We start from the raw sequence: 115,343 nt of genomic DNA, 5'->3' as shown, positions 1-115,343 counted from the left end.
AATATGCTGAAAATAACTCAAGTCGGTGTTGACGTTCAGGGCAAAACCGTGCATGGTTACCCAACGGCTCGCTTTTACACCCATTGCGCAAATCTTCCGTGGGCCTTTTTCGTCATCGAGCCACACACCCGTCAGGCCTTCGATCCGGCCGGCGTTGATACCGTATTCACCGATAGTCAGGATAATAGCCTCTTCCAGTAGCCGCATGTAGCGGTGAATGTCGGTAAAGAAATTATCCAGATCCAGAATGGGGTACCCCACCAGTTGGCCAGGACCGTGGTAGGTTATATCGCCGCCCCGATTGATGCGGTGATAGGTGGCTCCAATCTGTTTCAGAAACTCGTCGTTGGCCAGCAGGTGGCTTTCGTGTCCGCTTTTCCCGAGGGTATACACGTGTGGGTGTTCACAGAAAAGCAGGTAGTTAGGCGTTGGCAGCTGCTCGTCGGGCGAGAGCTGACGGTTCGCAATCTTGCTCGCAACGGTGTCGGCAAACAGCCGTTCCTGCTCGTCCCAGGCGGTTTGATAATCGATCAGGCCGAGGTCGCGGATAGTTACTGATTTGTTCTGAAGCGTAGTGATACTCATTACAACTAGAACACGCTGAGGCGGTAAGGGGTTCAGCGGCATGTCTGTTCAACGGCGTTACATCTTCTGCCAGAACGTGGCGGCTTCCATGAGCCAGGCAATGCCGATGTGGATGAACAGGCCACCCCAAATGCTCCGTGTCGATAAGGCCAGCACACCCAGAATATAGCCGCCAACTAACGACGAAACGGTTTCGCCCAGCGGCCGGCCGAAGTGGATCGTTGCGTACCAAACGATCATCGGCAATACAGGACCGGACCACGAGAGGCCGGACTGCAAAAGCCCGCTGGGTACGTTATGTTGCAGGATTCGGCTCATACCGATGACCAGGAAACCGCGAAAGAGCAATTCGGTCGGCACAAAATCCCAGCCGTAGGCCAGTTCATACCCCAGCGCTGTAACCCACTCGGGCACGTTCAGCGCCTCATGAGCGCTCGTATTTCGGTACGTTGGGTAAGCCTGAAGAAAATCGGGCTGAAACGAGGCGTAGAGGATAATCGGCACCATCAAGGCCAGCAGCGTAGCGTATACAAGTAACCCTTTACGCTTGGGCTGCATGCCGTAGAACCCATTACCCGGCTTGTCGACCAGTAGGTAGTAAAGCGCCAGCGGCAACACAATAGTGACGAGCGAATGGACATTGCTCAACACCTTATAAGTATAAACGTAGAGCCCGAAGTTGGTGATCTGCTTCGCCCAGTCAGCATGAGCGCTGAAACCAGCGTAATAGGAATAGGCCACTAGTGCCAGGAGTGTATGCCACCAGAACCAACGGTTTCGCCAGATGTCGCGGCGGTTATGAAACACACCCCAGAGCCAGAAAGCACCGTAGTAAGCCGTGGCGTACAGGCCCAAATACCAGACAGGCCGCCAGGCGCTATACGGTTGCCGGTCAATGAGGCCATTTTCGACGCTAAACGTGTAATTGACAGCGATTAACAGCCCGATCCACAAGGTCGTAGCCAGATATAGGCCGGGCTTAAAGTCGGCCCGCAGGTAGGTACGTATGTCCCGGAGGAGTTCGGTCATAACTAATTTCGTTTATCGTTTTCTGTGGTGCGCATCCACAGCCGCGCAACACAGAAAATGATAAACGAGCTCTATCAAACGCGAAACTCAACGGTTCCGGTCGCTTTTTGCAATAGCCCTTCGATATGCGCCCGGAATGTGGCCATTGCCTGTTCCTCCTGCTCAGGTGTCCAGCTACGTTCAACGGCTAGCAGACGAGCCGTAACGGGTAGTGCTTCCAGCGTCGCTTTCCAGTCGATGAGACCGAGTCGGATACGGCGCATCAGCACGTCGGACAGGGTTTGCGCCATTTCAGTACGGGCGGCATAAATTACTTCGGCTTGAATGAAGGGGTGATCGTTGGCCAGCCGGGTAACCCAGTCAGGTTCTTCGCGCAACAGACGCAGCACGTTCAGCGCATCGGTGCCGTAGGTATTGGCCAGGTGGTCGAGCACGTCGGTGGGGTATTCGGGATAGCTATCGCTCAGGTGCTTGCGGTAAGCCCGGTTATACCCCTCGGCTCCCTGCAACAGCAACGTCTCGGTTTGGCAGGCAGCCAACATACCCGGCGCAACCGAACCTTCAGCCGCCAATAACTGACAGCAGGCATCCACGGTCTCCTGCGCCATCAGCCGGTAGGTGGTCCATTTGCCACCCATAATACTAACCAGGCCCGAAACAGGGTCAATTTCTACTTCGTGGTCGCGCACCAGCGCCTGGCTCGACGCATTGGGGTCAGCCTGCAACAGCGGACGAAGCCCGGCAAAGCCACCTGTTAGGGCGTCGATAGGAATCGGGGCCTTTACGTACTGATTTACGTGGTCGAGCAGGTAAGTGGCTTCGTCAGGGAGCAACGCAGGTACGTCACCAGGATTGGCTTCAGTATCGGTTGTCCCAATGAGCCATTGCCCGCGCCACGGAATGGCAAAGAGCACGCGGCCGTCTTTCGTCTTCGGCACCAGTAGCGCAGCCGGTTCAGTTTGTCCGGAAGCCACGGGTAAGGCCGTACCCGCCAGCACTACGTGAGCGCCTTTGCTGGCCCGCATCCTGACGCCCTGTTTAGGGTTAGCTCCCTGCCGCATCGTGTCGGCCCGGGTACCTGTTGCATTGATAAATACCCTGGCTTGCACCGAAAACGAAGCCCCTGTCAGCTTATCAACGACCGAGACCGAGGTTATTTTCCCGGCGTTATCGGTGTTTAGTTTGTCAACCAGAATGTGGTTAGCTACCGCCGCGCCCTTCGCCGCCGCCGTTTGTACCATACTCAGGTTCAGCCGAATATCGTCAAACTGACCATCGTAGTACATCACTGCGCTGTGCAGCTTATCAGGGTCGAAAGCGGGGAAATGCCGGACTGCACTCGCCTTACCAAGCCAACGACTGGGTGCCATGCGGCGACTGCCCGCCAGCAGATCGTATATTTTCAGGCCAATGGCATAATAAGCGCCCTCAATCAGATTGTTTACGGGCGTCAGCAATGCCAACGGATGGCACAAATGCGGCGCAATGTGCAGCAACGTCCGACGTTCGTGCAACGCCTTTCGCACCAGCGACAGCTGTTTAGGGTCAAACGTCTTAACGGCCTGCTCCAGATACCGTACCCCGCCATGCACCAACTTGGTAGACGTACCTGACGTACCCGCGCCGAAATCGTCGGCTTCGAGCAGGGCTACGCGCAGCCCTCGGCTGGCAGCATCAACGGCACAACCTGCCCCCGATGCGCCCGCGCCAATGATGCATATGTCAAACGCTTCGGTTTGCAGCCGGGATAGGTTGGCAGAGCGGTTCATTTCTTATCGTATTTCCTGGGTGCATACAAGAACCCGAAAGCTTCAGCGCCTTCGCGGGTGTGTACCTTGTGGTGCACATAATGAGCCCGCATGATCCGAATCAGATACGGGTTTGTCGCTTTAAAACTAATTTTTATTCGGCGGTGCACAATGATGTCGTGGAACACAAAATAGCCGATTCCGTAAAGCGTAACGCCAATTCCGATGGGTGCCAGATACCATAACGAGGGTATCTCGAACCCGACAACAACCAGGCCAACAGCCACGCCGCTGAACAATACGCTAAAGAGGTCGTTCACCTCAAAGAAGCCCTTGTGTGCATTGTGATGGGAGTGGTGCCAGTTCCACATAATGCCGTGCATGATGTATTTGTGCGTGAACCAGGCCACCCCTTCCATGGTGATCAGGGTAGCTAAAGCGATGGCAACGTTTGTAAGCATTTTTGCGTTTATAAAGTAATCGCGGTTGAGTTTAGATAACGGCCGGCACGACCGAAAAGTTGGCAACTCGGCCAGCTGCTAAGTTAAGCATTCAGTAGGCCTCGGCGGTGTACCGCTTGCAAATCCGGGCGGCGGTTGTACATTTAGGTGTGATCGAAACGCATCATGGTGGACAGATCAAGTACAGACTATAAAATGCTCAAGGAACTGGTTCGCCGGGGCGAAGGGCATTCACTTGAGTTCAAACTCAAGACAAATCACCCCGAAAAAATTGTTCGGGAAATCGTAGCGTTCGCCAACACCGACGGCGGTACGCTCTTGATTGGTGTCGGCGATGATGGCACCATTCCGGGCCTCAAATACGCCGATGAAGACGAGTATCTGCTCGTCAGGGCCATTGAAAAATTCTGCTTTCCGGCAATCCATTATACCCTCGAACGCATTCCGCTCCACGATGAGCGTGAAGTGCTGTTATTCCGGATTCCGCGTAGCCAAAATCGTCCGCATTACGTCCTGCCCGACCCGGCTGACCCTGATAATAAGAAGGTGTACGTGCGGGTAGCTGACAAATCGGTACAGGCCAGTAAAGAGGTTCGGGAAATTATGAAAGGCGTGCGCGCCGACCGCAACGTGCGCTTCACGTACGGCGACAAAGAGCGCGTGTTGATGAATCACCTCGGCCAGAATACGTCAATTACGGTCGATGCATTTGCCATGCTGGCCAATATTCCCCGGAAAATCGCTTCCCGCACGCTGGTACTGCTCGTATTAGCCAACGTACTGGATATCCACCCCAGCGACGTCATGGATAAATACACGACGAAGCTCGTAGCGTAAAAAGGGACCTTTTTCGTACAGGCCGTTACATTCCATAGGCAAGCACTGCGTGGCCACCACGAAGTAGTACCGCCCACCCGGCGGAATGCCTGCCAGCATCCAGAAGTACGTTTCTTTACACGCCGGTTAGCTGACCTTAAACACCCAGGCGGGTTGATTAGCTAGTTGCTGACGCACCTTTTCGGGTACGTTCACCACAACCCCATTGCCCGATTTTTTCCAGTTGAGCGGCTGTTTACTACCCAGGATAAGCACCGTTTTGGTAGGCGTAACGGGCAACGTCAGGGTAGCTGGCAACTGTGACTCAGTCTCTTTAGGTAGGTACGACGCGTAGGTGGCTTGCCCGTTTTGGGTTAAAGCCCACTGCTCCTGCCGGTACGGGGCCAGCGGTTTGGTGCCATAAATTGATTCGCCATTGACCTGCATCCAGTTGCCAATCTGCGTCAGACGCTGATACGCTTCTTCATGCCATTCGCCATCTGGACCCGGCGCGATGTTCAGGAGCATATTGCCATTTTTAGCCACCACATCGACCAGAATCTGCACCAGTTTCCGAGTTGATTTGAAATTCTCTTTAGGAATGTACGACCAGCTATCGCCCATAGTCAGGCAGGTTTCCCAGGGAATGGGCATGTAGTGGTCGGGGATTTGCTGTTCGGGCGTCACGTAATTCTCGAATTCGCCCGAAACGGTGCGATCGACCACCAGCAGGCCGGGCTGTTTCTGGCGGGCCATTGCCGCAATCCGGGCCATGTCAATATCCTGGTCAAACGGGATAGTACGCTGCCAACTCACGGTTGAATCAATGCTGCTGAAAGGACGTACCCAGCCGCCGTCGAGCCACAGAATGTCGACCTTCCCATAGTCGGTCATCAGCTCCTGAATCTGGTTGAAGGTGAAGGTTTTGAACTTCGTCCACTCCTCGGGGTATTTCTTCGGGTCGTAGTTGACGTTACGATCCTTGGGTGGGAAATAGGGCTTCCAGTAGTGCTCGGTATGCCAGTCGGGCTTCGAGAAATACGTACCTACCATAAAGTCTTTAGCCCGGAACGACTGTAAAATCTCCTTCGTCACGTTGCTGCGGGGATTCGACGAGAATGGTGTTTTGGGGCTCGTGATCTTGTAGTCCGTCTGTTTGGTGTCGAACATGCAAAACCCGTCGTGGTGCTTGGTCGTAAAGATTACGTATTTCATACCCGCCTGTTGCGCTGCTGCCGCCCAACGGTCGGGGTTGAATTTTACCGGGTTAAACGTTGTCTGTAGGGCCTCGTACCCTTTTTTGTATTCATACCAGTTACCGGCGGTGGGGCCTTTGCGTTCGCACCAGCCTTCATCTTCGGGGCAGAGCGACCACGACTCTACGATGCCACGCTCACTATACGTGCCCCAGTGCATCAGCAGGCCGAATTTCACATCCTGCCACCTACCGAGCTTCTGTCGAACGGCTTCATCCTTAGGCCAGATGTAGTTGCTGTGGTTCTGTTCGGAATGCTGCTGGCCAAAACCGACTGTCGACAACAGCAGACTACTGCACAGTGCCAGGTACGTTAATTTCATAAATCGTTCACTTTTAGAATTTTACGACGTTTCATTTTAGAGCAAAAGTTCATCTCTACTTAGATCAGCAGGATAACCTTGTGCCTTTTGGGGCTTGCCCTACTGCTATTCCACCACCTCGGCGGCGCCCATAGCATCGAACAGGGTATGCCAGTAACGGGTAACGGTAGGGTTATTCTCCTTGGCCGATGCCGTAGCGGCGAAAGGTAGCACCAGCCGAATTGATGGCGATCCAATGACGTACTGAGCTGACAGCTGTTTAGCATCGGCCTTAGCCCATTCGTCGGCCTGTTCGTTACTGGCGGGGGGCGTTTTATGAAAATCGCGGCGGCCAGGCGTATTCATGCTCTCGACCATATCGCTCAAATAATAAGCACGTACCTGACGGCCCGACTCATCGGCCTTAGCCAGCACATCGAGGCTACCCCACAGGTCGGTGTGCTGATTAGACAAAGTAGTGTTGGCCTGGTCGAGTTTGGTCAACACCTGCCGCTGCATAGTAGCCTGTTCGCGGGTAAGTTGCAGTTCGTAATCGGTTTGGGCAGCTTCACGGTCGGTGGGGCTAGCTCCTTCCGCATCGGGCAACTGGGTACGGGCCGTTAGCGAGAGGGCGCGGGCTTTGGCGGTATTATCGTGCACGAAATACACCACCACCTTATCGCACTTCTGATGTACGTTCTCGGCAATGGCTTCGCGGATAACGCGCTCATACATAGCCCTTGCTTCAGACAGGCTATTGTTGCTCAGGCTTTTATCGATAAAAAACAGCGTATAACTCGGTTCATCAACCGCTGCCTGGGTACGCTCCTTTTTATCGGAACAAGCGGCGAGCAGGAGTAGCAAAAGGGGCAGGATAATAAAATGATTCATAGCGGGCAGTTCACGCAATAAGCGTTAAGAGATTGCTTATCGGACAAAGACTATTTTTAATTGATACAGCCAGGAATAAAGGCTGGCTATGTCCGTCATAGCGGCTTCGATTCCTGATTGTGTTTATCGATCAGTGAAGGAATAATCAAAAAGCTGATACCGCTTAAAACTACATTCATCCCGAAGCCAATAGCATGCATGAATGTGGCCATAACGGTGCTCTCTACAATAGAGAAACCATACAGTACCAGAGCACGACCTACTAAAAAATGATAGGTACCAATACCACCCTGCGTTGGTACTGCAAGACCACCCAGCGACGATACAGTCAACACCATGAGGGCAGACGTTAGTGGGACATCTTGCGTGTTGGGCAATGATCGTAACAGCCAGTAAGTCGTTATCCAATAGAGAAATTGGTTTATGAAAGCCAAGGCAACGAACAGAGGTGGGTTTGGCAGCGTTTTGATAGCCGAAAACCCATTCCATAAGCCGCTCATCACGGCGGTAAGCTTTAGGCCAATCGGGTGCGTTGCCCAACGATTTCGCAAACGGCCAAAGGTCAGTACGCCAATCAATACCACCCCAATGACCAGCCCAATAGCCAAGTAAGTCAACCAGCCTCTAGACAGAAAGGAGAACGACGTAAAGAACGAGGCAATTCTATCCAATTCGAGCAAAAACGTGAGACCAATTACGAGGAGCAGCATAAGCATATCCAGCACCCGTTCGCCTACGACTGCTCCCATAGCATGCGCTATCGAGATATTGTCGGTTCGTTTCAGCGTCAGGCAACGGGTTATCTCGCCTGTACCAGGAATGATCATGCTGGCGATATTTCCCGACATAAGTGCGATAGTGCACCTAAATGTTGTGGGGCTGTAACCTAAGGCCATTAGTGATTGCTGCGCGCGTTTCCCACGCACGAAATAAGTGCTTATCGTCCCCACCACCGCTAGGGTCACCCAGCCATAATTAGCTCGCCCGAACGCGTTTCCAATAGCTACCCAGGAGACGTCCCTCAAAGCGAAATAAAGAAGTAAAATGGCTGTGATAACCGCTAGAATACGCCTGACTGATGATTTTTTGTACAAGTTGCGATGTGGTCTGAATGATTGACCAAAGCTACTAACAATTTGTGGCATGAAATTTGGCACGGAGAAACCAGCGATCTAATTTTGATCATTGCAGTAGTCTAGTTTCACAGCCCATACATCATTGATGAGTACGTCGCCGCATATTCTGGTTGTTGTTCCTTGCTACAACGAGGAAGAAGCCATTGCCGGCGTTGTGGCCGATATCAATCAGGTACGTGATCGGTACGGCTTGAATCTCGATGTCCTGGCAGTCAATGATTGCTCAAAAGACAACACACTATCTGTCTTACAGCAGCTTAACTGCCTTCACCTCGACTTGCCGGTCAATCTGGGTATTGGCGGTGCTATGCAGGCTGGCTACCGGTATGCACACCGTAACGGCTACGACATTGCCATTCAGATAGATGGTGACGGACAACACCCGGCCGATGACCTTCCAAGCCTGATCAAACCTATTCTTGATGATAAAGCCGATGTAGTAATTGGCTCCCGGTTTCTAAAACGAGCTGGTTTTCAATCCTCGTTCATGCGCCGGTTCGGAATTAAGTATTTTAGGTGGCTCAACAGAGTGTTGATCGGATTAACCGTTCACGACAGCACATCGGGCTTCAGGGCGTTTAACAAACGCACCATCGCACTCGTTGACCGTTATTATCCCGATGAATATCCAGAACCTGAAGCAATTGTACAATTTGGCATGCGTAATCTGCGTATTCAGGAAGTACCAGTAACCATGCGGGAGCGGCAGGGCGGCATCTCGTCAATATCGGTCATTCAGTCTGTCTACTACATGGTTAAGGTTACCATGGGCATACTATTCATCTTTGTTCGATCACAGAAGCAATAGGCCATCATGGAATCCCTACCCGTAACGATCCAGTACCTTAGTCTCATTGGCGCATTAGCCTTCATGGGATTCATTGCCCGGCTTATCACCAAAGGCCGACTGCGGGAAGAGTATTCGTTTATCTGGATAGCCTGCACCGTTATACTGATCGTTTTTTCGATCTGGCGAAACGGGTTGACCGTTGTATCCCACCTGCTGGGAATCTATTACCCACCTTCGTTAATCTTCCTGGCGGCTACGTTCGCCATCATCATTTTCCTGGTCCACTTGTCGGTCGTGATTTCCAAACTCCAGCAATCCATAAAAGACCTGGCCCACGAGGTGGCTTTTCTAAAGAAAGAAGTAGCTGAGCGCTCTTCCAACGGCGAAAAAACACCATCCGCTGGTAGCAAATACCCGGCAGAGTCACCCGTTGACCTGCTGTAATACCCCAACCCAGACGTATCGCTTTACCTATTTATGTCCAAAAAGAAAAAGGGGCAACCTCTTCAACCCCCTGTCAGACCAGCAACGAGTTCGGTAGTTGAATCGGCTGCTACACGGCTAAAGCCTGCCGAATCCTCAACAAGCAAATCGCCGGTCATCCCTGTAGATGATGATTTATCGTTTACATTGATTCGCTTCGATAAGCGGGTGAAATGGTTTTGCGGTATCGTTGTTGGCTTGTTCATTCTACTTTCGTTAGCTAAAATCCATACCTCATCGATCCCCGTATGGAACCAGATTCTGCCCGACGGCTCTGATCTGAAGCGCGGTCTGGTATCAGGTACACCCCGGTCTATTCGGATGGACGAATGGTCGGCAATGGTTCCGTTTGTGATATCGCAGGCTAATAATGGGTACCCACAAGAAAACCCAGCCATCGGCGGTGGCAAACCAGGCCTTGTCGTCTATTTGCCAATCAAACATTTTATCATGGCCTTCCGGCCAAACTACTGGGGCTTCGGTTTTCTGGACCTCGACCGCGCCTTTGCTTGGAACAACCTCTTCTATCCGTTCTTTGGCTATTTATTTACGGTGCTGCTCATGCTGATTCTGACTAGAAATCAGTTCTGGTTGTCAGTTTTTGGTGGTTTATGGCTTGTCTTATCACCTGGCATTGCTTGGTGGTCTTTTTCGCCGCTTACCCATGTTTTTTCCGGCTCCATCATTCTTATTAGTTCACTTTACGCCTTTTATGCGCGAACGCTCAGAACCCTATTACTGGCGGGGGTAGTCTTTGCTTGGGCGGTTGTGACGTTTGCCCTGAACCTGTATCCGCCTTATCAGGTGCCCTATGGTTATCTGCTTATCTTCCTGCTGATCGGATTTATCTGGCGCAACTACCGGAAAGAGGCGCTGTTTGACCAGTTACTGACTAAAGTCATCACGTTTGGCCTGGCTGGTCTGGCTATTGCGGCAGTGGTCTACGCCTACTACACCGACGCTAAACCAACCATCGACGCCATTGCCAATACCGTTTACCCAGGCAAACGCAGCGAATCGGGCGGTACAGGTTTTGTAGCTAACTGGCTCTCTGAATATTACTCAGGGTGGCTACTGAACGACCAGAAGTTTCCGAGCACCTGGATGAACATCTGCGAATTGTCTCATTCTGTTACGTTCATGCCCGTAATTGCAGTCTCGATGGCCGTCTATGCCTACGTGACCAAAAAGTACGACCCGCTCGTGCTGATCATCCTGGCCTACTCCATTGTGCTACTAATTTGGATCGAAGTTGGTTTCCCTACGTTTCTGGCCAAAGCAACCCTGCTGGATGTTAGCCCTACCCGCCGCACACAGGTTCCGCTGGGCATAACTAACGTTATGCTTGCTGTATTGTATCTGGCCTACATCCGGGGTCGTCAGATTACCCTATCGGCTTCAGTAAAAACCGGCCTCATCGCTTTTGCCGTTGCCTTTATGGTCTATGCGGCCTGGCTCAACATCAACGATGCCGGTGGTCTGTATCAGGCCCATCAGTTGTTTTTCCTAACGCTCTTTTTCATTGGACTGCACTTGCTGCTGCTGCCTGTTACCAATTTTGGGCGGAAAGAAGTATGGATTGGCCTGGCTATGGCGCTATTCTCGCTACCCAGCCTGGGTATCAACCCCATTGCTAAAGGGTTATCACCTATAACAGAGCATGCCCTTTACCAAAAAGTACGCGAGATTCACTTGCAGGACCCCACCGCCCGCTGGACGGTTATGGGCGATGTGCAGAACAGGCCATATGTAACCTATATGGTCACGGCTACCGGTGTCAATCAGTTGAGTGGAATCAAGTTTATCCCTGATTTCAAGACCATGCGCACCCTTGACCCCACGGCAAAACGCGACTCAGCCTATAACCGCTACGCCCATACCGTTTACACATCATACATCAACGGTACCGATTCAACCATCATCGTGAATCAGTTCGAAGATGGCTATCTGGTGGCACTCGACCCCTGCTCGCCAAAGCTAAAGACGTTAAACGCGAAGTATTTTATCTTCGAAAAAACCCCGCAGCCAGTTGAAACGCGGTGTATGACGCAGGTGGCTACGCTCGGAAACCTGACCATTTATAAGCGTACTGATTTTTAACCTCGTTTCAGTAGTCTTTATGGTTTATTCTCCGCTAACGGGCAAGCCTGCCACATTGGTTGACCAGATTCCGATTCAGCTTGTCGTTGATGTCTATAAGAAGCTGGTCAACCTCGATGTAGCCCCTTATTTTAAGCAGGCGACCACTTTGTCTGTCTATCGATGTGACGAAACTGGCTACCGGTTTTATGAGCCGGCAGTCATGGGTGACAGCGATTTTTATAAACACATTGGTCATGCGCTGGGCGGCTATTACCCGGATTGGAAATGGGAAAACAATTTCGCCGCTCAATACGTCGGGCCGACTAGCTCGGTACTGGATATCGGTTGCGGCAACGGGGGGTTTCTCCAGACGCTTCAGCGGCGGTCGGGTTGCGCAGTCATGGGGCTGGAGTTCAGCGAAGAAGCTATTTCGGTCTGTCAGCAGAAAGGACTGGCCGTTTTTGATCAACCCATTGAGACATTCGCTCAGGAGAAGCCCGAGTGCTTCGACGTGGTATGCGCTTTCCAGGTAGTTGAGCATATTGCACAGCCCAAACTATTCATCGAAGCGGCGTTAAAAACCCTGAAGATTGGCGGCAAATTGGTCATTGGCGTACCGAATAATGACCCGTATTTGTTTGAACACGGCAAATACGAGCCACTTAATATGCCGCCCCACCACTGCGGCCTATGGAATGCCGACTCACTGCGTGAATTGACTCGTTTATTCGCTATGTCTGTCGTTGATATTCAGCAGGAAAAAGCGAAATCCACGCGCGATCTCTTGATATACCCCTACCTGCACACCAAACATCGAATTGAAAAATTAATACATGACGGCAATTCATCAGCTAGTCTCAGGCTGTTGGATAACAGACCTGCCAAACTCTTACTATCGCTGTTCAACTTTACAAAAAACCGGCATATGGGCCATACTGTAGTGGCTGTTTATGAAAAGCAGTGAACTGGGTACATGCCTATATATGCATCAGCGTAGTCCATCACGTAAGGCCTGCCAGGCGTAGCGTAACCGCACTCGTTTCTGGTTTTCGAACAAGCTTATTTTTACCACTTCAATCAGCACCGTTCTGAGCGCTTCAATCAGATAGGCAGGGTGCTGTTTCCTGTGTCGCAGCCCTACCAGTATGCTATTCCGAATCAGGTAGTAATTACGTACAGGTCTATGGGTTACGTAACGAAGCAAGCCACCCAGCACGGCCCGTTGCTGCCCCAGCCGGTGTACGAGTTGCAGGGTCGATAGTTCAATAACGGTATAACCATGCACGGCTAGTTTCAACGTGTAGTCGTGATCAACAACGTCAATAAACAGCTCGTCGTCAAAGCCACCCACTTGCTGATACACGGGTAAACTAATCAGATTACCCGACGTCATGGTGGTCAATACGGTTCTGGGTGCTGTTTCGGTGGGCTTGGCTGTGGAGGTAGCTGTAGTCAGTGCATGCTGTGGGCACACGATACCAATCGGGTCGTTGAGGTGCATATTCCAGAAGCGCGCCATCGTTTCTATCATATTCTCGGGCGCACGGCTATCGTCATCCATAGTAAGCAGGTACGTGTAGCCATCGGCGATCGCTTTGGTAGCCCCTGCGTTCAACGCGTGGGCAATGCCTTTGTTAGCGCCTAACCCGACATATACTACGTTGGATGTTCTGGCAGCAAACGCATCGGCCCAGCCAACGCCCTCCGGAGTATTATCAACAATGTACAGCTTGTCGATCTGAGGCAGGTACGTTTGGATGTGCTCAATACACGAGGGCGGGCTGTGGTATAAGACAACCACCCCAGCCACGGTAGCTTTGTCAACGCGCGCCTGACCGGGAATCATATAGGTCTATTGTTTACAGGACTCACCAACGACGTATACAGGCTTATATGCCCGTCGATCATAGCTTTGTTAGTGAAGGTTTTCGGCGGCAACATAGGTGCTTCGCCGCGAGCTGCACTGATGATACCCTGAGCCAGCGCCTGATGGCTGGCTGGCGCCACCTGAATCACCCGGTTATTCACGATCTCGGGTAATGACCCGGCGGTGGTTACTACAGTACAACTGGCCAGCAGACAGGCCTCGATGGCGGCATAGCCGAATCCTTCAGCCAGTGAGGGAATGACCACACAGTCGGCGGCCTGGATGTGAGCAAACAGGTCTGCACGCGTCTGTTTATCAAGCACTGCTACCGACTCGGGTACGTTGAATGAGGCCAGCCGGCTGGTCAATACATCACGCAGGGAAATGAAGTTGGGGGCTGAAGGCCAGATAAATTTAAATGTAACTGAGGGCAATGCCTCTAATACGGCAGGCACCGCCTCAACCAGGTTGTCGAAGCCTTTGGAAATGCCGGGGCGACCAAAGCTAAGCACCACATAGCTACCGGTAGCGTAGCCATTTCGTGCCTGAAACTGTTGCTTTTCCACCTCTGAGAGCCTGTATTTTTCAATCTCAGCATAATCAACGCCAGGATAGATCCGCACGGCCGCTGCCTTCGGAAAAAGCTGTTTGTAATCGCGCAGGGTACTGTCTGATATACAGATAGTGGCATCGAACCGGAAGAGCAGCAAAACACGCTCGAAGAGGCGAAGCAGATGCGCTTTCCAGCGTTTCTGCCCGCTTAGGCTGTACCATTTCTCGTTCCAGACCTCATAAACCGTAACCAGCGCCCGCTTCCCGGTGAGCAGACTGGCGAGCCAGGCGGGAAAGATGGCGTTGTAGGTTGCTGTATGAATAAGATCATGGCTACGAGCCAACCGAATGGCTTTGGCAATGGCCCAGAGCGTGAAAAAATAACGCTGCCCCACCATCGGCACGCGCTGACGGATGATCGTTACCTTGTTATGCTGCTCGGTATCTATATACTCCGGAAAATTTTTAGGCGTCAGTACGGTCGCTGAATGCCCCTGGGCTACTACCCCTTCGGCCAACTGCTGAAAGAGCAGTTCAGCCCCGCCTATGTGCGGATAATAGTTATCCAGTATATACAAAATTTTCATCCGAAATGATGCTACAGAGGCTTTTTAGTCAGTCGTTGTAAAGACAAAAGCAATCGAATGATGCCTTTCAGCGTAGGCCGGATAAGTAAGGTTTGTGGCTTGGTTAGCATCCAGGTGATGAGTCCGGTAAGAAATGGGTACCGATACACCTCCTCGTTGATCTTCCGCATGCCCCGCGTCGACTTTTCGACCGAGATATCACCCCGTACCGACCAGAACAACGCCACCATCAGCCATCGCCGCGCCTGAAAACGCCGCCATTCCTTAACGCCTTCGTCAGTAGGGCTAAGTATAGATAGCTGCTCAACCAGTTGACACAGTTTGCTCGTATCAGCCACAAACTCCAGAAAGCGGTCATCGCTTGTTTTACCGTCCATTGATGTCCAGTAGCGAACCTTTCCCAGCGTTTTGTTCAGATAGTATACATCCCCGAGTTGATGCAGAGAAAAGACGGTAGCAATGTCAAATGCAAAAATAATATCGCCTGCTAGAAGGTGCCGAATGGCCGTGTAGCCCTCGCGGCGCATCATCAGCGCCGGAAAGAAGCCTAGGACGGGCCGAACAGCCAATAGCTCCCGAATCGATTCCTCGGCCGATCGGGTGCCTGTAGCTTTATTGTGATAATTGAACCGAACAATCCCTAAGTCGTAATGCTCTACGCAGGCCAGTTCGGAATACCCAAAAGCCACCGCCGGATTCGCTTCCAGCGTCCCTACCATCAACTCAACGAAGTCTGGGCAGAGGTAATCATCAGAACAAAGGAAAGTCAGGTAATTACCCGTTGCCTGATCCGCACCAAACTGAAAATTCTGCACCATTGGCAGAAACTGATCAGGTTTTCTAACCTTCAGCCGCTCATCTGTTAAGCTGGCCAAGTATCCTATCAGTTCATTGGTGGAGTGATTGTCAGACACAACCACTTCTATATTCGTATAGGTCTGGCTAAGGGCGCTTTCAACGGCGTCTTTAAAATAGCTAAGCTTCTGATTGTAAACCGGAATGACAATGCTAACCAGCGGACTGCTGCTCATGAACTCTTCTTTTTAGTAAACACTGGCCTCTTTAGTCACCAGCCTGAGGCGAGTGTTATCGCCCCAGAACGCCATGGGTTCGTAATCGGGGTATGGGTAATGGCCTAATTTTAAGGTAATGCGGGCATTAAGCCGTTGGACATGCTCCTCAACCAGCCGTCGTACCGAAATGGGTTGACCGCTGCAACAGTTGATGACGCCCGTGACACGGTTCTGTTCCATGATCTGGGTCAGGTACGTTGCCACGGTCTCTACAGGCAGGTAATCGCGTAGCTGTTCGCCACCCGACATATTAAATTGGGTCTCACCTGCCGCCACGGCTCGCTCCAGCAGAGGCAGAATCGAGTGAGGGCTTTGGCCAGGACCGTACAGATAAAACAAGCGCGCCCATTTTAAATCAAACGCATGTTCGGTCTGCAACGTCTGCAAAAACCGACGGAGCGAGTCTTTGGCCAGCGCATACGGATTGGCTGGGTACGTTACCGACTCCTCTGACAAACAGCCGCTCTGCATACCATACTCAAAACATGTGCCAGTAACCGTCAAATTACGCAATCCGTTCGTAATCAGATTCTTGAGAAAAAGGTACTGCGGAAAGAGGTTTTGCTCGAGGTGGAACGACGACTTGTAATTGGGCAGCCCCTGCCAGGCAAGGTGCATTAGCGCGTCGGGATGGCCGAAGTAAGCATATAGGTCCTGTTCATCACCGGCGGGCGGTATCGAATAAGGCACAACCATTACCTGCCCGGCCCAGTCGAAATGGGCTAATTTGTCGGGTTGTGTCGACGAGACCGTTACACGGTGCCCACGCGCCAGCAATGCCCGCACTACGTGCTGCCCTACAAACCCCGATACGCCGGTGACGAGAATATGCATTGTTAACAGGTATTGCTGAAGCTCCAGCTTCAGCAGTTAGAATCGGATAATTACTACCGAAGCTGGAGCTTCAGCACTATCGGTTACAACACGTTCACTTCCGGAATGGGAACGACGAACTGGCCACCCCATTCTGAAATGTACGACAGTTGCTTCGTGATTTCGTCGCGGAGGTTCCAGGGCAGAATCAGCACAAAATCGGGCTTTCGGGCCTTCAAAGTTGCTTCATCGACAACCAGGATGTGGCTGGCGGGCGAAAACTTGTTCTGCTTAGCGGGGTTGGCATCCACCACAAAATCGATTAGGTCGCTCTTTACGCCGCAATAGTTCAGGAGCGTATTTCCTTTGGCTGCCGCACCATAAGCCGCTACCGATTTGCCCGCCCGCTTTTGCGTTGTCAGGAAATCGAGCAGATCGAGCTTCACATTCAGGGCGCGTTGCTGGAAGCCTTTGTAATACGCCATTGTGGTCAGGCCTGTGTCTGCTTCTTTCTGAATCATGGCCGCTACACTGGGCGAAATGGCCTTGCCCTGATCGGTTTCGTGTTTGGCATAGATTCGTAGCGAACCACCGTGGGTAGGCAATTCTTCGACATCGAACATAGTCAGGCCCTGCGCCGCAAAGATCTGGCTAACGGTGGTAAACGACAGGTACGAAAAATGCTCGTGGTATATGGTATCGAACTGGTTGTTTTCGACCAGTTGGAGCAAGTGCGGAAACTCCATCGTGACCACGCCTTCGGGGTTGAGCAGGATCTGCATGCCCTTCACAAAGTCAACAATATTGGGTACGTGAGCCAGCACGTTGTTGCCTAACAGCAGGTCGGCACCAGTACCCTGGCTTCTGAGCTCGGTAGCCAGTTCGGTACCAAAGAAGCGGGTAATGGTGGTCACGCCCTTGTCGATGGCGGCGGAGGCGGTATTGGCGGTTGGTTCAATACCCAGCACCGGAATCTGCTTTTCTACGAAGTATTGCAGCAGGTAGCCATCGTTCGAAGCCACTTCGACTACTAGCGACTGGCTATTCAGCCCAAACCGCTTGGTCATAGCCTCAACGTACCGCTTCGAGTGGGCCAGCCAACTGGTCGAAAAAGACGAAAAGTACACGTACTCACTATCGAAAATCGCGTCTGATTTCTTATACTCATCGACCTGCACCAGAAAGCAGGTTGGGCAGGTGAAGACCTTCAGTGGATAAAACGTTTCGGGCTCATTAAGCTGTTGGGCCGTCAGAAACGAGTTCGAAGCAGGCGAGTTAAACAGGTCGATAAAGACGTGTTCGAGGGGTGTATGGCAGAATCGACAGGTCATTTTTTAGAGGCTGTGGGGTAGGCGTTGATGGTACGCGGATTGTACGGAGTAAACCCGATTTGCACGGATTTTTGGATTAAAAGGGGGCTGGTCTGCTTCCATTTTGCACTTTGTTTCAATCCAAAAATCTGCGAAAATCCCTTTAATTTGTACAATTCTGCGTATCATCACTGCATACTATCGTCAAGCAAAGTGAACCCCATATCTCGGGCGGATATATCCGTGATAGGGAGGGGCCAGGTTATGTTTAGTTTCGGGTCATTATAGCGAACGCCTTCTTCGTGTTCGGGCGCGTAAGCAGCACTGTGACAATATACTAGTTCACAGTTGGGCTCGAGTGTCTGGAAACCGTGGGCGCAGCCTTCGGGAATATACAGCATCTGCTGATTTCCGGCCGATAGCTCAGTGCCAAACCATTGCCAGCGCGTGGGCGAGCCGGGCCGTAGATCGACCAGCACATCAAACACGCGACCGGCCACGCAGCGAACCAGCTTTACTTCAGCCGCAGGTACGTGCTGGAAATGCATGCCCCGGATGCTACCAGTTGTGGTGGTCATGGAGTGGTTCATCTGCACCCAGTCGGCACAAAGACCGTAGGTGAGAAATGCCGCCCGGTCGAAGGTCCGCATGAACCAACCCCGGTGGTCACCACGGGGGGTGGGCGTGATCAGATACGCCCCGGCAATGGGTGTTTCATCGAATGTCATACAGCCCAGGGTTGGTTAGTCGCTTCGGCCTGCGCAGTGTAGGCCCGCAGGTCGGCATCTGTATGCACGGCTCCATTCTGGTAATAATCGCGGTACCAGGCGATGGTACGCTGAATGGCTGTTTCGGTATTCCAGACGGGTGCCCATCCTAAGCGCTCATGAGCTTTAGTGCAATCCAGCGACAGCAGGTGCGCCTCGTGCGGATTTGCGGCCGACGGATGTTCGATAGACTGAATGGCCGACCATTCGGCGCGCGCATAGGCAATCACCTCGCGAACGGGCAGTACATCAGTGGCGGCCGGACCAAAATTCCAGCCCTCGGCACTGGGTACGTTACCTTCCATAAGTTGCTGCCCAACCAGCAGATAGCCCGACAGCGGTTCCAGCACATGTTGCCAGGGCCGCACCGCCAGCGGATTTCGAATCTCAACCGGTACGTGGCCCTGGGTACTCCGAATCAGGTCGGGAATCAGACGGTCAGCGGCCCAATCGCCGCCGCCAATGACATTGCCCGCCCGGACACTGGCTACCAGCACCTGATGCGACTGCCCATACTGCGCCGGGTTGAAAAACGAGTTTCGGTAGCTCGCCGTGACTAATTCAGCCGCGCCCTTCGACACGCTGTATGGGTCAAAACCACCCATTGGGTCGGTCTCGCGCAGTGGCTGGCCGTCTTCCGGATTGTCGTAGCATTTATCGCTGGTCACGATCACCACCGCCCGCACCGAAGGCGTATAGCGAACAGCTTCCAGCAACCGGGCTGTGCCCAGGATATTCGTTTCCAGCGTTTCCAGTGGTGTACGATACGATTCGCGCACCAGCGGTTGCGCAGCCATATGCATCACCATATCGGGCTGAGCGCTTTGCATGGCCTTTACCAGCACAGGTACGTTGTTCAGATCGGCCAGCGTCTCCGGCTGGTTAAGGTGCAGCAGGTCGTATTGACTGGGCGTAGTAGGCGCGGGCAGTGAGTAGCCCACTACCTGAGCGCCCAATTGGTGTAGCCAATACGCCAGCCACGACCCTTTAAAGCCCGTATGCCCCGTCAGAAAAACGGTCTTTCTTCGGTAGATATCGTTGAACATGAACATCTTGCCCTCAACTTACTGTCTTCTGTTGCGCTGCTAAGTCTGAATTACGTGCTTTAGCAGCGCACTAGAAGACAGTCAACTGAAGGCAGGGAATTGAGGATTCTATTTTACCAAACTTTCCATTCTGCCTGACCACTATTCCAGGCGTTTTCCAGTTCCGTTTTATCGCGCAGGGTGTCCATTGGTTTCCAGAAACCATCGTGCCGAAAGGCCATCATCTCGCCCTGTGCGGCCAGCATTTCCATGGGGTAACGCTCCCAGGTGGTATCATCGCCCTCGATCAGGTCAATGACAGAAGCATCACAAACGAAAAAGCCGCCGTTGATCCAGGCACCATCGCCTTTGGGTTTCTCAAGGAATGACCGGACGCCATCAGTGTCATTTACATCGAGCGCCCCAAACCGGGCCGAGGGCTGTACCGCCGTAAGGCTGCATTTTTTGCCATGTGCTTCATGAAAAGACACCAGTTTTGTGATATCTACGTCGCCCACGCCGTCACCGTATGTGAGCATAAACGGCTCGTTGCCAATATGATGACGTACCCGGCGAAGCCGCCCACCGGTCATGCTGGTTAGGCCAGTATCTACGAGGGTGACTTTCCAGGGCTCAGCCTGCGAGGTATGGACCGAAATTTCGTTGGTGCTCAGGTCGATCGTTACATCAGACTGGTGGAGGAAGTAATTCGCAAAAAACTCCTTGATAATATACCCCTTATACCCCAAGCAAACGATAAACTCGTTATAGCCGTGGGCAGAGTATATTTTCATGATATGCCAAAGAATAGGCATACCACCGATTTCGACCATCGGTTTGGGCTTCACGACCGTTTCCTCGCTTAAACGAGTACCAAGGCCGCCAGCTAGAATCACAACTTTCATGGATGCGTGGGCTACTACGCTATGGGTTAGCTTAGGCAAGTTAAGGCAACTCACCTAACGATAAATAGGCCCGCTCCAATTTTCGTGCCATTAATCTGGCTTCGTGCGCCCAGTGTCTATATGGGCGCACGTGCACTGAGCCCAGTCGTTAGCGCACGTAGACGTTCAAGTCCAGATACTTATTGCGAAATTTACCTCGAGGATCATACATGCGGGCCAGTTGCAGGAATTCGGGGAGCAGATCATATCGCTCTTTGATCACCTGCGGGTCTACTTTGAATAGCTTACCCCAGTGTGGGCGGGCATTGAATGGCGCGAGTTCAGCCTCGATCTGCGGTAAAATCTTCCGGACTTCCTCCCAGTTTTGTTTCCAGGTGAAGTGAAAGGCCACACAATCCTGATTGTAACAGGGACTCATCCAGAAACTATCTGCCGCGATGGTGCGAATCTCGGAGATCATCAGCTGGGGGTAAATGATGCTACCCATCTTTTCGAGCGCTAGAAACGCCTCAACGGCATGCATTTTCGGCACGAAATACTCCGACTGTAGCTCCTCACCGCTGCTGGGTGTGAAACCCATCTTGAAGTGAGGCAACCGCTCGTACCAAGGTCCCGGAACGCCCATCTGCTCGGTGCAGTTTTCGGCCGACATCTTGGTGATCGGATGCAGGTTTTTCGTCGCTGCTTTCGCTCCAAAGAAATCAACGCCTAATGCCTTTGTATCCGGTTCTACTTTCCGCTTTACCCAGACCTGACTGATCTTTTTGTTCTGCCAGTCGGTAAACAGGCTGACGCTATACCCACTCGCCAGCACCTCCTCGAAATGATCTACCAGCGACTGGAGAGGCAAATCCTGAAACAGATCCTGACGTACCTGATAGGTCTTCTGGACAGCCAATGTCATTTTGGTCACAATACCCAGAGCGCCTAACCCTACCACCGCTCCGTTGAACAGCGTTTCGTCTTTGTCGCGGCTCAGGTTAACAACTTCGCCATTGGCCGTAATCATTTCCAGCGCCGATACAGCCGTGGCCAGGTTACCATTTTTCACCCCTGAGCCGTGCGTGGCTGTGGCACAGGCACCGGCAACCGATATATGCGGCAACGACGCGAGGTTGTGCAAAGCATATCCCCGTTTGTCGAGTTCCGGCGCAAACTGACCATAGCGTGCCCCCGCCTCAACGGTAACGGTCATGGCCTGCTCGTCAATTGACAGTAACTTATTGAAGTGCTGCGTCGAAATCTGGCTGAGCGGGCTATCAGCAATGTCGTTGAAACAATGGCACGAACCGAGCGCTTTTTGTTGGCCCGCCCGCTTGATAATCGTTTGCAGCTCGTCTATCGTTTTAGGCTCGTAGTACTCTTTAGCCTGGTACTGATAATTACCCGCCCAGTTTTTACGAACGGCTTTTCCCTGCCCATCGCAGGCGATCAATGGCGACAGCACGGTGCCGGCCACCAGTGCAGATGACGTTTTCAAGAATTCGTTTCGTTTCATTGGTTAAAATTGAGAAGAGAGTTGCGGTGGGTACGTCCATACCTGAAGGTACGGTTATAAATGGTAAAGAGTTGGTTGAAGATAACCTAACTACGCACCCGTTCGGTAGGCCAGGACAAAAAAACGCCCTGACCGATTGGACAGGGCGTTTTTGTAAATTATAGTTGGATAAGTACGTAAAAGATGCCTTATCTACGCAAAAGCCACTGCTTTTGGATTTAGACAAACCCAAAAAGTATGACACGGCACGTTTTGACGTAACTTTGGGTTCCGAAATAAAGCCGTACGAGTCAACCACTTTATGAAAGTAACGCTTCAACAAACCGACCGTTTTGAAGACCGTCACAACGGTCAATTTGATCAGGATTTCAACCAGATGCTCGAAGCAGTGGGCGTCGATACGATCGACGAACTCATTGAACAGACCGTACCGGCCAACATCCGGCTCCCTCGTCCGCTTGATCTGCCCGCGCCCAAGGGCGAACACGAGTTTTTGAGTGACTTCAAAAAACTCGCCCAGCAGAACAAGATCTTCACGTCATACATTGGCCAAGGCTATTACGATACCCTGACGCCAAACGTGATTCTCCGTAATATTCTGGAAAATCCAGCCTGGTATACGGCCTATACGCCCTACCAGGCCGAAATTGCCCAAGGTCGCCTGGAAGCCCTGCTGAATTTTCAGACGGTAGTCTGTGACCTGACCGGCATGCCGATTGCCAACGCCTCGCTGCTCGATGAAGCTACTGCCGCTGCCGAAGCAATGACGATGCTCCACAGCCTGCGCCCGGCTGCCCGGAAGAAAGCCGAAACGTTTTTTGTGTCGGACCGTTGCCACCCGCAAACCATTGAGGTGGTACGTACCCGAGCTACGCCGCTGAATATCCGCGTGGTAGTAGGCGACCATCGGATGGCCGACCTGACGTCAGGCGCTATTTTCGCTATGCTCCTGCAATACCCCGCCACCGACGGTGAAGTATTCGACTATACAGACCTTATTTCTGCCGCTCATGAGCTTGGTATCAACGTAGCTGTTGCTGCCGATCTGATGGCCCTGACGATGCTGACACCTCCTGGCGAAATGGGGGCCGACGTAGTGGTTGGCTCTGCCCAGCGGTTTGGCGTGCCTATGGGCTTCGGTGGCCCACACGCAGCCTTCTTCGCGACTAAAGATGTGTATAAACGGCAGATTCCGGGTCGCATCATCGGTATGTCGGTCGATGCGCAGGGAAATCCAGCCCTTCGTATGGCACTACAAACCCGTGAGCAGCATATCCGTCGCGAGAAAGCAACGTCGAATATCTGCACCGCGCAGGTTTTGCTGGCCGTCATGGCGGGTAGCTACGCCGTTTACCACGGACCACAGCGTCTCCGCGAGATTGCCGAACGCACCCACGGCCTTACCCGGTTGTTTGCCAAAGCAGCACGCCGAGGTGGTTATGAAATCATTTCCGAGAACTACTTCGACACCGTTACTCTCCGCGTTGATGATATCGAATCGCTGAAGAAATCGGCCCGGGCGGCGCAAATCAACCTTCGTTACCACACCAACGATGAGTTGGTTAGCCTGTCATTCGACGAAGCCAAAACGATCAAGGATCTAAAAATCCTGCTCGATGTGTTCGGCATACAGGTATCAGCCGATGATCTGACCAGCATGATCGATAGCCTTGAGCTGACCTGGCCTGAGCGGCTGGTTCGGCAATCGGACTACCTGACGCACCCTGTTTTCAACACGCACCATACCGAACACGAGATGTTGCGTTACCTGAAATCACTCGAAGAAAAGGACCTTTCACTGGTTCACTCAATGATTTCACTGGGTAGCTGCACCATGAAACTCAATGCTACCGCCGAAATGATTCCGGTAACCTGGCCTGAGTTTGGTAAAATGCACCCCTTCGCCCCTAAGGAGCAGACAGTCGGCTACCAGCAGCTTTTTGTCGACCTGAACACCTGGCTGTGCGAAATCACCGGTTTTGCCGCTATGTCGCTACAACCCAACTCGGGTGCGCAGGGCGAATACGCAGGTTTGATGGTCATTCGGGCTTACCACGAAAGCCGGGGCGATGAGCACCGCAACGTGGCCCTGATTCCGCAATCGGCTCACGGTACCAACCCTGCCAGTGCCGTAATGGCCGGTATGAAGGTGGTGATCGTGAAATGCGACGAACGCGGCAACATCGACGTACCTGACCTGAAAGCGAAAGCCGAACAGTACGCCGCCGATCTTTCGTGCCTGATGGTAACGTACCCAAGTACCCACGGTGTGTTTGAAGAGAGTATCATCGATATCTGCGACACGATTCACAAATTCGGTGGTCAGGTGTACATGGATGGGGCCAACATGAACGCGCAGGTAGGCCTGACCTCACCCGCAACCATCGGTGCCGACGTGTGTCACTTGAATCTGCACAAAACCTTCTGCATTCCGCACGGCGGCGGTGGTCCCGGTATGGGTCCCATCGGCGTAGCTGAGCAACTGGTACCTTTCCTGCCTGGAAAAGGCTCGGGGCCCGTTTCAGCAGCGCCCTACGGATCGGCCAGTATCCTGACCATCTCGTACGCTTACATCGCCATGATGGGCGGCGAAGGACTGACCAACGCCACCAAGCGGGCCATCCTGAACGCCAATTACATTAAGTCGCGGCTCGACGGCCATTTCGAAACGCTGTACACAGCTGTGAGTGGCCGCGCGGCACACGAAATGATCATCGACTGCCGACCGCTGAAACAGTCGGTCGGCATTGAGGTAGAAGACATTGCCAAGCGCCTGATGGATTACGGTTTCCACGCGCCAACGGTATCGTTCCCGGTAGCGGGCACAATGATGATTGAGCCAACGGAATCAGAATCGAAAGCAGAGTTAGACCGGTTCTGCGACGCCATGATCGCCATCCGCAATGAGATTCGCGAGATCGAGAACGGCGAGGTTGACAAAGTGGAAAATGTACTGAAATACGCACCGCACACCGCCGTGGTAGCTCTGGCCGATGACTGGAATCGTCCGTATACCCGCGAGAAAGCCGTTTTCCCGTTGCCTTATGTTCGGGCCCGCAAGTTCTGGCCAAGCGTAAGCCGTATCGACTCGGCCTACGGTGATCGTAACCTGGTTTGTTCATGCGTGCCGACAGACGCCTACGCCGAAGTAACTGCCGAAGCAGGCATGGTTGCCACCGATATGGTTTCGCCCGCTTAAAACTAAGTTTGCTGTTTGTCGTTTGAGACGGTCCGCCGCCGCGGTTTGATATTGCTCCGCTACCCCAGGATTTGGGTAATTAGCAGTGTAACGTCAAACCGCGGCGGCGGACCGTCTCAACCTATTTTTTCCCAACGTTATGCAAGACATTGAGCCTTTCTATGGCTGGGAGAAGTATTACGCCGCCTCTGAAGATCCTCAGTCGCCTTTTCACGAGCGGACATACAATACAACCCAGTACGAGAACGACATTTACGGTTATTACATCCACCCGTTTTGGGACGAAATCGGTTCTGAGACGCTTTATTGCAAGATTCTTTACGCCAATTACGACAGGCAAGCTGTCGTGATCGAGTTGTTCGGTGAGTGGAACGACACGCTGCACAACGACATTATGCACTTAAAACGGCAGGTCATTGACCCGCTGGTTAAGGAGGGCATCAAATACTTTCTGCTGATTGGCGAAAACGTACTCAACTTTCATGGTTCCGACGATAGCTACTACGAGGAGTGGTTCGACGACGTAGAAGATGGCTGGATCACGGCCATTAACTTCCCCGAATTTGTGGAGCAGGAATGGAAACGGTTCCACCTCGATTATTACATCAATTTCGGGGGCACCTTACACATGGTCAACTGGCGCACATTGAAGCCCATGAACCTGATTGAAGCCGTAGGTACGTTGATTACCCGGCGGTTGGGGTGAAACAGTTTTCTGTCCTCAATGATCTATTGCTTCGCTCTTTTAAAACTCGTTAACTTGCAGCGTAACAAAGTACTGAGGACCGAAAACCGAGGACTTATAACCGTTAATTGAGCTAATGGAAAATAAAACCACCGCCACCGAACAGATTCAAGCAACAAAAGCCGCTGCAGCCGAAAAGTTAGACGCTTTTAAGACGGAAGCCGGTGAACACCTGAACGCTGCTGCAGCTCAACTCGACGAGTTGAAAGACCAGTTAGTTGCTAAAGCTCATGAATTGGGGCAACAAGTCGATATCGATGACCTCAAAGCGAAAGCGGCGGCACATATCGAAACGGTGAAGGCTACTACTGCCGAATCGCTGACGAACCTGCAGGCGCAGGCAGAAACAGCTTACACAACAGCCTCAGCTAAAGCAGATGAGCTGGCTGATATTGCCGAAGATAAATTCGATGAAGTTCGCGCAGAAGCGGCCGTTCAGTTGGAAGCCGCTCAGGTTAAGCTTGATGAGTTGAAAGCCGAAGCCGCCCATCAGGTTGAGGCCGCTAAGGAAAAAGCGAAGGCCGTTTGGAACCAGCTTTTCGGCGAGTAACAAGCCTATTACGTTGATAGTAAGTTAATAAACCCGGACGATCTTCAGTTAAGATTGCCCGGGTTCATTTGTTTAGAACCCTTCTGTATATTTCTCCGTACGTATGCCTTTAGTACAATTCAGTAGCTAGTGTTGCGGGGATTGTATTCGTTTTGTCCTAATCTTACCGTAGTTTTGTAGGCTCGCGTAACTTATTGTAAGTCAGGCGAGGGATCAGCAGAAACAATATCTTCTACTGATTTGTTTACAATCGACATTAACACTTCACGCAGTATATCATGCTGATTACCCCCGGCAACCTGTTAGCGACCGTTCGCACTCCCGAAGACCTGCGTAAACTTCCCAAGTCAAGCTTACCCCAACTCTGCGATGAACTGCGCCAATATATCATTGACGTAGTGTCTATCTATGGCGGCCACTTCGGGTCGAGCCTGGGCGTGGTTGAACTCACTACTGCCCTGCATTACGTGTTCAATACACCTGACGATCAATTGATTTGGGATGTGGGACACCAGGCATACGGGCACAAGATTCTGACTGGGCGTCGCGAAAATTTCCATACAAACCGGTTCTACGGCGGTCTGTCAGGCTTCCCGAAACGGAAAGAGAGTGAGTATGACGCCTTTGGCGTTGGCCATTCATCGACGTCTATTTCTGCCGCACTGGGTATGGCCGTTGCCTCACAACTACAGGGTAATCAGACCCGCAACCACATCGCCGTTATCGGTGATGGGTCAATGACAGCCGGTTTAGCCTTTGAAGGTATGAACCATGCTGGCGCTACCGATGCCAATCTGCTGATCGTGTTGAACGACAACTGCATGAGCATTGACCCTAACGTGGGTGCCCTGCGCGAATATCTCACCGACATTACTACCTCGCCCACATACAACAAGGTAAAAGACGATGTCTGGAACCTGCTCGGTAAATTTAGCACATTTGGCAAGTCGGCACAGGAGATCGTATCGAAGGTAGAGACAGCCATCAAATCGTCGGTGTTGTCGCAGAGCAATCTGTTCGAGTCGCTAAACCTGCGTTATTTCGGACCCATCGACGGCCACGACGTTGATCGCCTCGCTGATGTACTGGCTGATCTGAAGACCATCCCCGGCCCGAAAATCCTTCACGTGCTGACGGTAAAAGGCAAAGGCTACGGCCCCGCCGAGAAAGATCAGACCAAGTGGCACGCCCCCGGCCTATTCGACAAGCTGACAGGTGAGATTAAGAAAAAGACATTCACTACGCCACAAGCGCCGAAGTATCAGGATGTTTTTGGTAACACGCTGGTTGAACTGGCCGAGCAAAACCCACGCATTGTGGGGGTAACGCCCGCTATGCCCTCGGGGTCGTCGATGAATATCATGATGAAGGCCATGCCAACACGGGCATTCGACGTAGGCATTGCCGAGCAACATGCTGTAACCTTCTCAGCCGGTATGGCCACGCGGGGCGAAGTAGTGTTCTGTAATATCTACTCCACGTTCATGCAGCGGGCCTACGACCAGGTCATCCATGATGTGTGTATTCAGGAACTTCCGGTGATTTTCTGCCTCGACCGAGCAGGTTTTGCCGGTGCCGATGGGCCAACGCACCACGGTGCGTATGACATCGCGTTTATGCGCTGCATTCCCAACATGATCGTGGCTGCGCCCATGAACGAACAGGAACTGCGCAACATGATGTTTACGGCTGCGTCAGATACCGTTCAAAAGGGCAACCAGGCCTATACGATTCGTTACCCACGTGGTGAAGGGGTAATGCCTAACTGGAAAACACCGCTGGAAGAGTTGCCTATCGGGAAAGCCCGACTAGTCCAGGACGGCGACGATGTAGCCATTTTATCGCTGGGCCATATTGGTAATTATGCCGTAGCAGCTATGAAGCAACTGGCTAAAGAAGGCATTCGTCCGGCCCACGTAGACATGCGCTACGCCAAGCCACTGGACGAAGCGATGCTCCACCAAATTTTCCGCCGGTTCGATAAGGTTCTGACCATCGAAGATGGATGCTTGATGGGTGGCTTTGGCTCGGCTGTACTTGAGTTTATGGCCAATCATGGCTACATGGCCCGCGTAAAACGCCTCGGTATTCCCGACGCCATCGTTGAACATGGTGAGCAAATCGAGTTACACCGCGAATGTGGTTTCGACCCCGATGGCATCGCCGATGCGGTACGCGAGCTTCTGTATGCTACGGCTCAGGTACGTATCTAAGTAACCACTATTTAATTAGGTCCTGGTTGTCAGTCTGTTAAACGCTATCAATAAGATGGCATTTAACAGACTGACAACCAGGACCTTTTACTTTATAATAGCGCCTTAATTTAGGCTTGGGCAGTACATACTAACAGATGTACTTAATATATTTTACATAGATTTCAATCCAGAGTACCTATACTTCCCGTAAGCATAGAAGCTTCTGCAACAAGCAGAGACAGGAACTATTAACGCTTCGACACATATGCTTATCCAACACAATGAACAATCGGGAACTGATACGCAGCTATCGCCCAAGCATCCCTCGATGATCTTGGGGCGGCGGTTGTTTCTCCGCTATGCAGGCATCACAGCCGCTTCGGCGTCACTGCTGATTACTGCCTGTAGTAAGAACGAAATGGCTACTGGTCTGAGCCCGCAGTCTGTTGATCTGGGTACTGGTGATACCGGTATCCTGAACTACGCGTATGCACTCGAGCAACTGGAAGCTGCTTTCTATACACAAGTTATCGCTACGCCATACTCAGGCATGAGTGCCGATGAGATGAGCATCCTAACGGAGATTCGCGATCATGAAATCATTCACCGCGATTTCTTTAAGGCTGCCATCGGTAGTGCTGCTATTACCGGGCTAACCCCCAACTTCGGCGCTATCAATTTCAATGACCGGAACAGCGTACTAACCACCGCCCGTACATTTGAAGACCTCGGCGTATCGGCTTATAACGGCGCCGGTAAGCTGATAAAAGACGTAAACTACCTGCTGCTGGCCGGAAAGATTGTATCAGTAGAAGCACGCCACGCCGCTATTATTCGCGACCTGCTTAGCCCAAAAACAGCCTCGTTTGCCGGTGACGATGTTGTTACCGCTTCAAACGGATTAGATGGCGCCCTTCTACCCGCTGCCGTACTCGCCGCCGCTCAGCCTTTTGTCATGAATAAGATCACCGCCAACTTAGGTTAGGTCCGATTCGTCAACCAATTCAAACAAGAAAGCCATGAACTTATTCCAGATATTCTCTGACATTGAAAAAATCGACGGCGACGCGCCCGAGCGCCTAGCCTATTATAGCCGCCGCAACTGGCTGAAAATGAGCAAGCGTGTAACCGCCGCCGTGGCTGCCCCAACGGTGCTGGCAGCATCACTCAATGATGCCTATGCCCAAAGCTCGGCTGCTGTCGCCGCCCTGAACTTCGCCCTAACGCTCGAATACCTCGAAGATGAGTATTACCGCACCGCGATTGGCACGTCTGGTCTTATTCCGGCATCAGATCTGGCTATTATGGGTCAGATCAGCAAGCACGAGATCGCCCACGTTGCCCTCCTGAAAGGTGCCTTGGGCTCTGCCGCCGTGGCGAAGCCTACCTTTAAGTTTGGTACTGTGTTCAGCAGTTACCAAACTTTCCTGTCGGCTGCCCAAGCATTTGAAGATACGGGTGTACGGGCCTACAAAGGGCAGGCAGGGGCCCTATTGGGCACTGATCTTCTGACGGTCGCTCTACAGATTCACTCAGTAGAAGCCCGTCATGCTGCCGAGGTACGTCGGCTACGCGGCCTGCGCGGCTGGGTTACCGAAGGCGACACGGGTGCCGTGTATGCTGGTGAAGAGCTAACAACACAAGCGGGTGTTGATCTGATGTCATTGACCGGAAAGTCGTCGGCACGCGCTCGTGAGTCATTTGACGAACCACTGACAAGGGAGCAAGTTCTTGCCATCGTTACGCCTTATTTGGCTTAACCCGGCGCGAACCAAATGCAGAAAGGGTAGGCTCCGGCTTACCCTTTCTGCATTTGGTCCCTATTGATATGATTATAGTCTACTTGCTAAACAACAGTGGGTATAAAGCGGGTTATGACACACCACAGGCATAAGGAGTTAGCCGGAACTCAACATCGTATGAATTTCGTTGCATTTTTCCTCAACTAAGCCTGTATATTTGATTTCAAAACTAACGTTCAACTTGAAACGAAGCTCGCCTCTTTCTGACGAATCCGTCCTCGTCGAACAACTGCTCAAGCGCGATGATAAGGCGTTTCAGTGGTTGTACGAGCATTATTCAGCTGCGCTATACGGCGTGCTGCTGAAGATTGTTAGGGAAGAAGAACAGGCGCAGGATTTAATGCAGGACGTTTTTGTGAAGATCTGGAACAACCTAGGCAGCTACGATACCCAAAAGGGACGCCTCTTCACTTGGATGCTCAACATTGCCCGAAACACCGCTATCGACAGCATCCGATCGGGAAAAGCCATGAGTCGCCCAGCTTCGGCGCAAACTATATCAACCGACGACGAAGGCACCTACACCGTCGACCGGCAATATTCAGTAGCTCCTGATAACACGGATTTCATCGGCTTAAAGGAAGTAGTCGACAAGCTTCGGCCTGATCGAAAGCAACTTATTGATCTCGTTTATTTCAACGGCTACACGCACGAAGAAGCGGCTGAGGAGCTCTCACTGCCATTGGGCACGGTAAAAACCCGCATTCGATCCGCACTTCAGGAGTTGAAACAGCTATTTAACCGGTAGTACTGCTGATTTTTTTCTACACTCCCGTTTCAAACAGGCGACTTTTTACGCTCCATTTACTCACTTGCGGCTTCCAGCCGCTTTTGTGTTTTACGGCTGTGTGTCAACCGATTAAGTAAATGGCGGCGCGTTGCCTATAGTGTTCTGAACAAAGTGGGGCGTTTTTTGTCTAGTAAGTATAGATACATGGACAAAGCACATAAAACGTCATGTTAGAACGTCTGGAAGAAATTCGCGAAAATATATTTCGCTACATCGAAGCCCGTATTGAGCTGTTTACGCTCGAAACTCGGGGCAAGGTAGAGGAAGGGGCCGTTACGGCGGTTCATGGAGTGATTTTGGGCTTTCTGGCTACAATCACAACCATTTTCTTATTTAGTCTGCTGGCTGCCTGGCTCAACGAAGTAACTGATAGCCGGTATGTCGGCTTTCTAATCGTAGCCGCCTTTTTCCTAATCCTCACACTGATCTGGGCCGTCTCGAAGCCATCGATGACTAACATGATTCGTAGAATTGCCTATAAGGCAATGAAAGAGAGTCAGGACAAGAAAGCAACAGATAAATCACAGGCCGTTCAGGACCTGATGACTCAAACGACCAAGACGCTTAACGAAAGTGGCCAGTACTTACGGTAAGCCGTAGGGTGGCTATATGTCCCAACATCCAGTATACTCAACATTTTTAGCTTATTTTTATCCTGTTAAAACTCATGGAAGACCCTAAAGTACCTTTTGCTGACACCACCGCCCGCCGCGCCCAATTGATGGAGGCGACCGAACGATTCAAATCATCAATTCAAGATAGTGTAGACTCTCTTAAGACGGATGCATCTGAAGTTGGAAAAACAACGGCGTTGGTAGCAGGTGTAGCTTTCGGTGTATTTTTGCTGGCGAGCCTCATCCTGCCTAAGTCAGACGAATATCGGTACGCTGAAAAATACGGCGAGCCTGATGACCGCGACTACACAGACCACGAGGAGGAGGACGATGAAGATGATACGTATGTGCCCCGGCAACAGCACAAGGCAATTCGGCGCGAAGCGAAAGAAACGCAAAAGTCGGCTGCCGCCACTGGCTTGATCGGTGGTTTACTGACGTCGGTACTGACCAACATTGCTCGTGAGCAGATAAGCGGTTTACTGACTCGAATTCGGACAAATAATGCAATCAACCCCACAGCGCAAACCGCTGCTACCCAATACCACGAAACAGTCCCGAATCAGCCTGTCAGCTATACTGACCAGCTATAAAGAATCGGGTCGGAAATCGTTTGCCGTATTGCTCGACCCGGACAAGGTTGGGCAATACGATTTTACTGAAACTGTCAGCCGGGCCGTTGCGCATCAGGCTGACTTTTTTTTCGTTGGCGGTAGTCTCATTACCGACTATGTGCAGCGTGACATGATTGCCCAGATTCGGCAGCAAACTGACACTCCAATCATTATTTTCCCCGGCAATTCACTCCACATTGACCCCTCAGCCGATTCAATTCTTCTCCTGTCACTTATATCTGGGCGAAACCCCGATCTGCTCATCGGCCAGCACGTCATTGCGGCCCCGCTTCTGAAACGCAGTGGCCTCGACATTGTATCAACAGCCTATATGCTTGTCGATGGCGGCGCTCAGACTACCGTTTCATACATCAGTAACACCATGCCTCTTCCTCACGACAAGCCTGGTGTGGCGGCGTGCACGGCGATGGCCGGCGAGCTGCTTGGCATGAAGCTAACGTACCTGGACGCGGGTAGCGGTGCACGTCGTCCTGTTCCGGCCCCGCTTATCTCGGCTGTTCGGCAGGCGGTAGATACACCAATCGTAGTGGGGGGCGGTATCAACACAGGCGAGAAAGCGTACGATGCGCTCCAGGCTGGTGCCGATCTGATCGTGGTAGGCAATGGCATTGAGCAAAATCTGGATCTTCTACCGGAAATTGCCGGGGTGGTTTCGTCGTTCAATATCAAACCAATTCAGAACCTGCACGTCTGACCCTTTCTGCGTTCACTACGCCATTAGTAAGCTACCGTACATGACTTTCTCTTTATCGATGCCTTGTTTGTCCGGCTTCTACCGGATAGCCCTGCTGGTCTTACTGGCTGGGCCAATCAGTTACACAGCTTCGGCGCAAAAGGCACCGTCCCGAACGTACCCAGGTCGCTTTTACACATCGGTGGAGAAACTGGCTCAGTTTCCGGGCGGGCAAAAAGCGATGCTCCGTTTTCTGGCCCAAAACATCGAGTTTCCCACTTCACTCGATCGGATCAACTACAAGACCGGCCCCGTGAAAGTGCGCTTCATCATTGCACCGGACGGTAAAATTTATGACATCACTGTCGATTCACAGCCTGTGCTTGTTCCCGAAGCTGAAAAGGGAATGGACGAATATCGAATCAGTATTATCCGGGCTATTGAGAAAATGCCCCGCTGGACACCCGCTCAGATGGGTGGGATGCCCGTGGCAATGCTTTACACCATTCCGCTTAAGGTTGATAACTAATCAATAGCTGCTTAGCAAAGATCAACTGCCGCATCTGGCGATGGAAGAGCACTGTTAACAGGTTATTGTCGATTATTCATTGATACATGAAGGTTTATAAGTTTGGGGGTGCTTCCGTGCGCGATGCCGCCGGTATCCGAAATGTAGGTACGATTATTCAACGCGAAACGGGAAATGACTTGATCGTAGTGGTGTCGGCGATGGGGAAAACAACCAATGCGCTGGAAGACATCGTGGTTAGCTATATGGCTGGCCGTATCGATGAGGCGCAGTTACGCTGGCAGAACGTAGTGATCACCCACGAGTTAATTGTTGCTGAATTTGAACTGCCCGATACCCTGTTGGCCCCCGTTCGAGCTATTTTTTCGTCTATTGCCAGTAAGTTAGCCACTGCCCCCACCACGCTTACCAGCTACGATGCCGTGTATGATGAGATTGTGCCGATGGGTGAACTGATCTCAACGCATATACTGACCGCCTACCTGACGCATATCGGATTACCCGTTCGCTGGGCTGACGCTCGGCAACTCGTGCGCACCGACGACACGTTCCGTGAAGGTAAAGTAGACTGGGAAACCACCAAATCGCAGATTCAGGCATTTGTGGGTGATCGTATTGGCTTATTGGTCACACAGGGGTTCATTGGCGGAACGGCCAATGGCGAGACGACCACACTCGGACGCGAGGGGTCCGATTATTCGGCGGCCATTTTCGGGTATAGCCTCGGGGCCGAATCGATCACCATCTGGAAAGACGTACCCGGCGTGCTCAACGCCGATCCTCGCTATTTCGATGAAACGGTGTTGCTGCCCGAGTTAACTTACCAGGATGCGACCGAACTTGCTTATTATGGCGCCACGGTAATTCACCCAAAAACGATAAAGCCACTTCAGAACAAGGGCATTCCGCTCTACGTGAAATCGTTTTTAAAGCCTGACCAGCCAGGTACGTTGGTCGGCGCACCAACCGTTACCAAACCAACGCCGTCGTTCATCTTCAAAGTGAACCAGCTGTTGATTTCCCTGCACCCGACCGATTTCTCATTCATCGCTGAAGATAACCTGAGCCTGATTTTTGGTTTGTTTGCTACGGCGGGGGTTAAAATCAACCTGATGCAGAACACAGCCCTTAGCTTCTCTGTCGTCGTTGACAGTAAGCCCGATCGGATCCCCGATTTGCTGGAACAACTTCGCGGTCATTTCCGCGTCGCTTACAACGAAGCCCTGGAGCTAATCACCATCCGCCATTACGACCAAAGTACTATCGACCGTGTGTTAGTAGGCAAAAAACTTCTGCTTGAGCAGAAAAGCCGCAGTACAGTACAGTTGGTGGTTCGAGAAGAAGCTCAATGTACGGCTTGACCGCATCGGCAGACCGGTCAAACCATACATTAAAACTTAGGGCACGACAACATGCCTTTTTTGGGCTTGTAGCGCGACTTGTTACTTTCGGGACGCTCGAAAATGTAAGAAATAGATATTTCGTGCGAGCCACCGCTGGCAAAACCTAGCGTTGATATAGTAGCGTCGTAGCTGTAGCCAATCGAGAATTTATCGGCCCGGTAGCCAATCAAGCCTGCCACTGCGTCATGGTTGTTGATCCGCTGATCGTATTTTTTGAACGGGATACCCCGATAATAGGCACCAATCGTGATCGGTGAGTAGGTTAGGTATGCGCCCAGGTCGAGTTGATCGTATTTACCCTGGAATTTATAGTTGACCACCGGCGAAAAACTGATCTCCCGATCCATCTCATCGCCGTAGCCGGTAAAGCCCGTCAGCGGAATACGCAGGCCAGCCTGAAAGCTTCCTTTGATGGGCAGGCGGCTGCTATTGGGGGCGAAGAAGCTTTGGTCGGGTCGGCTGATGTGATGGGCCGAAGCACCGATCCAGAACCAGTCGGAGTAGAACAGGCCACCCGTCGAGAAGTCAGCGTAGCGGTTATTAGGGGCACTTTTCAGGGCGGCAATAAGCCCATCATTCGTAGTGTTGCTGATAAGCCCCTGCGACGAAAACTGGTCGCCAAACGTAAGACCGAAGTAGTTGACGTTCCGGTTCACGTAGCTCCCCTGCACCCCTAACCGAACAAACGCCGACTCGCTCACCTGGAACTGGTACGCATATTGCGCCGCTATCTCCGTTGACTGCACTGCGCCTTGCCCCTGGTTATCGCTCACGAGCATAAGCCCAAACCCGCTATTGAGTTTCGGTGCATAATAATCGAGGCCAACAACGGTAGTTACATAGTTTGTAATGGCGGGCCACTGGTTACGGTAGTTGATCGTAGCCCGGGGTGCCAGTGCCGACCCGGCAAAAGCCGGATTGAGGTATTGCGGAGCCGCATAAAACTGCGTAAACTGAGGATCCTGTGCGAAACAGGACGACGTCCACAGCAACGCCAGAAGGCAAAGGATCGTATATCGTATAACCATGCTGGATAAGCAACGCAAATTCATTGCCAAACGAGGTAAGGGATCAAATTTAGTCTAAGGTAATTGGCAACGGGCGAGTGGAACTCCATTTGCTGAGTGGCTACAAATATGGCCCCAGATCAGCGTTTTACAGGTAAAATTTTACGGGCCCGGATTCGTTTACTATAACGTAACGGGTCTGTTCTCTGTTATATGATGACCAGACTTTCGTTCTCTCTCAACAAATGGTATTCCAGGTAAGATACGGTCTTTATTCTGTCGCTTGGGCGATGGTCTGGCTATTGATGGGCATTGGCAACGGCTGGGCGCAAACGTCGCCCACATCGGCGTCGCTTATCCGGCAAACAGAGCAGGAAAACAAGATTAAAATTGTCGGTAGTCTCTGCGTTCCCCTATCGACGACCGGTAGTGGCGGCTGCGCCAACGATCCGGTTAACTTCTACGACGTTGACCCGGCCGCCGACAAAGCGAAAACGGTCTGGGTAATCGACGGCAACGCCCCGCAAACGGGCGTAGTAGCTAGTATGTCCTTTACTTCACCGGGGGTTAAAACGATCAGCATTACGCGGACCGTCAGCACAACGGCTACGTCTACATCGGTAGTTAGCTCAACAGTGTTGCCTGCTACCTCATTTACCGTAAATGTAGGTACGCCCCCGTCAGCTTTTCAGCAATGGCGCCCCGATACAACCATCTGTAAAGGTACCTCGATTACTATTGATCCTTATCCGGGTGGTGCGCCACAGGGTGTAACGTATTTGTGGTTTCCCAAGGGTGAAACTACACAGTCCATTAGTACTACGGCCTCTGGCTGTTATTCGGTTGAGGTGACCAACGCCGAAGGCTGCTCTACGCAGGATCGAATACGCGTCAGTCTGTGTCCGGAAGAAAGCGGCTCGCCGGGCTCTAAATGGTACTTCGGGACCAACGCAGGCCTCGACTTCGGCGGCGACAGCCCAAAGCCCCTCACCGATGGGAAACTCTCGACCATAGAAGGGTCAGCCTCGATTACTGATACGAAAGGAAATATTCTATTCTACAGCGACGGTATTACGGTGTACGACAAAGACGGGAAACCCATGCTGGTTTTTGACCCCATCAGCGGGTCGTTGACCAGCGGATCGGCGGTATTGGGCGGAAACCAACGATCGACCCAGTCGGCGATTATTGTACCGAAGCCCGTTTGCAGGGGCTGTGACTACCTCTATTATGTGTACACAACGGCAGAAATAAACGGTACGCGTCAAATCACCTACAGTGTGGTTGATATGCGCCGCAATGACGGAAATGGAGCTGTAGTGCAACAAAACCTACCCGTTGTGACCTCATCGACATCGGCAAGCAGCACCGAGCGATCGGCCGCCGTCCGAAATGACAAGGATACCACCTATTGGGTTATCACCCACGATTACGGCTCAGCCTGTTTCCGGGTCGATCACCTGACTACCGCGACGACCTCAACCCAGCAGCAATATTGCCTGGGTACGTCACACGACTCACCCGCCCGTGGTGAAGGACAGATCAAGATTGGCCCGGCCCCTACCCCACCCGTTACAGCTACAGGTACGTCGGGAACAGTCACGTCGGGGACCCTTGTGTCGGGAACAGCTACCCAGGGCAACAGTAATACGGCTGTCAGACCAGTGGCAGTAGTCATACCCGGCGACCCGGCCAGTTCTGACCCGGACCGACAGAAAAGCTATGTCGAGGTATTTTCCTTCAATACGGAAACCGGTGTATTGACCGGACCCAACAAGAAAATCGATCTTGGTCCGGCTCCCCCCACGGCCTACGGGGTAGAATTCTCACCCGACGGGTCAAAGGTCTACGTCACGTTAATAGGGTCCGTCTCCAGTGTCAGCGGCGTGTCGGCACAAACCGGCCCGTCGCGCATTATCCAGTACGATATCACCGTCGATGACCCGGTCAGCACCAGCGCACTGATTGAGGAAAGTACGACCCGACAATACGGTTCGCTTCAAATTGGTCCCGACGGCAAAATTTACGTGGCGGTGCAGAACCAGCCCTCGCTGGGCGTTATCGACAACCCGAATGGTGGTCTTGTGAGCGCAAACCCATTCGAGCGTCCCCCCGTATTCACCGTTTCCGGTCAGGATTTAGGCGGGAAGATCAGCCAATTAGGTTTACCTAACCAGGTCGTCAACTTCACCGAACCATCCAGCAGTGCCGGGATATCGGCCAGCAACGTCTGTGAAGGTGACCCGGTTACGTTCCAGATTACGCCCTATTGCCCTAAGCTGAAAGAGACGTATAACCTTACCGTGCGAAACAGCGCGGGAGCGATTGTCGCGCAGGCGTTATCATTCACGCAAACGTCACAGACCTTCCAGCTCAGCCAGCCAGACACCTACTCGGCCACACTCGATGTACGCGTGATTACGTCGACCGGGGCGACCTGTACCACTGCCACCGCCGAAACCTCACTGACGGTCATTGAGCAACCCAAGCCATTCAGCGTGGGGCCCGATATAAATGTATGTACGAATAAACCCGTTTCCCTGACCATCAGCGCCGAGGCAGAAGAATACGCCTGGGTATTCAGGGGCCGTGTCTACAGCCGATCCAGAGTGCTAGTGACCACAACGCCAGGTACGTATACGGCTTTCATTGGTAACGGCGGCGAATGTTTCGAGTCGGATGTAGTTGAAATTAATATACGAATACCGCCCAGGCTAAACCTGGGTCCTGACCAGACCTTGTGCGAAAACGGCACGCGTACTATTGAGGTACCAGCTGTGCAGGGCTTCGAGAGTTATTTGTGGAGCAACGGCGCCACTACTCGTGACGTGACGGTGTCGCAGCCAGGTACGTATTCGGTGACCGGTACCTTCACCACGCTGGACGGGGTAACCTGTGAGGCCTCGGACGATATCAGGCTGATTCCTGTGAAGAATCCCGTGCTGACTGCCGCCCTGACCAACCCGGCGGGTTGTACAACCATTGACGGGGCGATTCTGATCACGCCATCGCCAACGCTGGTAGTATCGGGTACCGCCTCGCCAACTAACTCGTTTACCTACTCGTGGACAACCGTTAGCGGCACGCCCATCTCAACTACCGGTAACTCGGCCTCGGCATTGACCGAAGGAACGTATACAGTGCGGGTCACCGACGAAAACACCTGCGTTACCGATGGCTCGTACGCCTTGCGCTCGAGGGCCACGCCATTGTTACTCACGGCTCAGCCCGGAGTGCAGCGATGCGACATACCCGGTAGCGGGTCGGCCACGCTGGGTGTCAGCGGCAGCACCACGCCCGTTGGGTACGTATGGCGAAACAGCAGCAGCGGTATTGTGAGTACCAGTCCGTCGCTGACGGGCGTAGCCGCTGGCGTTTACAGCGTGTCGGTGGTCGACAATCTGGGGTGCATCGCGTCACTCTCAACCGTAACCGTTGGGCTCGATACCCGTTCGTCGCTTAGCCTTGGCCCAGACCGCAGCAAATGTGTGGGCGATACGGTGGTTATCATCCCACGCGACGGTGGCGCAGTGGGCAGCGTAGCCTATCGATGGAGTAATGGTCAAACAACACGTACAATTTCTGTAAATACAGCAGGTACATATTCACTGACGACCACCAACGCCCTGAATGGTTGTATTGGCAACAGTAGCTTGCAAGTCCAATTCGTACAGAAGCCTAACGTTGCGGCAGGTACCAATTTGTCGCTGTGTCTGGGTGCACCCCAATCGCTTACTTCCCTGCAATTGACGGGTAATAGCCCCGGCGGAGGCACGTGGGCGGGTACGGGTGTTGATCCGGCCGGGCAGTTTACGCCGCCCGTATCGGCCATTGGGCAGGTGCTCACCCTTACCTACTCCGTTACGGTCAACGGTTGTGCTAACTCGGCTCCGCGACAGATTGCGCTGAAACAGACACCGCAAGTGAATGCCGGCCCCGACGCTGACTTCTGCGAAGGCACCGTGCAGGTCTTGCAGGCCATTGGTTCGCCGGGGTCGGTGTACCGCTGGAACGATGGCACACAAGGTTCGCAGTTACGCCCACAGCAAACGGGCCGCTATACCGTTACTGTTAACCTGGACGGTTGCGAACAGAGCGATGCCGTCGACGTTAATGTAAGGCCGTTGCCGCGTTTCTCGCTCACCCGCGAGGCAGCCATCTGCCTAGGTGATAACCAGCAAACGCAGCTCCGCGTGGTACCGGGCAGCGCCGACCAAATCGTAGCCTGGACAACCAGCAACACCAGCTCAACAACGCTACTTGTGAGCAGCGTGGGTACGTACTCAGTGACCGTGACGGGCAGCAACGGCTGTATCGCCCGCGACGCTGCCCGTGTGGTTGACCTGTGCGAGCCAAGGCTGTTTGCTCCCAACGCCTTTTCACCAAACGGCGATGGCGTCAATGATACCTTTGTGCCGCTCAACGCGTATACAACTGATCTGGAATTGCGAATCTACAACCGTTGGGGTGAAGTAATATTCGCCAGCACCCCCGAAAACCCCGCCTGGGACGGTACCTACCGGGGTGAGCCAGCCCAGACGATGGTGTACCCATATGTGATTAGTTACAAGAGCCAGTACTTCCCCGAACGTCCCCCCGCCGTCAAGCGCGGCTCGGTGCTCCTGCTTCGTTAGTTTCGCCTGCTTTAGCTGACGGCGTTAGCAGACGCTAAGAAATGCTTGCGTCGATTTCCGAAACTACTATCTTTGTTACTTCTCAAGCGGGAGTAGCTCAGTTGGTAGAGCGGCAGCTTCCCAAGCTGCAGGCCGTGGGTTCGAACCCCATTTCCCGCTCATAAGTAAAAAGCCAGTCAGGTACGTACCTGACTGGCTTTTTTGTGCCCGGTTGACAACATGGTTCGCACAAGCAGCCATTAAGTGGGTATGCAGCGTAGCCTATTTCTAGTACGTTGCTAGGTTAGTCAGTTGTAAATGTGACCACCTTACCGGCCGATAGCCGGACTTGGTTACGTTCAATTAAAGGTGTTAGTTGCTGGAAGGCATCGCGGCGGTTTTTCACGTCGGCTTCATCGAACCGGCGGTAGGTGTTCCAATCTACGTAGGCAGTATTGGTATTCGTATCCAGAAAACCGCCCGATACCAGTTTTTCATCGTCTAGCTCAGGTACGTAGATTACTGCCAGCGAAACAGAGACGCCGGGTTGCGGGTAAAAAGTCCAGGTTAATTTCATACACGTTTAGCGGCTATTAACCTCGCCTCAGGCTATTCATTGCCTCTTAGCTAGCCTTGTTGACTTATACAAGGTAGAGCAGCAAGGCCGATTACCCAACAGATTGCCGGACGCAAACAGTCATTCTCAACTCTACTGCAATCCGGGATACCCCCCACTGACGTATGTATATCCGTAGATAGGTGAACTTATTAACGTATTTCTTACGAGTAAGGTTGAGTAGAGCGCGAAAGCCCCGATTTTCTGAATCGGGGCTTTTTTATGGCCTATCGTGACGAATTTAACCGCCTTTGCCAAAGGGTGCTATAACAACGGCATCAAACTACTGATCCTATCGGAGAAGAATACAAATGTCTTTTAGACTACATATGATAAATGGTCCATTTTTTGACATGCATTACCTATAGGTTTGCCGCTTGTTTAGCTGGCCGAGCTAGCCAGTCAGGCTTGTGAAGCCCGCAATAGCCCGAGAGGTTCGTCTCGGAATTTCCAAACCTTGTCTTATTATATGGCTATGATTGGTCAACGCGTGCGAATAATCCTGCTGCTAACCGCAAGCATTCTGTGCTTTGCCATATACTGTAGCATGTGGATCGACTGGATTCACGGATTTACAGACGGCACTTTCGGCAATAATTACCTGGTAGCGCTGGGTAAAACAACTGCTCTGTCAATCTATACCGTGTTCGCCGTTCGCTTTGCTTATCAACGCATGAACACGCTGCTCTAACAGACGAAAGAGCAGCGTGTTGCGGCCTGATCAGATAGCGGCAAACTTATCAGCAATGGCTTGCCGCAGTTTGTCAACCTTAGAGGTCCAATCAATGCCAATCGCTGAATGGCCCGCCGCATCGGCGATGTCTTTTTGTTCCAATGCATATTTCAGCATTGCTTGCAGGTCGAGAAATGTCAGATTTGCTAGTGAGTCCATGATTCGTCGGTAGAAAATAGCGGTGCTCCATAGGAGAACCGATGCTGTGCACCACCGCAGAGAGACCGCGGCCGTTGTGCTTAACTATACCCTGAACAGCGCCTTTTGTTTGTATATATCGAGCCGCCGACACCAGCAGTTTCTGGCTCAGTACTCCTGGGCAGGCTGGTCAGGCAACTAGTTGACTTAGTACGGCTGAGCGTTATCTGACTCAACTCATATGCCTGCGCCTTAGAAACTCGTTTGTAGAGTCCGGCCCTAAAAAATAGTATGCTGCTTTTAAGTGAGCCAACTGCCCACAATGCCTGGGTACGTCATCCTAAGTAAGAATACCATCTCTTTCAATGGCTCATTCATCATTACCACGTTGAGTTATCTCTTAACGAGCAGGTTTACAGGTCATGGCCAGTCCTTGAATCACAAATCAGCAGATCTCGCTAGTTTAGCGACAGCACTTAGGTCTGTTGAAGCATCGGTGCGGCTGAAATCCTGCCTCTTTCTTGGGGTATTAAGTTGTCGGTCTTAAGTCAATCATACTTAACACCCTTCTTAATTCTCTCCCATGTGTTGGCCGCTGTGAGTAGTAGTCTGACCGAACGTTTGCCGACGCCACAACCAGCTTGGCAAAATCATTCAGACAGCCAATAGCGGGTAACCAGACGCTCAAAAAATCAGCAAAATCCTGATCTCTAGTTGTTCTCTTGGCGCTGAACCTGTATTTTGAGAGGTGTGAGGGAAAAGACAGCAGTAGATAAACAGCAAAGGCTAGCCTGGTTTTGCGGCGTACTCGTCGCTTGGCTGCTGCTGCTTGTGCCTATCTGGTCTGCTCAGGCACAGTCGGAAACGAAGCAGCAAGCCTGCGTTACGTGCGATTCGCCCGACCTCCCATCCAGCCAGTCCGACTTCGCTTCGATGGTGTACAGCCAGGGCTCTGTTGCCCGCGTAAACGCCCGGCCCGGCTTCCCATTTGGCGCGTCGCTCAGTTTACCACTTGGTTTTCTCGCTGGCTTTACCTGGCTACCCTACGCGCCATTCAGGGTACAGCGCCAGGGTTCTCCATACACTTTCCGCTTTCTGAAGCTCATCTTTGAGCACCAGATCGCTATCAACGCGCCCTGACGGGCAGCGCCGGCCCTTATCTGTTTAGTCTGCGTACGTATACCCCCGAACTACGGTCTGGGTACGTACCACTATTCTCATTCAGCACATGCTCGACATTGGCAAATCAGGACTTGATCTGTCAAGCTTGAGGCCTCATCAATCAGTGTGCTGCCGCCATTGTATGGCTACTGTATCCTCGGGAATATCCGTCGAAGATTTTCCCATTACTCTACTCAACATTATGGTCTCTCAACCAACGATACTACCCACATCGACCCAAACGCCCGGTAACCGGGTAAAAGACGGCGTTCTTCTGCTTGCTGGCGTGCTGTGCGCCGGTATGGGTCTGAAAGGATTTTTACTTCCCAACGACTTTATCGATGGCGGCGCAATGGGCATCTCGCTCCTGCTGGAAATCACTACCGGCGTTGAGCTAGCCCTACTGATTATTCTGGTTAACCTGCCATTCATCTGGCTGGGTTACCGACAGATTTCCAGAGGCTTTGCCTTTCGCACTACCATTGCCATCAGCCTGCTGGCCGTCTGCCTGGTGGTTGTCCCTTATCCACTGGTCACCACCGATAAGCTACTTATTTCGGTTTTCGGCGGCTTCTTCCTGGGGGCCGGCATCGGCCTGACCATCCGGGGGGGCGGCGTACTCGACGGTACCGAGGTGCTGGCCATCTGGGTAAGCCGCCGCTCGTCGCTGACCGTTGGCGACGTAATTATGGTGATCAACGTACTGGTATTTGGCGCTGCCGCCGCACTGCTAAACGTAGAAACGGCCCTCTATGCGATGTTAACGTACCTGGCCGCCTCAAAAACCGTCGATTTCCTGATTCACGGTATCGAAGAATACACCGCCGTCATTATTGTATCGGATAAACACGAGGCCATGCGCAGCATGATTACCGAAAAACTGGGTCGTGGCGTTACCGTGTTTAAAGGCGAAAAAGGCTATGGTAAACGGGGGTATAAGCAAAACGATACTAACATCCTTTATGCAGTGGTTACCCGTCTGGAGCTGACCCGCCTGAAAGACAGCATCAGTCAGGTCGACGAAGATGCCTTTGTGATCAACCATGGCATCGATGATGCAAAGGGCGGCATGATTAAAGGACGTCCGCTGCATTAGGACTATCCGGCGCTGTCCCTACCTGAGGGACCACTTCAACTTAAACCTGATCTATCTGGTTCAATAATAAGTACTTCCGCCCGGATTAGGTGTCGATGACCTTAATCCGGGTCTTTTAGTAAGCAACTCAACATTATGGATTCATCTGATTATAATTTATGGCTGGTCATTCTGGCGGTCTCTATTCTGGCCGTTGCCTGGCTTCCGTCACTACTCGAGAAATATCCGCTTTCGTACCCGATTCTGTTCGTAATCGGGGGATGGCTACTGTATCAGTTACCAATTTCGCTGCCAGCCCCCTCCCCGCTTACCCATCCCGAACTGACCACCCACCTGACGGAGCTCTGCGTAATTGTCGCCCTAACCGGAACGGGCCTCAAAATTGACCGAAAGTTCAGCTGGCGCGGCTGGCGCGTTCCCCTGCGCCTAATCTGGCTGACCATGATTGTGACTATTTCGGTCTTTGCCTTTACTGCCTGGAAATGGGCCGGCTGGCCCGTTGCTACGGCTATGCTGCTGGCTGCCAGTCTGGCTCCAACCGATCCGGTACTGGCGGGCGACGTGCAGGTAGGCGACCCTAACGAAGGCGGTGAAGACACGGTGCGCTTCGCCCTCACAGCCGAGGCAGGTCTGAACGACGGTATGGCTTTCCCGTTTGTGTTTCTGGCTATTGGGATAGCCAAAGCCACCACTACGGGTCCTGACCTGCTCGGCAACTGGCTGCTTCATGATCTACTGATCCGGGTTGGGGTAGGCGTACTGGTAGGCTGGCTATCGGGTCGTTTGCTGGCATACCTGATTTTTGGTCTTCCCAAGCGCATCAGCATTAAAACTACTGCCTACGGCTTTGTGGCACTAGCCGTGACGCTCATCAGCTACGGGGTTACCGAGTTGGTACACGGCTACGGCTTTTTGGCGGTATTTATTGCTGCCGTCACGATCCGGAACCACGAACGTACCCACGAATACCACACCTACATGCACGCGTTTTCTGACCAGATCGAACGGTTGCTCGTCGCCCTGCTGCTACTGCTGTTTGGCGGCACCCTGGCAACGGGATTGTTGCAGGCGCTCACGCTTCCAGATGCACTACTGGGCTTGTTTCTGGTGTTTATCATCCGCCCGTTAGTAGGCTGGCTTACCCTCTGGAAAACGAATACGCGTGGATTGAAGCGCTGGATTATCGCTGGCTTTGGTATTCGGGGCATCGGCTCCATGTTTTACATTGCCTTCGGCTTGCAAGAGGCTGCGTTCGCCGAACCAGAGCGAATTTGGGCCTTAACGGGCTGGGTAATACTGGTTTCGGTGTTCCTGCACGGTATACTGGCTACACCCGTCATGAAGCGGCTCGACCGTCACCTAGCCCCTGTTCAAGTGAGCCATACCTAGCTCGCCGGGGCCGGCTGGCCCGCTAGTCAGGAACTAACCCGGTCAGGAATTCTCTTTCATCGGTCAAAGGAAGTACCCTCTCCATTCTCTGGGCAGGTCTTATTTAGTCTGCCCACAACGCTATTATGGCTAAAGTGCTCATTCAGTTTGCCCATCCCATCCTGAGTAAGTCCAGGATCCACGCGCGCCTGCTCACCCATTGTTCGTCGCTGAAAGACGTGACCATCAACGATTTGTACGAGCAGTACCCCGATCTATACATCAACGTAGACCGGGAGCAACGCCTGCTGTTGAGTCATGATATAATCGTTTTGCAGCACCCGTTTTATTGGTATAGCAGCCCGGCTATCATCAAACAGTGGTTCGATCTGGTCCTGGAGCATAACTGGGCATATGGGTCTCGGGGGCAGGCACTGGCCGGTAAGAAAATGATGAACGCCATTTCGTGCGGTGGTAGCCAGCAGGCCTACAGTCCAACGGGCACGAATCGATTTACGATCAACCAATTTCTGGCCCCCTTCGATCAAACAGCGCACCTGTGTAAGATGACGTACCTGCCGCCCTTCGTCATTCACGCCACACACCGGCTTACCGATGAGCAACTCGATGTGTATGGCGATCAGTACTGTGCTGTGCTGTCGGCACTGGCCAACGACCAGTTCACTGCCGATGAACTATCCGGCACCCAGTATATCAATGAGTTAGTTGTTTCCTCGAACCACTAAGCAGTACCGCCATCTACTCAACTCACTACGCACATGCAGGAATCGTTTTTCTTTCAGGCAATGGTCTACCTGGCCGCCGCCGTCATTATGGTGCCTATTGCCAAAAAAGTAGGGCTGGGTTCAGTGTTGGGCTACTTACTGGCGGGCGTGTTGATCGGGCCCGCCGGCCTGGAATTCATCGGCCATGAAGGCACCGACATTATGCACTTTGCCGAATTTGGCGTGGTGATGATGCTCTTTGTGATCGGTCTGGAACTTGAACCGTCGCGGCTGTGGCGTTTGCGCAAGTCAATTCTGGGTATGGGTGGCTTTCAAATCGGCGTCACATCAGTGGTGGTAGCTGGTGGGGCTTTGCTGGTTGGCATTAGTTGGCAGCAGGCCCTGGTGCTGGGCATGATCATCGCCATGTCGTCGACGGCCATTGTCTTGCAATCGCTCAACGAGAAAGGCCTGATGCAGAGCGCCGCCGGGCAAGGGTCATTTGCCGTTTTGCTCTTTCAGGATATTGCGGTTATTCCGATGCTGGCGTTGTTTCCGCTGCTGGCTACCGCCCCGGCCGTAGCGCAGCAAACAGGCGGACACAGCACCGGTAGCCTGATCGATTCGTTGCCCACCTGGCTACAGCCGCTTGTATTGCTGGGTTCAGTTGCGCTCATCATCATTACCGGCCGTTACCTCACTCCCCCGCTGTTTCGTATCGTCGCCAAAACAGGTATGCGCGAGCTCTTTACCGCTACGGCCCTGCTACTGGTGGTGGGCATAGCCGTGCTGATGACAACGGTAGGGCTCAGCCCGGCGCTGGGTACGTTTCTGGCGGGCGTGGTGCTGGCCAACAGCGAATACCGCCATGAGCTGGAAAGCGACATAGACCCATTTAAGGGCTTATTACTGGGGCTATTTTTTATCGCGGTCGGCGCATCCATCGATTTCCAGCTGATTATGGCCAATCCGTTGCTCATCTTCGGGTTGGTTGTGGCCCTTATGCTGTGCAAACTAGTGGTGCTGCTCAGTTTGGGCCGGTGGTTCGGGCTGTCGACTGAGCAAAATCTCATTTTCAGTTTTGGTCTTTGCCAGGTAGGCGAGTTCGCATTTGTTCTATTCAGCTTTACGGCGCAGGAAGGTATTCTGCCGACAGCGATCACCGATATCATGACGGCGGTGGTAGCGATTACTATGGCTTTCACACCCCTGTTCATGTTGCTGAACGAAAAGCTGCTGCTATCGAAATTGGGCGTGAAAAAAGAAGACGAACGCGAAAGCGACGTGGCGGCCGAAGAAAACCCGGTGATCATTGCTGGTTATGGCCACTTTGGCAACACCATAGGGCGCTTTTTGCAAGCCAACAACGTAGGCACCACCGTACTCGACGTAGACAGCGACAACGTGACCTGGCTGCGGCGTATGGGCTTCAAAGTATACTATGGTGATGCCAGCCGCCACGACCTGCTCGATATTGCCGGAGCAGCCAAAGCCAAAATCATTGTCATCGCCATCAGCGACGCTGAAAAACGACTGGAACTGATCGAAACCGTGAAGAAGCACTTCCCAAACCTGCATATTCTGGTTCGCTCGACCAATCGATACGATGCCTATGATCTGATGAATGCCGGTATGCTGCACATTTACCGCGAAACGCTGGACACCAGCCTCCGTGTTGGGGTCGATGCGCTTACGCTGCTCGGGCATCGGTCGCATGAAGCAACACGGGCGGCCAAAACGTTCTTTGTTCACGATGAGCGAACGCTGAAACGCCTTTCGGCCATTCGGAACGAAGATGATTACGTAACGGCCGCCCGAGAAACGATGGACGAACTGGAACGGCTGATCCAGGCCGATCGGAATTCACCCAGCCTAACCATTGAGGAGGGCTGGGATGATACCAGTCTGGTACTTGAAGCAAAAGGGAAGGCCTGACAAGCTATTCGTCGTTTAATAATGTGGCTTCCAGCTTCTGCGCGGTCTCCCACGAAAAGGGGAACCAGCTTCCGGTAAGCGCATCGTAAACCTCGGTGGCCGCCTGGCAGGCAAATAACTTATAGTCGAACTTGGGGTAATGACCTATCAGATAGCCGGGATAATAATAGTCTTTCTGCTGTTGCTGGGCGTATTGCATCTTCAATAACATCAGGTACTTACCCAGGCTTTGCCGGTGGTAATCGGGATGGTAAAAATTCATGATTCCCGCAATAGTCCGGTCGCCATTGTCAAAAATACCGGCGGCGACTAGCCTATCCTGATCCCGCAGTTCAATCACGTACGTATCGAACGCCGTTTGGTGGCTACCGTCCATCAAGCAGGCCTCTACTGAGTAAGGGGCGTCGAAATCCAGACTATTCCAATATTCATCATAGAGCGATTCGAGTTCGTGCGTAATAACGAGGGGCTTTACGGTGCTGGTCAGGTGACTGTTGATCCGAAACAACCGGCTTTGCTTGGGGCCCAATGTCGCCATCGCCAGGTTGATTCGCAGCCAGTGTACCGGGTAACGTACCTCGTCGAAATGCACGTACCGACAGGTGAAGATCTGTTGCTGCATTCTGAAATACCCAAGGCCCAGGAACATGTCCAGCCTGCTTCCGTCAATCATGAACTACGTTGTCCTAGGTGGCACGAGGCCAGTTGGCTCAGTCAATTACTCGGTAATCAGGAAAAGAGCAGCCCCGTATGCGCCGTTCGCTCCTTTCGGCGGCAATATACCATCCCGAACGCAAGGCTTAAAAAGGACAAACAAAGTCCATAGACATAGGTTTTTAACGTATAAACAACAAACGATCATGAATAACCCTCAACAGCTTCGAAATGGGTGGATGCTAACCGCCCGGGGCGTTTTCTACATCCTCATGGGTGGTGCGCTCTTTCTGTTCGCCAATTCGTTCTCGCCTGCTTCCGGGCGGATCGTCGGTGTGCTGACACTACTGGCAGGCCTGGTTGGGTTTGGCTATGGTTTCACCAACCGTCAGGCCGATGCCAATAACATCTGGAGTCTGCTACACGGGCTCAACGACCTTGCTTTTGGACTCGTATTTATCTTTTCTGCCGCCAGTGGCCTCAAAAGCTTTGTCGATATGCTGGGGTTTTGGGCCATATTCTTTGCGTTTCTACAGTCGGTGCAGGCCATGTATGTAGCCCTGATGCAGGGAGGCTCATCGCTGGCCGCCAAGGTAATCCATTTTCTGATCGTGCTTACAACCGGCTATATGGCATTCGACATACTGCTTCGTCCTATTGGTTTGTTCGATTCACTGGGTATCACGGGCTTTTTCCCAATTGTGCTGGGCATTCTTATTATTGTGTTGCAACGCTTGTCGCAGCGGGCGAAAGAAGCGGGCTCGGTTGCCCGTTAGCTGGTTCGCTCCGTAGCTCCCCATGCTCAACCGCCTGCTTAATCTGCACACTGATGGGCGTATATTCCACTTCACAGGGATAACCGAAGAGGCAGTTCGCCTTGATCTGCTGCGCCACATTGGCCGGAACCATCAACTCCCAGCCGTCTTCACCCGCCTGGATCATTTCCAGCACGTGATCGGTTGAAATGTGCAGGTTCTGCTCGTTGTAATCAGTAATGTCTTCGATTTTATCGTTGCTCTTAAGGTACTGAAACAGCGGCTCCAGATGGGGCGGCAACTGAAACTGAGCGCAGGAATAAATCTGTCCATCCCGGAAGGTGGGGTACACAAACAGCTTCACCTTCCGGCTAAACAACGTAGCAAACGACTCCAGAATACCACCCGGCAGGAAGTTGTAGTGGTCTTCCTCGAAAATATATTCCAGATTCGGGATACCCATAATGAGCCCGATCTTCAACCGGGTCAGGCGCGAGAGATAGGCGACCAGGCGATAATACTCGTGGTAATTCGAGATCATCACGGTTTGCCCCAACCCGCATAGAATATCGACCCGATCCAGAAAATCCTTCTCATCGATTCCCTGTTCGTTGGCTTTTAGGTTATGCAGCGTCAGTTCGGAGATCATCATTACCCGGCTCTCGTCTACATCGGGCTCCTCCAGAAACTGCTTTAACCCGTTATCAATCATGTCGAGCTGCACATTGGTCACCGGCCGGAGCCGCCCGCGCATCACCACTACGTTCTTCTTATAAAGCGCCTCCTTCGGCTGTAGTACCTGCCCATCGGGGCCAAACAGTGCCGCATCGGTAAAACCGTTTTTCACCAGATACAAGCTCATCAGCCGGTTATCGACATGAGCAAAGTCCGGGCCGCCGCAGCGAATCGTATCAATCTGAATCCGCTCGGGCGACAGGTCGTCCATCAGGGACAATACCAGCGTTTCGGGCGATTTGGCGTAATAAAAACAGGCGTAAATCAGGTTCACCCCGATAATGCCCAGCGTTTGCTGCTGCAGTAAGTTCTCATTATCGAGCAGACGAACGTGGATGACAACATCGTTGGGCGGCGATAGCGGATCGCTTTGAAAACGGCAGCCCAGCCAGCCATGGCCTTCGTTGGTCTTCTGGTAATTGAGCGCCACAACGGTGTTGGCAAACGCAAAGAAGGTAGTGTCGGCACCGCGCTTTTCCGACAGGCGTTTTTCAAGTAGGCTATACTCCTTGTTGAGCATCTTCATCAGCCGCGACTCAACGACGTACCTGCCGCTTACTTCGGTACCGTAGATCGCGTCGCTGAAGGTCATATCATAGGCCGACATCGTTTTGGCTACTGTGCCCGACGCGCCACCCGCTTTAAAAAAGATCGCTGCCGTTTCCTGCCCCGCCCCGATTTCGGCAAATGAGCCGTAGATCCGTCGGTCGAGATTTATACGCAACGCTTTCTGTTTAGTGCCTATATTTTTTTCGTACATAGTGCTGATCGAAGTGGTACAACCAAAATTACACCATTTACCAGAACAACAATAAACGAGTACAATGGGTTGACAACGTCTTAAAAACGATTCAGCACCCGCTCAACGCCGGACACGTACCCGGAACCAAACAGATTGACATGTACCAGTAGCGGGTACAGATTATAAATGGGAATGCGTTCAGCGAAGCCTGGTTCAAGAGGAAACAGCTCGGCATAGGCCTCGTAAAAATGGGTATCGAACCCACCGAACAGGTATGTAAACGCTAACTCGGCCTCGCGAAGGCCATAATAGACCGCCGGGTCAACGAGTGCCGGTTGGCCTGTTTCGGTAATGAGCACATTGCCCGTCCAGAGATCACCGTGGAGTAACGCCGGCCGGTCGGCCGGGAGCAGGTTGGACAGTTGGTCACGGAGGCGAAAGAGGGCTTCATACTGTTTTTTCGCCAGCAGCCCATTATACAGCGCCTGCCCCGCCTGCGGTAGTAGCCGATGCTCAAAAAAGAAGTCACAACCGTTGGCCATCAAGGTGTTGCGCTGGGGCAACGTACCTATGAAATTATCATAACAAAGCCCGAACTGCGGTTGCGTGTGGGCATGTAGTTCCGCGAGTTGGTGACCCAGCTTAACCCAATAGGCCGTGGGCGCTCCCAGCAGCCCGGCAGTGCCCGACTCAATGTATTCCAGGATCAGGTAGGCCTGGTCGCCCTGCCGACCGTAGCCTACTTCAGTGGGTACCCGTATCGCGTTCACATCGCGCAGGAGCGACAGCCCTTTGGCTTCTACGGCAAACAGATCGTCACCATCGGGCATTGCCTCATTGATCCGCTGCCGCCCGATTCCGCTCAGGTTAGCCTGATTCCACTTCACGAAGAACGTACCCAGCGAGGTAAACACCCTCGCCGCCGTATTGATATCGCCACCATTTAAAAACTGTGTATCGAGCACTTCTACCGGCTCACCAAGATGCTGAAACAAGATTGTCTCAAAAAATTCAGCCTGCTCGTTACCCCAAAATTGCATGTTTTCTCCCGTACCGTTGTCACTACCTAACCTGGTAAGTAGTCCATCGGTTTATACCGGACGGTAACTTGTTGAGATGTCTGCAATGCCAAAGTGAGCGGCCTTTCCTGCTTCGGCACTCTACACAGTGCCAGGTCCGTTACAACCCGAAACCGATCCGCACGCCTGGGTACACTTGTTTGAAAAAGCCATTCATATAAATCTCTGGCTGAATCTTAAGAAATCCTTTCTGATAGATTGTACCACTCAACCGAATGGCATCCTTTGCGAATTGATTACCCGACCGGTATACTGGAATACCCGCATAAAAGCCCGCCAACACCCGACTAAAGTCGCCTTCCAAGTTATTGGCCTTGCTGTAATAAAACGTTAGGCCTATGTTCAGAAAATCAGTGCGGAACACAGCCGCCTGACCATCAGCAGGGTTTTGAAAAAAGAACGTAGACAGGTAATTCACGGAATACCCCACCGTGTGGTATCGGCTCGGGATAAACTCGGCACTGAAGCTAAGCGATGGAGCCAGTTGGTTGCGGATCAGCCCCACACCCAGACTGGGTTGTAAGCTAATAAACGGACCCCGGGCCAGTCCGGGATTGATAAACTGGTACTCGCGCTGGTTAGTTTGTACCAGATTGAAGGCCATTTTTGGGTTGGTAAGGTCATGGTTTTTGTAACTCTGCACATTATCAAGAGCCGTTTGCAGCCGGGCATTCACGCCCCCTTCAGCCAGCAGTTGAGTAATATCATCGATAGAATTGAGCAGTAAATACACCGCAAACTGGTGATATGGTGTTCGCTGGCCGGGGTTTTCCCACAGCACCCGCAAGGTGTCCTGACGAAGTTTAAGCAGCGCAGGTGGCTCGCCGACGCTAAACTGGAACGACGTAAAATTCGGGGACGTAGTTCGCTGGTCGATGACGCGGGCCGTAGCGCTAAGGCGGTAGGTAAAGCGCAGCCCCGACGTACCTACCACGGCGCTATCCCTGACCTGAGCGTAGTCGGTCACGAACAGCCGCAACACCGAGTCGATATTTTGACGGGCACGTACCTGCGCATAGCGGTTGAAGCCAATGAGTAGCGCAGCCTGTTTGCTCAGCCTCACTTCTATATGACTCGTTCCTTCGAAATTGCGGCGGTTTCCGGGCGTACTCAGATGCGCTCTAAGGGCATAGCTGGCGGCTCGCTCCTTCCGGTTAGGTGTATTGTCCGGAACCGTTAATTGAGTTTGCTGGGCCATAGCGGTACCAGACAGGCCTGTGAGCAACAACGCCATTTTGACTACACTATTCATGAAATGAGTTAGTTAAGGGGAATAATCAGACGGGTTTTTTCTTCTGTTGGCGCGATAGGCAACGGGGCCTCGCTCACTGGTGCGCTACCCAACCGAACAAAGCGGTCATTCCGTTCGAGTTTAGAACGGGTTTCGGCTTCGGCCCGGAGTTCATTCTGATGAACTATTGCAAAACGGCGTTTTGGGTACGTTGGCACGGTCTTCTGGGCTACTGCTGCCGGCGGTGCCTGAACCAGTGTTAGCTCAGTTGACAAGATTTCTGCAACGGGCAAGTCGGCAAATACAGTGGTCGTCGATAGTGTCAATTGATTGTCAGTTACATCTGTGGTATGAACGGACCTACCAATCGACTTTTGAGTCTTACTTCTTTGTTTTTCAGCAACTTGACTCCTATTATTCATTGAAAGTTCAACCACAGGTGCCTGTTTCGGCTGGGTACGCTTATGGAACTGAGTCAGGCCACTGCCAGCCATTTGCTTGTCTGCTTGTCGATTGCCCTGTGTTTCCTTCAGGCTTGGTGTTGAGCGTAGCAGCCAGCTCATGACTAGACCAATACCAGCCAGCGAAGCAGCAACCAACCAACTCTGCCGTATCGGGACACGCTGTGCTTGACCTGTTCGCTTTGGTGCCAATGCGACGGTCTCTGCTGCCAACTCAGGGCGTAGTTGCTCCCACAGCTTGCCCGCGTCGAACGTGCTGCCCGGTACAGGTACGTCGGGTGTGGTGTCAAGCGCCTGCCTGACGAGTTCGTCAAGATGTTTGCCTTGCTGTTCGTTCATAGCCGTGCGTAGTTAACCAGTGTTGTAGCAGTGCCCGCGCCTTGCTCAATTGCGATTTCGAGGTGTTTTCCGATATGTTGAGCTGCCCGGCAATTTCCCGATGCGTGTAGCCTTCAATAGCGTAGAGATTGAACACTGTTCGATAGCCCGGCGGCAGTTCCCGAATGAATTCATAAATCTGTTCAGCATCCAGCTCGCCATCAGGCAACTGGCCATCCGCTACAGGCTCTACCGTCAACTCATCCTTTTGAAAAAGTGGCAACGTTCGGTTCGATCGTAGGTGCAGTAGCGCTTCGTTGACCACAATCCGACGCATCCAGGCTTCAAAACCGTTATCGTCTCGGTAAACAAAGTCGGACAGACTACGGAAAATTTTCAGAAAGGCCGTCATCAGCACCTCTTCTGCATCCGGCTCGGCCCTAACGTACCGCAAACTCACCCGATGCAGGCGGTTTACGTATTGATCGTACAATCGCCGCTGAGCAAAGGCATTCCCGCGCTGGCATTGATCGATCAGTTGCTTGAGCATTTGCGTTATGATGGCTTCTGGTGATAGAAATACAGATTAATGGACAAGGGTTGCCTGACGCAAAAAAAAGACCTGCAAGTGTGTACTTGCAGGTCTTTTGAGAATGAGTCTTTGCGGTTTTCCCAACCCTTTTAGGTTTCAGAAATCTGTAAGGTTTATTACTCCACCGTTACTGACTTAGCCAGGTTGCGGGGTTGGTCTACGTTGCGGCCACGCATAACGGCAATGTCGTAGGCCAGCAGTTGCATCGGGATAACCGAGATCAATGGCATCAGAATATCGTGCACTTTCGGAATCTCGATCACGAAATCGACCATTGTGGGCAGGTGCGTATCTCCCTCTGTTGTCACGGCAATAACGCGGCCTTTGCGGGCTTTTACCTCCTGAATGTTCGACACTACTTTTTCGTACGAGCTGTCCTGTGTGGCAACGACCACCATCGGCATGTCTTCGTCGATGAGCGCAATCGGACCGTGCTTCATCTCGGCGGCAGGGTACCCTTCGGCGTGGATGTAGCTGATCTCCTTCAGTTTCAAGGCTCCTTCCAGCGCAACGGGGAAGTTTAATCCACGACCCAGGTAAATGAAGTTACGAGCATAGGTAAAGATGTAGGCAATCTCCTTGATCTTGGCGGCGCTTTGCAATACCCGCTCCACTTTGGCTGGCACAGCTTCCAGTTCGGCTAGTAATTGCCGGAACAACGTATCCGAAATGGTGCCTTTGCGCTTGGCGGCGGCCAGAGCCATCAACGTCAATACGGTAACCTGCGCGGTGAAGGCTTTCGTACTGGCTACCCCGATTTCAGGTCCTGCGTGGGTATATGCACCTGCATGGCTCGCCCGGGCAATGGATGAACCAACTACGTTGCAGACCCCAAAAATGGTAGCTCCTTTCGACTTGGCCAGTTCGATGGCTGCCAGTGTATCGGCTGTTTCGCCCGACTGTGAGATGGCAATGACAATATCCCCCTCCTTGATAATCGGGTTCCGGTACCGGAACTCCGACGCGTATTCGACCTCGACAGGGATGCGCGCCAGTTCTTCAAAAATGTATTCGGCCACCAGACCGGCATGCCACGATGTACCACAGCCCACAATGATAATCCGCTTCGATTTAGCCAGTTTGTCCAGGTAATCGCGGAGGCCACCAAGTTGTAGCGTTCCTTCAGCCGCGTTGACCCGACCACGCATTGAATCGGCAATGGAGCGCGGCTGTTCGAAGATTTCTTTCAGCATGAAATGCTCGAATCCGCCCTTTTCGATGGCTTCAAGCTCCATTTCGATCTTCTGCACGTAAGGCGTCGTCTTGGTATTATCGAGCGTAACGATATCCAGCTTGCCATCTTTTACCGTGGCAATCTCGTACTCGTTCAGGTAGATAACGTCTTTCGTGTATTCGATGATCGGCGAGGCATCTGAAGCGAAGAAGTACTCGCCGTCGCCAACGCCAATCACCAGCGGACTACCCTTCCGGGCTGCTACCAGTTGCGTTGGGTCAGCGGCGTTCATCACCACGATAGCGTACGCACCAACAACCTCCTGCAAGGCCGAGCGGATAGCGTCTTCCAACGTACCCCCGGCGTTCTCCCAAATATCTTCAATAAACTGCCCCAGCACCTCTGTATCCGTCTGGCTGGCAAACGTGTGTCCTTTCCGAACAAGGGTTTCCTTGATAGTCGCGTAGTTCTCGATTATCCCGTTGTGGATAATCGCAATCTTTTTGTGGAACGAGTAATGCGGGTGGGCATTTACGTCGTTTGGTTCGCCGTGGGTAGCCCAGCGGGTGTGCCCCATGCCGATGGTGGCATGCAGCGCTTTACCGTCCAGTTCCTGCTCCAGGGCCGACACTTTGCCTTTTTTCTTGTAGATCTTCAGCCCCTCACCGTTTAGCAGGGCTACACCCGCGCTATCGTAGCCCCGATATTCGAGCCGTTTGAGTCCTTTGATGACGAGAGGGCAGGCTTCCCGATGCCCCACATAGGCGACAATACCACACATAATAGTGAAGAGTTAACAGTAGTCAGTTATTAATTGGTGGGTGAATGTAAGGCCGAACGTACCTGACAAGTCGAAAGGTAACGATCGGCGCACTGCTTTTTATGGTAAGACTTACTATAAAGCTATAAAAAGCAATGAACCCCGCCAACTGCGGCGGGGTTCTGAAAGTTAGTTAGATTTTGTGTAAAACAGGATCAGCTTTACACTGGCCTTTCCGTCGAGCACCATTCGCCAGACCCGATCGCTGAGCACCGCCTGTGTTTGATCATTCAGCGCACCCGTTTGTTGATTCTGCACAAATAGCTCACGGTTACTGGGTGTGAGAAGGGCTAATCCATCGTTAGGACTTACGCCCGCTGCGACCGATTGTAAATAACCGGCTAGCTGGAACGTATAGCTATTGGTACGCAGGTCGCGAATTGCCACTTGTGAACCAGTAAAAGCGCTGGGCGTTCGGTTGAGCGGTCCAAAAGACTGCACCGTAAACAATAGTGAAGCCACGCCAGTGGTGGTAGCCGACCGGGTTAGCCGGTTCTGCGCATCTACCTCTGCCAGCGTCAGGTAAGGAGGCAATGGCCGTTTCGCGTCTTCAGGAGCTGTTGGCGTAATAACCATATCGGCTCGGTTAATAGCAACCCGACCCGTTTTCAGCAGATTCGTCAACGATGGGAACTGCAATTTCGTGGTTACGCCCGTGCCCGGCTGCACATAGGTACGTCCGGTTATGGTCGTGGCCTGGCTTTGGCCGGGGCGCAAACTCGCCAGCGGCGTTCCAGCCCGATTAGCCACTACCTGATTGAAGCGTTTGCCAACAAATGGCAGTGTATATGCCTGTGGGTACGACTCGCCCTGCACGTGAAAATAAGTAATGACAGACCCTTCCGATGGCGTTATACCAAGCACCGCCGCCTGTGGTGAACTGGTCGACGTGATGACAAAGTCACGGGCAATCTGTTTACGAAAAGCGACTGGATCGACTAGGATGCCGGACGTGTTGAAGAGCAGTGCGTTCGTATTTGCCAATGCTATTATTTCCCGGCCCAGGCTGTTATCGACCGTAATCGGGCTAAGATAGCCTACCGTGTCGGCAACAGATGGCCGGGGCTTCACGGTGCGCCGGGCAATGACCTGCGCAACCGCAGGGCCGGGGCTAGTAATATCGTAGTTAATCGACCGGAGGCTGTCGGTCAGGCGCGACAGGACAATCTCCTGAGATACGGTTGTGTCACCATACCAGATTCCGTTGAGCGGAAAACGCACTTTCGTTGAGTCAACGATGATGCGGCTGGCGGCGGTCACATTGGTCGTGCCCGAATCCCTTACGATTAGTCCCTGGGTAGGCCGCAACTGAATGTAGGCCTTCGTTTCTACCTGCCCAAAAATAGGATCGGTATACCGTCCTACCAGCGCTGTACTCTGGTCATTGCTTCGCACCGAATCCAGTTGAATGGTGGTGCGGGTAATGGTGAGCGTGTCGGTATACAGCACACCCACCGGTGTGGTGGGTGCAAGGCCAATTTCCTTGGGTTCTTCGCAGGCAATTGCCGTTAGCAATACAGCCGCTACGAAAGCCAGTCTAACTGGCCAGTTGTGTATAGATGTTGAAATAACGCTCGCTAACGTTTGTTTCCGCCTCGTCGAGGTCAAGTTTGTGTTCGGCAATTTCATTCAGAATAGTATTCAGACTATCGTGTTCGGTTTTACCAGCATTGACAACGGCGTCGGCGTAGGCACAACCGATTTTTATAAATCCGGTAAAATCGCCGGTTTCGAGGTGGCTGAGCATCGCGTCATCAATGTCCATCATTTTGGCTTTTTCAACCAAATCACTGGCATTGAAACGATGTTCGAACGAGTTATTGTACACCGTGAAGACCGACTTGGTGTCTTTAAACATTGGGTCGTTCTTATACGTTGTTTTCAGATACAGCGGAATCAGGGCCGTCATCCAGTCGTTGCAATGAACGATATCGGGCGACCAGCCTAGTTTTTTCACTGTTTCCAGAACGCCTTTGCAGAAGAAGATGGCTCGCTCGTCGTTATCGTCGTAGAACTTATCTTCCTTATCGTGGAAAACATACTTCCGGTGGAAATAGTCTTCGTTATCGATAAAGTACACCTGTAACTTGGCGGTAGGAATCGATGCAACTTTGATAATCAACGGCTTTTCTTCGTCGCCAACCGAGATGTTGATACCCGACAGCCGGACAACTTCATGAAGCCGATTTTTACGTTCGTTGATGAGCCCAAACCGAGGAACCAGGATCCGGATTTCCATGCCGCGTTCCTGCATATCCTGCGGTAACTTTCGCACGAAATCGGCCACGTCAGAGGTTTTGAGGAAGGGCGTAATTTCACTGGCTACGTACAAAATGCGAAGTTTGCTCATAAATGCAAGAGGGAATTATTTTGGACGGCTTCACCTTAAAAACCTGCAAAATTAAGCAAAAAAACCCCATATTTCAATACAATTTGCCGCAAAAAATTACAATTTCCGTCACCACCAACTTCTCGTTATTTACCCGTCTTCTATGCTTCATTTCCATACCGTTTACGACCTACAACAGTACCTTACTATCGTTCGCCAGCAGGAAAAAACCATTGGTTTTGTCCCCACCATGGGCGCCCTGCACAACGGCCATCTTAATCTTGTTGAACGGGCAAAATCGGAGTGTGACATCGTTGTTTGCAGCATCTTCGTCAATCCAACCCAGTTTAATAACCCGGCCGATCTGGCCCGTTACCCCCGCACACTGACAGAAGACTCAGCCCTGCTCGAAACGGTTGGAACAGACGTAATTTTTTCTCCTTCGATAGCAGAGATGTACCCCGAACCAGCCACCCTCAGGTTCGATTTCGGCGATTTGGAAACGGTAATGGAAGGCGCTTCACGGCCCGGCCACTTCAACGGTGTCGGGCTGGTCGTCAGCAAGTTGTTTCACATGGTGCAGCCCAACAAAGCCTATTTCGGTCAGAAAGACCTGCAGCAGGTTGCCGTTATTCGCCGACTGGTACGTGACCTGAATTTTCCGCTTGAACTGGTGCGCTGCGATACGGTTCGGGAGGCCGACGGCCTGGCTATGTCGTCGCGAAACAGGCTGTTATCGCCGGAAGAACGTACCCAGGCACCAATGCTATTCGACGCCTTGACGCTGGCGAAGAACCTATTACTAACCGGAAGTCGCCCTGACGAGTATACGCCCGATCAGGCACGGGCTGCCGTTCGTGACTACATCGCGCAACACCCAGCTTTCACGCTGGATTACATTGACGTGGTAAACGTCGACTCATTGCAGCCCGTTACTGAGTTACAGGCTCCCGGTCAAACGGCTATTTGCCTGGCGGCACAACTGGGTACTGTACGGCTGATCGACAACGTGGTATTTTAATCGAGACACTCGCGGCGGGTATCGATAATGGCCTGGATCTTCCATACGCCACTCATACGGACCAGCGTGAAAGCGTTGGCTCCGCAGTGGAGTCGCTTGTCTTTGAAGAAGAATTTATACGGAACAAAGGCTACTGCCAAGTCGCCATCAATATGAATCTGATACGGATCGATCACCTCGTTCAGATCGCCCGGCTTGGCCTTGCCAATCGATGCTGCAAACCCTTCGATTGGCTCATTCTTGACGCTCACCTGCCCATTTTTATTCACTACCGTTTGTAACGTAGCGGTAGGAGAGAAAGCATTTTTCACGGCAGCGGCATCTGCCTTTTTCATACCCTCAAACAGGTCATCAATAGCCTGCATGATGCCACTTTCGTCTTCGGGAGACGCTTCCATGGTTTGGGCAAAGCTGCCAAACGGAAGGAAGAGGAGAAGTAATAGGAGAAGTTTCATGGTTCGAGTTTCAGATGTCAAGTGGCCCTGCCTGGGCAACTGCCGTACTGATAGGCAAAGCTACTTGAAACCTGAAACTTGAAACCTGAAACTTACTAAATATACTGGTTGACAATCATTTCGTACAGCTCCTGCTTGCCGCTGACCTGCTTGGGTTCGCCGTTGGTCATGGCGTACTCGCGCAGGTCTTCGAGCGTCAGTTTACCGGCTTCAAAATCAGCACCGGCACCGCTGTCGAAGCTGGCATACCGCTCTGCGCGGAGCTGCTTGTATTTCGATTTACCCAGAATGGCCTCTGCTGCAATGGCAGCGCGGGCAAAGGCATCCATACCGCCAATGTGAGCGATGAAGATATCCTCCAGGTCGGTTGAGTTCCGGCGTGTTTTGGCGTCGAAGTTCACGCCGCCTGATTTCAAGCCACCCGCTTCCAGAATCACCAGCATAGCCTCGGTTAGTTCGTAAACATCAACCGGGAACTGGTCGGTATCCCAGCCGTTCTGGTAATCGCCGCGGTTAGCATCGATGCTGCCAAGCATATTGTTGTCGGCAGCTACCTGTAGCTCATGCGCAAACGTATGGCTAGCCAATGTGGCGTGGTTGGTTTCAATGTTCAGTTCAAAATCGTCCTGCAAGCCATAGCGGTTCAGGAAGCCGACAACCGTGGCAGCATCGAAATCATACTGGTGCTTGGTTGGCTCCATCGGCTTTGGCTCGATGTAGAACGACCCCGTGAAGCCCTGCTTGCGGGCATAGTCACGGCTCACTTGCAGGAAACGACCCAGGTGTTCCTGCTCGCGTTTCATGTTGGTGTTCAGCAGCGACATATAGCCTTCACGACCACCCCAGAAGGTATAGCCCCGTCCGCCCAGTTCGATGGTGGCGTCGATGGCATTTTTCACCTGCCAGGCACCGTGGGTCAGCACGTGGAAGTCAGGATTGGTGCTGGCACCGTTCATGTACCGCTCGTGAGAGAACAGGTTGGCCGTACCCCAGAGCAGTTTCACGCCGCTGGCTTCCTGTTTCTGTTTCAGGTAGTCAACAACCTTGCGGAAATTAGCTTCAAACTCATGGTTCGAATTACCCTCAGGCGATACATCGACATCATGGAAGCAATAATATTCCATGCCAATTTTGGTAATGAACTCAAAGGCAGCATCCGCTTTACTGAAGGCAGCACCCAGTGGATCATTGCCAGCGCTGGCATCCCAGGGAAAATGCTTCACACCTGGTCCGAAGGGATCAGCACCAGTGCCACAGAAGGTGTGCCAATAGGCTACTGCAAACCGAAACAGGTCTTTCATGGGCGTACCCAGAATGGTGCGGTTGGCGTCGTAGAATTTAAATGCCATCGGGTTGTCGGATTCCCGACCTTCGTAAGCGATGGGTGCTGACACAAACGGGAAATACGTTTTGTCGCCGAGTGTCAAATTGATGTTAGCCATAAGGGGATTGTACTAGGTTGACGTAATGCGCCTCTTCTTGAAACGCAGATTAGTATAAAATCTCTGTTTTATATCATTGCAACATGATGTACTATTCTGACCTATTTCGTGATAATTTCAAAGAAACCCGGCCACAATTCTACACATCTATTCAGCTATGCTTGCTAATGACCTCCTGACGCTTCGCCAACAGATTGAGCGATTCACGCCACTTAGTGATGATGAATGGCATATGCTTACGCCTCATGTACGGGTAGAAACCATACAGAAGCATCAGTTTTTTGCTGAAGCGGGCAAGCAGGCAAACGAAGTAGCGTTGGTACTTGAAGGTTCTTTCAGGCATTTTTATACTACTGATGGCGACGAGAAAACAACGTATTTTTACTTCGAAGGCCACTTTATCAGTGCTTACATGAGTTGTATCACCCAAACGCCATCCCGTCTCACCATTGAAGCACTCAGCCCGGCCCGGTACATTGTCTTTCCGTATACGATACTGTCTGCTCTTTTTGAGAAAAGCATCACCTGGCAGAAGTTTGGGCGGCTTATCGGCGAATACATTGCCCTCGGCCTTGAAGACAGAATGGTTGGCTTATTAACCCAAAGCCCGGAAGACAGGTATCTGGCGCTGTTGAAAAGCAGTAAGAAGAAGATACTGGACCGCATTCCGCAGCACTACGTCGCCAACTACCTTGGTATCACACCTGTTAGTCTCAGCCGCATCAGAAGCCGAATTATGCGCCGCGACGATGTATAACAGGCTGCTATGCCGTGATTAAGTCAATTATTCGCCGTATAATTTGTGGTAATTCGTAAATAGAAGTGCTAAGCGCCATGAGTTGAGCACTTTAGTTATATTGGTCAACCTTTTCCCAAACCGGATTCAGCAACATGATACACCGTTCCCTGCTACGCCTTAGTCTATTTGCCGCGCTGCTTACGACAGCCATTGCCTGTACCAAAACAACGCCGACAAACGACGCCGTTACCTACAACCAATCGCCGGAAACGGGGGTGCGTACGGGCGGTGTCCGGATGATTCCGGTGAAGACACCCTCAGGTACGTTCAACGTCTGGACAAAGCGTGTGGGCAACAATCCGCGTATCAAGGTGCTCTTGTTGCACGGCGGTCCCGGCGGTAACCATGTGCTGTTCGAATCGTTTGAGAGCTACTTCCCCGCCGAAGACATTGAATTCTATTACTACGATCAGCTTGGCTCGCTCAACAGCGCTCACCCTACCGACAGCACGCTCTGGACCGCACCGCGGTTTGTAGAGGAAGTGGAGCAGGTACGGCAGGCACTGGGGCTAAACAAAGATAATTTCTACCTGCTGGGCCATAGCTGGGGCGGCATTCTGGCAACAGAATATGCGCTGAAATACCAGCAGAACCTGAAAGGACTTATCATCAGCAACATGATGAGCAGTTGCCCCGACTATGGCAAGTATGCCGACGAAGTGTTGGGCAAACAAATGAACCCAAAGGTGTTGGCCGAGATTAAAGCCATTGAAGCCCGCAAAGACTTCGGAAATCCACGCTACATGGAACTGCTAATGCCTAATTTTTATGAGCAGCATGTTTGCCGGTTGAAACCGTGGCCCAACGCCTTCGACCGGGCGTTTCAGGCGTTGAACGGCACAGTTTACACGCTGATGCAGGGCCCATCTGAATTTGGCGTCTCCGGCCGACTCGCTAAGTGGGACCGCCGCGCCGATCTGAAAAACATCAACGTACCCACGCTTACTATCGGCGGTATGCATGACACTATGGACCCAAAACATATGGAATGGATGGCAACGCAACTCCCTAAGGGTACCAGCCTGATATGTCCCGACGGCAGCCACTGTAGCATGTGGGACGATCAGCCGCACTACTTTCCCGGCCTGATTAAGTTCATCAAAGCCGTAGATGCGGGCGAATCGAAAGTAGCGTTGTAACGGATGGAAACTGGCTGACGTGATGTCTCCCTCACATTAGCCAGTTTCCTTGGACATTATGGCTTCGTTCCGATCACCATGGCGCGGCCGGGTAGGGTTCGGTAGGTGATGACGCGGGGTTTGCGCAGACCGGCTTCACGTTGCCAGTCCTGAATTTCGGCAATGGAATAATTGCCAGCGGTGCTGGTGAGGCCGTAGAACAGATCGGTGGAACTGCCAACCAGTTCAGGCGCGGCGCCCGTTTCGGGGCGGATGAACTCATTAACAATGTAGATACCACCCGGCTTCAGCGCACGAGCCACGCGCTTGGCTACGTCGCGATTCTGGTCGGGGGTGAAATGGTGAGCCAGACTCGACATCAGGACAATGTCGTACTGTGCTTCGCCGAAATTGTCGGTTAGGGCATTGCCGGGCTGGTGCTTTACGCGGTCGCCCATGCCGAGGCGGGCCAGTAACGGGGCAGCCTGTTCAATGGCGGCAGGCAAATCAATAATCGTTGAGGAAAGGCCGGCATATCGCTTACAGAGTGCGACCGAATGCTGCCCATGCGACCCACCAATGTCGAGCATGCAGGCCGGCGCGCCGGCCTTAACGTCTTTGGGCACAGGGGTACGCTGACCAAACTCCTTGGCTTCGCTGCCCGAAGCAGCTACCATAGCCTGTTGGTAGTAGTTCCATTGCTGGGCGTCGAGGTGGTCGTGGTAGTGAATGCCTTCGCCCGTTTGCAGGTACGTACCCAGCTTATCGAGCCAGGGCCAGACCACCCGGTTGTTGAAGAGCAGCATCCCGTATACCGACTCAGGCTCATGCCTGAGCGTCCACTTACGGGCCATCTTCGTCAACGTAAACGATCCCGACAGGTAGGTGAAGTAACCCAGCGCCGTGAGCAGACCCATCAATTCGCCGGTCGCTTTAGGATTCAGCCCACACGCTACGGCGATATCGTCGGTGGTATCATTCCCATCGGCTACGGCATCGAAAACGCCCTTGTCTGCCGCTTCCAGTACCGCCTTGCTGATTACCGGCATGATCTGCGCATGCAGCAGCGGCACCGGTACCATATTGGCCCGTAAAGCAACCCATTCAAGTGGGTTATCGGCAGAGATTTTTAGTTGCATGAGGTTAGTCTATCGTTCGTCGTTCGGAGTTTGTAGTTGCTTCGCTTCATCACGGTGTGGTTCTATAGCAGTGCAACTACAAACTCTGAACAACAAACGACAAACCAATTACGCTTTCAGGCGGTCTTTCAGGTAGCTCAACGCGCGTTTGTAAGCGTCAGCAGAAGCAGTTTTGTCGAAAACAGGGTTGCTTGGGTTAGCAAAACCGTGGCCTGCTTCGTAGCGTACCACCTCAATTTTTTCGCCGGCCTTCTTCATGTTTTCTTCAAACGTGTTCACGACCTGCGGATTGATCGACTTGTCCTGGTTACCGAAGATACCCAACACGTCTGTGTTCAGCGTTTTCAGCTTCTCGACATCCTGCTCAGGGAAGCCATAATACATTACGCAGCCTTTAGCCTGCTTGCCTGCCAGCATGGCCGACTGCAAAGACAGACTACCGCCAAAACACCAGCCTACACTGGCAAATTCAGCTTTAGGACCAGCCATGGCAATGGCACCCTGCATGATGGCCGCCAGACGAGCCTTGTCGGCACCCTGCATCAGCTTACCCGCTTCGGCAGGTGCCGTAGCCACTTTACCGTCGTACATGTCAAGGGCGATTACGTTCACATTTTTCAGGTCATTGTAGAATGTCTCGGCCTGCATTTTGATGTTGTCGTTCAGCCCCCACCATTCCTGATACACCAGCAACCATTTGTTTGATGGCTTCTTCGACTTCAACATGAACCCACTAGCCGTTTTGCCATCAGGTGTAGAAAACGTGGTCATCTCACCAGCCTTCGACTCGTAATGAAATGGAATTGGGCTAGCGTGCAGCGCCTGGAAAGCAGGGTCACCGGCGAGTTGCTGCATACCTGCTACTCCGCAAAGTGGAATAGCCGGAGCCGTTTCTGGCTTGTTGTGCGTCGACCACAAGGTCAGGACAAATGAAACGAGAGAAATAAAGGAAAGCTTCATAGAAATTCAAATTATGTGTTGGTACATGTATTAAACGGATAAACACCGGTTGTGGTTTCTACCCTCAGGCTTGCTTCAGGGTAAAAATTGTAATCTCAGGTAAAATACCCACCCGGCCGGGATAACCGATATAGCCATAACCCCGGTTAACGTACAAAGTTTGCGGGTTTCCGGCGGTAGTATCTTCATGATACAACCCCGCCCACTGTCGGTAGAAATACTTGACAGGGCTCCATTTGTAATCACCAAATTCAACGCCGAATTGCGCCCCATGCGTATGCCCGCTAAAGGTCACATCGATGTCGGGATAATTGGGACGTACCTCGGCATCCCAATGAGTTGGGTCATGTGACAACAGCAGCTTGACGGGGTACTCTTCTGCGCCCTGATACGCTTTTGCCAGATTACCCGCTTTTAGGGCCGCCGGGCCAAACCCAAGGTTTTGTACACCAATAATGGCCAGCTTGTCGCCGCCCTGAGTCAGGATGCGGTTTTCGTCCATCAACGGATTCCAGCCCATTAGTTTGTGCGCCTTCACCACATCCAGCACGTTCTGGCGTTGCGCTTCGGCACTTGACCACTTCACATAAGCGCCGTAATCATGGTTGCCGAGCGTCGAGTAGACGCCAAGTGGCGCTTTTACTTTATTGAAAATATCAATGTACTCGTTCACTTCATCGGCACGGCTATTGACCAGATCACCGGTGAAGAAAACCAGATCTGGTTTTTCGTGGAGCAGCATATCCACGCCCCCTTTCACTGCCGTTTTGTTGAAGAAGCTACCCGAGTGAATATCCGACAGTTGGGCGATGGTCATGCCGTCGAAACTACGGGGCAGGTTTTTCAGTGGTAGCGTCACCCGGCGAATACGGTAGTCGTGAGCACCGGAGATGATGCCGTAGGAGAAGGCAACGAGCGGAATGGCACCAGCGGCCACAGCGGTTTTTACCAGAAAATCGTGGCGCGTAATGGTATTATCGACAGCGGTTAGCTCGGTTCCGGGTACGCTGTTGACTGGAGCAGGCGATTTACCGGCAATCGCCGACCAGATCCACTGGAAAAAGCGTATAATGTCGTCGATGAAGAGAAAAATGACCGTGATAAACTTCGAAAAGTAGGCGATGAACACGCCAATCGTCAGCATGGTACGGGTAACGCGGCCAATGGAGTCGGCCGGAATCAGTTGCAAAGCGATGTACGTACCCAGCGAGATAGCGGTGAATCCCCAGTATCCCCAAGCGACGGCCCGCTGAGTAGCCTCGGTAGAGTTTCGAGCAAGGAACCTAAACGCCTGATAGACATAGACATCGATCAGCAAAAAAATCGCAACCAGCAAAAAGCTTGACAAATTACGGAGCATAGAGAACATAGGTGATTAAGCGTCGCTGTTGGGCAGCAGACCTTTGCGATAAGGGCGTTAACAGCGCTTAGTCACTAACGTCTTTTGGGTCACGATGGTTACAATCGGAAAGCCGAGTTTTCGGGTGTGTTCAACGTTGGTTCATACTACTCCCGCTTTATCAGCACCCGAACCCGGCTAACCCGGCCTTTATCGTCGGCGCAGGACACGGTAAGCGTACCGGGCGTAGGGGTAAAAAAAAGCGTTTCCGTTGGTTTCGCGGCGCGGTACAGCTTGTCGTTCAGGTACCAGTATACGCGTTGCACATCATTCGCCGCCTGACAGGTTAGGGCCAAATCGGCCGGCTTTTTTGGATTGATAAAGTATTCACTGTGCTGGTTAAGACTCGTGATCAACGGAGCAACGCCAGTGCCAAACACCCGCTCGCAAGCCGGATTATGCGGCGGGATAGCCGCGTAGGGCCGATTACTGGCGGCGTACCACGCAATGACCTCCGGTGCCAGATTCGGATACAGCCGGGCAACGGGGCGCGACAGACTATCAGTACCCGTTGGGCGGCAATGGGCGCAATACGACAACGTACCCGTGGCGTTGGTCCAGACGGTTGTCTGATGCTGGCAGCGGCTGGCCCGCGACACCCCCATGATGTAATAATCCACCGCGCGGCCTTCGCAGGTACGTTCAGCTACGTCGCCGCTTTCGGGGCACACTTGCCGCGAATCCAGTTTCCCGCCAACCGGTGGCCTGAACCAGCCTGTGGGTGTGTTGTAATCGATGGCGTTGAACACCTGAAACAGTAATGGGGTGGCCGTATTGGCGCCGCTCAGATCGGGCACACCTACGCCCGAAAAATTGCCGACCCACACGCCTACCGTGTAATGTCGGTTGTAGCCAATGCTCCAGGCATCGCGCCGCCCGTATGACGTACCCGTTTTCCAGGCAATGCGCGGTAGTCGGTAGCTATTATCAAAATTATTGGGCAGGTCGGGCCGGGTGATTTGGGTCAGCGTGTTGTTGATGAGGAAAGCCGCTTCAGGGGAGAAGATGGCCGTTCGGCTCTGTAGAGACAGGTCCGCTGTAGTCCGGCGAACCGGCGCGGAAAGGTGTTGCGTCTCTACGCGGGCATCAGCAACAAACTTTGCCTCTCGAATCTGGCCACCGTTGGCGAAGGCTGTGTAGGCTTGCGTCAGTTCTGCCAGCGTAACACCACAGCCACCCAGAATCATGGATAGACCGAGGTCATCGGCTTGCTTCTGCACAGTTCGGAAACCAGCCTGACGCAACGTACCTACAAAGCTGGGGGTCGATACGTCGCGCAGGAGTTTGACGGCAGGGATGTTCAGCGAGTTGGCCAGCGCGAATTCGGCCGTAACGGGACCATTGAAATGCCGGTCATAGTTATCGGGTTCGTACCCTCCAAAATTCGTGGGCACATCGTTCAGCTTAGCTTTGGGCGTAATTAGGCCCCGATCGAAAGCCAATGCATACAACAGCGGTTTCAACGCGCTTCCCGGCGACCGTATCGCCTGCACACCGTCGACTTGCCCGCCATCGAAGGTATTGGCGAAATCGGCCGAGCCTATGTAGGCTTCAACCGCCCCAGTCTGGTTATTGATCACCAACACTGCCGCGTTGTGGATGCTCTGTGCCCGCACCCGGTCTACATACTGACGCACCAGCCGTTCGGTAGCAGCCTGAACACCGGGCTGTAGCGTGCTGACAATGATTGGGGCATCGGGCTGCTCCGTTTTGAGACGCAGACTTAGGTGTGGCGCCTGATTTGGTGCGGGTCGACGGTGGGCCTCAAGTGGTTCATTTAAGGCATCCTGCACCACTTTTTCATCAAACGTACCTGCCTGCGCAAACCGCCGAAGCCACGCATTTCGCGCCCGCACAATAGCGGTGTTCGTTTCACCCAGTCGCAAGCTCGATGGTCGGTTCGGAATAATGGCCAGCGTAGTAATTTCGGCCAGGCTGAGCAGTTGTGGTGGTTTGCCGAAGAAGATCAGCGACGCCGATTTAATCCCTTCTACGTTGCCGCCGTAGGGAATCAGATTCAGGTACAATTGTAGAATCTCGTCTTTGCTCAGGTGTGCCTCCAGCTGTACTGCCCGCACCACTTCGATCAGCTTGCTCAGGTACGTTCGCGGGCGCGGGTCAAGCAGCCGCACTACCTGCATGGTGATGGTCGACGCCCCGGAAGTTCGCCGGCCCGACACCAGATTTCGGCTTGCCGCGCGTACTATCGCTATGGGGTTCAGGCCGGGGTGCCAGTAAAACCAGCGGTCTTCTTTCCGGAGAATAACCTGTCGTAGCCGGGGCGTGATATCGTCGAGGGTGGCGTGCATCCGCCATTTATCATTCCGGTTCAGAAACGCGTAGAGCGTGGTACCATCGGCAGCAGTCACTACAGTCGAGTAGGCCACACACGTTTTGGGCGGAAAGAGGTGGTCCAGGATAAACAGCGAGAGCAACCCGGCCAGCACCAGTTTAGGCCAGCGATGCGTCCGAAAATAGGAGACAATCGTGTTCATTCGTTACGATAGGCTATAGGCACCCGTTAAAAACGAGCCGAGGCGCAAAACGCTGACCTACTAGCCACGACAATGTACGTAAAGGTGTTATTTTAGCCAATCATCTAATCAACTTACTTCGTGATCAATATTTTCCGCTCCCTCAGCCAGACAGCCCTGTTGCTGGGCTTGCTGTCAACGGCCGCCCTGGCTCAGCAACAATCCGGACCGGTACGCCGGAGCGGCGGGGCCGCTGCTGATAACCGCGCTTCCATTAAAGAGGCTGATTTGAAACGGGACCTTTATAAACTGGCTGACGATCATTTTCAGGGACGAGTAGCGGGTTCGCTGAATGAACTGAAAGCCTCGGCCTGGATTGCCGAACAGCTACGGGCCATGGGCCTCCAGCCCGCCGGCGACGACGGTACGTATTTCCAGTTTTTTCATATTCAACGTACCCGCGTGAGCGAAACCAGTCGCTTTGTGGTAGGTGGAAAGGCCTTGACGTACGGTCCTGACATAATTGCGCTAGCTCCGGCCATTGCCTCGGTAGATGCCCCGCTGGTGTATGTGGGCACAGGTACGCCCGAAGAAATGGCGAAGGTTGATATAAAAGGAAAGGCAGTCGCCATCCTTTTCTCGGGTACCCCGCCGGGCGACCTCAGCTTTCGTCGGTTTATGCAAACGACGATGAATCGCCGGGCAGCTGAATTTGCAAAAGCCGGTGCCGTAGCGACCTTATTTGTTTCCGACGGCCGGGCCGACGAGATCTACAACTGGTGGAGCAGTGCCATGGAAATGGGCCGGTACGATCTGCCGGGTGGCCCCAATACCCGCGTCTTCAGTCAGGCACCGCTCCTCTGGTTACCGGCTAGCAAACTGGAGATGATTAAGCAGCCGAACCAGCAGTTTACCAATGTCGTAAACGTAGAAAGCTTTAGCTACCCGTCGGTCAATATCGTAGCGAAACTACCGGGCACCGATCCTAAATTGAAAGAAGAACATGTACTCATCAGCACGCACCAGGACCACGACGGCATTCGACGGGCTGTAGCCGGCGACTCGATCTATAACGGCGCCGACGATAACGCCACGGGTTGTGCTGCAGCACTGGCTATTGGCCGGGCATTTACACAGAAACCCGGCAAGCGCTCGTTACTGATCGTTTTCCACGGGGCAGAAGAGCGCGGGTTGCTGGGTTCACGCTACTTTGTGGCTCATCCAACGGTCCCTAAATCGTCGATCGTAGCGGTGTTGAATGGCGAAATGATGGGCCGCAATGCGCCAGACAGTGCGGCCTTATTAGGTTCGCAGGTACCGCACCGCAACTCGACCGACCTGGTGAATCAGGCAATGGCGGCGAATCAGGCTACGGCGAAGTTTAAACTCGATACACTCTGGGATCGCGCCGACCACCCCGAAGGCTGGTATTTCCGGTCCGACCACCTGCCCTACGCCCGGGTCAATATTCCGGCTATCTGCTTCACAACGCTGCTCCACCCCGATTACCACACGCCCCGCGACGAGCCCGCCCGCATCGACTATGCGAAGCTAGCCAACATGACCCGCTGGATGTACCTCACGGCCTGGCAGGTGGCCAACGCGCCAACCCGCCCAGGGGTAGACCCTGGGTTCAAGCTGGAACGCTAGCTGATTGAAGGGCTCGTGGCTACGGGTCTATTCTCCATTCGTAGCCACGAGCCCTTTAAAACCGTGCAATCACCTTTGCCGACACCGTTTTGCCGATCGACAGCGATGACGTGGCCGCGGGCGACGGCGCATTACAGACGTTAACAGCCCGGTCGGTCTCGATAATCGAGAAATCGTCGAGAAGGCCGCCGGTACGGTCGCAGGCCTGAGCACGTACTCCTGCGCCGCCTTCGATCAGGTCGTCTTCCTGGATATCGGGGATCAGTTCCTGGAGGGCTTTGGTGAAGGCCGTTTTCGAGAATGAACGATACATCTCGCCAAGGCCCATTTGCCAGTATTTGGCAGCTACTTTCTGGAAACCCGGCCAGGCCAGCGTCTCCCAGAATTCCTTCAAATTCACGTCTGATTTCTTGTAGCCTTCGCGCTGGAACGCCAGTACCGCGTTGGGGCCCGCTTCTACACCGCCATGAATCATGCGGGTGAAGTGCACACCCAGGAACGGGAAGTTTGGGTCGGGAACGGGATAAATCAGGTTCTTGACCAGGTAATACTTTTCAGGTTTGATCTTGAAATACTCACCCCGGAACGGCACAATTTGCAAGCCAATCGGCTCACGCTGCGTTAATTGGGCGATCTTGTCAGAGTATAGACCAGCGCAGTTCACAACCAGCTTTGTTTCGTAGCGGTTCTTATTGGTCACCACCACGCTGAGTGACGTACCGGGCGTAAGCTGCTCTACACGCTCGCCAACGTGAATTTCGCCGCCCAACTCGCGGAATTTACGGGCATAGGCTTCGGTCACCTGCGTGTAGTCGATGATGCCCGTCTGCGGCACAAAGATACCTTCCACGCCTTTTACGTGTGGTTCAATCTCGCGCATCTCGCCCAACCCGATCCGCCGCAGGCCACCCAGGCCATTTTGCTGACCACGTTGAAACAAGGTGTTCAACTGGCTTACCTCTTCGGGCTTGGTAGCCACCACAATCTTGCCGCACAGATCGTAGGGAACGCCTTCCTGATCGCAGAATTCGAGCAGCATGCGGTAGCCTTCAATGCAATTGGTCGCTTTTAGGCTTCCTGGTTTGTAATACAGCCCCGAGTGAATCACCCCCGAATTGTGGCCGGTTTGGTGGGCCGCTACCTGATTTTCTTTTTCCAGCACTACGACCGACAACGCGGGTCGCTGCTGCTTGATTTGCAGCGCCGTTGCCAGCCCCACAATTCCTCCTCCTATTACAGTTACGTCAATCATAAAGTGTGGTTTGATGTATGACGTTTGAAGTTTGATGTTGCGCTGCGAATCAATCTCTTCGCTGATTCGCAGCGCAACATCAAACTTCAAACGTCATACATCAAACTCTATTTAGTAAAGCTAATCTTTCCCATCGATACACTCGGCACACCCTGCCGGTTGCCGAACGACGTACCTAAACCGGCTACACATTCGTTGGCCAACACGGCAAACAGTACGGCTTCTTTAGCGTCGCCGGCAATGCCCAGGTCGTCGGTTTTCGCAAAGGTACAACCAGGAAGCAACGCTTCTATCGCTTTGGTCAACACGGGGTTGTGAGCCCCGCCACCGCTCATATACACATGCATGGCTGTACGATCAGCGGCGGGTACGTTACCCAGCGCCTGCTGAATGGCCTGAGCAATGCTTTTAGCACTAAATTGGGTAAGTGTCGCCATCAGGTCTTCGGGACCAAGATCGGCGGTTTGGCTGCGTTGCCGGGTATCTCGAACGTAGTCGGAATTGAACACCTCTGGCCCGGTTGTCTTCGGAAAAGGCTGCACAAAAAACGGGTGATCAAGCAAGGCGCTAAGCAAAGCGTTATTTACCTGACCACTGGCGGCCAGCTGGCCGTTTTCATCATAGGGTTTACCGGTAAACTGGCGGGCGTAGGCGTCCAGGAGCGTATTGCCGGGGCCGGTGTCTGTGGTAAACACAACGCTGGCGTCGAGAGAGCCGGGCAGGTACGTGAAATTGGCAATGCCTCCCATGTTGAGGAGGATGCGGTTTTCTCCCGCCTGCGAGAACACGAAATAATCACCGTAAACAGCCAGCGGAGCGCCCTCGCCGCCATGGGCGATATGCCGCTGCCGGAAATCGCTGAGCGTGATAATCCCCGTTTCGACTGCAATATGATCGCCATCGCCGATCTGTAGCGTAGCATTCGGATAGCCGGGCCGCTGGTGCTGCTTCTGCGGGGCATGGTACACGGTCTGCCCATGACTGGCCACCAGATCAACGGAATCAGCAGGTACGTTCCAGACACGCAGGCAATCGGCTACCCATTGGCCGTGCCGACGCCCGATCTGTTCATTCAGTACCGTCAGGTGCTCAAAATCAACCTGCTTCTTCGCGAAGACAGCGCGGATACTGTCTTTAAACGCGTCGTCGTATGAAACAGTCGTGAAGTGCTCAATTATAACGCGCGTTTGCGGACCATCGCCAGTCACCCGGCAAAGGGCTACATCAAGGCCATCGAGCGACGTACCTGACATCAGGCCAATAATGCGGCGTTCGGGTTTCTGAGCAAGTTGGTAGAGGCGTTGCAGCTGCGGGTTCATGAAGTAAAGATAATCAGCCGTTTTGCTGCCAAACCAGTTTGATAGTATATGGATGATGGCACACGTACCAATTGCCCGCCTCATATCAACTGAAACAAACCTCAACGACATGAATACGCCCCAATCGACAGAGACATTACTTGACACAACCATTCAGGCACTGACAAACGGCGAACATGCCACCGACTCAGGCCAGGCATTGGTCGACGACTGGCTGAACGAATTAGCGCATTATGACGGCTTAGCTCCTATTCGCGAAGCGCTCAGCAGCCTTCAGAAAGCGCTTCTGAACCAGTCGGACCCCGTTCAGATTCGGGTGTTGCTTATGGAGTTGGCTGAATACACACAGGCTTTTGCCCAGCAGCCAACCACGCCGAACCCCGCTGCGTTGCAACAACTGGCCGACACCCTGCAACGGTTGCTGAACAGCAGCGAAGAGATTGGGCACTCCTAAATGGATAGGGCTGAGGCCATAAGCTCGTACCGTACTGTTTCTATAAACAATACAGATTTAGTCGAGTTTTATCCCAGTGTCTTCTCCATATCTGGAAGGCTAGTTTATTTACTCAACCTGTGCATTGAAAATGGCGACTAGGAAAGCCGACACACTGATTGCATCGACTATCGAGACCCTCGACAATGGCGTTGATAGTACAAAACCAAAAGACGGAGCGTCACTGATTGAGGCCTGGCTGGCGATTGTGCAAAAAGAAGAAGCGGCTGGTAGCATTACCAATGAGTTGCAGGAGCTGTATGAGCAATTGGGCGAGCAAGAGCCCGATAAAAAAAAGATTGCCCAACTGGTGAAGAAGCTTGGCGACGAGACCGCCAAAGCCGCTAGAAAGGCCAACGACGAGTTGCAGGTTTCGCTAAAAGACCTGGGCGAGTCGCTGAAAGACTTTGCTAAAGAGTTGAAATGAACCCCGTGAATGGTCGATGACAGTACGATAGAATCGCTTTGAGCGACCCTGTTCTGGAGCGACTGGCCACCATTACTTATCAGTAACCAAAACGACGACTTACAAAAGATGGCCCTTACATCACAAAACCCCGACACAACTGCGCTTATCGAGCAAACTATCAACGCGTTTGATAGCGGTATTCAGACCACAACGCCCACAAGCGGTTTGACTCTGATAGACCAATGGATCGATCTCCTTGATGAGAACGGCACCGACGAGACTGATGAAATAGCCGATGTACTGGAAGACCTGAAAGCCGAGCTTGATCAGAGTTCGCAGGATGGTAACTCACCCGAACCATCGGTGATTCAGGCATATCTCGAAGACCTGATCGATATCACGCAGAGTGTCATCGACTCGCCAGAAGCCAGTGCTCAGCAGACTGAGTTGCAACGGTTGGTTTCTACCCTTGAAAATCTTAATCAACAAATAGCTAAATAAAATCAGCTACAGTCAGCAAGCGTGCCAAGTCAAATATCCTAGCGGCTTTGCGAAAGCAAGCTTAACCAGCCCGTTTGATCAGACCTGGTGCTCCATCTGGCCGTAGCACACTCTCCTATTCCCATGGCAGAATCATCACAATTCGCAACGGCGCTCATTAATGAGACCGTAAACACCTTTAGTGGCGGAGCCGAGTCTGTATCGCCAACTGATGGCATTTCATTGATCGAAAACTGGATCAGTGCCCTTCACTCAGGCGACGAATCGACAAATCCGATTGCCCATACGCTCAGTGAGTTGCGCATGCAGTTACAGGACAACAACCCAAATGTGGGTCAGATTCAGACCATTCTGGATGATTTGACTGATCAAACTCGCCAGGCGGCCAAGTCGGTTGATGGTGGTGAGCAGATGTCACTCATTGAATTGTCGGATGCCCTGAAAGGCTTCAGCGAGCGGTTGGCAGGCAAACGGTCGGGCGACGGCAGAGCAGGTGCTACAGTGGCTCCCAGTGTTGGTGCGTCTTCAGCAAACGCCGATAGCGACCAGTACGGTGCCAGTGGCGCAGCGCAACAAGACAGCGGTTCCTACGGCTCAGGCTACGGCAAAAAATAGGCGTTTTCGCCGCTTTACCACCCTGTTGCTTAGTATTTCGCTATCATAACAAGGCTGTAGAGGCAAGTGCATTACCAAATAGTACCCTAAAATTAAAAACAGTAAACTACTTCCAACATAATGGCAAATCAACATTCACAATCGAGCGGTTCATCAGCTTCAACTTTGATCGACGCAACCATTGAAGCATTTGATCAGGGACAGGCGGCTTCACCGCAAGAGGGTCTTTCGTTAATTACAGACTGGTTTTCGTCGCTGAAAAGCGATCACGCTGCTAGCAAAATGATTCAGCCTCTTCAGGAACTTCAAACCGAACTGCAAAGTGGTTCGCCCAGCAACCAGAAGTTGCACGACCTGTTGCTGAATCTGGCCGATCAAACTGAAACCCTTGGCGAAACAGCCGCTGGTGATCTTCCCTCGCGGCTTGCTACGTTGAGCACGTCGCTCCGGAACTTCGCGGGACAACTGTCGACAACCGTATAAGCAGTTATAACCAATCGGGCCACAGGTACGCGTATCTGTGGCCCGATTTACGTTCACAAAGTCATGGATAACCACGAAGAAGCTACCGATCTGCTCGACACCACCATGGTGACGTTGACCACGGGGGTAAACGACCTGACGCCACAAAGCGGGAAAGGTGTTATCGACCAATGGATCAGCACATTGAGCGAGTCAGAAAATACAAAGGAAGTGGTCGATCTGCTTCAACATCTGAAAACACAGCTGGAAAGCGGAACACCCAACCCCGGCGAAATGCAACAGATTTTACTTGACCTGTCGAACTGCACGCACGAAATGGGCGTGAAAGTTGGGCCAGAAGGTGACATGGCCACCCGGCTCGAAGCGCTGGGCGCGGCGTTGCAAAACGTGGCCGGTCAGCTGGCGAACGCATAGAAAAGTGCGCTGCTACCTGACGTTTATTTTCCGATCAGTTCGTACACTTTCTCCAGATCGAGGTCTTTAGCCGACAGCACATCAGGGGCCGTGTAAACTACGGGAACGTCGGGTAACACGCCATGCCCCTGGTCGACGCCGGGAATAGCCAGCACGATCTTGTAAAGAGGCAGCCGCAGTTGCACACCCGTTTCGGGGAGCGTCATATACGGAGACGTGAAGGCATTACAGCCATATTCGCCGCCGCCCGTTTCACGACCAATTACCGTGACACGGGCGGCGGCGTTGTGTTTGGCCAGCGACGTAAAAATTGACGCAGCCGAAAACGTACCGCCATTTGTCAGCACGAACACCCGTCCGCGAAAGCCGTTTTTAGTCGTCGGCTTAATCAGCTTGGTAACGCCTGTTCGCCGAAAAGTGCCTTCGGGCGTTTTATGTGTAAAGAAATTACGGAGCCAGAAACGCCAGAATTTCCAGCCCAGATGCTGGTTAAACGACACTTGCCGGACGTTTGCGTCGACCTGCGTATAAGCCTGGAACGGTTCATCGACCAGGTAAGAAACCAATTTAGCTGATGTACCGGAGTTCCCACCCAGATTGCCCCGCACATCTATAATCAGATTCGTCACCGTTCTTCGGCGGGCTATTGCCTTGAAACTTTCCCGAAAAAACGCCCGCTGACCACTACCCGTAAACGAACCCACTTTCAGCAGAGCAACCGATGAGTCACGCTCCGAAAACGTCAGCGTCCGTGGTTCGTCCTGGCTTTGCTCAGGTTTACGCGGCTTGGGCTTACGCGGTTTAGAAGCCGGAATAACCCGTTTCTCAACCGAATCGGCTCCTGCCTTGAGAGCCCCCGGCCGAACCCGGAACGTTAACGTACGTACCTGACCGGTCGAATCACGAAGCATCAACTGTTGGGCGGTCGAGTCCATTCCAAAGGCCAGCGTGTAATACGATGTAAAAAGTCCCGTATTGAGTACGTACGGCTTAAATGTCTGGTTGTACCCGTCGGACGAGATGTATTGATAAAACCGGTTCAGCAACGTACCTGCGGGGTATCCATTGACCGCCAGAATCTCTGCCCCACGCCGAACCGTTGTATCAGTGCTCCGGTTTTCGCGCACATATAGCTTGTTATCCAGCACAAACACATCGACCGGGAAAGGCCGTAAAGGATGCTTTTTACGGTATTTCACGTACGCCTTGGAGCCATACAGATCCGTATGTCCGCAGCCAATCCGATCGATGGTCGGCTCAACGGCACGCCGGAATTGAAGCTCTGTCATTGGCTGCGTTAAGCGGGCTTCGGCCGCATCGAACCAGCGCGACACACTATCACGCGAGTGGTAGCGGTACAAACCGGGATGTGCCTCTTCCATCGCCCGGCGCATAAGCCGGAAGTCACTCCGCAACTGCTCTACTGAATACACCTTTGACAGTGGCGAGGGTAATAAAGGCGATGGTTGACCAGCTACCTGGCCCCAAATCACGAGAAGAAGACTAGTAGTAAGCCATAAACGGCTTCGCAACGGCGCAGATACAATCACAAATGAGTAGCTTGAACGGTTACCAAAGGTAGCATGAGTCACCGGTCAGTAGACGAACAAATCGGCTGAACGGGTCGTTGTCAATGCGAACTGTCAATTCAACACATTTTTCGCCAAACCGGTATCAGTTCGTCGACAAAACGTGTAGCTTAGATGGTTCATTCTGACTAGTTAATCGGCTTTCCCAATAAACGCAAACCGCACTGGCGGACCAGTCAAAAACGTATTATGGCACGACCAACCCCCGAACTGATCGACGCGCTTCGTCGTACAGCCCGTAAAGTAGCTGAGGGCGCCCCTTACCAATGGGGCCATATGGGTAGCTGCAATTGCGGCAACCTGGCTCAGGAGCTTACCCGTATGACCAAAGACCAGATTCACCAGTATGCTATGCAGCGTTACGGTGACTGGAACGAACAGGTTGCTGATTACTGCGATACCAGCCAGCTACCGTTCGACGTGATCATCAACCAAATGCTCCAGGCAGGTCTTACGCTCGAAGATCTAAAACACCTCGAAAAGCTGGACGATCGCGACGTGCTCCATCGCTTTCCGGTTGAACAGCGTTTTCTGAAGCACAATCGCCGCGACGACGTGGTAACGTACCTGAACGAGTGGGCTAACTTGCTCGAAGAACGCCTGCTGGCTAAAATCAAACTTCCCGCCGATCTGCTGGAAGTACGCGAGCTGGCTTTATAGCTGGTACGCGATTAAACGGATAAAGGGGATTTATACAGATTTGGGAGTTAGACGGAGCAAATCCGTTATAATCCCCAAATCTGTATAAATCCCCTTTATCCGTTTAATCGCGTATCACAACACTACTTCAACGTCGCAACGGCATCGCGAATACGGCCTACCGCTTCCACAAGGGCTTCGTCGGCAGCAGCGGTAGAAATACGAATGCAGTTGGGCGCACCGAAGCCAGAACCAGCCACTGTGGCTACATAGCACGTGTTTAGCAACCAGTTCGAGAAATCGTCGGAGTTATTGATCGCTGTCGTTCCGTCAGATTTGCCGTAATAGGCGCTTACATCGGGAAACGCGTAAAAAGCCCCCTCCGGCGTGTTGACTTTAAAGCCAGGGATGTCTTTCAGCAGGCCGACAACCAGGTCGCGGCGGCGGTGGTAGGCTTTCGCCATTTCGCGGCTTGCATCCAGCGATCCGTTCAGCGCGGCAACGGTTGCTTTCTGCGCAATCGAGTTAGTCCCCGACGTTACTTGTCCCTGAAGTTTCTCAACACCCTCGGCGATCCATTTGGCAGCACCGATATAGCCAATGCGCCACCCGGTCATGGCGTAGCCTTTGGCCACGCCGTTCACCGTGATCACCCGGTCAGCGATTTCGGGCACCGAGCCGATGCTGAAATGACCTTCTGGGGTAAAATTGATGTACTCATAGATTTCATCAGCCAGCACATATACATTATCGTGACGGGCTACTACCTCCGCGATGGCCCGTAGTTCAGCTTCCGAGTACACCGAGCCGGTTGGGTTGTTGGGCGAAGCGTACATAACCACCTTGGTACGGTCAGTAATAGCGGCTTCAAACTGCTCGGGAGTTACTTTGAAGTCGTTTTCAAACGATCCATCAAGTACAACTGACACGCCCTCGGCCAGTTTCACCATTTCAGAGTAGCTAACCCAGTATGGCGAGAAAATGATTACCTCGTCGCCGGGGTTCACCAGTACCTGCAATACGTTGGCCAGCGAATGCTTGGCTCCCGTTGATACCACTACGTTTTCGGGTTTCCAGGGCAGGTTATTATCCCGGTTGAACTTATCAGCAATAGCCTTACGCAGGTCAGGATAACCGGCTACAGGGCTGTACCCATGAAAACCGTCGTCAATCGCTTTTTTAGCAGCGTCGCAAATGTGGGCGGGTGTTTTAAAATCGGGTTCGCCAACGCTCAGGCTAATCACTTTATGGCCTTTTACAGCCAACTCACGCGCCATTTTGGTCATGGCCAGCGTCGACGATTCTTCAAGCGCATTAATTCGGTCGGCCAGCAAGCTGGCGGGACTTTCTACGGCACTAGCCATATTGATGTCTGTTTATTGAAAATTTGGCAACTGAACGGTCACAAAATTAGTGACTTCAACGCAGTTAAGCCGGGTTGTTAGGAGAATTTAATTACCTCATTCTCATCTGTGCAATTGGCAAGTAACATGTGGACGGGCAGTCCAAGTACAGGATGCACGAAATTTGGGGCTAACTCGGCCAGTGGCATCAGGGTAAAACGGCGTTCATGCAACAGCGGATGCGGTAGCGTCAGTGTAGGCGAGTTGAGAATCAGGGAATCGTAAAAAAGCAAATCGATGTCGATGAGCCGAACCCCCCATTTTTCGGCCCTTATCCGGCCGAGGCGCTGCTCAATAGCCTGAGTCCGTGTCAGTACATCAGCAGGCGTCAGGTATGTCTCTACCAGCAGCACCTGATTCAGGTACGTCGGCTGGTTGGTAACGCCCCAGGCTTCGGTCTCGTACAGGCTCGATGCCGAAACGATTGTCCCTACCTGCTCGCCAATGTACTGGCGGGCTTGGGCAAATGTTTGCTGTTTGTCGCCGAGGTTTGCCCCCAGCAGCAGGTAGACATGGGCGGTAGCACGTATGGTCGACACAGGTGGCAGACTAATGTTTAGGGTGCAGGCGAGATAGGCGTAGCCCGGCTCAATAACCCGGTTTTACGAAGGCCCACATACACGCCTACACTATTGGGCAGCAAACCGCCCGCATCTACGCCCAGTGAACTGCTCAATGTAGTTCCGCCAAAGGCTGCAATTGGGAAAGCTGCCGTCAGCAAGCCAGAAAATTGCGTAAGCCCATTCGCATAAGGAAGTGAGTACAGGCCAAAGTTCTGAGATAACGACAAACGGGTTGTCAGTTGAAGAGACCCGGAAACCAGCGCACTAGCCCCTACGTTGACGGCACTCACCCGGTTATTGACAATACCCGGCTGGCGTGGTAATGATGGACGAACCTCCCCCTGAGGCGTCAGGAAAGGCGTGCCGATCGTTCGGCCGAAGTAAGTCCATCCGTCGATGAACTGTCCTTGATTAAAGTAGTTGTCCTGGCCCCGCTGGTCTGGATCATCGATTACAAATTCCGCGCCGCCCTGACTCTTGGTATACAAATACTCGACGGTGATTTGTTGGAGGAAAAAAGGCTCACCAGCAGGACTACGCCGGTTCTTCAGACGAAGGCCATTCAACCCGTCGGCCAGGTTAGTGCCGTAAAACAGAGAGCCATCGTCATACAAAAACTGACGGTATGCGTATAGATTCCAGTTGCGCAGATTCACATCGGCCCCCAGATCAACAGAGCCCAGGTGATTACCGATTCGATTGTCTTCCAGCGATGTTACGTTTGGATCATTCCTGTCGCCCTGCCCCCGCAGGCCCAGTACAACAGCCGGATAATATTTTAATGCCGATGGTAATTTCCCATTTACAGCAATCAGATCGCTAAGTACGCCTGGCGGTGCCTGCCCCGCCCAGATCACTTCATGATTGAACCCGCCATATAGACGAAATGGCCAGGTTGGTTTTCCCAGGCGGCCATACAGGTATTTCTGATGTAAATAAGAGTGTTGCACAATGCGGCCGTTGTTCTCGAACCAGCCATGGGCATAAGCACCAAGAAACGAAACAACGCCTTTTGTAAACGGCACGGGAGTGTACTGATAAACACCCAGTTGAATCTTGGGGATCGGTAACGCATTACCCGACCAGGCATAAGCTCCCGACGTCAGTAGCGTATCAACCAGCCCGATAAGCTCGCGTTTTCGGCCAACGTACAGTTCAAAGGCGCCCAGACGGCCTTTGACGTGCGCTTCGGGAAGAATGAACTGAGTCGTGGCGCCAACATTTGCTACGGCATCGAGCGCGTACCCCCAATCGACCTTTGGCCGCCGACCAGTACTGTCGGCCCGACGATAGTCGGAACGAATACCGCCCTGCAATCGGACAACGGGTCCTTTCAGTGGAACAATCCCGTATTGATTGGCCCGTAGCCAGAACGGGGTCTGATCGGTTGAGAGCAGGGTGCCCGCCTCCAAATGATATTGACTTACCCGAGCTTCCTGCGCCACTACGTTACCCGAATGGAGGAAAAGAAGGCAGCCCCATAGAAGGGTCGAACAAACGGAGTAAAGAGACAGGCGAATTGGGCTAGGAAAAGCTGCTTGCATCAATCAAAGGTATTGTTTGTCTACAAAAACTAGTACCAGTTAAAAACAACTTACTGTCGGCTTAACGGTTTAAACAGCATAAGTGGTGAAAGTTAATTTTCATTCTAGTTAATGGGCCAAAACGCCTCCTTACGCTGTGTGCTCTGACAAAGCGCGGGGCCGGTTTCAGCCTAGCGAATCAACAGCAGGCAAGTCAATTCATTCGTTCTTACTTACAAAACAAATTATATGAAAACCAAAGCACTCGGTAACACGGGGCAACCAGTATCAGCAATTGGTCTGGGCTGCATGGGCATGACCGACTTTTACGGCCAGCGGAATGATGAAGAGTCCGTTGCGACTATTCACGCAGCGCTCGATGCAGGGCTGAATTTTCTGGATACCGCCGATATGTACGGCCCCTATACCAACGAAGAGTTGGTCGGCAACGCCATCCGCAGCCGTCGGAACGATGTTTTCCTGGCCACTAAATTCGGTATTGTACGTGACCCCAACGACCCCGCCAAACGAAGCATCAGCGGCACACCCGACTACGTACGTCAGGCGTGCGAAGGTAGTTTGAAACGCCTTGGTATTGATCATATCGACTTGTATTACCAACACCGGGTCGACCCAAATACACCTATCGAGGAAACAGTGGGAGCCATGAGCCGGCTGGTCGAAGAAGGCAAAGTTCGATTCCTGGGCCTATCAGAAGCTGGGGCAGCTACCATTCGACGGGCGAACGCAGTGCACCCTATCGCCGCCGTGCAGTCGGAGTACTCACTCTGGAGCCGCGATATTGAAGATGAAGTACTACCCGCCGTGCGCGAACTGGGCATTACACTGGTGGCCTACAGCCCTCTGGGGCGTGGCTTTCTAACTGGCCAGATCAAGAATTTCGACGACCTGGCAGCAGATGACTATCGACGTATTTCTCCCCGCTTTCAGGGAGAGAATTTTCAAAAAAACCTGGATGTTGTGCAGCAAATAGATGCTTTAGCTGCACGGAAAGGCGTAACCGCATCGCAGCTGGCCCTGGCCTGGATTCTGGCACAAGGTGACGAGTTTCTACCCATCGTTGGTACAAAACGCCGGACGTACCTGCAGGAAAACCTGGGTGCACTGAACATTTCGCTGACTGCCGATGATCTGGCTGCCATTGAGGCGATCTCTCCCAAAGGTGCCGCCTCGGGCGAACGCTATCCCGAAACCGGTATGAAGCTGGTAAACGCTTAAGTTAATCGTGAAGACGGTCTGTCGCTACGCTACCGGCACTGGTTGAGCGCAATGTCAGACCGTCTTAACAAGTAATCTTTACTACCTAAAAGCTAACCTGTCGGCGCTTGGGGGCAATGAGCCCATAGATGGCCAACAGAACAGCCACGACGGCTCCGGCTCCGGCAGCCAGCTGAACGGTTGGTGTGCCCGCCTGCTTAACAGCAATGGCCGCATACGCCCACGTGAACACTAAAATAAAGGCCGCACTCCGATACCGATTGTATAGTACAGCGCCTACCATCAGGCCCACTACCAGTACACCAACAGCCCAAACCGTTTCAGAAACACCCGACAGATCGAAACTGTGGGCACGGAACCAGAGCGTAATGTTCAGGATAGTCGCTACGGTAAGCCAGCCAAAATAGATAGAGAACGGCACACGAGCCAGCCAGGTCTCAGCCGCTTTTACCGGTCGCATCATTGCCATGTCCGTCCGTGGGTTGATACGCAACGCCTCCATAACCATAAACAGGCTGAGAAACATGATCAGGATAACAACCAGTGCTCCGCCGATCCATTCCTGATTAAAGATTGGACTCCAGACTGCATTGCCAAGTGCATTGATGATATACCAGGGACCGGCCGCCCGGAATCGGGGGTTATGGCGTTGGGTTGGCAACGCCTGATACACAGCGAAGCCCAGTAAACCCAGAAAAATAATTCCCCAGATCGAGAAGGCATATCCGGCAGGCGTTATCAACGTATCGTACTTGTTCGATACGTCTCCATTCGTTTGTGGACCAAACACACGGAGATTCGAGAGGCCATTCATCACAATCAACGTAACGGTAACCACCACTACAAGCACCTGACGTAAACGATCATTCATCATAAACCCTGTAGAATTAATTGGTGATACAACTGAAGCAGTTCCCCAAGTGTTCACAAAGTACGCACCTGGCGGTCAATAGGGCTCGTAGGTCAGTGGCAGTAACTCGGCCATTTTTTCCCAGCCCCAATAGCCTTCGAAAACAACACCCAACGGGTTATAAAAATTACCATTCCGCTCAATTGTTACCAGTGGCTCCAACATATGGATGATCGACGTTTGGGGGCCGGGCGCTCCGGGATTGCTGCTGAACGGATTTGAGTAGCGAACATACTCCGGCGCTTCTTTTTCGCCGGTGTAGGTCACCTGAATCAGGTTCTCAAAGGCAAGAGCAGTAGTTGAGTCGGTCGATGCATCGTCATTCAGGATAAACGTAGCTGGTAAAGCATCTTTGACCAGATAACGGGCCTGCTTCACGCGCCATTGCCCCCCCACTTTGGTTGAATCGATCCGTTCCACCATCCGGCGGATCTCGAACCCCTCCTCGGTCGTTTTCTTCGCATGAAGTGTGCGCATAAAGTGCATCGACGACCCCAAATACGCCGCTTTGCGAGCTTGCTCCCAACGCAGCGACTCGCGACGGTTGCGGGGCTTCATAAGTTCATAAACCGGATAGCCCAAGTATGATACCGACTTATGACCGTAGTCGAATAAGAACTGATCCAACACGTACCTGATCCGGTAGCCCAGGGCTTTGTTTTCGATCACCAGTGGTTCTCTGGCTCCACCGGTAAGCCGCAGGGTAGTGCGGTTATCATCGAACCAAAGTACATTCTGATTCACAATGCGGCATTCCTGCGCATTTTTACTCGTACCAATAAAGTTTTTGAGAAACACATCCAGTTGTTCCAGCCATTCGGGGTCACGGCTGGCCCGTACCTGTACCTCGGCCAGTTGGTTCGCCGACGGCATGATACGCACAAGCAATTGCGCGGGCTGGTTAGTATTCAGCGGCGATGCCAACGTCTCAAACCCTACGCTCGACACAACCAGATCGAACCGGCCAGCGGGCAGATTCGCCAGTACAAAATTTCCATTCTCATCAGCCGTGGTGCCCTTTGTCGTATTAGCCAGAAATACACTGCAAAAAGGCACTGGTTGCTCATCTACAGCATTGACCACTTTGCCACGCAATGTGAATTGAGCATGAACGGAAAGTGTGGTCAACAAAACGAGTAAAAAGGCTTTCATATCTCTGTAGACAGTGATTCGTAGGAATAGGACACAAAATTACACCTGTAACTATGTTTTTAGTTATCAATCAATAAAAAAAGGGGCTTATTGTCGTTGACGATAAGCCCCTTTTTTTATTGGTCAGCTAGGTAGGTTATAGCGCCAGCACTTTAAACTCAGTACGACGGTTACGCTGATGCTCTTCTTCGGTACGGGCGTTCTTAACAACTAACTGTGTTTCTCCATACCCCTTAGCCGTAATTCGTTCAGGTTCAATGCCTTTCGACACAATATAGTCCACTGCTGCTTTGGCCCGGTTCTGCGACAGTGTCATGTTATAGGCATCCGGTGAGCGGGCATCAGTATGGGAGCCGAGTTCAATTTTGATCGTCGGGTTATCTTTCAGAATCGTTACCAGCTTATCGAGCTCCTCGGCCGCATCAGGGCGAATATTGTACTTGTTGAGATCGTAGTAAATATTTTCCAGCGCGAAAGTCTTGTTCAGCTCAACCTTGTCCAGTAGTAGCGCTACATTGAAAGTAGTGTCCGTTTCAGGCTTGGTCAGAAACACCTCTGGAATACTGCGGCCTTGCATGGTAAACGGCTCGCGGCGGGTCAGGTACCCACGGCGCTCGGCAATGACGCTGTACGTCTTGCCTTCTACCACCGGAAACTTCCCGAACGTACCTGGCTGGCCGGTTGTAGCTTCTGCTACGGTAGCGTCATTGCTATCATCAACAATACGTACCCGTGCCGAATCAAGGGGAGCGTTGGGAGCCGCGTTGATTTTAACCGTTCCGGCCAGGAAGTAACGCACTACTTTTGGCGCACCCGGCTTAGGCGGGTTATTGCGGGCAATCGTCGTGGAATCACCGGGGTTGAGCACACTGCTTTCTACCAGATAAATATCGTCGTCGCCCTTACCACCGGGACGATTGCTGGCCATGTAGCCTTTGTTCGTTTCCGGATTAGGGAACGTCAGCCCAAAATCGTCGGCGGGCGAGTTGATGGGCTGCCCCATGTTCTCGACCCGAATAACGCCACCCGACCGCGTAGCCACAAATACATCGAGTTTGCCCAGGCCAGGATGTCCGTCCGACGAGAAGTACAGTTTACCATCGGCGGCTACAAACGGGAATAGCTCGTCGCCGGGGGTATTAATATCGCGGCCCATATTGACCGGCCGGCCAAACCGGCCGGATGCATCAACGGTAGCCCGGTAAAGGTCAATTCCTCCTACACTACCCGCCCGGTTCGACGCGAAATAGAGCGTCCGGCCATCGGCCGAAAAAGCGGGTGAACCATCCCAGGCCAGCGAATCGGAGATCGGCAGGCGGAAAGGTGTATTCCAGTTGCCAGCCTGGTCCTGCCGGCTCATGTACAGATCTACGTCGGCACCACCCTTACGTTTACCATTGTTACCACGTGCAAATACCATAGCCTTCCCATCTTTCGAGAACGTAGGCGTACCTTCATTTACGTCAGTCTGGAATATGTTACCGCTGAAGAGTTGAGGAGCCCCGCTCCCAGCACCAGTTTCGTCGGGAGTCTGGCCTACTTTCGCTTTGTAGAGGCCTGTCATGGCCAGGCCGTTATTTTTATAGATAACGTCTTTCCTTGACCCCGTAAAGACGAGTTCATCACCACGCAGTACAGGTGCATATTCGGTACCAGGTGAGTTCAGGGCGCTCAGATTCGTTACTTTGAAGTCGGTCTGTTTGGCTGTGATGGCACTGATAGCGCGGAGCGTTTCGATTTCGCGCTGCGCTTTGGCCAAACCAACCTTATTTTTAGGCCGGGCGTCGATGTATTGCTGCAATTGGGCTTGTGCCCCGGCATAATCACCACCTGCCTTCAAGGCGTAGGCGTAGTTAAGCCGCACATCGGCCAGATTTACGTCGGCAAACGCCGGTTTAGCGGCGGCATCGGGCGTGGTGACAGGCAACGTACCCCGGATGGCTTCGCCCAGACCAGCATCGAGCGCATTTTTGTAAAATGGCGTAGCCTGATCAATCCGGTTCGACAATCGGTACGATTCAGCCGTGTAATAGTTGAGCCGCGCCGCATCGACCTTCCCCGACGCTTTTGTAAACTGGCCCAGCGCCAGATTGTATTCACCGGCATCGAAATGGCGAACACCTTTTTTGTAGGCCTGCATGGCCGAATTACAGCTGCCCAGCCCAATGGCTACACTCAGTATCAGCAGCGGAACCCGCATATAGAATCTCATAAATCGAACGGAGCAAAACAGATTAACCCGCCCAAGATAATAACGTTTTGGCGGGCTCATTCGTCAATACCTTATTTAAACGAATTGATGCCTTTTTTATTAGCTAATGTTCATTTGAAATGGGCAACAAGCAGACCGTTCAACCAACTGACAGGTAGTGGCTATCCGGTCACTGACCGATGCATCTACCGTTACCTAATGCGACGGCATTTCGTTGCGCTTGCTGACCAAAACCTGTTTAGCTTCGTAAGCTGACTACCAAGGGTATGCGTTATCAAAAAATTAAACCGGCCCCTCACCTGACCCCGTTTGTCGAATGCTATTTCGTCTGGGAGAGCGATGATCGGTTGATAACGCCCCTCCTGATTGAGTCACCGCCCACCGGGTTCGCTTCGATGGTGTTCACTTATGGCGATCCGTACATCGTTCAGACCGACCGGTACATGAAAACAGCGCCTGTTGCATTCCTCACCGGGCAGGCCACCCGGCAGTATGCCCTTCAGGTAACGGGGCATCTAGGCATGGCAGGGATCGTGTTTCGGCCGGCGGGCATAAGCTCCCTGTTCGGCTGGCCCATGTACGAGGTAACAGATGAACGTATTCCCTTAACCGATGTGCTGGGAACCCCGGTGACCTTTCTGCACGAGCAACTGTGCCATAGCCAAACCGCCGAGTCACGGGCAAGCATACTCGAACAATTTGTGAACCACCAGTTCCTGAAGCGGGGTGACCGGTTCGACCGCACCGATTATGCCGCGAATTTGATCGTCGACACGTTTGGTACGCTCACGGTCAGTGAGTTAATGAACGATCTCTACGTTTGCAGGCGTCAGTTTGAGCGACAGTTTCTACATAAAGTAGGCATTAGTCCCAAATATTATGCCCGCATTCGGCGGATAGGGCATTTGTGCGCACAGCTGGCTTCGCAGCACTGGCAAGTGAACCATTGGCAGGATTTCATTTTCCGGGCGGGGTACTACGACCAGTCGCACTTCATTCGCGAGTTTAAGCAGGTCACGGGCAAACGGCCAACGCTATACCTTAAAGAGAACACCGAACTAAGCCAATATTTATAAGTCGACTGCGTTTGAATGTCGCATTTATACAATTACCGGCGAAGAGGCTCCTGTAGTTTTGGCTTGAGTTCAAACCACGCCACGAAACGGCTTCTCTTTTTATGGCTGATTAACCATACGCTGTTGGCCCAGACAACGCCAAAACTCTGGACCGAAGCAGATCAGCAGTACACGCTCGACAACCTGCAACGTACCCGCGACGCCCTGACCCGAGAAACATCAACCCTGACGCCGGCTCAATGGGCTTTCCGTGAGTCGCCCGACCGTTGGAGCATTGGCGAGGTAGTGGAACACCTGGCTTTATGGGAAATTATCTGGGCACGAGAAGTTGGCGAAGGCATTGGCAACAAACCCTTGCCTGACCTTAACCAAACGAGTCGTCCGGATAGCTTTTATCAGGAATGGATCATGGAGCCTGCTCCACACCAGGCCCCGGATTTCGCAAAACCCAGCGGATTTATCGAAGGCAAGAACAACCTGGCTTTTTTTCTGAGACTGCGTAACCAGACAATCGACTTTGTCTCGAAAACGACAGCCGACATGCGCGCCCATTTTGAACGGACCGCAACCCAATACCCCCGAAATATGCACCAGGTGTATATTTTCCAGTGGGGCCATGTAGACCGGCACCTTCGCCAGATTCGAGCAATCAAGCAACACATCAACTATCCACACGCTTCCCTTTCTTCCAAGTAAATGCACCACGCCCATGCAAACCATACAACACGAATCAGTTTTAGAGAGCGTCCGCAAAGGCGCATGCCTGGCTTTTTTCACCGCCTACGACGACCTAGATACTGCCCGAATGATTGGCTTGGCGGCACCCGACGCGACAGTACATTTTTTACCCTTGGGCGACGGTGGACTAGGTACGTTCTGGGAATTTGGTAAATCTGTTTGGGATTCACTTATCCGGAGCTTTCCCAACCTCAGCAACACCGTCGATAGCCTGATAGCCGAAGGCAATACCGTGATCGCCAACGTGACCATTAGTGGTACACAGGCCAGCGAGTTTCTGGGCATTCCCAGTAAAGGGTTTCGCTTTGACTCCGACCACGTATTTGTTTTCCGTTTCAACGATACCGACCAGATTCAGAGCCTGACCATCAACTGGGACGCGGCTAGTTTTGCCCGGCAATTGGGAGCGTAGGCCAATCCCACTATACCCGTATCGCTCCCTTTCAGAGCAGAATCGTCGGGGCAGGAAAACGTTGGTCAAAGGCCGTTTGAACAGCGGTTACACAGTAGGGCTAAATCATACTTACTTTGTAGTAAATTAGCTACTAAATAAGCCTTTAGCTTTACTGTTTGTACGTTCTTCAGCCATGAATAGCCCCGCACGTCTATTGCTTGTCGATGATCATCAACTGATTCTAGATAGTCTTCAATTACTGTTTAATTCCATTCCCGACGTTGAGGTAGTCGGCACGTCAAACGACAGTCGACAAGTGTCCGACCTACTCACCAAACTGGCGGTTGACCTTATCGTGTGCGATTTGCATATGCCCCATCTATCGGGTATTGATCTGACATTACAAATCAGGCAACATCATTGTCATGTGCGCGTGCTGTTAGTGACTATGGCCGATGATGCCGCCACCATACGCGAGGCGGTGCGGGTTGGCTGCGCCGGGTACGTTCTGAAACGGGCGGGGCGCAATGAACTCGAAAAAGCCATCACCCTCATCATGCGCGGACAGCGTTATTTCAGCCCCGAAATTATTGATCAGCTAACGCACTTGCAGGCAGATACAGACGTTGTGCATGCCCCACTTTCGATACTGACAGAGCGGGAAATAGATGTTTTGAGGCTAATTGCCAATGAACACCCTACCCATCAGATCGCCGAACGGCTGTTCATCAGCGTACCGACCGTAGAAACGCACCGCCGCCACCTGATGCGGAAACTAGGTGTGAAAAGCGTAGTGGGCATGGTCAAATTTGCGATGAAGCACGGACTGGTAGCCTGACTGGCACCCGAATCTGATGGTGCATACCGCCACCTGGCCCCCGTTCAGAAAACAACGTACCCGTGAGCGATGCCACTCGGTCGGCTATATTTTGTAAACCCCGTCCGCTTGCTGTCTGCGTAGCTCCCCCTTTCCCGTTGTCATGGACTGTCATCAACAACGTACCTGCCGTAAGTCGTAAATCAATTGTGGCTTCCGTGGCCTGCGCGTGTTTAATGACGTTGTTCAGTAATTCCAGACAGATACTATACAACTCGAACTCAGTCTGTTCATCCAAGGAAGAAAGCTGCTCTGCTCCGATAAGGGTGAAGCGAACAGCCGTGTTACGGTTCATCTTGTCTACCAATCGTTGTAGCGCAACCACTAGTCCCTGCTTAGCAAGTTCAGTGGGTAGCAGATTATGCGACAACAGGCGAACATCCCGGTAAGCCAGACTTACCTGCTCACGAATAGTAGCGTACACAGCCCGTTCGGCGGCGGTCATCTTCGATTTATCCGTCGCGTCGAGACTCCATTGCAGCGCAGCGAGGGTCGTACCCAGATTGTCGTGCAGATCGGCGGCCACACGCTGACGCTCAAGTGCTTGCCCCTGCAAATGCGCCACGCTAATGGCTCGGTTTTTCTGACGTAGCTGGCGGTTGTTGTAGGCGATAAGGCCCATCAGGAGGATCAGCATCAGCATACCGCCAACCAGCAACCGGGTCTGGCTTTGCTGGTTATCAATCGTTAGTCGGTCTACTTCGACCTGCTTCTGCTTCACATCGAATTTAAGCTGAAGCTCGGCCAGCTTCACATTCGACCGCTGTTGTAGCGTACTGTCTTCGAGCTGTTTAACAGTTTCAAGTTCGGCCAGCGCCAGGGCGGGCTTGTTCAGCTGCTTGTAGGCATCGAACAAAATACGGTGGGCCTGCAGGCGCTTCGTCGGCGACTGGAGCAGCCGGGCATAGTGCACTAATTGCTGTGCATCGGCTACCATCAGGGCATATTTTTTTTTGTAGCGATGCATATCCGCACTGAACCAATAATAAGCATAGTTTTCCCGCACATTTAGGGTAGGTAAAAATTGCTGACATTGCTCCCAAACAGGTTGGCGGCGGTTTTCGTCGTTGAGGTGGGTGTAGCAAACGGCATAGTGCAAACAGTTAAAAAAGGGCATTTTGACAGGTCCCTTTCGCTGACTTTCGTGCCACGACTCGTTCAGATAATACAAGGCCTCTGTGTAGTTCTGAAGTTGCATATAGGCTCGGCCAAGGCGAAAGGTCAATGCCGAATAAGACTGCCGATTAGGCGTTTTCAATGAGATAGCGACCCCTTCCTGCAAATAACGGATAACGGTACGGATGCCGGTGGTATCTGACCAGTCGCGATCAATGTCACTTGTGCTCATCTGCACGTAGGCCAGTAACATGATATGTACCTGACCTATTCGCTTCAGGCGGGGTATGGCCTCAAGGAAATACGCTTTGGCTTTGGTGCTGTTACCCAGCAATACTTCATAATGCCCTTTCCGATACAATAGCAAAGCCTCACCGTAGGGCCATTCATAGTGTGCGGAAATTGCTTCGTACCGACGCAAGGCCTCCAGCGCTTTTGTCGGTTGGCCACGCCCGATCCAGAATCGGGCGCAGCTATCAAGCAATACGGCTGTTGTGGTATCCCGATTTCGGCTGGCGGGTTGTAGCTCCAGTTTCTGTATGCGCCGGATGGTCGGGTTGATTAGAGAATCTGTTGGATGTGCCCAGCCACTTGTAGCCAGCAACAAGATGAATATCAGCGAAGAAAGCGGTCGCATAAGTTGATTGGTAGGAGGTGCAAGCTATCTGTTTTTGAAAAATCATGGTAAATCATGATGCAATCTCATGGTAAACCATGAGCCCTGAACCAATCGCAAACAGCCACTTTTGATCAGGTATGCGCCGCTGACTTTCCGCGCCTGCTCAACGTCGCTAATGGTTCTCTCCAGTCGCCAACGACAGGTCTTAACGCTGATCGCCACCGAGCTTACCACCGCCCAGATCGCTGATCTTCTTGGGCTGTCTGTACCAACGGTGGAAACACACCGGCGCAACCTCTTCCGGAAAGCGGGGGTACGTTCGGTAGCAGGCCTGGTAAAGGAAGCGATGCGGCAGGGGCTGATCCAATGATGACCACCACATTTGGCGGGTACAGGCCAGCTCGAATACATGGACCTTTGATATAGTCGATTGGCTTACAAAAACACCCTACCCTTTACTAATCATCTGCTACATGAAACGCGCTCACTTTCTCTTATTCGCTGGTATATACGGGGCTCTTCTGGCCATGACCATGCTCTTTCTAACCGAAAGTAGTCTTATGAACTATGGTGTCCCGAAAGTCGACGTTGACCATATCGCCCTCATGCAATTTCTGGGGGCCAACGTTGGTGCGTTGTCGCTGATGTCACTGCTGAACCGCCACCAACCCAACTCGTTTCCACTGCGCACGCTGCTACTGGCACAGGCCTGTGAGGTGCTGGCGGGGGTGGTGCTGGGTATGTATCACGTACTGGTACTGCACGTACCCTTCAGCACATTTTTCGTAGTTGATACTCTGTTTCGCCTGGTGCTGGGGCTTGGCTTTTTGTATTACTATCAGCAGGCCGCGAGGGAGGCCGTCGCCAATTAATGATGCCTAGGTACACATGTGGAGACTCATGTTGGCTTAAAACAACCTAAATCATGGAGCGGAACTACATACCAATCAAACACCTGAAAACCAACAGTTTGATATTCTTTTTTCTGTTCGTATCAGTCACCAGCTTAGCCCAGTCGCTGGGCGGTACGTCGTGGCAGGGAACACTCGCGTCTGCGCAAAATCAGTCCCTGATGTACCCGGCTACGGTCACGTTCAGGGTTGAGGGTACGCAGTTGACAGGTAGCGTCATTATGGAATCGCAAGGTGTGAAGGACTTGTATGTGTTGCAGGGTATGACGCAAGGCGGGCAGGCGGCAGGTACGGCCACGTATCCTAAAGACGGGGCTGTGTTTCAATTCGAGGCGCAGCTCAACGGGGCGCAGTTGGCGTTTGCAGTGGGCCTTAACAACACACCCATCATGACGGGTACGTTGTTTCGCCTCGGCGCAGGTGGCAGAGCCGCCGCACCACAGGCACGCACCAACGTACCCAGTCAGCAGCGAGCAGCCACCGCGCCCTCCGCTAAACGGCTCACGTCGGGTATCGCCGCCCAACTAGATGGTCTGCTACGTGGGCGGCGGTTGCTGTTCATGAAAACGGGGAATGGCTTGGCCCAGAAGTGGTTCTACGACCTGTGTAGCAACGGTACCTACATATATAGCGACGACACTAGCTATAGCAGCTACGGTGGTGGCGGCGACTTTAGTGCTTATACCCGCGATGGTGGAAGCGGAACGTGGCGGGTTGGTCTGGAAGGCAATGTGGTCTATCTGGAATTAAGGCCACATAATGGCCAGCCAAGTGTGTACGGATTGTCGCCCGGTGAACAGGGCGAAATTCACCTACAGGGTCGACGCTACTTTCTAACCACGAATCAAAGCTGTCGATAGAACAGCGCATCAAAACCCATTTATTATTGATTATCAACGGCTTAAATAAGTCTATTAGCCATTACTATGCCTACACTTTACTGCCTACGCTTCTCACAGCGCCGGTTTCTCATGAAATCGCTTAATGTCTTATTCCTGTTGCTGCTGGTTACTACAGCTGCTACCGCACAGATTGCCCCGACTGGCTTTACGCTCGACGCGGTCTCGAACACGGAAATAAAACTCAGCTGGACCCACGATGGAAAAGGCATCGACAAGTTTGTGATCGAGAAATCGACCGATGGCACCGTCTACAAAGTCTTGACCAATCTGGCCATTACCGACCGGTCGTATGCAGACAAAGGACTTACTGCCAACACCGTTTACTATTACCGGATATACTCAGCGCTGGGCACAAGAAACTCCGGCACTGTTTTCAATAAAGCCACAACGCTCTCGAATCCGCCCACGGGATTTGGTACGACCACCATTACGCCCATCAGGATTGATCTGGTCTGGAATAGCGGCGGCACACCGACCCAGCTTGAGTACAGCAAAAACGCCGATTTCAGCGCGGCCACGACCAAAAATTTCACAACTCAGCAAACCGGTTTTGCCGATGGCCTGACCCCCAACACGGGCTATTATTTCCGGCTGAAACGAACAACGTTCAACGGCGCGCAGGAGTCTGACTGGGTGCAGATCAAGGCCACAACCCAGGACCCTAAACCAGCCTCCCCAACGGGCTTTGCTGTTACCGGTAAGAATACAAACAGCATCGGCGTGAAGTGGAACGCCGTCAGTGGGGTTGAGGGTTACCAGGCGCGGCGGGCCGACGTAGCGGACTTCACGAGGGGGGTTGTTACCCAGGATATCAGCTTTCTTCAGACAACCTATACGTATCCGAGCCTGAACGACAACACGACCTACTACCTGCAGGTACGTGCTAAAAACACCATCAGCGGAACCGATTACTGGTCTGACTGGTCGAGTACATTAAAGGATGCAACGGATCTGGGACCTCCATTTGCGCCGACAGGGGTTCAGGCTACGCCAACATCGCCCACGCAGGTCGATGTCACCTGGGCCGACAATTCAGACAACGAGGAAAATTTCATCATTAGCCGCAGTCCGACAAGTTCGGCAGGGCCCTGGACGGAGGCTGGCCGGGTGGGAGCCAACATCAAAACGTTTACAGATAATGGCGTGCAGCCTAATACGACCTATTATTATCAGGTATGTGCTGTCAATAAAGCTTCTCAGACGTGTGCGCTTTCTGCTAAAATCAATACGCCTATTCAGACGCCGACGGCCCCTACCGCCCTGGCCGTATCAATTTCCGGCACAACGGCTACGCTTACCTGGAAAGATAATTCGAGCAACGAAATTGACTACGAGATTCAGCGTAAAGAAGGCAACGGAGCCTTTGCCGATTTTGGCAAAACAGGTTCGTTCAATGGCGCAGGTACGTTCATCGATACGAAACTCTTCGCGGGGCGGACGTATTGCTACCGGGTCAGAGCTACCAGCGCAGGCGGGCCTTCCGACTATTCCAACGAAGCCTGCGCCTCAACGGCCCCGGCGGCGCCCAACGCGCCAAACAACCTGCAACTGACGCTGGTATCGGTGAGTCAGGTTGACCTGTCGTGGACGGATGGCGGTGGGGCCACAGATTTTGAAGTACAACGGGCCGACGGGTTGGGCGGTTATGCGAAAATCAATACGCTAAGCGCGGGCAGAACTACCTATTCCGACAACTCCATTCAGCAAGGTAAGACGTATTCATACCGCATCAACGCAACCAATGTAAGCGGCAATGCACTGTCGGAGGTAAAAACGATTAGCATCCCGACGGTGCCGCCCGCGCCCGAGTATTCGCTGCAGGTACTGTCGAGCACCGACATTAAAGTCGATTACCGGAACACGGCGGGAGCCAACGCTACGGCACTGGAGTTGCAATACGCCCTAAACAACGGCTTTACCATCGGACTGGGTGGTCAGAACGTCCCTATCGCGGGTAGTACCGTCACCATCAGCAGCCTGCAGCCCAGCACGCGCTATTTTTTTCGGTTACGGGCGTCAAATAGTGGCACTGGATTGGCGTCTGACTGGGTGCTGAGAGATGCCCAAACCCAGCCCAACGCACCACAATCACCCGCCGCGCCTACCAACCTGGCCGCCAATCCCGTTTCTGACTCCGAAATCGCGCTGACCTGGACAGATAACAGCGACGAAACCGGCTTCGAGGTAGAACGCTCCCCTGACGGCATAACGGGCTGGATCAACATCGGAACAACCGCTGCCAATGCCACCAGCTTCCGCAATACTGGTCTGTCTGCATCGACACGCTACGGGTATAGGGTACGCGCCGTTCGCGCCAGTCTGTTTTCAGCTTACTCGAATACGGCTACGGCTACCACATTGGCCCCGCCCCTAGTGTCTCCATCGGCTCCGGCCAATTTCAAGGCAACAGTCACCAGTTCGAGCCAGATCGACTTAAGCTGGAATGCCGCCAGCAGCCTGACGGGCTACAAGCTGGAATATGCAGACAATACCGCTTTTACGAATCTGAAAACGGAAACCGGAGTAGCTGCAACAGCGACGTCCTTCTCGGTGCAAAACCTGCTGGCCAGCACCACGTACTATTTCCGCCTTTACGCAATCAACAGTGCAGGTCCGTCTCCCGCCGCAACTGCCGATGCCCGAACCGCTGCGCCCCCCGTTACGAAGCCCAACGACCCCACCAACCTCAACCTGACGGGGTCATCGGACGGGAAACAGATTACTGTTGGTTGGACAGACGCCTCATCTAACGAAGACCGCTTCGCTGTTCAATACGCCGAAACAGCCGACTTTGCCAACCCCACCTCGATCAGTGTCGGCGCGGGTGTAGGTACATTCACGATCACGAATCGGCAACCCTGTGGGACATATTTCGTACGGGTATCGGCCGCCAACAACGCCGGTAGTTCTGGCTGGATCGATGGTAAGATCACGCTCAACCCGACCCTTCCTGTCAAAGCCAGCGGCTTCACCGCTACCGCTGCCAGCCAGATTCAGATTAATCTTGTTCTGACCTATGCGGCCAATACGGAAGACGCCTTCGAGCTGGAATACGCCACTAACAGCAGTTACACGAGCAGTACAAAACGGGACCTTGCCAAAACCAGCCGCGCCGAAACGGTAACGGGCCTGACCGCTTCTACTCAGTACTGGTTCCGGCTACGGGCCAAAAACTGCGCCGGTAACGGTGAGTGGCTTGAAACCACCGCCATCACCCAGGCCAACACGCCCCAACCGCCCGCTTCCCCTACCAATCTGGGGGTAACGGCGTTGTCACCATCCGTGCTCGCACTTGCCTGGACCGATAATGCAACGAATGAAGACGCCTATGAACTGGACTACAGCACCAACGCCAGCTTTACCTCCGGGCTCACCCAGGTACGTCTGAGCGCGGGCGCGAGCAGCACGCAACTAACTGGCTTGTTGGCCAATACCACCTATTATGTGCGCGTTCGAGCCGTAAATAGCGCGGGGTCGTCGGGCTGGTTAACCGGTTCGGGAACGACCCAGGCGGTGGTACCAACTACCGTGGCAACGCCGACCAACCTGCGTTTTGCCACCACAGCACCCGTTTTCACGCAATTGAGTCTGCTCTGGAACGACGTGGCTATTAATGAAACAGGCTATGAAGTATGGCGGGCGGAAAACGATCAGACCAACTGGGTACGTATTGCCGAACTGGCCGTAAACACGGCGGCCTTCACCGACAATGGGCTACGACCCAGCATTCCCTACTTCTACCGGGTCAGGGCCGTGCAGAACGCCGTTTACTCTGACTGGTCGAATGTCATTACCGACCGGGCACCGCTGGTCAGTGCGGTTACTCTGCCCGCCGAAGTACGGGTCTACCCCAACCCCACCAGCGATCTGTTGACCATCGATTGCCCGTCGGGTGGTTCGGGCACTGTGCAGATTCGGTCAGTAGCTGGCTTAACCGTGCTGGAACAGCCGTTCACCAGCGTGGCCGGCCGCCTATTGCTCGGCCTTCGGGCGTTGCCTACGGGCTTGTATGTCGTGGTGGTGTCTACCGCAACAACTTGTTTTTCTACCCGCCTGTTAAAACGCTAACACCATGCGCCAATTCATCACTTGCCTAACCGTGCTTTTGGGTTTGGTCGGCTCCGCTTGCAAACCCGTCAACGATCCGACTACTGTTAGCCCTACGAAGGGCGTTTCAGATATCGTTATCAATAAATCCTGGAAAGCCCTGCGCGTGCAGGAGGGGTCTGTAACGGTCTATCAGGATGGCCGATCCGATAACCTCTACCCCGGCTACCGAAATTACCAGTTGGTATTTACAGGTCAGAAAGTCAAATTCACGGAATACACCGGCGAAGTATTCGACGGCGACTGGACTGTGCTCGACAACAGTTCACGAGCGTACCTGTCGCTGCGCAATCTGACCCCGTCCCCCTCCAACTCTGGCGGCATCGTCGAATTTGAGGTTAACTCATTTTCGGATACGCAACTCGTCATTACGGCCAGCAAACCGAACCTGAAAACGGGCAATACCGTCAATGTGTACACGCTAATTCCGAAGTAGGTTAACCTTAACCTATCGCCAACCAGACGTTCCAGCCGCCCAATATAGCAGTGACCAGCACCACCGACGCCATAGCGATGTTCTGCGATAGGGAGTTGACATGTTGCCCCAACAGTTGGCGGTTATTCACGGCGACGAACAGAAACACCGTGACGAAGGGAAGCAGAATACCGTTGATGGCTTGAACCGCTACGATGACGGGAATAGGCGTAGCATTGGCCAATCCAAAACCGACGCCCGTTGCCAGCACCGCCAGCCAGATCAGCCGGAATTGGGGTGAATTTTTCGAAATGCCCAGCAGGCTTTGCGCCGTAATAGCCGCTGCCAGCGGAGCTGTAAGCGATGAGGCGAATCCTGCGGCAAATAAGCCGAAAGCGAACAGCGAGCCAGCCCACGGACCCAGACTTTCGGCCAAGACAGCGGCCATGTGCGGGTACGAGAAATCACCGGGAATGAGCAGGCCCGCCAGCAGCAACACCACCGAAATGATACCACCCAGGATCACCGCCACCCAGATGCCCAGCCGCATATCGCTCAACGACTGATTGGGCGAGATACTGGACCCGAAAAACAGGTTGTACGGCACAATGGTTGTGCCGATCAGCCCATTGACGAGCAACAGCGAACCACTCGGCAAGGCTGGCATTACGAGTGCTTTTGCCAGCGCCACGGGGGTAACGGGCGTACCAAAAGCAACATAAACAAACGCACCGCCCATGGCAAAGACAATCAGCCCCAGAAAGTTGGCCAGGTGCTGCGTTGATCCCACCCAGAGAAGGGCCACGCATACGGTTCCAACAATCACCGTCAGGTACGTTCCCGGTACACCCGTAAGCAACGATAGCCCCGCAACAGCCCCGAGAATATTCCCGGCCTGATAGGCGGCGCAGCCAATAAAAATGGCCAGGAACAGAGTCCATGCTACCCAAACGCCGGTTTTTCCCGAATAACTCTGCCGGATAACCTGCCCCAGATCACGCCCGGTAGTGATGGTGATACGCGAGGCGGCTTCCTGTAACCAAACGGTTCCAAATGTGGCAAAGGTTAGTACCCAGAGTAATTCCAGTCCGTAGCGCGAACCAGCCATGGCGCAGGCCGTCACCGAACCCGGCCCAATAAAAGCGGCCGAAATGACCGACCAAAACAAAATACTGCCGAGACCGGCACGGATAGATAACGATTTGGGCATAGGTTGGGAAGAAAGGGGAAAAGGAGGAAGGAAGGAAGAAAGGGAGCTTCGCGTAAGCAATACCCCTTGCCCCAAGCCCCCGGCCCCAAGCTCATTTAAATACGCACGCCGCCTCGTCAGACTCAACGTAGTATGACTTGTAGTTTTTGGCTTTCTTATTCATGCAGCCTTTCAGGTTCAGCACCTTCAGGTTGCGGAAGTCGATGGGGTGACTTTCGGCTTGCAGGGCAATATAGCCTTCTTTTAGGGGCTTGCCGGCTCTGGCGCGCCAATACGCCGCGTCGGCTACGCCAGCCTGTTCGAAATCGTTGTCTTTACTGATGAACACGGCGTCGGTAACGGGTTTTTCATAGGCCAGCACTGTCTTGCCCTCCATGCGGTGTTCAATCAGCGAATCGCCCAGTACCAGCACCTCTACGGCTACCCACTGGTCGCCGTCATAGGTTTTTGAGGTCGACTCAATGCAGTGGAGCGGATTGATCTGCCCTTTTTGCTTCACCAACGTACCCGGCGAACACAAGTTGGCCGTTGGGCGGGGTTTCCCGTTGCTCAGCCCACCCAGCGTCTGCACTTCCAGCGATACAGGAAAATCCTGTTTCAAGCTTACGCTCGCCGCCGACTGTGAATGAAACATGATGCCGCTATTCCGAACGTTCCAGCTGGCGCCGCCGGGCGTTTGGTTGCCTGTAAACCGGTACTCGAACCGCAGGATGTAGTGCGAAAACGGCTGCTTGTAGTACATATGACCGAACTTACCATCGAACTTGTCGTACTGGTCATACGCAATCCGGATCATGTCTTTCTCGACCCGGAACGTGTTGCCGTAGTTTTCGCCCAGTGGGTAACCGGTAATTTTTATATCCCAGTTACTAAGGTCTTTGCCGTTGAACAGCGACAGCCATTCTTCTTTGTCGGCCTGCTTTTTTTGCGCAAACGCAGGGAGGGTAAATAAGAAAAAGAGGAGGTAGAGAAGAGGTTTCATATCAGGTAGTACCGAAGCTCCAGTTTCGGTAGTCAGGGCTGGTTTATGTCTACCGAAGCTGGAGCTTCGGTACTACTCAAGAGGCAAGCGGTGGATTAAATCCGGCAATTCCAGAAGCACAGCCCCAAAGATGGCTCGTCAGCCGGCATTGTAGTCCTTCGTCAGCGAACAGTTTCTCTGTCCGTTGGCAATTTTTAAATTGAACCGTATACGTACCGAGCACGCGGTATGTTTCTGGATTGCCCAAAAACAAAGCACCAAGCACAGGGATAGCGTATTGAAGGTAGAAAAGTACAAAGTGCGTGGTACTACCGGCTCCGGAACCGACACCTCAATGCAAGAGAACTGCCCTCCTGGCTTTAACACGCGCCGTACCTCCCTGGCCAACAGGCTGATTTGGTCTTCGTTTAACGTTTTCAACCCAACCGCAATAACGATATGATCAGCCGATTGAACAGGTAACGTACCCGCCAGCACATCCTGCTGAATCAGCTTAGTATTATAAAGAGCAAATGAGGTGCGTTTCCGCTTACGGTCGGCATATTGGAGCATTTGCTCACAAAAATCGACGCTCACAATCGTCCCTTCAGTGCCGATCCGTTCGCAGATGTAGTCCCATGTTTCACCCATGCCAGCCATCAGATCAACGACAACCTGCCCCGGTTTTAGACCCAATTCCCGTACGCATTGACGACGCCAGCGGTTAGAAAAGCCGAAAGACGTGATTGTATTCATCCGTTCATAACTCGCGCTCATACTGGCAAACAGCTTTTGAACAAAAGCGGCCTCATAAATAGCAGACGGTGATTTTTGGTGTAGAAAAGGCATAGCTAGCTTACTGGTACCGTTCCTACGCCACCACCGCCGGGAGTTTCCAGGCGGATACGTTCGCCGGAGAGCATCTGCCGGGTAAAGAGGCCGGGTAAGGTTTCCTCCTTTCCATCAGGGAAAATCAGTACTTGCTGGCCCACTGAGCCGGGCTGTCCACCGTCAAGGCCGTAGGGCGCTACCACCCGGTGCTGACTGACCAGCGTGGCTTGCAACGGGGCCAGAAACTCCAGCTCGCGCAATAGCCCATCACCGCCACGCCATTGGCCAGCCCCACCCGAATTGGGGCGAAGGCTGAATCGCCAGAGCCGCACGGGGTAGCGCCGTTCCAGCGTTTCGGGGTCGGTGAGTTTGGTATTGGTCATGTGCTGATGTACACCCGAACGCCCAGCTTGTCCCCGAGTAGCACCCGCGCCGCCGCCTATGGTTTCGTAATAGCCCACCGATTCGTTACCGAAGAGGAAATTGTTCATCGTGCCTTGGCTACACGCCGCTAATCCCAACGCCTTCAGCAACGTGTCGACCAGGCGCTGACTAACTTCGGTATTGCCCCCCACTACGGCCGGGCAATCGACTGAATTCTCCGGAAAAACCGGATTCAGGAACGACGATTCAGGTAAAATAAAGCGCACTGGAGCCATCAGGCCTTCGTTGAGCGGAATGTTCGTCGCGTCGATTTGCTCGCCTACCCACAGGCGCAGCACATACAGCACCGCCGAATGCAGAATCGACACGTTAGCGTTGAGGTTATTGGGATGCACTGCCCCCGTTCCACGCAGGTCAATAGTCAGCGCCTGACTGCCTGAACCACCAGACTCAACCGACATACGTACCTGAATTGGGTGCCCGTCGTCGAGGGTTTCGGTAGCGGTGAATACCTGACCGTCAAATTGTGCCAATACATTGCGGATGGCGTCGGTAGCTGATTGTTGAAGCCGCTCCATGTAATGATGCACCGAATCAAGACCATGCGCCCGCACCAACTGCTGCAACACCGATTCGCCCGCCCGTAACGACGCGATGGCCGCCTCCAGGTCGGCCCGGTTTTCGGCGAGGGCCCGCGTTGGGTACGTTGCCTGCGAAAACGTACGATTCAGACCACTTCCCCCGTGTCCATCAGCACCAGCTTCCCAGAGAAACTGGCCATTTCGCACCAGAAACTGCGGCTCCAGCACCACGCCTTCTTCAATAAGCGAGGTGGCGTCGGGCGGCATGGAACCCGGCGTTTTACCGCCAATCTCGGCATGGTGCGCCCGGTTAATCACGTAGCCGATCAACGTTTGATCGTCCGTAAACACGCCTTGTAACAACGTCACGTCGGGCAGGTGCGAGCCACCGTATTTCGGGTGGTTCGTCACCGCCACATCGCCCGGAGCGAGTGGCGTACCATTTTGTTCCAGCTTCGCCAGCGTGAGCCGGGCGCAAACGCCGAGACTACCCAGATGTACCGGAATATGTGGCGCATTCACGACCAACCGGGCGTTTGCGTCCAGTAATGCGCAGGAAAAGTCGAGCCTCTCTTTCACGTTCACCGAAAACGCCGTTCGCTGCAACTGCGCCCCCATTTCCTCAGCGATAGCTCGGAATCGCTGGGTGAAGAGTTCGAGCTGGATGACGTCTTTTACCTCACCCTCCGGCCCCCTCTCCTGAAAACCAGGAGAGGGGGAGGTGTCCTCTACAGTAGCTTCGCTATTGAGCGTAGCAATACTCCCCTCCCCCGTTTTCAGGTGGTCCGGCATCCCGGGAGGGGCTGGGGCGGTCCGACGTATCGGTGGGGCAGTAACAACCACCGTCATATCTCCCTGCACCGTCACCTGCCAAGCTGCTTCGATAAAGGCCGATGAGGTGGTATTGAGCAGCAGCGCCGGGCCGACGAAGGTATCGCCGGGCTGTAGGGCTGTCCAGTCATAGACGGGGTATGTACCGGTATGGGAGGCGGGCTTGGCCTCCGTTTTTTCGGCGGTAATGGCTGCTTCTGGGTCGGGATCAGGGCTGGCTGTCCCTACGGTTACCCGCAGGCTTTCGACCTCGATGGGCCGTCCGGCGGGTAAGTGGCCGTACAGTTGTTGGTAATCGTGCCGGAACAGGGTTTCCAGCGCGTCTGGCGCGTTGTTCGTAACCGGAACGGGAATGGTAGTTTCCTGCCCCTGCAACCGCAAAAACAGCGTGGTTAGGGTTGTCAGCGTGGTATCGTGCGTCGGCACATCCTGACGGAGGGCCACCATAGCCTGTTCGGCCAGTTCATTAGTCCAGGATGGAAGCTGGTCTGCAACTGCCAAAAATGGTTGCAGGATTGACCGACTGGCGCGCCGTTCGATCTGCGCCTGTCCGATACCGTAAGCGCTCAACAGACCGCCGTCGAAGGGAAGAATGATGCGGCTCATACCCAGCAGGCGGGCAACGGAGCAACCATGCAGGCCACCCGCCCCACCAAAAACCAGCAGGCTGTAATCGACGGGATTGAAACCGCGCGAAACAGATATTTTGCGGATTGCACCGGCCATGGTTTCGTCGGCAATGCGCTCGAAACCCTGCAATAGATCAAGCGCATCGGCAGGTACGTTCGTGGCCTGACTTACCTGCTCAACAATTCTGTCGAGCGCCGCCTGAGCTTTTTCGGGGAAAACCGGAATGCCGAACTGCTGCGGGTTCAATTTACCCAGAAGCAGGTTCACGTCTGTGATCGTCAATGGCCCACCCACGCCGTAACACGCGGGACCGGGGTTAGCCCCTGCGCTTTTTGGCCCCACCCGTAACTGCCCGGTCAGGGAATCGAACCAGCAGATAGAGCCACCGCCCGCCGCTACGGTTTCAATGGCCAGCGAAGGCAACTGCAGATCGAATGGGCCAATGGGTGTTGAGAACCGGTAATCGGGCTGCCCCTTTTCGAGCCGGGCCACATCGGTGCTCGTTCCGCCCATATCGAGCGTGAGAAGGGCGTCATTACTGGCTATGGCCGCCGCTCCGATTACGCCCCCCGCCGGGCCACTGAGCAGGCTATCTTTCGGCTGAAACAGATCAGCCCGAACGAGGCCACCCGCGCTGGTCATAACCCGTACGGCACGGCCACCTAATTGCGACTGCACATTATCCAGATATTGGGCCAGTACCGGCGTCAAGTACGCGTTGATCACGGCCGTTTGCGTACGCGACACGTAGCCCGGCGCGGTCGACAGGCTGGTCGACGTACAGACTACGGTGAAACCCGCGTCGGTTAAGGCCGTAGCCAGTTGCTGCTCGTGATCCGGATTTTGGTAAGCATTCAGCAGCGAAATGGCCACCGCTTCGGGCTGGGCAAGCTGTAGCTGCGCGATCAGTGCCTGTATGGTTTCGGCGGAAAGCGCCTGTAAAACCGATCCATCAGCGGCAATACGTTCGGGCACTTCCAGCACAGTCTCGTAAAGAACTTCGGCGGGTGGAATAGCCAGTTGAAATAGGTCGGGCCGTTGCTGCGTGCCGATCACCAGCAGATCGCGAAAGCCTTTAGTTACCAGCAACGCCACCCGCGCGCCCTTCCGCTCGAGCAGGGCGTTGGTGCCGCGTGTAGTGCCCAGCCGCATTTCCAGCGTAGGAAATGGCTGGTTCAGGGGCGTTCGCGTCAGTAGTCGCGCCGCCAGCACCGGTGCCTCTTCACCGGCCAGTAATTCGATAGTGACGAGTTGGCCGGGTACGTTATTGTTATCGGTTAAAGTCAGTTGCCCATCAATGGTCAGCGACTGAATCTGGTACGTTTCTGCTGTGTCGACAAGGCGCAGGGTATAGCCGTCGAAAATGGGGGCGGTCAGCCAGGGAGCTACCACGCGCCCGTCGACGAGTTGCCCACGCAGGCGCGCACTGCTCAATACTTTTGTCCGATGAATAGTACCGGCTGGGTCACGGGCAAGTCCATCCGTAAAGGTGCCGCCCGTATCAATCCATATGTCCCACATAGCCGCAAAGTAGGCGAATGGAACGCGGATTTGACAGATTCGATCCGATTTGCGCCGATTTTTAAATGATTCGGCGACTAGCAAATAGGCGAATTTCGTCGGTACGTGTCAACTTCCTACTTCTTCGTGATCACAAACTCTACGCGGCGGTTTTGCTGGCGGCCGGTGTCGGTATCGTTTGTGGCAACGGGCTTGCTTTCGCCATAGCCTTTGCTGGCAACACGATCAGGCTCGATGCCTTTGCTGATGAGGTACTCGCGCACGGCGTCGGCACGGTCCTGCGAGAGTTTGGCATTAATCTCGTTGGAGCCCGTGTTATCGGTATGCCCACCCAGTTCGACGGTCAGTTTGGGGTTCTCGTTCATTACCACCACCATCCGGTCAAGCTCCGGGGCCGACTCATCGCGCAGGATGGCTTTGCCAGTGTCGAAAAACACATTGTTCAGCCGAACTACGCCACCAGCTTCAATAGCTACCAGCTTCAGTTCCTTTCCTTTAATCTCCTGAAACGCCTTTCGTTTGTCGGCTGGGCCAGCGGTTAAATCCACGTTTTCGCCTTCGGCAATAAAGTCAGGCGCAATGGCACGCATGGTGTATTTCTGACCATAGGGCAGGATGATCTTGTATTCACCCGTGTTTGGATCGGAGGTCGTTTCACCCGCCTCTGCTCCATCGGGCAGGGTTTGGTACACGATACGGGCCGCAATAGGCCGACCTGTTTTCTGATCAATCACCTTTCCCGATAGCATAGCCACAGCGCCGGGGCGCGACAGATCGCTGGCCGGGTCGTTGCCCCCCGCCTTATTTGGATTTTGCGCCAGCGTCGTCGAATCGGCGCCGGGGCCAGCCGGGGTATCGTCGATGAGTTTAATCCGGACGATATCACCCCCTTTGCCGCCCTGGGTGTTCTTAAACGTGGTCAGGTACGCCATGTCGCCAAGAGCCGAGATAGAGTAATAGGCGTCGTAACCGTCGGTATTGACCGTAGGGCCAAGGTTTTGCGGTTTCGACCAGCGTTTCCAGGTTTTATCGACCCGCCGTGTTACCCAGATATCGTTATCGCCCTGTCCGCCGGGGCGGTTAGTCGAGAAATAAAGTGTATTGCCATCCGGGGCCAGAAAGGGCGTCGTTTCCGTGAAATCGTCGGTATTGACGTCGGGACCGAGGTTCATGGGCTGGCTCCAGTTGCCGTTTTTCTGCCTGAACGACACGTAGAGGTCATCTTTGAGGCCGTTCTTTTTTTCGCTGAACGACAACAGGAGCGTCTTTCCGTCGACGGTCAGGTACGCAAAATCGAAAGCGCCCTTGCTCATCCGTTCGTAATTGGCAATGACCAGTTGCTCGGGCGTGCTCCAGTTGCCGTTCACACGCTTACTGATTGAAAAACCGCGCGTTTCGTAGCGGCCGTTCACGTAGGCTCCGCGTAACAGCAATGAATTACCGTCGGGCGTGATACTAAAAACGGCGTTGTGGTTAAACTGGTTGAGCGGCGAACCCAGGCGGCGGGCAGGGCCCCACTGGTTGCTGGGCTGCCATTCCGAATACCAGATGTCGGTGCTGCCGTTGTCTTTATCGGCAAACATCGTATTGTTAGGGTGGTCTTCCCGGGTATAATACAGCATTCGTCCGTCAGGGCTAATGAGCGGCGTGCCTTCGTTATAGGTCGAGTTGACCTGTGGCCCGAGGTTTTCGCCTTTGTAGGGCGACGGAACTACCTGCGCCCGAGTAAGGCTTATGCTACAAACCAACAGTCCGGCACCAAGCCAGTAAGTACGTTTCATGAATGCGGAGAGAGTACGCTTATTTATCAAACGAAGATAGCCCTTACCTTCGTCTACCATTTCAACACCTCATAATTCATGCCGCAGGCCTACCATTTTATCGCCATCGGCGGGAGTGCTATGCACAACCTCGCTCTGGCCCTTCATCAGCAAGGCCATACCATAACGGGTTCCGACGATGAAATTTACGATCCAGCCCGCACCCGTCTTCAACATAAGGGATTACTACCAGCCGACATGGGTTGGTTTCCCGACCGCGTTCATATGGGCCTCGATGCCGTTATTCTGGGTATGCACGCCCGCGTTGATAATCCAGAACTGGAACGCGCACGTGCCCTGGGACTAACGGTACTCTCTTACCCCGAATTTATTTTTGAACAGAGCAAGCAGAAACAGCGCGTGGTGATTGCTGGCAGTCATGGCAAAACGACTATCACCTCAATGATCCTGCACGTGTTGAAACACCACAACCGGAAGTTCGATTATCTGGTTGGCGCTCAGCTGGATGGATTCGAGACGATGGTTAGCCTGACCGACGATACCTCGGCCGATGCCGCTCCGATTATTATCATCGAAGGGGATGAGTACGCCTCCTCTCCGATTGATCGTCGGCCAAAGTTTTTGCATTACCAGCCGCACATGGCCCTGATCAGCGGGCTTGCCTGGGACCACGTCAATATTTACCCGACCTACGAACAGTACGTACATCAGTTTGAACTGCTCGCCGATCAGATGCCTAAATCGGGCGTCTTAATTTTCGACGAAACAGACAACATGCTGGATGTAATTGTGGCCAAAGAGCGACACGATGTGCAGAAAGTAGCTTATGAGGCGCATCCGCACGTAATTCGGGATGGACAAACGTACCTAACCACAGCCACGAATGGCGAGGTTCTTTTGCAGGTGTTTGGCCTGCACAACATGAAAAACATTGCCGGTGCCATGGCCGTTTGCGACCGGTTGGGGGTAACTGAAGAACAGTTCTACGAAGCGATTCAATCATTCAAAGGGGCGGCGCGACGGCTCGAAACGGTGGTACGTTCAGGTAACAAGATCGTGTATCGCGACTTTGCGCATGCTCCGTCGAAAGTAGAGGCTACCACTGAGGCCGTGAAGGCGCAGTACCCCGGCCAAACCCTGCTGGCCTGCGTAGAATTGCATACGTTCAGCAGCCTTAATAAGGCGTTTCTGGCCGAATACCGGCACACCCTCGATGCCGCCGACGTGGCGGCCGTTTATTTCAACGAGCATACGCTGACCATCAAACGTCTGGAGCCGATTTCGCCCGCCGATATCCTGACAGCCTTTGACAAGCCGGGCTTACAGGTGTTCACTGATACGGCTGTCCTGACAGCTTTTATTGAACAAAATCGCGCCACCACCGATATATTCCTGATGATGAGTTCAGGTACGTTCGGCGGGATGGACTTGAAGTCGATAGTCGACAGTCAATAGCCTAGACAGGTAGTTTAGTGTTGCTGACGCATGAAATTGCCTTCGCATCAGCAACACTAAACTACCTGTCCAAACTATCGACTTACACACACTTTTCAGACTAAAAACTATGCAAAGTATTGTCGTTTACTGCGGTTCCTCACCCGGAACCAAGGCTATTTATAAGGAAGTAGCCGTTGAACTGGGCCAAAAAATGGCCGAGCGCAACATCCGCCTGATTTACGGCGGGGGCGGATTTGGCCTGATGGGCAATGTAGCCGATACGGTTATCAGCGCGGGCGGCGAGGTGACGGGCGTCATTCCGAACTTCCTGGCGAAACTGGAAGTAGCGCACCAAACCCTGACAGAACTGCACTTCGTGGAAACGATGCACGAACGTAAGTACAAGATGGTGACGCTGGCGAAAGGCGTGATTACGCTACCTGGTGGCTACGGCACCTTTGATGAGCTGTTCGAAATTCTGGCCTGGCGTCAGCTAAAACTTTATGACGGTCCCATTGCCGTCATCAATGTAAATGGGTACTACGACCTGATGCTTCAGCAACTCGACCGCTGTGTAGAAGAGGGTTTCCTAAAGCCCGAAAACCGCGCCCTCCTGATCGTTGTTGAAACAGTCGACGAAGCCCTAGGTGCAATCGAGGCATTTTGGAATGAGATTTAAATTAGTTTGATGGTTGACGTTTGTGGTTCGATGTTGCGCTGCACACCAACCACATGACAGAGTAGCAGCGCCACATCAAACCACAAACGTCAACCATCAAACCGTTTATGATAAAATTTTGCCCTGTTTGCGCTTCGCCGCTGGAAGTGAAAGAGGCTAGCGGGCGCGACCGGCTGGTTTGCTCGAAGCCCTGTGGGTACGTGTTCTACGACAATCCGTTGCCGGTGGTAGGCGCTATTGTGGAGTATGACAACGACACGGTGGTGCTCACGCAAAACATCGGCTGGCCCGCCGATTGGTTTGGGCTGGTGACGGGCTTTCTGGAACGGGGCGAGGAACCCGCCGACGCTATTCTCCGCGAAATCCGGGAAGAAATTGGCCTCACGCAGGTCGAGATCGTCGAGTTTCTTGGCATTTACACCTTTTACCAGCGCAACGAGATCATTTTCACCTACCACGTTCGCGCCACCGGCGACATCGTGATGGATACCACCGAATTGCAGGCGTATAAGCTAACACCCATCAGCGAGCTACGTCCCTGGCCTTTCGGCACCGGCCCGGCCGTGAAAGATTGGCTGGCAAAGCGGAGGGGATAATCATTCTTTTATACACCAAATTTCCGTTATTTTTGTGTACAAACAAACAAGATCATGAGGACGAATATTGACCTGGACGCTACGCTTGTTGAACAAGCATTAAAGCTAAGCAATGCTAAAACGAAGAAAGAAGTAGTGACCTTAGCTTTAGACAACTTCGTTAAGCAACTACAACGCCAACAACTGCTTGCAATGCGTGGCAAAGTGGCTTGGGAAGGTGATCTTGATGCTATGCGTCGTCATTGATGGAGCCAATTCTCGTTGACACAACAGTTTGGATTGACTGGTTTAAGGGCATCGACTGCCCTCAAACAAATCGTGTAGCTGTTTATTTAAGGGCTAATCACCCAATTTGGGTCGCACCCGTCATTGTTCAGGAAACCTTACAGGGCATTCGCGATGAAAAGGAATATGAGCTGATTAAGACCAGCTTATTGGCGCTCAACCGTTTTCAGGCAGATGCTTTTCTGAATGCCATCGGGGCCGCTGACCTGTACCGGGCGCTCCGCAAGAAAGGCGTAACCATCCGTAAAGCAAATGACTGCCTGATTGCCTATTATGCCATTCAAGCTGATATAACCCTCCTACACAACGATTCAGATTTTGATCTGATAGCTAGTCAGTCTTCGCTAAAAGCAAGTCGTATTTAAGACCCAAAAGTGGCGATTGAATTACCTCACAACCGCTACGCCGCCCTCGCTCATGCCGCCTACGACTTCTACATTGGGTAGTGCTTTCTTCAAGGCGGTGATGCCCGATTCGGTCACTTTGGTTTGCCAGATATATACGCTACGCAGGGCTTTCAGTTCGGCTAAGCTGATGAGGCCAGCATCGGTCATGGCGGTGCCGTACAGGTTCAGGTATTCCAGGTACGTTAAGCTGGTGAGTTTTTGCAGTCCCACATCGGTAATCCGGGTACGTTCGAGGTGGAGTTTTTGCAGGTTTTTCAGTTTGGCAATGGAGGCGATAGCCGCGTCAGTAATTTGGGTGTCACCCAGTTTCAGCCACACAATCTGCTCAGCTAGTTTGACCAGCAATGTTGCCTGCGCGTCGCTGAATGTGCGTACGTTGACCGCACTAATCTCCAGTTGGTTATTCTCTCTTGACAAGGGCAGCACCAGCAAGCCCGTCTTTTTCAATTCATCAATCACCTTCGGATCAGCCGCAGGTACGTTCATCGTCAGCACGGGCGAAAGGGGGGCGGGGCCTGCTGGTTTCGCATCGGCAAGCCTAGTGCCCGAATTGCCAACGGCACCACCGGCAGCCTGACCCAGCGATGCCAGCGCCGGCTTTACTGTTTCCGTTACCGTCAGATCAGCCACTTTTTTGTCGAACGACGCGCCCTGATCGATCCACCAGGTGAGCAGGGTAATTTGCTGTTCGGTTAAGGGCGTTTTTCCTTTGGGGGGCATATGGTGTTCATCGTCCTCATCGAGCAGGCAGCGCTTGATCATCTCACTGTCGGCTCCCTTTCCGGCTACAAAGACGGGGCCGTTCTCCCCCCCTTTCCCGAGTTGGTCAGGTGCGTCCATACGCAGATCGCCTTTCGATTTTTCGGCATTATGACACTGCACACAACGCGTCTGCAAGATCGGGTTCACAATCTGCTCGTACACCAGCGCCTGATTGACATCGGTGATGGGTTTGGCTTTAAACGCAACCGAAGCGGCACGTGGAGGCAAGCCTGCCAGCGTACGGAATGGCTCAGGCGTGTACTGGGTGAGGTAGTCGGAGCCGTGGGTAAGCGCACCACCATGATGCCCTGCCACCAGGATCGCCACCAACGACAACCCCAACGCAGGCATATAGAGCACACTGCCGAACGAGAGGCGCTTGAGCAGGACATCGCTTGTAGCAGCCCAGGCAATCCAGGCAAACACGGCCACGCCGATCCCCTGCCACATATGTTCGTCGAGAATCTCCCTATCGTAGCCCCCACCCAGCGAGAGCATATAGCCAAACGCACAAGCCAGCGTAGCACTGACCGCCGACCCGAACAGGATTGTCGACATAGTGCCGTTGCTGAACTGTAGTTTACCCAGCCGCCGCCCCAGTTCAAGAATACCGGCAATCAGTAAAAACCCAATCGGCAAATGCACGATCAGCGGGTGAAACCGGCCGAAGAATAGTACCCAATCGGAGGAATGAGTCTGAAGAAAAAGTGGCGTCATTGGTAACTCGCCTATACGCGTTCTAACTTAATTGGGTACGTTTTGCGGGAGGCCCACTGTGCTACATAGAGGTTTTCGTCGGCGTCGACCAGCACGTCGTGGGGGTGCATGAAGGTCATGAACGAGCGGTCTTTGCGTTGTTCCTGTAGTTGCCCGTTCAGGTACGTTGGAACCGAACCACCAGGCGTCGATACGACTTTATCGTTCTTGTCGAGGATCTGAACGTACCCGGAATCGGGGTAGCTGTCGGAGGTACTTCGAAAGACGGCGGCATAGAGCATATCCCCCTTGATCACCGGCCGGCAAACGTAGGAGCCGGGCAAAGCAATGGTGCTGATATACTTACCGTCCAGCGAAAACCGCTTCAGGCAGTTGTGCCGCCGGTCAGTAATCAGCAATGTTGGTTTTGCGGCGTTGCGCGTATCGACGACGATACCGTGGCAGCAGTCGAACTGCTCGTTGGCACCGCCCGCTCCGCCAAAGTACCGGATGAGCTTACCCGTCCGGTCGAACTGGGTGATGTAGTTCGAGCCGTAGCCATCAGCAATGTAGATATCGCCGTTGGCCGGGTTAATAGCTGTTTCGGTAGGTTTGAACTGGCCTGGATAGGCATACACCCCCGTTTCGTGCGGGTAATCGATCTTCATCAGTTCCTTGCTGGCAAGGTCAGTTTTGATCACCTGATGCCGGTCGGTATCGCAGATGAGTAGGTATTGGTCCGTGCCTTCGGTGCCAATCGAGAGGCCATGCCCGCCGGGGTACGTGGTTCCCCACGAGCTCAGCAGCTTACCCGACCGATCGTAGATCAGCACGTTGTTTTTGGTTTCGTTACCCAGCATAAAGATGCGGCCTTTGGCGTCCTGCACCATTTCGTGGCAATCATTGACGGGGTTCTGCCCGGCGTCGAGTACGCCCCAGTTTGGCACCACCCGGTATTTGTTCGAGCCATGCCCCACCAGCACGGCTTCTTCCCTCCGACTGGTAAATGCCGGTGCCGTCAGTGCCGCCGACGCAAGGGCGGTATGTTTCAAAAAGGTACGTCTCGATTGCATAATAGTGGTTTAGGAAAGTCTGACTGTCAATTTGATATAAAAGGGGTATGCTCCCATATTTTCCCTATCGACCCGTTACCTGCAGGTCAATTACTTACGGTAGCCGCTTCCCAGCAAAATCTGGCCGGGGCGCTTCCCGGTATGCTTGCCGTTTTCTATCACCGGCACGCCATTGACGAGGACATAACTGAGACCGGTTGCATAGGCATGAGGCGCTTCGTATGTAGCCTGGTCACTAACCGTGTTTTCGTCGAAAATAACCAGGTCAGCGGCATAGCCGGTACGAATCAGTCCCCGATCGGCAAAGCGAAACCGTTGGGCAGGCAATGAGGTCATGCGGCGAATGGCTTCTTCGAGCGGAATGACCTTCAACTCCCGCACATACCGCCCCAGCACCCGCGTGTTGGTGCCATAGGCACGTGGATGCGGCATATTCCGACCAAAGCTGGCCACGCCGGCGTCGGAGGCGATCATGGTATTAGGGTAGCGCATGATAGTGGCAACATCGTCTTCCGACATCGTGTGGTACACCATCTGAATGCGCTTCATCTGAGCCTGTTCAAGCAGCGCCATTACCAGTTCTGACTCTGAGGCCGCATCCGTTTTTAGCTTACGCAATACCGCAATCTGATGAATGCTCTTTCCGTTGTAAGTCGTGTCGGCTTCAAAGCGCGACACCACCGCATAGTCGTAATTTTTGCGGTCATTTTTTTTAAGCGATGCAACCATTTCATCCCGGATTTTTCGGCGGGTAGCCGGGTCACGAAACCTGCCCATCGTTATTGAATCGCCATCGGCCAGCGCCCACGACGGCACGATACTTTGGAGCGACGTGCTCGATGCCGTATACGGATACTGGTCGACCGTTACGTCGATACCTTCCTTATTACGAGCCGCCTCGACCAGTGAAACGGTTTCGGTGCTTTTCCCCCAAAGTGGCTTGCTGGCTACCTTAAAG

The 115,343-nt window shown here is 53.0% G+C and carries 103 protein-coding genes and 1 tRNA gene (2 of these 104 running past the window's edge); 52 read left to right on the top strand and 52 right to left on the bottom strand.

Annotation, left to right across the window (positions count from 1 at the left end):
• From lipB to F7231_RS17215, 4 genes are all read right to left on the bottom strand, one after another.
• Positions 1–585 carry the 5' portion of a lipoyl(octanoyl) transferase LipB gene (gene lipB, locus F7231_RS17230; RefSeq protein WP_166692838.1) on the bottom strand. Its footprint begins 132 nt before the window's first position, so only the first 585 of its 717 coding nucleotides appear in the window; its start codon is at positions 583–585; its stop codon lies off the left edge, out of view.
• Between the two features lie 57 nt (positions 586–642).
• Positions 643–1,614, bottom strand: a complete 972-nt coding sequence (locus tag F7231_RS17225) for a CPBP family glutamic-type intramembrane protease (protein ID WP_166692837.1) — start codon at positions 1,612–1,614, stop codon at positions 643–645.
• Between the two features lie 74 nt (positions 1,615–1,688).
• Positions 1,689–3,383 (bottom strand): glycerol-3-phosphate dehydrogenase/oxidase, encoded by a 1,695-nt coding sequence (locus F7231_RS17220; RefSeq protein ID WP_166692836.1) that lies wholly within the window; start codon positions 3,381–3,383, stop codon positions 1,689–1,691.
• Complete coding sequence (locus F7231_RS17215; RefSeq protein WP_085411768.1) at positions 3,380–3,823, bottom strand: sterol desaturase family protein; 444 nt, start codon at positions 3,821–3,823, stop codon at positions 3,380–3,382. The genes F7231_RS17220 and F7231_RS17215 overlap by 4 nt, the downstream gene beginning before the upstream one ends.
• 195 nt (positions 3,824–4,018) lie before the next feature.
• On the opposite strand from F7231_RS17215, the gene F7231_RS17210 reads away from it, so the two are divergent.
• Positions 4,019–4,660 (top strand): AlbA family DNA-binding domain-containing protein, encoded by a 642-nt coding sequence (locus tag F7231_RS17210; protein ID WP_229365051.1) that lies wholly within the window; start codon positions 4,019–4,021, stop codon positions 4,658–4,660.
• Positions 4,661–4,786: 126 nt separating this feature from the next.
• Here the strand turns inward: F7231_RS17210 and F7231_RS17205 are convergent, their stop codons facing one another.
• From F7231_RS17205 to F7231_RS17195, 3 genes are all read right to left on the bottom strand, one after another.
• Positions 4,787–6,217, bottom strand: a complete 1,431-nt coding sequence (locus F7231_RS17205; RefSeq protein WP_166692835.1) for an alpha-L-fucosidase — start codon at positions 6,215–6,217, stop codon at positions 4,787–4,789.
• Positions 6,218–6,322: 105 nt separating this feature from the next.
• Positions 6,323–7,087 (bottom strand): hypothetical protein, encoded by a 765-nt coding sequence (locus F7231_RS17200; protein WP_166692834.1) that lies wholly within the window; start codon positions 7,085–7,087, stop codon positions 6,323–6,325.
• Between the two features lie 95 nt (positions 7,088–7,182).
• Positions 7,183–8,232: a lysylphosphatidylglycerol synthase transmembrane domain-containing protein gene (locus tag F7231_RS17195; RefSeq protein WP_166692833.1), complete on the bottom strand. Its 1,050-nt coding sequence runs from the start codon at positions 8,230–8,232 to the stop codon at positions 7,183–7,185.
• Between the two features lie 76 nt (positions 8,233–8,308).
• On the opposite strand from F7231_RS17195, the gene F7231_RS17190 reads away from it, so the two are divergent.
• The 4 genes from F7231_RS17190 to F7231_RS17175 are packed head-to-tail and all read left to right on the top strand — an operon-like array spanning position 8,309 to position 12,542.
• The gene (locus F7231_RS17190; protein WP_166692832.1) at positions 8,309–9,031 is read left to right on the top strand and encodes a glycosyltransferase family 2 protein; all 723 of its coding nucleotides are present in this window, start codon (positions 8,309–8,311) and stop codon (positions 9,029–9,031) included.
• Between the two features lie 6 nt (positions 9,032–9,037).
• On the top strand, positions 9,038–9,457 hold the full coding sequence (locus tag F7231_RS17185; RefSeq protein ID WP_166692831.1) for a DUF2304 domain-containing protein: 420 nt from the start codon (positions 9,038–9,040) through the stop codon (positions 9,455–9,457).
• Positions 9,458–9,490: 33 nt separating this feature from the next.
• The gene (locus tag F7231_RS17180) at positions 9,491–11,596 is read left to right on the top strand and encodes a DUF7657 domain-containing protein (protein WP_166692830.1); all 2,106 of its coding nucleotides are present in this window, start codon (positions 9,491–9,493) and stop codon (positions 11,594–11,596) included.
• Positions 11,597–11,615: 19 nt separating this feature from the next.
• A complete protein-coding gene (locus F7231_RS17175; RefSeq protein WP_166692829.1) occupies positions 11,616–12,542 on the top strand; it encodes a class I SAM-dependent methyltransferase in 927 nt (308 codons plus the stop codon).
• Positions 12,543–12,566: 24 nt separating this feature from the next.
• Here the strand turns inward: F7231_RS17175 and F7231_RS17170 are convergent, their stop codons facing one another.
• The 9 genes from F7231_RS17170 to F7231_RS17130 all read right to left on the bottom strand — a co-directional run bounded on the left by F7231_RS17170 (position 12,567) and on the right by F7231_RS17130 (position 21,975).
• Complete coding sequence (locus tag F7231_RS17170) at positions 12,567–13,424, bottom strand: glycosyltransferase family 2 protein (RefSeq protein WP_166692828.1); 858 nt, start codon at positions 13,422–13,424, stop codon at positions 12,567–12,569.
• A complete protein-coding gene (locus F7231_RS17165; RefSeq protein WP_166692827.1) occupies positions 13,421–14,584 on the bottom strand; it encodes a glycosyltransferase family 4 protein in 1,164 nt (387 codons plus the stop codon). The genes F7231_RS17170 and F7231_RS17165 overlap by 4 nt, the downstream gene beginning before the upstream one ends.
• 11 nt (positions 14,585–14,595) lie before the next feature.
• The gene (locus tag F7231_RS17160; protein ID WP_166692826.1) at positions 14,596–15,615 is read right to left on the bottom strand and encodes a glycosyltransferase family 2 protein; all 1,020 of its coding nucleotides are present in this window, start codon (positions 15,613–15,615) and stop codon (positions 14,596–14,598) included.
• A gap of 12 nt (positions 15,616–15,627) precedes the next feature.
• Positions 15,628–16,491, bottom strand: a complete 864-nt coding sequence (locus tag F7231_RS17155; protein WP_166692825.1) for an NAD-dependent epimerase/dehydratase family protein — start codon at positions 16,489–16,491, stop codon at positions 15,628–15,630.
• A gap of 83 nt (positions 16,492–16,574) precedes the next feature.
• Complete coding sequence (locus F7231_RS17150; RefSeq protein WP_166692824.1) at positions 16,575–17,801, bottom strand: class I SAM-dependent methyltransferase; 1,227 nt, start codon at positions 17,799–17,801, stop codon at positions 16,575–16,577.
• 167 nt (positions 17,802–17,968) lie between these two features.
• Positions 17,969–18,508: a dTDP-4-dehydrorhamnose 3,5-epimerase gene (gene rfbC / locus F7231_RS17145; RefSeq protein WP_085411756.1), complete on the bottom strand. Its 540-nt coding sequence runs from the start codon at positions 18,506–18,508 to the stop codon at positions 17,969–17,971.
• Positions 18,505–19,593: a CDP-glucose 4,6-dehydratase gene (gene rfbG, locus F7231_RS17140; RefSeq protein WP_085415043.1), complete on the bottom strand. Its 1,089-nt coding sequence runs from the start codon at positions 19,591–19,593 to the stop codon at positions 18,505–18,507. The genes rfbC and rfbG overlap by 4 nt, the downstream gene beginning before the upstream one ends.
• Positions 19,594–19,706: 113 nt before the next feature.
• Positions 19,707–20,477, bottom strand: a complete 771-nt coding sequence (rfbF, locus tag F7231_RS17135) for a glucose-1-phosphate cytidylyltransferase (RefSeq protein ID WP_085411755.1) — start codon at positions 20,475–20,477, stop codon at positions 19,707–19,709.
• 148 nt (positions 20,478–20,625) lie between these two features.
• Positions 20,626–21,975, bottom strand: a complete 1,350-nt coding sequence (locus tag F7231_RS17130) for an FAD-binding protein (protein ID WP_166692823.1) — start codon at positions 21,973–21,975, stop codon at positions 20,626–20,628.
• 301 nt (positions 21,976–22,276) lie between these two features.
• Between F7231_RS17130 and gcvP the strand changes: the two genes are divergently transcribed.
• The 12 genes from gcvP (at position 22,277) to F7231_RS17070 (ending at position 35,068) form a co-directional block, all read left to right on the top strand.
• Complete coding sequence (gene gcvP, locus F7231_RS17125; protein ID WP_166692822.1) at positions 22,277–25,174, top strand: aminomethyl-transferring glycine dehydrogenase; 2,898 nt, start codon at positions 22,277–22,279, stop codon at positions 25,172–25,174.
• A gap of 139 nt (positions 25,175–25,313) precedes the next feature.
• Complete coding sequence (locus tag F7231_RS17120) at positions 25,314–25,880, top strand: hypothetical protein (RefSeq protein ID WP_085411752.1); 567 nt, start codon at positions 25,314–25,316, stop codon at positions 25,878–25,880.
• A gap of 115 nt (positions 25,881–25,995) precedes the next feature.
• Entirely contained in the window at positions 25,996–26,469 is a 474-nt protein-coding gene (locus tag F7231_RS17115) for a hypothetical protein (RefSeq protein WP_085411751.1), read from the top strand.
• A gap of 278 nt (positions 26,470–26,747) precedes the next feature.
• Entirely contained in the window at positions 26,748–28,682 is a 1,935-nt protein-coding gene (dxs, locus tag F7231_RS17110; RefSeq protein WP_166692821.1) for a 1-deoxy-D-xylulose-5-phosphate synthase, read from the top strand.
• A gap of 247 nt (positions 28,683–28,929) precedes the next feature.
• Entirely contained in the window at positions 28,930–29,649 is a 720-nt protein-coding gene (locus tag F7231_RS17105) for a ferritin-like domain-containing protein (protein ID WP_166692820.1), read from the top strand.
• A 34-nt stretch (positions 29,650–29,683) separates the two neighbouring features.
• Positions 29,684–30,424, top strand: coding sequence for a ferritin-like domain-containing protein (locus F7231_RS17100; protein WP_166692819.1), 741 nt, complete (start codon positions 29,684–29,686; stop codon positions 30,422–30,424).
• A gap of 223 nt (positions 30,425–30,647) precedes the next feature.
• The gene (locus F7231_RS17095; protein WP_085415042.1) at positions 30,648–31,214 is read left to right on the top strand and encodes an RNA polymerase sigma factor; all 567 of its coding nucleotides are present in this window, start codon (positions 30,648–30,650) and stop codon (positions 31,212–31,214) included.
• Between the two features lie 209 nt (positions 31,215–31,423).
• Complete coding sequence (locus tag F7231_RS17090; RefSeq protein ID WP_166692818.1) at positions 31,424–31,849, top strand: phage holin family protein; 426 nt, start codon at positions 31,424–31,426, stop codon at positions 31,847–31,849.
• Positions 31,850–31,923: 74 nt separating this feature from the next.
• Positions 31,924–32,463 carry a hypothetical protein gene (locus F7231_RS17085; RefSeq protein WP_085411746.1) on the top strand — a complete coding sequence of 180 codons (540 nt, stop codon included), beginning with the start codon at positions 31,924–31,926 and terminating at the stop codon, positions 32,461–32,463.
• Positions 32,375–33,199 (top strand): phosphoglycerol geranylgeranyltransferase, encoded by an 825-nt coding sequence (locus F7231_RS17080; RefSeq protein WP_085411745.1) that lies wholly within the window; start codon positions 32,375–32,377, stop codon positions 33,197–33,199. The genes F7231_RS17085 and F7231_RS17080 overlap by 89 nt, the downstream gene beginning before the upstream one ends.
• Positions 33,200–33,239: 40 nt before the next feature.
• A complete protein-coding gene (locus F7231_RS17075) occupies positions 33,240–33,707 on the top strand; it encodes an energy transducer TonB (RefSeq protein ID WP_157510573.1) in 468 nt (155 codons plus the stop codon).
• Between the two features lie 86 nt (positions 33,708–33,793).
• Positions 33,794–35,068: an aspartate kinase gene (locus F7231_RS17070; RefSeq protein ID WP_166692817.1), complete on the top strand. Its 1,275-nt coding sequence runs from the start codon at positions 33,794–33,796 to the stop codon at positions 35,066–35,068.
• Between the two features lie 29 nt (positions 35,069–35,097).
• Here the strand turns inward: F7231_RS17070 and F7231_RS17065 are convergent, their stop codons facing one another.
• A complete protein-coding gene (locus F7231_RS17065) occupies positions 35,098–36,138 on the bottom strand; it encodes a PorP/SprF family type IX secretion system membrane protein (RefSeq protein WP_085411742.1) in 1,041 nt (346 codons plus the stop codon).
• Positions 36,139–36,362: 224 nt separating this feature from the next.
• Between F7231_RS17065 and F7231_RS17060 the strand changes: the two genes are divergently transcribed.
• Both F7231_RS17060 and F7231_RS17055 read left to right on the top strand, forming a co-directional pair.
• Positions 36,363–40,751 (top strand): T9SS type B sorting domain-containing protein, encoded by a 4,389-nt coding sequence (locus tag F7231_RS17060; RefSeq protein WP_166692816.1) that lies wholly within the window; start codon positions 36,363–36,365, stop codon positions 40,749–40,751.
• A gap of 86 nt (positions 40,752–40,837) precedes the next feature.
• Positions 40,838–40,910 (top strand) — tRNA-Gly (locus F7231_RS17055).
• A gap of 124 nt (positions 40,911–41,034) precedes the next feature.
• On the opposite strand, the gene F7231_RS17050 is transcribed toward F7231_RS17055, so the two are convergent.
• Positions 41,035–41,307 (bottom strand): hypothetical protein, encoded by a 273-nt coding sequence (locus tag F7231_RS17050; protein WP_208295631.1) that lies wholly within the window; start codon positions 41,305–41,307, stop codon positions 41,035–41,037.
• 514 nt (positions 41,308–41,821) lie between these two features.
• On the opposite strand from F7231_RS17050, the gene F7231_RS17045 reads away from it, so the two are divergent.
• Positions 41,822–42,037 carry a hypothetical protein gene (locus F7231_RS17045; protein ID WP_166692815.1) on the top strand — a complete coding sequence of 72 codons (216 nt, stop codon included), beginning with the start codon at positions 41,822–41,824 and terminating at the stop codon, positions 42,035–42,037.
• A 30-nt stretch (positions 42,038–42,067) separates the two neighbouring features.
• Here the strand turns inward: F7231_RS17045 and F7231_RS17040 are convergent, their stop codons facing one another.
• Complete coding sequence (locus F7231_RS17040) at positions 42,068–42,238, bottom strand: hypothetical protein (protein ID WP_157510571.1); 171 nt, start codon at positions 42,236–42,238, stop codon at positions 42,068–42,070.
• An 810-nt stretch (positions 42,239–43,048) separates the two neighbouring features.
• On the opposite strand from F7231_RS17040, the gene F7231_RS17035 reads away from it, so the two are divergent.
• The 5 genes from F7231_RS17035 to F7231_RS17015 all read left to right on the top strand — a co-directional run bounded on the left by F7231_RS17035 (position 43,049) and on the right by F7231_RS17015 (position 48,502).
• Positions 43,049–43,357, top strand: a complete 309-nt coding sequence (locus F7231_RS17035; protein WP_157510570.1) for a hypothetical protein — start codon at positions 43,049–43,051, stop codon at positions 43,355–43,357.
• A gap of 223 nt (positions 43,358–43,580) precedes the next feature.
• Entirely contained in the window at positions 43,581–44,474 is an 894-nt protein-coding gene (locus tag F7231_RS17030) for a YitT family protein (RefSeq protein WP_085411722.1), read from the top strand.
• A gap of 135 nt (positions 44,475–44,609) precedes the next feature.
• On the top strand, positions 44,610–45,863 hold the full coding sequence (locus F7231_RS17025; RefSeq protein WP_085411721.1) for a cation:proton antiporter: 1,254 nt from the start codon (positions 44,610–44,612) through the stop codon (positions 45,861–45,863).
• Positions 45,864–45,988: 125 nt separating this feature from the next.
• Positions 45,989–46,588: an NAD(P)H-dependent oxidoreductase gene (locus F7231_RS17020; RefSeq protein ID WP_166692814.1), complete on the top strand. Its 600-nt coding sequence runs from the start codon at positions 45,989–45,991 to the stop codon at positions 46,586–46,588.
• A gap of 33 nt (positions 46,589–46,621) precedes the next feature.
• The gene (locus F7231_RS17015; protein WP_166692813.1) at positions 46,622–48,502 is read left to right on the top strand and encodes a monovalent cation:proton antiporter-2 (CPA2) family protein; all 1,881 of its coding nucleotides are present in this window, start codon (positions 46,622–46,624) and stop codon (positions 48,500–48,502) included.
• A 4-nt stretch (positions 48,503–48,506) separates the two neighbouring features.
• Here the strand turns inward: F7231_RS17015 and F7231_RS17010 are convergent, their stop codons facing one another.
• On the bottom strand, positions 48,507–49,175 hold the full coding sequence (locus tag F7231_RS17010) for a GNAT family N-acetyltransferase (RefSeq protein ID WP_208295630.1): 669 nt from the start codon (positions 49,173–49,175) through the stop codon (positions 48,507–48,509).
• Positions 49,176–49,362: 187 nt separating this feature from the next.
• Between F7231_RS17010 and F7231_RS17005 the strand changes: the two genes are divergently transcribed.
• On the top strand, positions 49,363–49,932 hold the full coding sequence (locus F7231_RS17005) for a DUF308 domain-containing protein (protein WP_166692812.1): 570 nt from the start codon (positions 49,363–49,365) through the stop codon (positions 49,930–49,932).
• Here the strand turns inward: F7231_RS17005 and F7231_RS17000 are convergent.
• The 8 genes from F7231_RS17000 to F7231_RS16965 form a co-directional block, all read right to left on the bottom strand.
• Complete coding sequence (locus tag F7231_RS17000; RefSeq protein ID WP_085411717.1) at positions 49,874–51,406, bottom strand: nicotinate-nucleotide adenylyltransferase; 1,533 nt, start codon at positions 51,404–51,406, stop codon at positions 49,874–49,876. The two genes, F7231_RS17005 and F7231_RS17000, sit on opposite strands and share 59 nt — an antisense overlap.
• A gap of 80 nt (positions 51,407–51,486) precedes the next feature.
• Entirely contained in the window at positions 51,487–52,428 is a 942-nt protein-coding gene (locus F7231_RS16995; protein WP_166692811.1) for a fructosamine kinase family protein, read from the bottom strand.
• A 139-nt stretch (positions 52,429–52,567) separates the two neighbouring features.
• Complete coding sequence (locus tag F7231_RS16990; RefSeq protein ID WP_166692810.1) at positions 52,568–53,719, bottom strand: hypothetical protein; 1,152 nt, start codon at positions 53,717–53,719, stop codon at positions 52,568–52,570.
• 8 nt (positions 53,720–53,727) lie between these two features.
• Positions 53,728–54,498 carry a hypothetical protein gene (locus F7231_RS16985; RefSeq protein ID WP_085411714.1) on the bottom strand — a complete coding sequence of 257 codons (771 nt, stop codon included), beginning with the start codon at positions 54,496–54,498 and terminating at the stop codon, positions 53,728–53,730.
• Complete coding sequence (locus tag F7231_RS16980; protein ID WP_085411713.1) at positions 54,470–55,027, bottom strand: RNA polymerase sigma factor; 558 nt, start codon at positions 55,025–55,027, stop codon at positions 54,470–54,472. Before F7231_RS16980 ends, F7231_RS16985 begins: the two co-directional genes overlap by 29 nt.
• Positions 55,028–55,185: 158 nt before the next feature.
• Entirely contained in the window at positions 55,186–57,024 is a 1,839-nt protein-coding gene (gene glmS, locus F7231_RS16975) for a glutamine--fructose-6-phosphate transaminase (isomerizing) (RefSeq protein ID WP_085411712.1), read from the bottom strand.
• Between the two features lie 168 nt (positions 57,025–57,192).
• A complete protein-coding gene (locus F7231_RS16970; protein ID WP_166692809.1) occupies positions 57,193–58,578 on the bottom strand; it encodes a DUF4270 family protein in 1,386 nt (461 codons plus the stop codon).
• Between the two features lie 22 nt (positions 58,579–58,600).
• Positions 58,601–59,413, bottom strand: coding sequence for a glycogen/starch synthase (locus F7231_RS16965; protein ID WP_085411710.1), 813 nt, complete (start codon positions 59,411–59,413; stop codon positions 58,601–58,603).
• Positions 59,414–59,555: 142 nt separating this feature from the next.
• Between F7231_RS16965 and panC the strand changes: the two genes are divergently transcribed.
• Positions 59,556–60,413, top strand: coding sequence for a pantoate--beta-alanine ligase (panC, locus tag F7231_RS16960; protein WP_166692808.1), 858 nt, complete (start codon positions 59,556–59,558; stop codon positions 60,411–60,413).
• Here the strand turns inward: panC and F7231_RS16955 are convergent.
• Both F7231_RS16955 and xylA read right to left on the bottom strand, forming a co-directional pair.
• Complete coding sequence (locus tag F7231_RS16955; RefSeq protein WP_166692807.1) at positions 60,410–60,868, bottom strand: nuclear transport factor 2 family protein; 459 nt, start codon at positions 60,866–60,868, stop codon at positions 60,410–60,412. The two genes, panC and F7231_RS16955, sit on opposite strands and share 4 nt — an antisense overlap.
• A 95-nt stretch (positions 60,869–60,963) precedes the next feature.
• Positions 60,964–62,310 carry a xylose isomerase gene (xylA, locus tag F7231_RS16950; RefSeq protein WP_166692806.1) on the bottom strand — a complete coding sequence of 449 codons (1,347 nt, stop codon included), beginning with the start codon at positions 62,308–62,310 and terminating at the stop codon, positions 60,964–60,966.
• Between the two features lie 157 nt (positions 62,311–62,467).
• On the opposite strand from xylA, the gene F7231_RS16945 reads away from it, so the two are divergent.
• Positions 62,468–63,067: a Crp/Fnr family transcriptional regulator gene (locus tag F7231_RS16945; protein WP_085411706.1), complete on the top strand. Its 600-nt coding sequence runs from the start codon at positions 62,468–62,470 to the stop codon at positions 63,065–63,067.
• A gap of 134 nt (positions 63,068–63,201) precedes the next feature.
• Positions 63,202–64,248 carry a proline iminopeptidase-family hydrolase gene (locus tag F7231_RS16940; RefSeq protein ID WP_166692805.1) on the top strand — a complete coding sequence of 349 codons (1,047 nt, stop codon included), beginning with the start codon at positions 63,202–63,204 and terminating at the stop codon, positions 64,246–64,248.
• A gap of 56 nt (positions 64,249–64,304) precedes the next feature.
• Here the strand turns inward: F7231_RS16940 and F7231_RS16935 are convergent, their stop codons facing one another.
• The 4 genes from F7231_RS16935 to pbpC all read right to left on the bottom strand — a co-directional run bounded on the left by F7231_RS16935 (position 64,305) and on the right by pbpC (position 70,220).
• Positions 64,305–65,366, bottom strand: coding sequence for a class I SAM-dependent methyltransferase (locus F7231_RS16935; RefSeq protein ID WP_166692804.1), 1,062 nt, complete (start codon positions 65,364–65,366; stop codon positions 64,305–64,307).
• A gap of 108 nt (positions 65,367–65,474) precedes the next feature.
• Positions 65,475–66,326: a dienelactone hydrolase family protein gene (locus F7231_RS16930; RefSeq protein WP_085411703.1), complete on the bottom strand. Its 852-nt coding sequence runs from the start codon at positions 66,324–66,326 to the stop codon at positions 65,475–65,477.
• Between the two features lie 64 nt (positions 66,327–66,390).
• On the bottom strand, positions 66,391–67,686 hold the full coding sequence (locus F7231_RS16925) for a metallophosphoesterase (RefSeq protein ID WP_166692803.1): 1,296 nt from the start codon (positions 67,684–67,686) through the stop codon (positions 66,391–66,393).
• Between the two features lie 146 nt (positions 67,687–67,832).
• Positions 67,833–70,220 (bottom strand): penicillin-binding protein 1C, encoded by a 2,388-nt coding sequence (gene pbpC / locus F7231_RS16920; protein ID WP_166692802.1) that lies wholly within the window; start codon positions 70,218–70,220, stop codon positions 67,833–67,835.
• A 120-nt stretch (positions 70,221–70,340) separates the two neighbouring features.
• Here pbpC and F7231_RS16915 point away from each other — a divergent pair, with 120 nt between their 5' ends.
• Positions 70,341–71,849, top strand: coding sequence for a M28 family peptidase (locus F7231_RS16915; protein WP_310589341.1), 1,509 nt, complete (start codon positions 70,341–70,343; stop codon positions 71,847–71,849).
• Positions 71,850–71,904: 55 nt separating this feature from the next.
• Here F7231_RS16915 and lhgD read toward each other — a convergent pair whose 3' ends face one another.
• Together lhgD and F7231_RS16905 are read right to left on the bottom strand one after the other, a co-directional pair.
• The gene (gene lhgD, locus F7231_RS16910) at positions 71,905–73,101 is read right to left on the bottom strand and encodes an L-2-hydroxyglutarate dehydrogenase (RefSeq protein ID WP_166692801.1); all 1,197 of its coding nucleotides are present in this window, start codon (positions 73,099–73,101) and stop codon (positions 71,905–71,907) included.
• A gap of 107 nt (positions 73,102–73,208) precedes the next feature.
• Positions 73,209–74,420 carry an anhydro-N-acetylmuramic acid kinase gene (locus F7231_RS16905; RefSeq protein WP_166692800.1) on the bottom strand — a complete coding sequence of 404 codons (1,212 nt, stop codon included), beginning with the start codon at positions 74,418–74,420 and terminating at the stop codon, positions 73,209–73,211.
• 109 nt (positions 74,421–74,529) lie between these two features.
• Here F7231_RS16905 and F7231_RS16900 point away from each other — a divergent pair, with 109 nt between their 5' ends.
• The 6 genes from F7231_RS16900 to F7231_RS16875 all read left to right on the top strand — a co-directional run bounded on the left by F7231_RS16900 (position 74,530) and on the right by F7231_RS16875 (position 77,335).
• Positions 74,530–74,874, top strand: coding sequence for a hypothetical protein (locus tag F7231_RS16900; RefSeq protein ID WP_157510569.1), 345 nt, complete (start codon positions 74,530–74,532; stop codon positions 74,872–74,874).
• A 130-nt stretch (positions 74,875–75,004) separates the two neighbouring features.
• Positions 75,005–75,340 (top strand): hypothetical protein, encoded by a 336-nt coding sequence (locus F7231_RS16895; protein WP_166692799.1) that lies wholly within the window; start codon positions 75,005–75,007, stop codon positions 75,338–75,340.
• 108 nt (positions 75,341–75,448) lie between these two features.
• Positions 75,449–75,823 carry a hypothetical protein gene (locus F7231_RS16890; protein ID WP_085411697.1) on the top strand — a complete coding sequence of 125 codons (375 nt, stop codon included), beginning with the start codon at positions 75,449–75,451 and terminating at the stop codon, positions 75,821–75,823.
• Positions 75,824–75,946: 123 nt separating this feature from the next.
• Entirely contained in the window at positions 75,947–76,438 is a 492-nt protein-coding gene (locus tag F7231_RS16885; protein WP_166692798.1) for a hypothetical protein, read from the top strand.
• A gap of 120 nt (positions 76,439–76,558) precedes the next feature.
• Complete coding sequence (locus F7231_RS16880) at positions 76,559–76,921, top strand: hypothetical protein (protein WP_085411695.1); 363 nt, start codon at positions 76,559–76,561, stop codon at positions 76,919–76,921.
• 63 nt (positions 76,922–76,984) lie between these two features.
• Complete coding sequence (locus tag F7231_RS16875) at positions 76,985–77,335, top strand: hypothetical protein (protein WP_166692797.1); 351 nt, start codon at positions 76,985–76,987, stop codon at positions 77,333–77,335.
• Between the two features lie 23 nt (positions 77,336–77,358).
• Here F7231_RS16875 and F7231_RS27750 read toward each other — a convergent pair whose 3' ends face one another.
• The gene (locus F7231_RS27750) at positions 77,359–78,768 is read right to left on the bottom strand and encodes a S41 family peptidase (protein WP_166692796.1); all 1,410 of its coding nucleotides are present in this window, start codon (positions 78,766–78,768) and stop codon (positions 77,359–77,361) included.
• 345 nt (positions 78,769–79,113) lie between these two features.
• Here F7231_RS27750 and F7231_RS16865 point away from each other — a divergent pair, with 345 nt between their 5' ends.
• Positions 79,114–79,584, top strand: a complete 471-nt coding sequence (locus tag F7231_RS16865; RefSeq protein ID WP_085411692.1) for a hypothetical protein — start codon at positions 79,114–79,116, stop codon at positions 79,582–79,584.
• Positions 79,585–79,706: 122 nt separating this feature from the next.
• On the opposite strand, the gene F7231_RS16860 is transcribed toward F7231_RS16865, so the two are convergent.
• The 3 genes from F7231_RS16860 to F7231_RS16850 all read right to left on the bottom strand — a co-directional run bounded on the left by F7231_RS16860 (position 79,707) and on the right by F7231_RS16850 (position 83,073).
• Positions 79,707–80,927, bottom strand: a complete 1,221-nt coding sequence (locus F7231_RS16860) for a pyridoxal phosphate-dependent aminotransferase (RefSeq protein WP_166692795.1) — start codon at positions 80,925–80,927, stop codon at positions 79,707–79,709.
• Between the two features lie 77 nt (positions 80,928–81,004).
• A complete protein-coding gene (gene folK / locus F7231_RS16855) occupies positions 81,005–81,496 on the bottom strand; it encodes a 2-amino-4-hydroxy-6-hydroxymethyldihydropteridine diphosphokinase (protein WP_085415038.1) in 492 nt (163 codons plus the stop codon).
• Between the two features lie 26 nt (positions 81,497–81,522).
• Positions 81,523–83,073 (bottom strand): capsule assembly Wzi family protein, encoded by a 1,551-nt coding sequence (locus tag F7231_RS16850; protein ID WP_166692794.1) that lies wholly within the window; start codon positions 83,071–83,073, stop codon positions 81,523–81,525.
• 228 nt (positions 83,074–83,301) lie between these two features.
• Here F7231_RS16850 and F7231_RS16845 point away from each other — a divergent pair, with 228 nt between their 5' ends.
• Positions 83,302–84,291, top strand: a complete 990-nt coding sequence (locus F7231_RS16845; RefSeq protein WP_166692793.1) for an aldo/keto reductase — start codon at positions 83,302–83,304, stop codon at positions 84,289–84,291.
• Between the two features lie 85 nt (positions 84,292–84,376).
• On the opposite strand, the gene F7231_RS16840 is transcribed toward F7231_RS16845, so the two are convergent.
• From F7231_RS16840 to F7231_RS16830, 3 genes are all read right to left on the bottom strand, one after another.
• Positions 84,377–85,165, bottom strand: coding sequence for a TspO/MBR family protein (locus F7231_RS16840; RefSeq protein ID WP_085411688.1), 789 nt, complete (start codon positions 85,163–85,165; stop codon positions 84,377–84,379).
• A 72-nt stretch (positions 85,166–85,237) separates the two neighbouring features.
• A complete protein-coding gene (locus tag F7231_RS16835) occupies positions 85,238–86,353 on the bottom strand; it encodes a carboxypeptidase-like regulatory domain-containing protein (protein ID WP_166692792.1) in 1,116 nt (371 codons plus the stop codon).
• 136 nt (positions 86,354–86,489) lie between these two features.
• Entirely contained in the window at positions 86,490–88,565 is a 2,076-nt protein-coding gene (locus tag F7231_RS16830) for a CHU_0125 family OmpA-like outer membrane integrity protein (protein WP_208295629.1), read from the bottom strand.
• 266 nt (positions 88,566–88,831) lie between these two features.
• Between F7231_RS16830 and F7231_RS16825 the strand changes: the two genes are divergently transcribed.
• The 4 genes from F7231_RS16825 (at position 88,832) to F7231_RS16810 (ending at position 91,611) form a co-directional block, all read left to right on the top strand.
• A complete protein-coding gene (locus tag F7231_RS16825) occupies positions 88,832–89,641 on the top strand; it encodes a DUF6597 domain-containing transcriptional factor (protein ID WP_166692791.1) in 810 nt (269 codons plus the stop codon).
• 63 nt (positions 89,642–89,704) lie between these two features.
• The gene (locus F7231_RS16820; RefSeq protein WP_229370048.1) at positions 89,705–90,337 is read left to right on the top strand and encodes a DinB family protein; all 633 of its coding nucleotides are present in this window, start codon (positions 89,705–89,707) and stop codon (positions 90,335–90,337) included.
• A gap of 13 nt (positions 90,338–90,350) precedes the next feature.
• The gene (locus tag F7231_RS16815; protein WP_166692789.1) at positions 90,351–90,791 is read left to right on the top strand and encodes an ester cyclase; all 441 of its coding nucleotides are present in this window, start codon (positions 90,351–90,353) and stop codon (positions 90,789–90,791) included.
• Between the two features lie 175 nt (positions 90,792–90,966).
• Positions 90,967–91,611 (top strand): response regulator, encoded by a 645-nt coding sequence (locus F7231_RS16810; RefSeq protein WP_166692788.1) that lies wholly within the window; start codon positions 90,967–90,969, stop codon positions 91,609–91,611.
• On the opposite strand, the gene F7231_RS16805 is transcribed toward F7231_RS16810, so the two are convergent.
• Positions 91,577–93,403 (bottom strand): tetratricopeptide repeat-containing sensor histidine kinase, encoded by a 1,827-nt coding sequence (locus tag F7231_RS16805; RefSeq protein WP_166692787.1) that lies wholly within the window; start codon positions 93,401–93,403, stop codon positions 91,577–91,579. The genes F7231_RS16810 and F7231_RS16805 overlap by 35 nt on opposite strands.
• A gap of 157 nt (positions 93,404–93,560) precedes the next feature.
• Here F7231_RS16805 and F7231_RS16800 point away from each other — a divergent pair, with 157 nt between their 5' ends.
• From F7231_RS16800 to F7231_RS16780, 5 genes are all read left to right on the top strand, one after another.
• Positions 93,561–93,755, top strand: a complete 195-nt coding sequence (locus F7231_RS16800) for a response regulator transcription factor (RefSeq protein ID WP_166692786.1) — start codon at positions 93,561–93,563, stop codon at positions 93,753–93,755.
• 103 nt (positions 93,756–93,858) lie between these two features.
• A complete protein-coding gene (locus F7231_RS16795) occupies positions 93,859–94,257 on the top strand; it encodes a hypothetical protein (RefSeq protein ID WP_157510567.1) in 399 nt (132 codons plus the stop codon).
• A 53-nt stretch (positions 94,258–94,310) separates the two neighbouring features.
• Positions 94,311–95,156 (top strand): hypothetical protein, encoded by an 846-nt coding sequence (locus F7231_RS16790; protein WP_085411679.1) that lies wholly within the window; start codon positions 94,311–94,313, stop codon positions 95,154–95,156.
• A 111-nt stretch (positions 95,157–95,267) separates the two neighbouring features.
• Entirely contained in the window at positions 95,268–99,266 is a 3,999-nt protein-coding gene (locus F7231_RS16785) for a fibronectin type III domain-containing protein (RefSeq protein ID WP_166692785.1), read from the top strand.
• Positions 99,267–99,270: 4 nt separating this feature from the next.
• The gene (locus tag F7231_RS16780; protein WP_166692784.1) at positions 99,271–99,741 is read left to right on the top strand and encodes a hypothetical protein; all 471 of its coding nucleotides are present in this window, start codon (positions 99,271–99,273) and stop codon (positions 99,739–99,741) included.
• A gap of 7 nt (positions 99,742–99,748) precedes the next feature.
• Here the strand turns inward: F7231_RS16780 and F7231_RS16775 are convergent, their stop codons facing one another.
• The 5 genes from F7231_RS16775 to F7231_RS16755 all read right to left on the bottom strand — a co-directional run bounded on the left by F7231_RS16775 (position 99,749) and on the right by F7231_RS16755 (position 108,450).
• On the bottom strand, positions 99,749–100,930 hold the full coding sequence (locus F7231_RS16775) for an NRAMP family divalent metal transporter (RefSeq protein WP_166692783.1): 1,182 nt from the start codon (positions 100,928–100,930) through the stop codon (positions 99,749–99,751).
• A gap of 91 nt (positions 100,931–101,021) precedes the next feature.
• The gene (locus F7231_RS16770) at positions 101,022–101,912 is read right to left on the bottom strand and encodes a 3-keto-disaccharide hydrolase (protein WP_166692782.1); all 891 of its coding nucleotides are present in this window, start codon (positions 101,910–101,912) and stop codon (positions 101,022–101,024) included.
• 138 nt (positions 101,913–102,050) lie between these two features.
• A complete protein-coding gene (locus tag F7231_RS16765) occupies positions 102,051–102,740 on the bottom strand; it encodes a class I SAM-dependent methyltransferase (RefSeq protein ID WP_166692781.1) in 690 nt (229 codons plus the stop codon).
• Positions 102,741–102,742: 2 nt separating this feature from the next.
• The gene (locus tag F7231_RS16760) at positions 102,743–106,669 is read right to left on the bottom strand and encodes a hydantoinase B/oxoprolinase family protein (RefSeq protein WP_166692780.1); all 3,927 of its coding nucleotides are present in this window, start codon (positions 106,667–106,669) and stop codon (positions 102,743–102,745) included.
• Between the two features lie 116 nt (positions 106,670–106,785).
• Positions 106,786–108,450 (bottom strand): OmpA family protein, encoded by a 1,665-nt coding sequence (locus F7231_RS16755; protein WP_166692779.1) that lies wholly within the window; start codon positions 108,448–108,450, stop codon positions 106,786–106,788.
• A gap of 78 nt (positions 108,451–108,528) precedes the next feature.
• Between F7231_RS16755 and F7231_RS16750 the strand changes: the two genes are divergently transcribed.
• The 5 genes from F7231_RS16750 to vapC all read left to right on the top strand — a co-directional run bounded on the left by F7231_RS16750 (position 108,529) and on the right by vapC (position 111,812).
• Positions 108,529–109,905, top strand: coding sequence for a UDP-N-acetylmuramate--L-alanine ligase (locus tag F7231_RS16750; RefSeq protein WP_166692778.1), 1,377 nt, complete (start codon positions 108,529–108,531; stop codon positions 109,903–109,905).
• A gap of 109 nt (positions 109,906–110,014) precedes the next feature.
• Entirely contained in the window at positions 110,015–110,566 is a 552-nt protein-coding gene (locus F7231_RS16745) for an LOG family protein (RefSeq protein ID WP_085411669.1), read from the top strand.
• Between the two features lie 107 nt (positions 110,567–110,673).
• Positions 110,674–111,162: an NUDIX domain-containing protein gene (locus F7231_RS16740; RefSeq protein ID WP_085411668.1), complete on the top strand. Its 489-nt coding sequence runs from the start codon at positions 110,674–110,676 to the stop codon at positions 111,160–111,162.
• Between the two features lie 54 nt (positions 111,163–111,216).
• Positions 111,217–111,408 (top strand): type II toxin-antitoxin system VapB family antitoxin, encoded by a 192-nt coding sequence (locus F7231_RS16735; protein ID WP_085411667.1) that lies wholly within the window; start codon positions 111,217–111,219, stop codon positions 111,406–111,408.
• Positions 111,408–111,812: a type II toxin-antitoxin system VapC family toxin gene (gene vapC, locus F7231_RS16730; RefSeq protein WP_166692777.1), complete on the top strand. Its 405-nt coding sequence runs from the start codon at positions 111,408–111,410 to the stop codon at positions 111,810–111,812. Before F7231_RS16735 ends, vapC begins: the two co-directional genes overlap by 1 nt.
• 21 nt (positions 111,813–111,833) lie before the next feature.
• Here vapC and F7231_RS16725 read toward each other — a convergent pair whose 3' ends face one another.
• The 3 genes from F7231_RS16725 to F7231_RS16715 form a co-directional block, all read right to left on the bottom strand.
• Positions 111,834–113,333: a c-type cytochrome domain-containing protein gene (locus F7231_RS16725; protein ID WP_166692776.1), complete on the bottom strand. Its 1,500-nt coding sequence runs from the start codon at positions 113,331–113,333 to the stop codon at positions 111,834–111,836.
• An 11-nt stretch (positions 113,334–113,344) separates the two neighbouring features.
• Complete coding sequence (locus F7231_RS16720; protein WP_166692775.1) at positions 113,345–114,385, bottom strand: 6-bladed beta-propeller; 1,041 nt, start codon at positions 114,383–114,385, stop codon at positions 113,345–113,347.
• A 90-nt stretch (positions 114,386–114,475) separates the two neighbouring features.
• On the bottom strand, positions 114,476–115,343 hold the 3' portion of the coding sequence (locus F7231_RS16715; RefSeq protein WP_166692774.1) for an N-acyl-D-amino-acid deacylase family protein. It continues 719 nt past the right edge of the window; the window shows 868 of its 1,587 coding nt (coding positions 720–1,587); its start codon lies beyond the right edge, outside the window — the gene reads right to left on this strand; the stop codon is at positions 114,476–114,478.

This window comes from Fibrivirga algicola (assembly GCF_011742925.1).
Lineage (GTDB): Bacteria > Bacteroidota > Bacteroidia > Cytophagales > Spirosomataceae > Fibrella > Fibrella algicola.
Note: the sequence above shows the minus strand (reverse complement) of the source record. Positions and strands in the feature narration are given on the sequence as shown.

Excerpts from the sequence above, each read along its gene's own strand:
- F7231_RS17225 (WP_166692837.1), bottom strand. The coding sequence starts at position 1,614 with ATGACCGAACTCCTCCGGGACATACGTACCTACCTGCGGGCCGACTTT.
- F7231_RS17220 (WP_166692836.1), bottom strand. The coding sequence starts at position 3,383 with ATGAACCGCTCTGCCAACCTATCCCGGCTGCAAACCGAAGCGTTTGAC.
- F7231_RS17215 (WP_085411768.1), bottom strand. The coding sequence starts at position 3,823 with ATGCTTACAAACGTTGCCATCGCTTTAGCTACCCTGATCACCATGGAA.
- F7231_RS17210 (WP_229365051.1), top strand. The coding sequence starts at position 4,019 with ATGCTCAAGGAACTGGTTCGCCGGGGCGAAGGGCATTCACTTGAGTTC.
- F7231_RS17205 (WP_166692835.1), bottom strand. The coding sequence starts at position 6,217 with ATGAAATTAACGTACCTGGCACTGTGCAGTAGTCTGCTGTTGTCGACA.
- F7231_RS17200 (WP_166692834.1), bottom strand. The coding sequence starts at position 7,087 with ATGAATCATTTTATTATCCTGCCCCTTTTGCTACTCCTGCTCGCCGCT.
- F7231_RS17195 (WP_166692833.1), bottom strand. The coding sequence starts at position 8,232 with ATGCCACAAATTGTTAGTAGCTTTGGTCAATCATTCAGACCACATCGC.
- F7231_RS17190 (WP_166692832.1), top strand. The coding sequence starts at position 8,309 with ATGAGTACGTCGCCGCATATTCTGGTTGTTGTTCCTTGCTACAACGAG.
- F7231_RS17185 (WP_166692831.1), top strand. The coding sequence starts at position 9,038 with ATGGAATCCCTACCCGTAACGATCCAGTACCTTAGTCTCATTGGCGCA.
- F7231_RS17180 (WP_166692830.1), top strand. The coding sequence starts at position 9,491 with ATGTCCAAAAAGAAAAAGGGGCAACCTCTTCAACCCCCTGTCAGACCA.
- F7231_RS17175 (WP_166692829.1), top strand. The coding sequence starts at position 11,616 with ATGGTTTATTCTCCGCTAACGGGCAAGCCTGCCACATTGGTTGACCAG.
- F7231_RS17170 (WP_166692828.1), bottom strand. The coding sequence starts at position 13,424 with ATGATTCCCGGTCAGGCGCGCGTTGACAAAGCTACCGTGGCTGGGGTG.
- F7231_RS17165 (WP_166692827.1), bottom strand. The coding sequence starts at position 14,584 with ATGAAAATTTTGTATATACTGGATAACTATTATCCGCACATAGGCGGG.
- F7231_RS17160 (WP_166692826.1), bottom strand. The coding sequence starts at position 15,615 with ATGAGCAGCAGTCCGCTGGTTAGCATTGTCATTCCGGTTTACAATCAG.
- F7231_RS17155 (WP_166692825.1), bottom strand. The coding sequence starts at position 16,491 with ATGCATATTCTCGTCACCGGCGTATCGGGGTTTGTAGGGCAGCACGTA.
- F7231_RS17150 (WP_166692824.1), bottom strand. The coding sequence starts at position 17,801 with ATGACCTGTCGATTCTGCCATACACCCCTCGAACACGTCTTTATCGAC.
- rfbC (WP_085411756.1), bottom strand. The coding sequence starts at position 18,508 with ATGACATTCGATGAAACACCCATTGCCGGGGCGTATCTGATCACGCCC.
- rfbG (WP_085415043.1), bottom strand. The coding sequence starts at position 19,593 with ATGTTCAACGATATCTACCGAAGAAAGACCGTTTTTCTGACGGGGCAT.
- rfbF (WP_085411755.1), bottom strand. The coding sequence starts at position 20,477 with ATGAAAGTTGTGATTCTAGCTGGCGGCCTTGGTACTCGTTTAAGCGAG.
- F7231_RS17130 (WP_166692823.1), bottom strand. The coding sequence starts at position 21,975 with ATGAAACGAAACGAATTCTTGAAAACGTCATCTGCACTGGTGGCCGGC.
- gcvP (WP_166692822.1), top strand. The coding sequence starts at position 22,277 with ATGAAAGTAACGCTTCAACAAACCGACCGTTTTGAAGACCGTCACAAC.
- F7231_RS17120 (WP_085411752.1), top strand. The coding sequence starts at position 25,314 with ATGCAAGACATTGAGCCTTTCTATGGCTGGGAGAAGTATTACGCCGCC.
- F7231_RS17115 (WP_085411751.1), top strand. The coding sequence starts at position 25,996 with ATGGAAAATAAAACCACCGCCACCGAACAGATTCAAGCAACAAAAGCC.
- dxs (WP_166692821.1), top strand. The coding sequence starts at position 26,748 with ATGCTGATTACCCCCGGCAACCTGTTAGCGACCGTTCGCACTCCCGAA.
- F7231_RS17105 (WP_166692820.1), top strand. The coding sequence starts at position 28,930 with ATGCTTATCCAACACAATGAACAATCGGGAACTGATACGCAGCTATCG.
- F7231_RS17100 (WP_166692819.1), top strand. The coding sequence starts at position 29,684 with ATGAACTTATTCCAGATATTCTCTGACATTGAAAAAATCGACGGCGAC.
- F7231_RS17090 (WP_166692818.1), top strand. The coding sequence starts at position 31,424 with ATGTTAGAACGTCTGGAAGAAATTCGCGAAAATATATTTCGCTACATC.
- F7231_RS17085 (WP_085411746.1), top strand. The coding sequence starts at position 31,924 with ATGGAAGACCCTAAAGTACCTTTTGCTGACACCACCGCCCGCCGCGCC.
- F7231_RS17080 (WP_085411745.1), top strand. The coding sequence starts at position 32,375 with ATGCAATCAACCCCACAGCGCAAACCGCTGCTACCCAATACCACGAAA.
- F7231_RS17075 (WP_157510573.1), top strand. The coding sequence starts at position 33,240 with ATGACTTTCTCTTTATCGATGCCTTGTTTGTCCGGCTTCTACCGGATA.
- F7231_RS17070 (WP_166692817.1), top strand. The coding sequence starts at position 33,794 with ATGAAGGTTTATAAGTTTGGGGGTGCTTCCGTGCGCGATGCCGCCGGT.
- F7231_RS17065 (WP_085411742.1), bottom strand. The coding sequence starts at position 36,138 with ATGGTTATACGATATACGATCCTTTGCCTTCTGGCGTTGCTGTGGACG.
- F7231_RS17060 (WP_166692816.1), top strand. The coding sequence starts at position 36,363 with ATGGTATTCCAGGTAAGATACGGTCTTTATTCTGTCGCTTGGGCGATG.
- F7231_RS17050 (WP_208295631.1), bottom strand. The coding sequence starts at position 41,307 with ATGAAATTAACCTGGACTTTTTACCCGCAACCCGGCGTCTCTGTTTCG.
- F7231_RS17045 (WP_166692815.1), top strand. The coding sequence starts at position 41,822 with ATGATTGGTCAACGCGTGCGAATAATCCTGCTGCTAACCGCAAGCATT.
- F7231_RS17040 (WP_157510571.1), bottom strand. The coding sequence starts at position 42,238 with ATGGACTCACTAGCAAATCTGACATTTCTCGACCTGCAAGCAATGCTG.
- F7231_RS17030 (WP_085411722.1), top strand. The coding sequence starts at position 43,581 with ATGGTCTCTCAACCAACGATACTACCCACATCGACCCAAACGCCCGGT.
- F7231_RS17025 (WP_085411721.1), top strand. The coding sequence starts at position 44,610 with ATGGATTCATCTGATTATAATTTATGGCTGGTCATTCTGGCGGTCTCT.
- F7231_RS17020 (WP_166692814.1), top strand. The coding sequence starts at position 45,989 with ATGGCTAAAGTGCTCATTCAGTTTGCCCATCCCATCCTGAGTAAGTCC.
- F7231_RS17015 (WP_166692813.1), top strand. The coding sequence starts at position 46,622 with ATGCAGGAATCGTTTTTCTTTCAGGCAATGGTCTACCTGGCCGCCGCC.
- F7231_RS17010 (WP_208295630.1), bottom strand. The coding sequence starts at position 49,175 with ATGATTGACGGAAGCAGGCTGGACATGTTCCTGGGCCTTGGGTATTTC.
- F7231_RS17005 (WP_166692812.1), top strand. The coding sequence starts at position 49,363 with ATGAATAACCCTCAACAGCTTCGAAATGGGTGGATGCTAACCGCCCGG.
- F7231_RS17000 (WP_085411717.1), bottom strand. The coding sequence starts at position 51,406 with ATGTACGAAAAAAATATAGGCACTAAACAGAAAGCGTTGCGTATAAAT.
- F7231_RS16995 (WP_166692811.1), bottom strand. The coding sequence starts at position 52,428 with ATGCAATTTTGGGGTAACGAGCAGGCTGAATTTTTTGAGACAATCTTG.
- F7231_RS16990 (WP_166692810.1), bottom strand. The coding sequence starts at position 53,719 with ATGAATAGTGTAGTCAAAATGGCGTTGTTGCTCACAGGCCTGTCTGGT.
- F7231_RS16985 (WP_085411714.1), bottom strand. The coding sequence starts at position 54,498 with ATGAACGAACAGCAAGGCAAACATCTTGACGAACTCGTCAGGCAGGCG.
- F7231_RS16980 (WP_085411713.1), bottom strand. The coding sequence starts at position 55,027 with ATGCTCAAGCAACTGATCGATCAATGCCAGCGCGGGAATGCCTTTGCT.
- glmS (WP_085411712.1), bottom strand. The coding sequence starts at position 57,024 with ATGTGTGGTATTGTCGCCTATGTGGGGCATCGGGAAGCCTGCCCTCTC.
- F7231_RS16965 (WP_085411710.1), bottom strand. The coding sequence starts at position 59,413 with ATGAGCAAACTTCGCATTTTGTACGTAGCCAGTGAAATTACGCCCTTC.
- panC (WP_166692808.1), top strand. The coding sequence starts at position 59,556 with ATGCTTCATTTCCATACCGTTTACGACCTACAACAGTACCTTACTATC.
- F7231_RS16955 (WP_166692807.1), bottom strand. The coding sequence starts at position 60,868 with ATGAAACTTCTCCTATTACTTCTCCTCTTCCTTCCGTTTGGCAGCTTT.
- xylA (WP_166692806.1), bottom strand. The coding sequence starts at position 62,310 with ATGGCTAACATCAATTTGACACTCGGCGACAAAACGTATTTCCCGTTT.
- F7231_RS16945 (WP_085411706.1), top strand. The coding sequence starts at position 62,468 with ATGCTTGCTAATGACCTCCTGACGCTTCGCCAACAGATTGAGCGATTC.
- F7231_RS16940 (WP_166692805.1), top strand. The coding sequence starts at position 63,202 with ATGATACACCGTTCCCTGCTACGCCTTAGTCTATTTGCCGCGCTGCTT.
- F7231_RS16935 (WP_166692804.1), bottom strand. The coding sequence starts at position 65,366 with ATGCAACTAAAAATCTCTGCCGATAACCCACTTGAATGGGTTGCTTTA.
- F7231_RS16930 (WP_085411703.1), bottom strand. The coding sequence starts at position 66,326 with ATGAAGCTTTCCTTTATTTCTCTCGTTTCATTTGTCCTGACCTTGTGG.
- F7231_RS16925 (WP_166692803.1), bottom strand. The coding sequence starts at position 67,686 with ATGCTCCGTAATTTGTCAAGCTTTTTGCTGGTTGCGATTTTTTTGCTG.
- pbpC (WP_166692802.1), bottom strand. The coding sequence starts at position 70,220 with ATGAACACGATTGTCTCCTATTTTCGGACGCATCGCTGGCCTAAACTG.
- lhgD (WP_166692801.1), bottom strand. The coding sequence starts at position 73,101 with ATGATTGACGTAACTGTAATAGGAGGAGGAATTGTGGGGCTGGCAACG.
- F7231_RS16905 (WP_166692800.1), bottom strand. The coding sequence starts at position 74,420 with ATGAACCCGCAGCTGCAACGCCTCTACCAACTTGCTCAGAAACCCGAA.
- F7231_RS16900 (WP_157510569.1), top strand. The coding sequence starts at position 74,530 with ATGAATACGCCCCAATCGACAGAGACATTACTTGACACAACCATTCAG.
- F7231_RS16895 (WP_166692799.1), top strand. The coding sequence starts at position 75,005 with ATGGCGACTAGGAAAGCCGACACACTGATTGCATCGACTATCGAGACC.
- F7231_RS16890 (WP_085411697.1), top strand. The coding sequence starts at position 75,449 with ATGGCCCTTACATCACAAAACCCCGACACAACTGCGCTTATCGAGCAA.
- F7231_RS16885 (WP_166692798.1), top strand. The coding sequence starts at position 75,947 with ATGGCAGAATCATCACAATTCGCAACGGCGCTCATTAATGAGACCGTA.
- F7231_RS16880 (WP_085411695.1), top strand. The coding sequence starts at position 76,559 with ATGGCAAATCAACATTCACAATCGAGCGGTTCATCAGCTTCAACTTTG.
- F7231_RS16875 (WP_166692797.1), top strand. The coding sequence starts at position 76,985 with ATGGATAACCACGAAGAAGCTACCGATCTGCTCGACACCACCATGGTG.
- F7231_RS16865 (WP_085411692.1), top strand. The coding sequence starts at position 79,114 with ATGGCACGACCAACCCCCGAACTGATCGACGCGCTTCGTCGTACAGCC.
- F7231_RS16860 (WP_166692795.1), bottom strand. The coding sequence starts at position 80,927 with ATGGCTAGTGCCGTAGAAAGTCCCGCCAGCTTGCTGGCCGACCGAATT.
- F7231_RS16850 (WP_166692794.1), bottom strand. The coding sequence starts at position 83,073 with ATGCAAGCAGCTTTTCCTAGCCCAATTCGCCTGTCTCTTTACTCCGTT.
- F7231_RS16845 (WP_166692793.1), top strand. The coding sequence starts at position 83,302 with ATGAAAACCAAAGCACTCGGTAACACGGGGCAACCAGTATCAGCAATT.
- F7231_RS16840 (WP_085411688.1), bottom strand. The coding sequence starts at position 85,165 with ATGATGAATGATCGTTTACGTCAGGTGCTTGTAGTGGTGGTTACCGTT.
- F7231_RS16835 (WP_166692792.1), bottom strand. The coding sequence starts at position 86,353 with ATGAAAGCCTTTTTACTCGTTTTGTTGACCACACTTTCCGTTCATGCT.
- F7231_RS16830 (WP_208295629.1), bottom strand. The coding sequence starts at position 88,565 with ATGAGATTCTATATGCGGGTTCCGCTGCTGATACTGAGTGTAGCCATT.
- F7231_RS16825 (WP_166692791.1), top strand. The coding sequence starts at position 88,832 with ATGCGTTATCAAAAAATTAAACCGGCCCCTCACCTGACCCCGTTTGTC.
- F7231_RS16815 (WP_166692789.1), top strand. The coding sequence starts at position 90,351 with ATGCAAACCATACAACACGAATCAGTTTTAGAGAGCGTCCGCAAAGGC.
- F7231_RS16810 (WP_166692788.1), top strand. The coding sequence starts at position 90,967 with ATGAATAGCCCCGCACGTCTATTGCTTGTCGATGATCATCAACTGATT.
- F7231_RS16805 (WP_166692787.1), bottom strand. The coding sequence starts at position 93,403 with ATGCGACCGCTTTCTTCGCTGATATTCATCTTGTTGCTGGCTACAAGT.
- F7231_RS16800 (WP_166692786.1), top strand. The coding sequence starts at position 93,561 with ATGGTTCTCTCCAGTCGCCAACGACAGGTCTTAACGCTGATCGCCACC.
- F7231_RS16795 (WP_157510567.1), top strand. The coding sequence starts at position 93,859 with ATGAAACGCGCTCACTTTCTCTTATTCGCTGGTATATACGGGGCTCTT.
- F7231_RS16790 (WP_085411679.1), top strand. The coding sequence starts at position 94,311 with ATGGAGCGGAACTACATACCAATCAAACACCTGAAAACCAACAGTTTG.
- F7231_RS16785 (WP_166692785.1), top strand. The coding sequence starts at position 95,268 with ATGAAATCGCTTAATGTCTTATTCCTGTTGCTGCTGGTTACTACAGCT.
- F7231_RS16780 (WP_166692784.1), top strand. The coding sequence starts at position 99,271 with ATGCGCCAATTCATCACTTGCCTAACCGTGCTTTTGGGTTTGGTCGGC.
- F7231_RS16775 (WP_166692783.1), bottom strand. The coding sequence starts at position 100,930 with ATGCCCAAATCGTTATCTATCCGTGCCGGTCTCGGCAGTATTTTGTTT.
- F7231_RS16770 (WP_166692782.1), bottom strand. The coding sequence starts at position 101,912 with ATGAAACCTCTTCTCTACCTCCTCTTTTTCTTATTTACCCTCCCTGCG.
- F7231_RS16765 (WP_166692781.1), bottom strand. The coding sequence starts at position 102,740 with ATGCCTTTTCTACACCAAAAATCACCGTCTGCTATTTATGAGGCCGCT.
- F7231_RS16760 (WP_166692780.1), bottom strand. The coding sequence starts at position 106,669 with ATGTGGGACATATGGATTGATACGGGCGGCACCTTTACGGATGGACTT.
- F7231_RS16755 (WP_166692779.1), bottom strand. The coding sequence starts at position 108,450 with ATGAAACGTACTTACTGGCTTGGTGCCGGACTGTTGGTTTGTAGCATA.
- F7231_RS16750 (WP_166692778.1), top strand. The coding sequence starts at position 108,529 with ATGCCGCAGGCCTACCATTTTATCGCCATCGGCGGGAGTGCTATGCAC.
- F7231_RS16745 (WP_085411669.1), top strand. The coding sequence starts at position 110,015 with ATGCAAAGTATTGTCGTTTACTGCGGTTCCTCACCCGGAACCAAGGCT.
- F7231_RS16740 (WP_085411668.1), top strand. The coding sequence starts at position 110,674 with ATGATAAAATTTTGCCCTGTTTGCGCTTCGCCGCTGGAAGTGAAAGAG.
- F7231_RS16735 (WP_085411667.1), top strand. The coding sequence starts at position 111,217 with ATGAGGACGAATATTGACCTGGACGCTACGCTTGTTGAACAAGCATTA.
- vapC (WP_166692777.1), top strand. The coding sequence starts at position 111,408 with ATGGAGCCAATTCTCGTTGACACAACAGTTTGGATTGACTGGTTTAAG.
- F7231_RS16725 (WP_166692776.1), bottom strand. The coding sequence starts at position 113,333 with ATGACGCCACTTTTTCTTCAGACTCATTCCTCCGATTGGGTACTATTC.
- F7231_RS16720 (WP_166692775.1), bottom strand. The coding sequence starts at position 114,385 with ATGCAATCGAGACGTACCTTTTTGAAACATACCGCCCTTGCGTCGGCG.